The organism is Sphingomonas lenta, assembly GCF_002288825.1.
GTDB classification, from domain to species: domain Bacteria; phylum Pseudomonadota; class Alphaproteobacteria; order Sphingomonadales; family Sphingomonadaceae; genus Sphingomonas; species Sphingomonas lenta.
Map to the genome: position 1 here is coordinate 1 of NZ_NSLI01000005.1, position 109,119 is coordinate 109,119.

117 protein-coding genes and 2 tRNA genes (1 of these 119 only partly in view) are annotated in these 109,119 nt (G+C 71.1%); 64 read left to right on the top strand and 55 right to left on the bottom strand.

What is annotated here, in order from left to right:
• Positions 1 to 720: 720 nt before the first annotated feature.
• Entirely contained in the window at positions 721 to 1,260 is a 540-nt protein-coding gene (locus CKY28_RS15325) for a PilZ domain-containing protein (protein WP_342747178.1), read from the bottom strand.
• A gap of 170 nt (positions 1,261 to 1,430) precedes the next feature.
• Between CKY28_RS15325 and CKY28_RS18815 the strand changes: the two genes are divergently transcribed.
• Positions 1,431 to 1,712, top strand: a complete 282-nt coding sequence (locus CKY28_RS18815; RefSeq protein WP_095999272.1) for a hypothetical protein — start codon at positions 1,431 to 1,433, stop codon at positions 1,710 to 1,712.
• A gap of 180 nt (positions 1,713 to 1,892) precedes the next feature.
• Here the strand turns inward: CKY28_RS18815 and CKY28_RS15335 are convergent, their stop codons facing one another.
• From CKY28_RS15335 to CKY28_RS15350, 4 genes are all read right to left on the bottom strand, one after another.
• Positions 1,893 to 2,327, bottom strand: a complete 435-nt coding sequence (locus CKY28_RS15335) for a very short patch repair endonuclease (RefSeq protein WP_095999273.1) — start codon at positions 2,325 to 2,327, stop codon at positions 1,893 to 1,895.
• Positions 2,311 to 2,997, bottom strand: a complete 687-nt coding sequence (locus CKY28_RS15340) for a GIY-YIG nuclease family protein (protein ID WP_217989598.1) — start codon at positions 2,995 to 2,997, stop codon at positions 2,311 to 2,313. Before CKY28_RS15340 ends, CKY28_RS15335 begins: the two co-directional genes overlap by 17 nt.
• Before the next feature lie 74 nt (positions 2,998 to 3,071).
• Positions 3,072 to 4,226 (bottom strand): DNA cytosine methyltransferase, encoded by a 1,155-nt coding sequence (locus CKY28_RS15345; protein WP_095999275.1) that lies wholly within the window; start codon positions 4,224 to 4,226, stop codon positions 3,072 to 3,074.
• 108 nt (positions 4,227 to 4,334) lie between these two features.
• A complete protein-coding gene (locus CKY28_RS15350) occupies positions 4,335 to 4,574 on the bottom strand; it encodes a hypothetical protein (RefSeq protein ID WP_095999276.1) in 240 nt (79 codons plus the stop codon).
• Positions 4,575 to 5,021: 447 nt separating this feature from the next.
• Here CKY28_RS15350 and CKY28_RS15355 point away from each other — a divergent pair, with 447 nt between their 5' ends.
• A complete protein-coding gene (locus CKY28_RS15355; protein WP_095999277.1) occupies positions 5,022 to 5,639 on the top strand; it encodes a hypothetical protein in 618 nt (205 codons plus the stop codon).
• 133 nt (positions 5,640 to 5,772) lie between these two features.
• The gene (locus tag CKY28_RS15360; protein WP_141243967.1) at positions 5,773 to 7,434 is read left to right on the top strand and encodes a tetratricopeptide repeat protein; all 1,662 of its coding nucleotides are present in this window, start codon (positions 5,773 to 5,775) and stop codon (positions 7,432 to 7,434) included.
• Here CKY28_RS15360 and CKY28_RS15365 read toward each other — a convergent pair.
• The 3 genes from CKY28_RS15365 to CKY28_RS15375 form a co-directional block, all read right to left on the bottom strand.
• The gene (locus CKY28_RS15365; RefSeq protein ID WP_095999279.1) at positions 7,325 to 8,995 is read right to left on the bottom strand and encodes an FAD-binding protein; all 1,671 of its coding nucleotides are present in this window, start codon (positions 8,993 to 8,995) and stop codon (positions 7,325 to 7,327) included. The genes CKY28_RS15360 and CKY28_RS15365 overlap by 110 nt on opposite strands.
• A complete protein-coding gene (locus CKY28_RS15370) occupies positions 8,992 to 9,996 on the bottom strand; it encodes a patatin-like phospholipase family protein (protein WP_095999280.1) in 1,005 nt (334 codons plus the stop codon). Before CKY28_RS15370 ends, CKY28_RS15365 begins: the two co-directional genes overlap by 4 nt.
• 163 nt (positions 9,997 to 10,159) lie before the next feature.
• Positions 10,160 to 10,501: a hypothetical protein gene (locus CKY28_RS15375; RefSeq protein ID WP_176473126.1), complete on the bottom strand. Its 342-nt coding sequence runs from the start codon at positions 10,499 to 10,501 to the stop codon at positions 10,160 to 10,162.
• Positions 10,502 to 10,732: 231 nt separating this feature from the next.
• Here CKY28_RS15375 and CKY28_RS15380 point away from each other — a divergent pair, with 231 nt between their 5' ends.
• Positions 10,733 to 13,621 carry a PAS domain-containing protein gene (locus tag CKY28_RS15380; protein WP_217989600.1) on the top strand — a complete coding sequence of 963 codons (2,889 nt, stop codon included), beginning with the start codon at positions 10,733 to 10,735 and terminating at the stop codon, positions 13,619 to 13,621.
• The gene (locus tag CKY28_RS15385; RefSeq protein WP_095999282.1) at positions 13,618 to 13,986 is read left to right on the top strand and encodes a hypothetical protein; all 369 of its coding nucleotides are present in this window, start codon (positions 13,618 to 13,620) and stop codon (positions 13,984 to 13,986) included. Before CKY28_RS15380 ends, CKY28_RS15385 begins: the two co-directional genes overlap by 4 nt.
• A 34-nt stretch (positions 13,987 to 14,020) precedes the next feature.
• Here CKY28_RS15385 and CKY28_RS15390 read toward each other — a convergent pair whose 3' ends face one another.
• On the bottom strand, positions 14,021 to 14,284 hold the full coding sequence (locus CKY28_RS15390; RefSeq protein ID WP_245841872.1) for a YdeI/OmpD-associated family protein: 264 nt from the start codon (positions 14,282 to 14,284) through the stop codon (positions 14,021 to 14,023).
• Between the two features lie 82 nt (positions 14,285 to 14,366).
• Positions 14,367 to 14,573, bottom strand: coding sequence for a hypothetical protein (locus CKY28_RS15395; protein ID WP_095999284.1), 207 nt, complete (start codon positions 14,571 to 14,573; stop codon positions 14,367 to 14,369).
• A 178-nt stretch (positions 14,574 to 14,751) separates the two neighbouring features.
• Between CKY28_RS15395 and CKY28_RS15400 the strand changes: the two genes are divergently transcribed.
• The 12 genes from CKY28_RS15400 (at position 14,752) to cysN (ending at position 32,548) form a co-directional block, all read left to right on the top strand.
• Positions 14,752 to 16,245, top strand: a complete 1,494-nt coding sequence (locus CKY28_RS15400) for a terminase large subunit domain-containing protein (protein ID WP_095999285.1) — start codon at positions 14,752 to 14,754, stop codon at positions 16,243 to 16,245.
• A gap of 102 nt (positions 16,246 to 16,347) precedes the next feature.
• Positions 16,348 to 16,773, top strand: a complete 426-nt coding sequence (gene rplQ / locus CKY28_RS15405; RefSeq protein WP_095999286.1) for a 50S ribosomal protein L17 — start codon at positions 16,348 to 16,350, stop codon at positions 16,771 to 16,773.
• A gap of 72 nt (positions 16,774 to 16,845) precedes the next feature.
• The gene (locus tag CKY28_RS15410) at positions 16,846 to 17,760 is read left to right on the top strand and encodes an alpha/beta fold hydrolase (protein ID WP_095999287.1); all 915 of its coding nucleotides are present in this window, start codon (positions 16,846 to 16,848) and stop codon (positions 17,758 to 17,760) included.
• A gap of 13 nt (positions 17,761 to 17,773) precedes the next feature.
• Positions 17,774 to 17,986, top strand: coding sequence for a hypothetical protein (locus CKY28_RS15415; protein WP_217989601.1), 213 nt, complete (start codon positions 17,774 to 17,776; stop codon positions 17,984 to 17,986).
• A 97-nt stretch (positions 17,987 to 18,083) separates the two neighbouring features.
• The gene (guaA, locus tag CKY28_RS15420) at positions 18,084 to 19,637 is read left to right on the top strand and encodes a glutamine-hydrolyzing GMP synthase (RefSeq protein WP_095999289.1); all 1,554 of its coding nucleotides are present in this window, start codon (positions 18,084 to 18,086) and stop codon (positions 19,635 to 19,637) included.
• Between the two features lie 92 nt (positions 19,638 to 19,729).
• Positions 19,730 to 21,055, top strand: a complete 1,326-nt coding sequence (locus CKY28_RS15425; RefSeq protein ID WP_095999290.1) for a hypothetical protein — start codon at positions 19,730 to 19,732, stop codon at positions 21,053 to 21,055.
• 25 nt (positions 21,056 to 21,080) lie between these two features.
• On the top strand, positions 21,081 to 21,605 hold the full coding sequence (locus tag CKY28_RS15430; RefSeq protein WP_095999291.1) for a hypothetical protein: 525 nt from the start codon (positions 21,081 to 21,083) through the stop codon (positions 21,603 to 21,605).
• 61 nt (positions 21,606 to 21,666) lie between these two features.
• Positions 21,667 to 22,533, top strand: a complete 867-nt coding sequence (locus CKY28_RS15435) for an EamA family transporter (RefSeq protein WP_217989602.1) — start codon at positions 21,667 to 21,669, stop codon at positions 22,531 to 22,533.
• Between the two features lie 62 nt (positions 22,534 to 22,595).
• Positions 22,596 to 25,511, top strand: coding sequence for a VIT domain-containing protein (locus CKY28_RS15440; RefSeq protein ID WP_176473127.1), 2,916 nt, complete (start codon positions 22,596 to 22,598; stop codon positions 25,509 to 25,511).
• A gap of 56 nt (positions 25,512 to 25,567) precedes the next feature.
• Positions 25,568 to 29,284, top strand: coding sequence for a PAS domain S-box protein (locus tag CKY28_RS15445; RefSeq protein WP_095999293.1), 3,717 nt, complete (start codon positions 25,568 to 25,570; stop codon positions 29,282 to 29,284).
• A gap of 278 nt (positions 29,285 to 29,562) precedes the next feature.
• A complete protein-coding gene (gene cysD, locus CKY28_RS15450; protein ID WP_425442536.1) occupies positions 29,563 to 30,459 on the top strand; it encodes a sulfate adenylyltransferase subunit CysD in 897 nt (298 codons plus the stop codon).
• A 193-nt stretch (positions 30,460 to 30,652) separates the two neighbouring features.
• A complete protein-coding gene (cysN, locus tag CKY28_RS15455) occupies positions 30,653 to 32,548 on the top strand; it encodes a sulfate adenylyltransferase subunit CysN (RefSeq protein ID WP_095999295.1) in 1,896 nt (631 codons plus the stop codon).
• 159 nt (positions 32,549 to 32,707) lie between these two features.
• Here the strand turns inward: cysN and CKY28_RS15460 are convergent, their stop codons facing one another.
• Positions 32,708 to 33,775 (bottom strand): catalase family protein, encoded by a 1,068-nt coding sequence (locus CKY28_RS15460; RefSeq protein WP_095999296.1) that lies wholly within the window; start codon positions 33,773 to 33,775, stop codon positions 32,708 to 32,710.
• 77 nt (positions 33,776 to 33,852) lie between these two features.
• Between CKY28_RS15460 and CKY28_RS15465 the strand changes: the two genes are divergently transcribed.
• The 4 genes from CKY28_RS15465 (at position 33,853) to CKY28_RS15480 (ending at position 39,050) form a co-directional block, all read left to right on the top strand.
• Entirely contained in the window at positions 33,853 to 34,707 is an 855-nt protein-coding gene (locus tag CKY28_RS15465) for a trypsin-like peptidase domain-containing protein (RefSeq protein ID WP_095999297.1), read from the top strand.
• Positions 34,708 to 34,945: 238 nt separating this feature from the next.
• The gene (locus CKY28_RS15470) at positions 34,946 to 36,382 is read left to right on the top strand and encodes a M48 family metalloprotease (RefSeq protein ID WP_176473128.1); all 1,437 of its coding nucleotides are present in this window, start codon (positions 34,946 to 34,948) and stop codon (positions 36,380 to 36,382) included.
• Between the two features lie 61 nt (positions 36,383 to 36,443).
• Positions 36,444 to 37,739, top strand: coding sequence for a L,D-transpeptidase family protein (locus CKY28_RS15475; RefSeq protein ID WP_095999299.1), 1,296 nt, complete (start codon positions 36,444 to 36,446; stop codon positions 37,737 to 37,739).
• Between the two features lie 108 nt (positions 37,740 to 37,847).
• On the top strand, positions 37,848 to 39,050 hold the full coding sequence (locus CKY28_RS15480) for a sensor domain-containing phosphodiesterase (protein WP_176473129.1): 1,203 nt from the start codon (positions 37,848 to 37,850) through the stop codon (positions 39,048 to 39,050).
• 6 nt (positions 39,051 to 39,056) lie between these two features.
• Here the strand turns inward: CKY28_RS15480 and CKY28_RS15485 are convergent.
• Positions 39,057 to 39,133, bottom strand: a tRNA-Arg gene (locus CKY28_RS15485).
• 60 nt (positions 39,134 to 39,193) lie between these two features.
• On the opposite strand from CKY28_RS15485, the gene CKY28_RS15490 reads away from it, so the two are divergent.
• Entirely contained in the window at positions 39,194 to 39,934 is a 741-nt protein-coding gene (locus CKY28_RS15490) for a queuosine precursor transporter (protein ID WP_095999301.1), read from the top strand.
• Here CKY28_RS15490 and CKY28_RS15495 read toward each other — a convergent pair.
• From CKY28_RS15495 to purS, 4 genes are read right to left on the bottom strand one after another with little or no spacing between them, the layout of a single operon-like run.
• A complete protein-coding gene (locus CKY28_RS15495; protein WP_176473130.1) occupies positions 39,931 to 40,374 on the bottom strand; it encodes a PIN domain-containing protein in 444 nt (147 codons plus the stop codon). The two genes, CKY28_RS15490 and CKY28_RS15495, sit on opposite strands and share 4 nt — an antisense overlap.
• A 2-nt stretch (positions 40,375 to 40,376) precedes the next feature.
• Positions 40,377 to 40,613, bottom strand: a complete 237-nt coding sequence (locus CKY28_RS15500; RefSeq protein WP_141243968.1) for a hypothetical protein — start codon at positions 40,611 to 40,613, stop codon at positions 40,377 to 40,379.
• 40 nt (positions 40,614 to 40,653) lie between these two features.
• The gene (gene purQ, locus CKY28_RS15505) at positions 40,654 to 41,319 is read right to left on the bottom strand and encodes a phosphoribosylformylglycinamidine synthase subunit PurQ (RefSeq protein ID WP_095999304.1); all 666 of its coding nucleotides are present in this window, start codon (positions 41,317 to 41,319) and stop codon (positions 40,654 to 40,656) included.
• Entirely contained in the window at positions 41,316 to 41,546 is a 231-nt protein-coding gene (gene purS / locus CKY28_RS15510) for a phosphoribosylformylglycinamidine synthase subunit PurS (protein WP_095999305.1), read from the bottom strand. Before purS ends, purQ begins: the two co-directional genes overlap by 4 nt.
• Positions 41,547 to 41,717: 171 nt before the next feature.
• Between purS and CKY28_RS18820 the strand changes: the two genes are divergently transcribed.
• Positions 41,718 to 41,867, top strand: coding sequence for a hypothetical protein (locus CKY28_RS18820; protein WP_176473131.1), 150 nt, complete (start codon positions 41,718 to 41,720; stop codon positions 41,865 to 41,867).
• Between the two features lie 3 nt (positions 41,868 to 41,870).
• Here CKY28_RS18820 and purC read toward each other — a convergent pair whose 3' ends face one another.
• From purC to CKY28_RS15545, 7 genes are all read right to left on the bottom strand, one after another.
• Complete coding sequence (gene purC / locus CKY28_RS15515) at positions 41,871 to 42,650, bottom strand: phosphoribosylaminoimidazolesuccinocarboxamide synthase (protein ID WP_095999306.1); 780 nt, start codon at positions 42,648 to 42,650, stop codon at positions 41,871 to 41,873.
• 101 nt (positions 42,651 to 42,751) lie between these two features.
• On the bottom strand, positions 42,752 to 43,102 hold the full coding sequence (locus tag CKY28_RS15520) for a type II toxin-antitoxin system RelE/ParE family toxin (RefSeq protein WP_095999307.1): 351 nt from the start codon (positions 43,100 to 43,102) through the stop codon (positions 42,752 to 42,754).
• Positions 43,099 to 43,383 (bottom strand): type II toxin-antitoxin system Phd/YefM family antitoxin, encoded by a 285-nt coding sequence (locus CKY28_RS15525; protein ID WP_095999308.1) that lies wholly within the window; start codon positions 43,381 to 43,383, stop codon positions 43,099 to 43,101. Before CKY28_RS15525 ends, CKY28_RS15520 begins: the two co-directional genes overlap by 4 nt.
• Positions 43,384 to 43,450: 67 nt before the next feature.
• Complete coding sequence (locus CKY28_RS15530; protein ID WP_095999309.1) at positions 43,451 to 44,290, bottom strand: hypothetical protein; 840 nt, start codon at positions 44,288 to 44,290, stop codon at positions 43,451 to 43,453.
• Positions 44,291 to 44,351: 61 nt separating this feature from the next.
• Positions 44,352 to 45,566 (bottom strand): kynureninase, encoded by a 1,215-nt coding sequence (gene kynU, locus CKY28_RS15535; RefSeq protein WP_095999310.1) that lies wholly within the window; start codon positions 45,564 to 45,566, stop codon positions 44,352 to 44,354.
• Between the two features lie 172 nt (positions 45,567 to 45,738).
• Positions 45,739 to 46,575: an alpha/beta hydrolase gene (locus tag CKY28_RS15540; RefSeq protein WP_095999311.1), complete on the bottom strand. Its 837-nt coding sequence runs from the start codon at positions 46,573 to 46,575 to the stop codon at positions 45,739 to 45,741.
• A gap of 300 nt (positions 46,576 to 46,875) precedes the next feature.
• Complete coding sequence (locus CKY28_RS15545) at positions 46,876 to 47,193, bottom strand: UrcA family protein (protein WP_095999312.1); 318 nt, start codon at positions 47,191 to 47,193, stop codon at positions 46,876 to 46,878.
• Positions 47,194 to 47,305: 112 nt separating this feature from the next.
• On the opposite strand from CKY28_RS15545, the gene CKY28_RS15550 reads away from it, so the two are divergent.
• The 3 genes from CKY28_RS15550 (at position 47,306) to CKY28_RS15560 (ending at position 52,275) form a co-directional block, all read left to right on the top strand.
• On the top strand, positions 47,306 to 48,238 hold the full coding sequence (locus CKY28_RS15550; RefSeq protein WP_095999313.1) for a LysR substrate-binding domain-containing protein: 933 nt from the start codon (positions 47,306 to 47,308) through the stop codon (positions 48,236 to 48,238).
• Positions 48,239 to 48,268: 30 nt separating this feature from the next.
• Positions 48,269 to 50,521 (top strand): DNA topoisomerase IV subunit A, encoded by a 2,253-nt coding sequence (gene parC, locus CKY28_RS15555; protein ID WP_095999314.1) that lies wholly within the window; start codon positions 48,269 to 48,271, stop codon positions 50,519 to 50,521.
• Positions 50,522 to 50,610: 89 nt separating this feature from the next.
• Positions 50,611 to 52,275 carry a putative bifunctional diguanylate cyclase/phosphodiesterase gene (locus CKY28_RS15560; RefSeq protein WP_095999315.1) on the top strand — a complete coding sequence of 555 codons (1,665 nt, stop codon included), beginning with the start codon at positions 50,611 to 50,613 and terminating at the stop codon, positions 52,273 to 52,275.
• Here CKY28_RS15560 and CKY28_RS15565 read toward each other — a convergent pair.
• The 4 genes from CKY28_RS15565 to CKY28_RS15580 are packed head-to-tail and all read right to left on the bottom strand — an operon-like array spanning position 52,245 to position 55,099.
• On the bottom strand, positions 52,245 to 53,423 hold the full coding sequence (locus CKY28_RS15565; RefSeq protein WP_095999316.1) for a CCA tRNA nucleotidyltransferase: 1,179 nt from the start codon (positions 53,421 to 53,423) through the stop codon (positions 52,245 to 52,247). The genes CKY28_RS15560 and CKY28_RS15565 overlap by 31 nt on opposite strands.
• Positions 53,414 to 54,010 carry a CoA pyrophosphatase gene (locus tag CKY28_RS15570; RefSeq protein WP_095999317.1) on the bottom strand — a complete coding sequence of 199 codons (597 nt, stop codon included), beginning with the start codon at positions 54,008 to 54,010 and terminating at the stop codon, positions 53,414 to 53,416. Before CKY28_RS15570 ends, CKY28_RS15565 begins: the two co-directional genes overlap by 10 nt.
• Positions 54,007 to 54,570, bottom strand: a complete 564-nt coding sequence (locus tag CKY28_RS19125; RefSeq protein ID WP_095999318.1) for a DUF1285 domain-containing protein — start codon at positions 54,568 to 54,570, stop codon at positions 54,007 to 54,009. Before CKY28_RS19125 ends, CKY28_RS15570 begins: the two co-directional genes overlap by 4 nt.
• 10 nt (positions 54,571 to 54,580) lie before the next feature.
• Positions 54,581 to 55,099: a GNAT family N-acetyltransferase gene (locus CKY28_RS15580; RefSeq protein WP_095999319.1), complete on the bottom strand. Its 519-nt coding sequence runs from the start codon at positions 55,097 to 55,099 to the stop codon at positions 54,581 to 54,583.
• 97 nt (positions 55,100 to 55,196) lie between these two features.
• On the opposite strand from CKY28_RS15580, the gene CKY28_RS15585 reads away from it, so the two are divergent.
• Positions 55,197 to 55,568, top strand: a complete 372-nt coding sequence (locus CKY28_RS15585) for a dihydroneopterin aldolase (RefSeq protein WP_095999320.1) — start codon at positions 55,197 to 55,199, stop codon at positions 55,566 to 55,568.
• Complete coding sequence (locus tag CKY28_RS15590) at positions 55,565 to 55,843, top strand: Rossmann fold domain-containing protein (protein WP_095999321.1); 279 nt, start codon at positions 55,565 to 55,567, stop codon at positions 55,841 to 55,843. Before CKY28_RS15585 ends, CKY28_RS15590 begins: the two co-directional genes overlap by 4 nt.
• A gap of 38 nt (positions 55,844 to 55,881) precedes the next feature.
• Here the strand turns inward: CKY28_RS15590 and CKY28_RS15595 are convergent, their stop codons facing one another.
• The gene (locus CKY28_RS15595) at positions 55,882 to 56,751 is read right to left on the bottom strand and encodes a hypothetical protein (RefSeq protein WP_095999322.1); all 870 of its coding nucleotides are present in this window, start codon (positions 56,749 to 56,751) and stop codon (positions 55,882 to 55,884) included.
• 211 nt (positions 56,752 to 56,962) lie between these two features.
• Between CKY28_RS15595 and CKY28_RS15600 the strand changes: the two genes are divergently transcribed.
• From CKY28_RS15600 to CKY28_RS15615, 4 genes are all read left to right on the top strand, one after another.
• Positions 56,963 to 57,652: an energy transducer TonB gene (locus tag CKY28_RS15600; RefSeq protein ID WP_095999323.1), complete on the top strand. Its 690-nt coding sequence runs from the start codon at positions 56,963 to 56,965 to the stop codon at positions 57,650 to 57,652.
• Positions 57,653 to 57,707: 55 nt separating this feature from the next.
• Positions 57,708 to 58,514 (top strand): MotA/TolQ/ExbB proton channel family protein, encoded by an 807-nt coding sequence (locus tag CKY28_RS15605; RefSeq protein ID WP_095999324.1) that lies wholly within the window; start codon positions 57,708 to 57,710, stop codon positions 58,512 to 58,514.
• A 95-nt stretch (positions 58,515 to 58,609) separates the two neighbouring features.
• Positions 58,610 to 59,092 (top strand): ExbD/TolR family protein, encoded by a 483-nt coding sequence (locus CKY28_RS15610; protein ID WP_095999325.1) that lies wholly within the window; start codon positions 58,610 to 58,612, stop codon positions 59,090 to 59,092.
• Positions 59,093 to 59,117: 25 nt separating this feature from the next.
• Complete coding sequence (locus tag CKY28_RS15615) at positions 59,118 to 59,546, top strand: ExbD/TolR family protein (protein ID WP_095999326.1); 429 nt, start codon at positions 59,118 to 59,120, stop codon at positions 59,544 to 59,546.
• A 63-nt stretch (positions 59,547 to 59,609) separates the two neighbouring features.
• Here the strand turns inward: CKY28_RS15615 and CKY28_RS15620 are convergent, their stop codons facing one another.
• Complete coding sequence (locus tag CKY28_RS15620; protein ID WP_095999327.1) at positions 59,610 to 60,392, bottom strand: helix-turn-helix domain-containing protein; 783 nt, start codon at positions 60,390 to 60,392, stop codon at positions 59,610 to 59,612.
• Between the two features lie 129 nt (positions 60,393 to 60,521).
• On the opposite strand from CKY28_RS15620, the gene CKY28_RS15625 reads away from it, so the two are divergent.
• Complete coding sequence (locus CKY28_RS15625) at positions 60,522 to 60,917, top strand: hypothetical protein (RefSeq protein ID WP_095999328.1); 396 nt, start codon at positions 60,522 to 60,524, stop codon at positions 60,915 to 60,917.
• A gap of 115 nt (positions 60,918 to 61,032) precedes the next feature.
• Entirely contained in the window at positions 61,033 to 61,392 is a 360-nt protein-coding gene (locus CKY28_RS15630) for a tetratricopeptide repeat protein (protein WP_245841873.1), read from the top strand.
• Between the two features lie 48 nt (positions 61,393 to 61,440).
• On the opposite strand, the gene dcd is transcribed toward CKY28_RS15630, so the two are convergent.
• Together dcd and CKY28_RS15640 are read right to left on the bottom strand one after the other, a co-directional pair.
• Positions 61,441 to 61,995 (bottom strand): dCTP deaminase, encoded by a 555-nt coding sequence (gene dcd, locus CKY28_RS15635; protein WP_095999329.1) that lies wholly within the window; start codon positions 61,993 to 61,995, stop codon positions 61,441 to 61,443.
• A gap of 72 nt (positions 61,996 to 62,067) precedes the next feature.
• Positions 62,068 to 62,271, bottom strand: a complete 204-nt coding sequence (locus tag CKY28_RS15640) for a hypothetical protein (RefSeq protein ID WP_095999330.1) — start codon at positions 62,269 to 62,271, stop codon at positions 62,068 to 62,070.
• 104 nt (positions 62,272 to 62,375) lie between these two features.
• Between CKY28_RS15640 and CKY28_RS15645 the strand changes: the two genes are divergently transcribed.
• Positions 62,376 to 62,861: an NUDIX domain-containing protein gene (locus CKY28_RS15645; RefSeq protein WP_245841874.1), complete on the top strand. Its 486-nt coding sequence runs from the start codon at positions 62,376 to 62,378 to the stop codon at positions 62,859 to 62,861.
• Positions 62,862 to 62,922: 61 nt separating this feature from the next.
• Positions 62,923 to 64,431, top strand: coding sequence for a serine hydrolase domain-containing protein (locus CKY28_RS15650; RefSeq protein WP_095999332.1), 1,509 nt, complete (start codon positions 62,923 to 62,925; stop codon positions 64,429 to 64,431).
• 10 nt (positions 64,432 to 64,441) lie between these two features.
• Here the strand turns inward: CKY28_RS15650 and CKY28_RS15655 are convergent, their stop codons facing one another.
• Both CKY28_RS15655 and CKY28_RS15660 read right to left on the bottom strand, forming a co-directional pair.
• Positions 64,442 to 64,906, bottom strand: a complete 465-nt coding sequence (locus tag CKY28_RS15655) for a cytidine deaminase (RefSeq protein WP_095999333.1) — start codon at positions 64,904 to 64,906, stop codon at positions 64,442 to 64,444.
• A 3-nt stretch (positions 64,907 to 64,909) separates the two neighbouring features.
• On the bottom strand, positions 64,910 to 65,392 hold the full coding sequence (locus CKY28_RS15660; protein WP_095999334.1) for a UPF0262 family protein: 483 nt from the start codon (positions 65,390 to 65,392) through the stop codon (positions 64,910 to 64,912).
• Between the two features lie 90 nt (positions 65,393 to 65,482).
• Between CKY28_RS15660 and CKY28_RS15665 the strand changes: the two genes are divergently transcribed.
• The gene (locus tag CKY28_RS15665) at positions 65,483 to 66,979 is read left to right on the top strand and encodes a replicative DNA helicase (RefSeq protein WP_095999335.1); all 1,497 of its coding nucleotides are present in this window, start codon (positions 65,483 to 65,485) and stop codon (positions 66,977 to 66,979) included.
• A 33-nt stretch (positions 66,980 to 67,012) separates the two neighbouring features.
• Here CKY28_RS15665 and CKY28_RS15670 read toward each other — a convergent pair whose 3' ends face one another.
• The 8 genes from CKY28_RS15670 to CKY28_RS15705 all read right to left on the bottom strand — a co-directional run bounded on the left by CKY28_RS15670 (position 67,013) and on the right by CKY28_RS15705 (position 73,530).
• Positions 67,013 to 67,555 (bottom strand): hypothetical protein, encoded by a 543-nt coding sequence (locus CKY28_RS15670; RefSeq protein WP_095999336.1) that lies wholly within the window; start codon positions 67,553 to 67,555, stop codon positions 67,013 to 67,015.
• A gap of 104 nt (positions 67,556 to 67,659) precedes the next feature.
• Positions 67,660 to 68,421 (bottom strand): phosphoadenylyl-sulfate reductase, encoded by a 762-nt coding sequence (locus tag CKY28_RS15675; protein WP_095999337.1) that lies wholly within the window; start codon positions 68,419 to 68,421, stop codon positions 67,660 to 67,662.
• Positions 68,414 to 68,878 carry a DUF934 domain-containing protein gene (locus CKY28_RS15680; protein ID WP_095999338.1) on the bottom strand — a complete coding sequence of 155 codons (465 nt, stop codon included), beginning with the start codon at positions 68,876 to 68,878 and terminating at the stop codon, positions 68,414 to 68,416. Before CKY28_RS15680 ends, CKY28_RS15675 begins: the two co-directional genes overlap by 8 nt.
• On the bottom strand, positions 68,871 to 70,502 hold the full coding sequence (locus CKY28_RS15685; protein ID WP_095999339.1) for a nitrite/sulfite reductase: 1,632 nt from the start codon (positions 70,500 to 70,502) through the stop codon (positions 68,871 to 68,873). The genes CKY28_RS15680 and CKY28_RS15685 overlap by 8 nt, the downstream gene beginning before the upstream one ends.
• Positions 70,502 to 70,798, bottom strand: coding sequence for a DUF2849 domain-containing protein (locus CKY28_RS15690; RefSeq protein ID WP_095999340.1), 297 nt, complete (start codon positions 70,796 to 70,798; stop codon positions 70,502 to 70,504). Before CKY28_RS15690 ends, CKY28_RS15685 begins: the two co-directional genes overlap by 1 nt.
• On the bottom strand, positions 70,795 to 71,595 hold the full coding sequence (gene cobA / locus CKY28_RS15695) for a uroporphyrinogen-III C-methyltransferase (RefSeq protein WP_095999341.1): 801 nt from the start codon (positions 71,593 to 71,595) through the stop codon (positions 70,795 to 70,797). Before cobA ends, CKY28_RS15690 begins: the two co-directional genes overlap by 4 nt.
• Before the next feature lie 75 nt (positions 71,596 to 71,670).
• Complete coding sequence (locus CKY28_RS15700; protein WP_095999342.1) at positions 71,671 to 72,618, bottom strand: DUF808 domain-containing protein; 948 nt, start codon at positions 72,616 to 72,618, stop codon at positions 71,671 to 71,673.
• A gap of 54 nt (positions 72,619 to 72,672) precedes the next feature.
• Positions 72,673 to 73,530, bottom strand: coding sequence for an AraC family transcriptional regulator (locus CKY28_RS15705; RefSeq protein ID WP_095999343.1), 858 nt, complete (start codon positions 73,528 to 73,530; stop codon positions 72,673 to 72,675).
• A gap of 169 nt (positions 73,531 to 73,699) precedes the next feature.
• Between CKY28_RS15705 and CKY28_RS15710 the strand changes: the two genes are divergently transcribed.
• Positions 73,700 to 75,493 carry a DUF885 domain-containing protein gene (locus tag CKY28_RS15710; RefSeq protein ID WP_095999537.1) on the top strand — a complete coding sequence of 598 codons (1,794 nt, stop codon included), beginning with the start codon at positions 73,700 to 73,702 and terminating at the stop codon, positions 75,491 to 75,493.
• Positions 75,494 to 75,505: 12 nt separating this feature from the next.
• Here CKY28_RS15710 and CKY28_RS15715 read toward each other — a convergent pair whose 3' ends face one another.
• From CKY28_RS15715 to CKY28_RS15730, 4 genes are all read right to left on the bottom strand, one after another.
• Entirely contained in the window at positions 75,506 to 75,796 is a 291-nt protein-coding gene (locus CKY28_RS15715; RefSeq protein ID WP_095999344.1) for a type II toxin-antitoxin system RelE/ParE family toxin, read from the bottom strand.
• Positions 75,793 to 76,062, bottom strand: coding sequence for a ribbon-helix-helix domain-containing protein (locus CKY28_RS15720; RefSeq protein ID WP_176473133.1), 270 nt, complete (start codon positions 76,060 to 76,062; stop codon positions 75,793 to 75,795). Before CKY28_RS15720 ends, CKY28_RS15715 begins: the two co-directional genes overlap by 4 nt.
• A gap of 61 nt (positions 76,063 to 76,123) precedes the next feature.
• A complete protein-coding gene (gene astD / locus CKY28_RS15725; protein WP_095999345.1) occupies positions 76,124 to 77,530 on the bottom strand; it encodes a succinylglutamate-semialdehyde dehydrogenase in 1,407 nt (468 codons plus the stop codon).
• A gap of 198 nt (positions 77,531 to 77,728) precedes the next feature.
• Positions 77,729 to 79,090, bottom strand: coding sequence for a protein adenylyltransferase SelO family protein (locus CKY28_RS15730; RefSeq protein WP_095999346.1), 1,362 nt, complete (start codon positions 79,088 to 79,090; stop codon positions 77,729 to 77,731).
• A 37-nt stretch (positions 79,091 to 79,127) separates the two neighbouring features.
• Here CKY28_RS15730 and CKY28_RS15735 point away from each other — a divergent pair, with 37 nt between their 5' ends.
• The 4 genes from CKY28_RS15735 (at position 79,128) to CKY28_RS15750 (ending at position 82,241) form a co-directional block, all read left to right on the top strand.
• On the top strand, positions 79,128 to 80,003 hold the full coding sequence (locus CKY28_RS15735) for an alpha/beta fold hydrolase (protein WP_095999347.1): 876 nt from the start codon (positions 79,128 to 79,130) through the stop codon (positions 80,001 to 80,003).
• Between the two features lie 36 nt (positions 80,004 to 80,039).
• On the top strand, positions 80,040 to 80,804 hold the full coding sequence (locus CKY28_RS15740; RefSeq protein ID WP_095999348.1) for an SDR family oxidoreductase: 765 nt from the start codon (positions 80,040 to 80,042) through the stop codon (positions 80,802 to 80,804).
• Positions 80,805 to 80,934: 130 nt separating this feature from the next.
• Complete coding sequence (locus CKY28_RS15745; RefSeq protein WP_095999349.1) at positions 80,935 to 82,056, top strand: glycoside hydrolase family 130 protein; 1,122 nt, start codon at positions 80,935 to 80,937, stop codon at positions 82,054 to 82,056.
• A complete protein-coding gene (locus tag CKY28_RS15750) occupies positions 82,053 to 82,241 on the top strand; it encodes a ComEA family DNA-binding protein (protein WP_095999350.1) in 189 nt (62 codons plus the stop codon). The genes CKY28_RS15745 and CKY28_RS15750 overlap by 4 nt, the downstream gene beginning before the upstream one ends.
• Here the strand turns inward: CKY28_RS15750 and CKY28_RS15755 are convergent.
• Positions 82,238 to 82,489 (bottom strand): Rmf/CrpP family protein, encoded by a 252-nt coding sequence (locus CKY28_RS15755; RefSeq protein WP_095999351.1) that lies wholly within the window; start codon positions 82,487 to 82,489, stop codon positions 82,238 to 82,240. The genes CKY28_RS15750 and CKY28_RS15755 overlap by 4 nt on opposite strands.
• A 141-nt stretch (positions 82,490 to 82,630) precedes the next feature.
• Between CKY28_RS15755 and CKY28_RS15760 the strand changes: the two genes are divergently transcribed.
• Entirely contained in the window at positions 82,631 to 82,804 is a 174-nt protein-coding gene (locus CKY28_RS15760; protein ID WP_176473134.1) for a hypothetical protein, read from the top strand.
• Between the two features lie 279 nt (positions 82,805 to 83,083).
• Here the strand turns inward: CKY28_RS15760 and rpsI are convergent, their stop codons facing one another.
• The 5 genes from rpsI to CKY28_RS15785 all read right to left on the bottom strand — a co-directional run bounded on the left by rpsI (position 83,084) and on the right by CKY28_RS15785 (position 87,114).
• On the bottom strand, positions 83,084 to 83,623 hold the full coding sequence (gene rpsI / locus CKY28_RS15765; RefSeq protein ID WP_095999352.1) for a 30S ribosomal protein S9: 540 nt from the start codon (positions 83,621 to 83,623) through the stop codon (positions 83,084 to 83,086).
• A complete protein-coding gene (rplM, locus tag CKY28_RS15770) occupies positions 83,623 to 84,102 on the bottom strand; it encodes a 50S ribosomal protein L13 (protein WP_095999353.1) in 480 nt (159 codons plus the stop codon). Before rplM ends, rpsI begins: the two co-directional genes overlap by 1 nt.
• Positions 84,103 to 84,232: 130 nt before the next feature.
• Positions 84,233 to 84,541: a divalent-cation tolerance protein CutA gene (gene cutA, locus CKY28_RS15775; RefSeq protein ID WP_095999354.1), complete on the bottom strand. Its 309-nt coding sequence runs from the start codon at positions 84,539 to 84,541 to the stop codon at positions 84,233 to 84,235.
• Positions 84,538 to 85,593: a COX15/CtaA family protein gene (locus CKY28_RS15780; protein ID WP_176473135.1), complete on the bottom strand. Its 1,056-nt coding sequence runs from the start codon at positions 85,591 to 85,593 to the stop codon at positions 84,538 to 84,540. The genes cutA and CKY28_RS15780 overlap by 4 nt, the downstream gene beginning before the upstream one ends.
• Positions 85,594 to 85,602: 9 nt before the next feature.
• Positions 85,603 to 87,114, bottom strand: coding sequence for a tryptophan halogenase family protein (locus CKY28_RS15785; protein ID WP_095999355.1), 1,512 nt, complete (start codon positions 87,112 to 87,114; stop codon positions 85,603 to 85,605).
• A gap of 91 nt (positions 87,115 to 87,205) precedes the next feature.
• Here CKY28_RS15785 and CKY28_RS15790 point away from each other — a divergent pair, with 91 nt between their 5' ends.
• On the top strand, positions 87,206 to 87,589 hold the full coding sequence (locus CKY28_RS15790; protein WP_095999356.1) for a MerC domain-containing protein: 384 nt from the start codon (positions 87,206 to 87,208) through the stop codon (positions 87,587 to 87,589).
• 40 nt (positions 87,590 to 87,629) lie between these two features.
• Positions 87,630 to 88,088: a Fur family transcriptional regulator gene (locus tag CKY28_RS15795; protein WP_095999357.1), complete on the top strand. Its 459-nt coding sequence runs from the start codon at positions 87,630 to 87,632 to the stop codon at positions 88,086 to 88,088.
• A gap of 46 nt (positions 88,089 to 88,134) precedes the next feature.
• On the opposite strand, the gene CKY28_RS15800 is transcribed toward CKY28_RS15795, so the two are convergent.
• Positions 88,135 to 88,884 (bottom strand): SDR family NAD(P)-dependent oxidoreductase, encoded by a 750-nt coding sequence (locus CKY28_RS15800; RefSeq protein ID WP_095999358.1) that lies wholly within the window; start codon positions 88,882 to 88,884, stop codon positions 88,135 to 88,137.
• 111 nt (positions 88,885 to 88,995) lie between these two features.
• On the opposite strand from CKY28_RS15800, the gene CKY28_RS15805 reads away from it, so the two are divergent.
• From CKY28_RS15805 to CKY28_RS15825, 6 genes are all read left to right on the top strand, one after another.
• Positions 88,996 to 89,316: an ArsR/SmtB family transcription factor gene (locus tag CKY28_RS15805; RefSeq protein ID WP_095999539.1), complete on the top strand. Its 321-nt coding sequence runs from the start codon at positions 88,996 to 88,998 to the stop codon at positions 89,314 to 89,316.
• 65 nt (positions 89,317 to 89,381) lie between these two features.
• Positions 89,382 to 91,304: a 1-deoxy-D-xylulose-5-phosphate synthase gene (dxs, locus tag CKY28_RS15810; protein ID WP_095999359.1), complete on the top strand. Its 1,923-nt coding sequence runs from the start codon at positions 89,382 to 89,384 to the stop codon at positions 91,302 to 91,304.
• Positions 91,301 to 91,792, top strand: a complete 492-nt coding sequence (locus tag CKY28_RS15815; RefSeq protein ID WP_095999360.1) for a hypothetical protein — start codon at positions 91,301 to 91,303, stop codon at positions 91,790 to 91,792. The genes dxs and CKY28_RS15815 overlap by 4 nt, the downstream gene beginning before the upstream one ends.
• 3 nt (positions 91,793 to 91,795) lie before the next feature.
• Positions 91,796 to 91,933, top strand: coding sequence for a hypothetical protein (locus CKY28_RS18825; RefSeq protein ID WP_176473136.1), 138 nt, complete (start codon positions 91,796 to 91,798; stop codon positions 91,931 to 91,933).
• A 111-nt stretch (positions 91,934 to 92,044) separates the two neighbouring features.
• Positions 92,045 to 92,278, top strand: coding sequence for an AbrB/MazE/SpoVT family DNA-binding domain-containing protein (locus CKY28_RS15820; protein ID WP_095999361.1), 234 nt, complete (start codon positions 92,045 to 92,047; stop codon positions 92,276 to 92,278).
• Entirely contained in the window at positions 92,275 to 92,679 is a 405-nt protein-coding gene (locus tag CKY28_RS15825) for a PIN domain-containing protein (protein ID WP_095999362.1), read from the top strand. Before CKY28_RS15820 ends, CKY28_RS15825 begins: the two co-directional genes overlap by 4 nt.
• Here CKY28_RS15825 and CKY28_RS15830 read toward each other — a convergent pair.
• A complete protein-coding gene (locus CKY28_RS15830) occupies positions 92,676 to 93,107 on the bottom strand; it encodes a PaaI family thioesterase (RefSeq protein WP_095999363.1) in 432 nt (143 codons plus the stop codon). The genes CKY28_RS15825 and CKY28_RS15830 overlap by 4 nt on opposite strands.
• Positions 93,108 to 93,180: 73 nt before the next feature.
• Between CKY28_RS15830 and CKY28_RS15835 the strand changes: the two genes are divergently transcribed.
• The 6 genes from CKY28_RS15835 to proC all read left to right on the top strand — a co-directional run bounded on the left by CKY28_RS15835 (position 93,181) and on the right by proC (position 96,578).
• The gene (locus tag CKY28_RS15835) at positions 93,181 to 93,498 is read left to right on the top strand and encodes a winged helix-turn-helix transcriptional regulator (protein ID WP_095999540.1); all 318 of its coding nucleotides are present in this window, start codon (positions 93,181 to 93,183) and stop codon (positions 93,496 to 93,498) included.
• Positions 93,498 to 94,232, top strand: coding sequence for a TlyA family RNA methyltransferase (locus tag CKY28_RS15840; protein WP_095999364.1), 735 nt, complete (start codon positions 93,498 to 93,500; stop codon positions 94,230 to 94,232). The genes CKY28_RS15835 and CKY28_RS15840 overlap by 1 nt, the downstream gene beginning before the upstream one ends.
• Positions 94,233 to 94,352: 120 nt before the next feature.
• The gene (locus CKY28_RS15845) at positions 94,353 to 94,874 is read left to right on the top strand and encodes a TspO/MBR family protein (RefSeq protein WP_095999365.1); all 522 of its coding nucleotides are present in this window, start codon (positions 94,353 to 94,355) and stop codon (positions 94,872 to 94,874) included.
• A gap of 15 nt (positions 94,875 to 94,889) precedes the next feature.
• Positions 94,890 to 95,141: an accessory factor UbiK family protein gene (locus CKY28_RS15850; protein WP_095999366.1), complete on the top strand. Its 252-nt coding sequence runs from the start codon at positions 94,890 to 94,892 to the stop codon at positions 95,139 to 95,141.
• A 103-nt stretch (positions 95,142 to 95,244) separates the two neighbouring features.
• The gene (locus tag CKY28_RS15855; protein ID WP_095999367.1) at positions 95,245 to 95,748 is read left to right on the top strand and encodes a type III secretion system chaperone family protein; all 504 of its coding nucleotides are present in this window, start codon (positions 95,245 to 95,247) and stop codon (positions 95,746 to 95,748) included.
• Between the two features lie 29 nt (positions 95,749 to 95,777).
• Positions 95,778 to 96,578 (top strand): pyrroline-5-carboxylate reductase, encoded by an 801-nt coding sequence (gene proC / locus CKY28_RS15860; RefSeq protein ID WP_281253257.1) that lies wholly within the window; start codon positions 95,778 to 95,780, stop codon positions 96,576 to 96,578.
• Positions 96,579 to 96,602: 24 nt separating this feature from the next.
• Here the strand turns inward: proC and CKY28_RS15865 are convergent, their stop codons facing one another.
• Entirely contained in the window at positions 96,603 to 97,094 is a 492-nt protein-coding gene (locus CKY28_RS15865) for a MarR family transcriptional regulator (RefSeq protein WP_095999541.1), read from the bottom strand.
• A gap of 63 nt (positions 97,095 to 97,157) precedes the next feature.
• Here CKY28_RS15865 and CKY28_RS15870 point away from each other — a divergent pair, with 63 nt between their 5' ends.
• From CKY28_RS15870 to CKY28_RS15880, 3 genes are all read left to right on the top strand, one after another.
• A complete protein-coding gene (locus tag CKY28_RS15870) occupies positions 97,158 to 98,246 on the top strand; it encodes a branched-chain amino acid aminotransferase (protein WP_281253258.1) in 1,089 nt (362 codons plus the stop codon).
• A 45-nt stretch (positions 98,247 to 98,291) separates the two neighbouring features.
• A tRNA-Gln gene (locus CKY28_RS15875) sits at positions 98,292 to 98,366 on the top strand.
• A 79-nt stretch (positions 98,367 to 98,445) separates the two neighbouring features.
• Positions 98,446 to 100,314, top strand: coding sequence for a gamma-glutamyltransferase family protein (locus CKY28_RS15880; RefSeq protein ID WP_095999369.1), 1,869 nt, complete (start codon positions 98,446 to 98,448; stop codon positions 100,312 to 100,314).
• A 26-nt stretch (positions 100,315 to 100,340) separates the two neighbouring features.
• Here the strand turns inward: CKY28_RS15880 and CKY28_RS15885 are convergent, their stop codons facing one another.
• Positions 100,341 to 103,373, bottom strand: a complete 3,033-nt coding sequence (locus CKY28_RS15885) for a TonB-dependent receptor plug domain-containing protein (protein WP_095999370.1) — start codon at positions 103,371 to 103,373, stop codon at positions 100,341 to 100,343.
• Between the two features lie 230 nt (positions 103,374 to 103,603).
• Between CKY28_RS15885 and CKY28_RS15890 the strand changes: the two genes are divergently transcribed.
• From CKY28_RS15890 to dgcA, 4 genes are all read left to right on the top strand, one after another.
• Entirely contained in the window at positions 103,604 to 105,901 is a 2,298-nt protein-coding gene (locus CKY28_RS15890; RefSeq protein WP_095999371.1) for a penicillin acylase family protein, read from the top strand.
• Between the two features lie 2 nt (positions 105,902 to 105,903).
• A complete protein-coding gene (locus CKY28_RS15895; protein WP_095999543.1) occupies positions 105,904 to 107,490 on the top strand; it encodes an N-acyl-D-amino-acid deacylase family protein in 1,587 nt (528 codons plus the stop codon).
• 69 nt (positions 107,491 to 107,559) lie between these two features.
• Positions 107,560 to 108,597, top strand: a complete 1,038-nt coding sequence (gene dgcN, locus CKY28_RS15900) for an N-acetyltransferase DgcN (RefSeq protein ID WP_095999544.1) — start codon at positions 107,560 to 107,562, stop codon at positions 108,595 to 108,597.
• On the top strand, positions 108,555 to 109,119 hold the 5' portion of the coding sequence (gene dgcA, locus CKY28_RS15905) for an N-acetyl-D-Glu racemase DgcA (RefSeq protein WP_095999372.1). 428 nt of this gene lie beyond the right edge of the window; 565 of the gene's 993 nt are visible here — the first part of the coding sequence; the start codon lies at positions 108,555 to 108,557; its stop codon lies off the right edge, out of view. The genes dgcN and dgcA overlap by 43 nt, the downstream gene beginning before the upstream one ends.

Sequence of the window (109,119 nt, forward strand, 5' to 3'; positions counted from 1 at the left end):
AGCGCCTCCGGCGCTGGACCCCGGAGAGGACCTCGCCGCCGTTGTAACGCCTGGTCGTATGCTCAGTCATATGCCTCACTCTTAGCTAAGAGCGAGACCCTGTCAGGTCATTTAGGGGGCCACCTCACTAAGTTCGCTTCGACCCATAGTGGACATCGAAGCGGCAGCACCAGGCGTGAAAGCGAGATGATAGCTAGAAATCGACACCGACGCTGAGGGGTACGCCGCAGCTATCGACCGCTACGACGCTCCAGTGCTCTGTTCGGTGAAGTCCCATGACGATTTCAGCGTCCAGAGTTCTAGGGATCAAGACGTAATGTGCCTTTCCGGACGCAAGGTAGGCTTCCAAACCTATGGGCACAAAGGTCTTACGTCCCTTGCTGACCTCACAGCAGCCGGGTCGGTCGGCTACCGAGTGGCCGTTCTCTACTAACCAGCGTTTCACAACGGCGACCTTCTCCTGTGCGCCGATAATCCTTAACTCGGAAAAACAGATCGAATTGGGTGTGAGTGCGGTCACCGAATACGGCACGGTCAACAGCCCTGCACTGACCAAGATCGCCGCCCACCTCCGCGTGTCCATCCACGTCCCACTCCACAATTTCGTTATCAGTGGCGCGCTTATGTGCAGACGGCGTGCATACAAGGTCCGCCTCCCACCCTTAACGGACGGCCGCGCGAGCGTTCCGCCATCCGGGGCGTCGGCAGGCCTGCCGCCCGCTAACTACCTACATGGCCGTCAAGGGCGGCACTGACGGCCGTAAGTGGCTGGGCGAGCATCAGCCCGACCTCGTCGGCCATGAACATCGCGATCGCGGCGGCCGCCAACACGAGGAAGCCGAACTGCAGCCGCGAGGAGGTCTGCCGGCTATGCTCGACCCGACGTGCGACGCGGCCCTCGGCGGCCAGCCGCGACTGCGTCCGCCTTTCTTCGCTCAAGGGGGATGATGCGGAAGCGCCATGCGGGCCGCGGCGCGGCTCGCTGACCAGTGCTTGGACGCTGAGGCGATCTTGCGTGCGGACACCGAAGAAGCGGCCCTTGCGCCAGACCACCCGACCGATGATCACCAGCGTGCCACGGCGGATGTCGATGTAAGCACCCGTCCCGGGTGCTTCGTCGGCGGCCACCAACAAGCCGCGCGAGGACGCATTATGGACGCAGACGTCCACCCACCTGCCGCTCACGTTCATTCGACAGGGGACCAGCACCTTCACCCGCGGCTCGCGCGGCCGCAGGCCAGCCTGCACTACGTTCAACACGAACCTGCCCCCGAGCCCACGTCCTCAACCCAGGCGACATGTCGCATGCAGGCGCGAACAAATGCTTAGCGCCGAGCTACGAACCGGAGCGCGCGTCCACGGGCGATGAGGTGACACACGTCCGCTTTCGACCCATTGCAGACATTCGCTACAGCGTGTTCAGTAGCGATATGAACGCCTACATCTACTCGGCATGGTTTCTCGACACGGCGGCACACGAGGCCGACCAGGACCGAGAGTGGGTGGCTTGTATAGGCATCGCAGCAAGCTCCCCCGATGAAGCCCAGCGGTGGGGCGACATCCTGGCACAAGAGCGTAGCCATCGTGTTCTCGGCGACCAGTTCATCCGCTCGTCCGTAGAGCTTGAGAGTGATAGCGATGCGAGCGACATTTCGGACCTACCTCGCATAGGCGCCGGCGATAGAGCTTCGGACGCTCTAATCGGCTGGTGAAGAGCAGTCCGCTCTCCACCCATCGCGGACATTCGGACGCGGTCCGCTTCCCGCCCATCGCAGCCATTGCGCGAAGGCGAGCGCCTGCTAGTCCGCGGCACGGCTGAGCCCTTGCCGTGGGGCGGACGGCGTCCGGCCGCGACGGCCACCTCCCCGAGGCGAGCTCGGGGAGGATGCGGATCACCCGCCCCTTTCCACCCTGACCGGCCCCAGGAACGCGCGGAGCCGTCCGGCCAACGCCTCCCGGTCGCGCAGCCCGCACTCCCACACGACCAGCGCGCGCCAGCCGAGCGCGGCCAGCGCGTCGAGCGCCGCCGCGTCGCGGGCGCGGTTGCGGTCGAGCTTGGCGCGCCAGAACTCGGCGTTGGCCTTGGGCGCGCGGGCTCCCCGCGCGCAGTCGTGGCCGTGCCAGAAGCAGCCGTGCACGAAGATCGCGGCGCGCCGCCGGGTGAACGCCACGTCCGGTCGGCCCGGCAGTCCACGCGCCTGCACGCGGTAGCGGTAGCCCATGGCGTGGAGCGTCCGCCGTATGACCATCTCCGGCCCGGTGTCGCGGCCGCGTACGCGGGCCATGATCTCGGGGCGGGTGAGGGGAGGTCTAGACGTCCTCGCCATCCTCGTTTCCGCCCTTGCCGGTCCGGCGTAGAACGGAACCGTCTCCACCCAGATCGCCGTACCGTTTCCGGGCAAGGTTCTCGATCCGAACGGCCTGCGCTAGAAGCGCGCGCCGAAGGCCGCCGCTCTTCAGTTCGCGTTCGGAGATGACCTGGGCGAGACGGGCAAGGGTCGAGGTTCGCCGCGCTAGCCGAGTGTCGGGATGCCCACGCCTGACCAGCAGTTCACCCGTGAACAGATCGCCACGAATCGGCTCGAACCAGTCAGCCGCCCCGCCGACCGGCGGGTCTTTCTCGTTTAGGATGATCTCGTAATCGCTTTGCTCTACCAAACGCTCGAAAACCAAACGCTCTAGCGCGTTTAATCTTGCTTGTGCGGCTGACAGCAGGGATTTGTCGGTCCGGCCATCGCCGGACGCTTTGTACCCCTGGTATTCGCGAAGGGGCCACGCAAGCACCGAGCGGACCTCGAATGGATCAAGGACCGACATGGCGACAGCGTCAGTTCTCTGATTGGTGAGATGGCGTCGTACGCGTGTGCCGATGCTTTCACGTGTTTGCCCTACATAAATCGGCTGATCGTCAAAATCTAAAAAGGCGTAAACACCATATTTGACTGAGCCGACCCTGATCGCCGGCAGATCGTCAGTCGCTGGCAGAGTTCGCTCCAAGAACCTCTTTAGCTCTCTTCGAAGTTCCGCAGTTTCGACTGGTGGGGAACCCTCGCCAGTCACCTTCTTACGTGTCACGCCGCCAGCACTTTCGTCTCACTCCGATCCAACACCGGCTCCAGGACATGCTCGGCGATCCACCGCACCACCGGCACGGCCACGCCGTCGCCGGTGAGATGGTAGGCGTCGTTGTACCGTGCGGGCAGCGGGTACTCCTCCGGCAGCCCCATCAACCGCGCCGTCTCGCGCGCGGAGATGAGGCGCGTGCGGACGCGGCCGTCCTCCACGACCATGATCGTCTGGCGGCTGGAGCCGCCGCCCGGCGTGCGCAGGCAGCCGGCGACGTCGTCGAAGCGGACCTCGGCGCGTTGCGCCTTCACGCCGCCCTCGACGCGGGTGCGCTTATAGACCGTTCCCACCGAGCGGCCCGGCTTGGCGCGGGCGGCGTCGACCTTGGCGCGGTTCACGTCGTTCATGAGGTCCAGCAGCCGCGCGGTCTCCTCGGGCGTATGCCAGCGCACGTCGGCCGGCTCGGCTTCGATCAGGTCGGCCAAAACTTGGTTGCGGCGTGCGGGGGCGGGCGGGTCGAACCAGACCCAATCCGCCCTGCGGCTCGGGTTGAGCGCGGCATACGCCTGGCGGAGCCGCGCCGGGTGCCAGTTCGGGCCGGGGCCGGCCGCGCCCGTCACGGGAATCTTGCGGTCGACGGCGACGACGAAGAGGCGGGGGCGGGACTGGGGCAGGAACTCGGCGGCGTCCATGACGAGCGCGCCGTAGCGGTAGCCGATCTCCGACAGCATGCCGCAAATGTCGGCGAAGTCGCGCCCGCCGTGCGAGGTCAGCAGGCCGCAGACGTTCTCCAGCACGATCGCGCGGGGCGCGCGGCCCTCGCGGCGCAGGTCCATCATCAGGAAGTGGAAGGGTAGGAAGGAGCCCGACCGCTCGCCCGCGAGCCCCGCGCCGGGGCCGGCCAGCGAGAGGTCCTGGCAGGGAAAGGACGCCCAGGCGAGATCGGCCCGCTCGGCCGGCAGATCGGCGAGCTTGAGCAGGCCGACGTCGCCCACCTTCAGCTCGGGCGGGCGCTCGCCGTCCCGGCCCCAAGCCGCGGCGTAGGCGTCCGCCTTGGCCTGGTCGAAATCGTTGGCGAACAGGCAGCGCCATCCGTCGCCCAACCCGGCGCGCGCCATGCCGCCGCCGGCGAAGAACTCCAGGAAGGTGCGTGTCGCCATGGTTCCGCCTCGTCGTGCGCCCGGCCGATCGCGGAGTCGCGGGTGCGGGTCCATCCATGCCGCGTGCGGCGCGGTCCCGCAAGAACGGAGGACGAACGGCGGCCCCGCTCACGCCGCCCTGTGGCGGCCCCCGGGGGCGTCGGCGACCTTGCGCAGGCGCGACAGCGGGACCAGCGCTTCGCCGCGCCAGGTGCGCGGTTCGCGGATCCAGGCGGTGGCGCCGCGGATGGCGGCGATCTCGTAGGTGATGCCGTTATTCGAGCCCAGCTGGACCAGGTCGCCCTCGCGCTTGGGGCGGGTGCAGGCGGTCCGGCTCAGGTCGATGCGGAACGCGTCGGCGTAGCTCAATAATCCCTCCCGTTCGGTTCGGCGGCCCCGCGCGGGGCCGCTCCGTCATATCGGGGGAGATGGGCGGCGCGGGGCGGGAGCGCCAATTCGAAGCCCGGCGGCTCGGCCATAGGACGGGGCTATGCGGGCATGGCTGAACCAGGATGGTTGCTTTTCGCTTGACAGCGCGACGCTGGTTGGGTACATAACGGGAACGCTGGCGAAGTGCGCCGGTGGTTCGACGGAGCAGTGGCGAGTGGGGGGCGACGCGGCGGAGCCGCGTCGTCGGACGGCGCTCGTGCGCCGCCGGCCGTGCTCGCGCGGCTTGCTCTCGCCGACTTCCCAATCGCCGCGCGGTCGGCTCGTCGGCCGGGTTCTGGGGGAGATGATCGGATGGTTCACAGGCAAGCGCGCTCGCGCTGCGCATGGCGCGCGCCCTTTCTCCACGCCCTTTCGCGCGGACTGAGCGTGAAGGCGGCGGCGCGGGAGGCGGGGGTCGGGACGGAGAACGCCTACGCCGCGCGCAGGCGACGCCCGGATTTTGCGGCGGACTGGGCGCGGGCGCGCGCGGAAGGGGCGGCGCGGCTCGAGGCGGGTGAAACGCCCGTGCTGGCGCCGGACCAGGTGGTGCGCGCGTCCCGGCACGGGCGGCCGCGCGTGGAGACGGCGGGGCCGGGGCGCTGGTCGGCCGCCGCGGAGGCGCGCTTCCTGGAGACGCTGGCGGCGACGTGCAACGTGGCGATGGCGACGCGTGCGGCGGGGGTGTCGGCGGCGGCGGTCTATCGGCGGCGGCGCGACTGGCCGGGCTTCGCGGAGCGCTGGCGCGAGGCGCTGGCGCATGGCTGGGCCCGGCTGGAGGCGCTGCTCGTCGAGCGGGCGAGCGCGACCTTGGAAGGACCGCCCGACACGGGCGGCGACGCCGCGCCCGCCATGACGGTCGACCAGGTGATCACCGTCTACAGGATGCACCAGGCGAGCGTGACGGGCGAAGGCAAGCGGCCGCGCCACGACTGGCGGCGGCGCGAGCCCTCGATCGAGCAGGTGCGGGACGAGGTGCTCAAACGCGTGCGGGCGCTGGGCGGGTGAGGGGGCGAGGGGCGGATGGGCGCGCGACCCGCGCGAAACGTAGCGTAAGTTGTTGCACGGGCGCGTTTCCGAGCGCATGGTGCCTCCGACTGCCTAGGGGCGTGTGCGTTTCTCGCGGGATGGGGAAATGCCGATGATCGAGCGGGACGGTTTCGACCTTCATCTTTCGGGCCCTCTGCGCCTGCTCGACGCGCGGGGCCGCCGGGTCGCCATCCCGAGCAAGCGGGCCATGGCGATGCTCGCCATGCTCGCGGCCGGCAGGGGCGAGCGGACGCGCAGCTGGCTCCAGGAGAAGCTGTGGGGCGCGCGCGCCGAGGCGCAGGCGCAGGGCAGCCTCCGGCGCGAGCTGTCCAACCTGAAGGCCGTGCTGGCGCGGGCGGGCGGCGGCTTCGTCCAGTCCGACCACCACCGGGTGTGGCTCGACCGCGAGCGCCTGCGCGTGCACGAGGACGGTGCGGAGGCGGGAGGCGGGGGCGAGTTCCTGGAAGGGTTCGACCTCGGCGGCGAGGAAGGGTTCGAGGACTGGCTCCGCACCGAGCGCGCGGCGCGCGCGGCCAGGCGCGACGCGCCCGCGGCGGCACCCGCGCCTTCGCCTCCACGCGGCGGCGCGTCCCGCGCCCTCCGGCGGCCGTCGCTGGCGGTGGTGCGCTTCACGGGCGGCGCGGACGCGCCGCGGCGCGAGGAGCTGGCCGACGGCGTCGCCGACGAGATCACCGTCGCCCTGTCGCGGTTCGGCACGCTGCGCGTGCTGGCGGCGGCGCCCGGCGACGCGGCGGCCGACTATGTGCTCCACGGCCGCGTGGGCCTGGACGAGGGACGCGTTCGAATTTGGGTCAGGCTGGTCGGGCCGGAGAACAGGGTGGTCTGGACCGAGCGGTTCGACGAAACCGCCGCCGACGCGTTCGCGGTGCAGGACCGGTTGGCGGTGGAGGTCGCGCGGCAGGTCGACTCCGCCATAGAAAAGGAGGAGATGCGCCGCGCCGTCGAACGGCCGGTCGACCCCGACGACGCCTATGCGGCCTATTGGCGCGCGAACGCGCTGTTCCGGCGCTGGACGCGCGCGGCGCTGGAGGAGGCGGTGGCGCTATGCGCGCGCGCGGCGGAGCTCTGCCCCTCGCACCCTTGGCCGCACGCGCTCTCGGGTTTCTGCCGGGGCGTGATGCTGGCGTCCGGCTGGTCGGCCGACCTGTTCGCCGAGCGCGCGCGGGCGCTGGGCGACGCCGACCGGGCGCTGCAGCTGGGATCGGACGATCCGTCGGTCCTGGGCTATGTCGCGGCGACGCTGCTCGTCACGGGCGGCGAGATCGAGCAGGCGCGCCGGGTGATCGAGCGCGCGGCCGCGCTGGGACGGGGTTATCCCTCGCTGCCCTTCTGGCAGGGCTGGATCGAGCTCTGCTCGGGCGATCCCCGGGGCGGGCTGGAGCATCTGACGGCCGCGGCCGCGATCAACCCGCGCTCGGCGGTCAGGCCGTTTCAGCAGACGGGGGTGGGGCTCTGCCTCCTGCTGCTGGGCCGCGCGGGCGAGGCGCTGGCGCCGCTGGAGGACTCGATCCACCGCATGCCCGACCATCCCGTGACGCTGGCCGCGCTCGCCGCCGCGCTCGCGCTGCTCGGCCGCGCGGAGGAGGCGGGGATCGCGTCCGAGCGGTTGCGGCGCGTCGACCCGGCGCTGCTGGCGCCTCTCATCATGCGCGATCCGCCGCTTCGCCAGCGCTGGCGGGACGCGATCGAGCTTGCCCAGTCGGGCGCGCCGCCGCCGTCGCTGCGGCTGGTGTCGGCGCAGGTGGGCATGTGAGGCCCCAGGACTTCAGCGCATCGCCGCCGAAGACGCGGTGGAGGCGAGGGTCGAGCAGCATGGCGCGGGCCGCCTTCCAGCTGGACAGGGGGGAGACGCCGCCGGCTCCCCGTCCGTAATCCCGCCCGATCTTGTCCGCGTCGATGCGGCCGACCTTGCCCCAATGATAGCTGAAGGGGATGCCGGACGCCTCCAGCTCGTCGAACACGCGCGCCGCGGCGATCTTGCTCGCTTCGGTGCGGATGCCGTCCATGTCGATCACGACGTTGTGATCGAAGCGGGTGAAGGCGAGCGTGCCTTCTCCGCCGCGGACGAAGCGCAGCGTGAACACGAGGTCGCCGCCGCCGTGCCGGACGAACGCCTCGTGCATGACGTCCACCGTCCGCATCAGGTTCGAGCGTTCCACGGCGACCGCCGCGGTGAAGAGCTGGCCCATGCGGTCGTGGACGGGCCTGCCCATCAGCTCGTCCCAATGCTTGTAGGCGCGCTGGTCGGGGCGGTCCGGCACCTCCCGGTAGATGGTCTTCATCATGGTCGTGACAGCCCAGCGGCGCAGATGAGGATTAGCGCGCGTGAACTGGCCGACGAGCTCCAGCGGTTCGAGGGAGATCGGCGCTTTCCAGAGCGGCGGCGGGACGAGGCTGAAGTCCTCGAACAAGAGGTCGACCAGGGCGATCTCGCCATACGGATCGAAGGGATTGAGGATGACCTGGACGAAGTCGGGATCGGTCAAGTCCGGCGCCTGCGGCGCGGCCCGCGCCGCGAACTCGAGGAACTTCCCGGCCTGGAGCAACGTCAGCGCGGCCCGGTCCAGCTTCGCCTTGGCCTTGATCACACGGAAGCGCCGGCGGGGCCTGACGCGCAGCAGCACGGCGTTGACGACGCCCAGGCCGCCCAGATGCACCTGCGCCGCCTCGAACGCGCCCGCCGGCGCGGGCTGCGACAGGTCGACGCCCAGCGCGCGCACGGCCTCGTCGGTCAGAAGCGGGCCGCCCGGAACGGCGGACGGGCGCTCCAGCCACCAGGCCCGGTCCGGCCCGCCGATCAGGTGGACGGCCATGACCTGCGCCTGCATGCCGCCCAGCGCCGGCCGGGATCCGTGCGTGCCGGTCGCGATCGCGCCCGCGATCGACTGGCCGTCGCTCGCGCCCGAGTTGACGAGCGACAGTTTCTGCGCGCGCAGCCAGCGGTTGAGCTTTCGGACGGAGACGCCGCCGCCAACCAGCACCAGAGCATCGGCGAGGCTCCCGACCCCGGGCCGGAACCAGGTGGGGCAGGCCCGGAACATGCGGCCGAGCCCGGAGGTCTGCGCCAGCACGCCGTTCGTGGCGAGAATCCCGGTGAACGACCAGCCGCCGCCGAACGGACGCAGGTCCCGGTCCTGCGCCGCCGCGGCGCCTAGCAGCTTGCGCCACTCGTCGCCTGCGGCCCTGCACCAGGCCAGAGCGCCGTTCGGTGCGGCGCGGCCGGCGAACGTCACCTGCTCGGCCGCCCAACCGCACAGGTTCTCCGACCAGTTGGCCCACTCGCCCGGGCCGTGCTTCACCGCCTGCACGCTCATGCGGCCTTCTCCCGCGGGGTCGGCCGATCGACGGTCCGCCCGCACGTCCGAACGAAATCAAGGATCGCCGCCCGCTGCGCGTCCACCGTGCGGCGGCCCGCCTCGATCGCGGCGGCGATGTCGATCGGGTGGTAGTTGTTGGTCGCGGAGTATTCGTGCTCGGGCCTGATCGGAAATACGCGCACCAAGCCGAAATCGTCCGCCAGCCGGTCCAGCTCGCACCGCATCATCTCCGCCACGTCCGGCGGCGCGCCGCAGCTCGCGAGCCCGCTCTCGATCCGTTCCCGCATGGCGTGGAACGCGTTGCCGAGCTCCAGGCCGGCCATGTCGTTCAGCGACACCTCCGATTGCAGCACGTCGATCGCGCGCTTGCCGATGTCCAGGATGGTGCCGAACCGGCGTCCGTCATAGGCCACGGTCGGCGTCGGGTGCGCGCGGATCATGAGCACGCCGCGCGGCTCGAACGCGGCGGCGACGGCGAGCGGCGTCACCGTGCGCGCGCCCCCGTCGACCCACTGCGTGGTGTCGCGCACATACCGTTCCCGTTCGACGGGCGCGTACTCGACCGGCACCATGCAACTGGCGTAAACCCATCGGGCGAGCTGATCGGGCTCCATCCCCAAGCCGTCGATCAGCCGGAATTCGCCGCTCTGGAGGCTGACCACGCCCACGCGGAGCGGCCGCTTCACGGGCCCGTTCGCGTTCGCGAAGCGCCTGATGCGCTCCAGCAGCGCGTCCGAGTTGTATTTGGAGACGATGGGCAGGAGGCGGCGGAAGTGGATGTCGCGGTTGCGTCTGATCGAGCTCCAGTCGGCGACCAGTTGCGGGACCGCCTCCATCGCGCCCGCCATCGCCTGTATCGCGCCGGTGGACACCCCGGCGAAGGCGTCGACCCGGACGCCGATGTCCTCGAGCTCGGCGAGCACGCCTACTTGGAACGCGCCCTTGGACCCGCCGCCGGACAGGGCGGCCGCGATCCCGATGCCGTCACCATGCGCCATGTCACGCCTCCCTGGAGTCGACGCGGCACAGAGGCGGGCCTGGCCGCTCGCACGCGGGCCCGGTCGCCACCTGCCGTCGGGGTACTATGGCGCGGGACGCTCCGCAAGCGCGTCCCGGTCGGCCGGCCCGCCGCGCGAAGCGGCGGACCGGCCGGTCCGGGTTTCACGCGAGGTCGTCCAGCGACAACTGCATCCGGTTGTAGATGTCGCCGAGGTTGCGCACGACGAGCCGATAATTGCCGCAGCTGCCGTCGCGGCGGTAGATCGTCCTGATCATCATGTCGGTGCGGTCGAGGTCCCGGTGGACCAGCTGGCCCGCCGAATTGTACAGCCAGTAGTCGAGGTCGGTGTCGTCGTCCCCGTCTGCGGTCACGGTGACCGCCGGCCCGCACAGCCGCAGGTTGAAGCTCTCGCGGGTGTTCGCGTCGATGTTGTACGCGCGCGTGTTGGCGTAGGCCGCGCCGAGCGGGACGATGAGCGCCGCCGCGGCGACGATGGCTTTCACGTTGAGCATGTCCTTCCCTTTCCCTTGTTCGCGCCGAACCATTTCGGCACGGCCCGTTTGCGCGAAGGGCGTCCTCGCGGCGTCCTCGAGGCGTGAAGCCCGCGGCGCGCGGGCGTGAAAAGAGCGTGAAATCGAAGGGGAGGGCGACGCGACGAAGCCGCGCCGTCGAACGGGCGCCGGCCGGCGGCGCCGCGCGGGATACTGATGGCGGTTAGGGGCGTTGGGGCGCTGATGCAGGATAACGTCTTGATTTCGGACGGGGATGGCCGGAGCGCGTCCCCGGATGCGCCGCCGCGCGCCTTTGACTGGTCGGCGACGCCGCTGGGCTCCGAGGCGGGCTGGCCGCAGCCGGTGCGGACGCTGGTCGAGCTGATGCGCGCGTCCGACCAGCCCATGTTCATCGTCTGGGGGCCGGAACGCACGCTGCTCTACAACCATGCCTATTCGGCGATCCTGGCGGGGAAGCACCCGGACGCGCTGGGGCGCGACTTCCTGGAGGTGTGGTGGGAAATACGCGCCGACTTGGAGCCGATCGTCGAGCAGGCCTATGCGGGCCGGCCGGTGCACATGGACGACATCACGCTCCTGATGCACCGGCGCGGCTATCCGGAGGAGACGCACTTCGCCTTCTCCTACACGCCGGTGCGCGACGAAGGGGGCCGGGTGGGCGGCTTCTTCTGCGCGTGCGTGGAGACGACGGCCAGGGTCGCGGCCGAGCGGAGCCGCGCGGACGAGCTGGCGGCGCGCGGCCGCCTGTTCGAGAACGCGCCGGGCTTCATCGCGGTGCTGTGCGGGTCCGAGCACCGGTTCGAGCTCGCCAACCGCGCGTTCCGGCGGCTGGTGGGCGAGCGCCCCTGCGTCGGGCGCACGGTGCGCGAGGTGTTCCCGGAATTGGCCGACCAGCCGTTCTTCGACCTGCTCGACCAGGTCTATGCGCGGGGCGAGCGGCACGCGGCGACGGACGCGCGGATCCTGCTGGCGCAGGACGGCGGGACGGAGGAGCGGTTCCTCGACTTCGTCTACGAGCCCATCCGCGACGAGGACGGGCGCGTCACCGGCATCTTCGTCGAGGGCCATGACGTGACGGAGGCGCATCGCGGGCGCGAGGCGCTGCGCGAGCGCGAGGAACGGCTGCGGCTCGTGGTCGACGGCGCGCGCGAGTACGCGATCCTGACGATGGATCCCGAGCGGCGCATCACCGGCTGGTCGGCGGGGGCGGAGCGCGCGTTCGGCATGACGGAGGAGGAGGCGATCGGGCGGTCGGCGGACGAGCTGTTCACGGCCGACGACGTCAACGCCGGCGCGCCCCAACGCGAGGCGGAGACGGCGCTGGCGGCGGGCGCCGCGCCCGACCAGCGCTGGCACAAGCGCGCGGACGACACGCTTGTCTATATCAACGGCTCCGTCCACCCGCTGCCGCCCGACGAGCAGGGGCGGCCGCGCGGGTTCCTGAAGATCGGGCGCGACGAGACGGAGCGCAGGAAGCGCGAGGAGGAGCTGGCCGCCACGCGGCGCGACCTGGAGCGGAGCGAGCAGCGCTTCCGCACCGCGCTCGAGATCGAGACGGTGGGGGCGATCTATTTCGACATGGACGGCCGCATCTTCGACGCGAACGACGCCTTTCTGCAGATGGGCGATTACTCGCGCGAGGAGCTGGAGAGCGGCGCGCTCACCTGGCGCGCGCTGACGCCGCCCGAGTTCCTGGGCGTGTCGGAGCGCGCCTTTGCGGAGCTGAAAGCGACGGGACGGACCACGCCTTATGAGAAGCAATATGTCCGCCGCGACGGGTCGCGTTGGTGGGCGCTGTTCGCGGCCAAGCTGTTGCCGGACGGGACGGGGTTCGAGTTCGTGCTCGACATCACCGACCGCAAGGAGGCCGAGGCCCGCTCGCGCGAGCTGAACGAGACGCTGGAGCGGCGCGTGATCGAGGAGGTGGCCGAGCGCGGCCGCGCGGAGGAGGCGCTCCGGCAGAGCCAGAAGCTGGAGGCGATCGGCCAGCTGACGGGGGGCGTGGCGCACGACTTCAACAACCTCCTGACCGTGATCCGCTCGTCGGCGGACCTGCTCCGGCGGCGCGAGCTGACGGAGGAGCGGCGGCGGCGCTACGTCGACGCGATCTCCGACACCGCCGACCGCGCGGCCAAGCTGACGGGGCAGCTGCTCGCCTTTGCGCGCCGGCAGGCGCTCAGGCCGGAGGTGTTCGACGTGGCGGCGCGCGTGGACGGGGTGGCGGACATGCTGCGCACGGTGCTCGGCGCGCGCGTGGAGCTCACGATCGAGGGGCGCTGCCGGCCCTGCCCCGTCGAGGCGGACGCGGCGCAGTTCGAGACGGCGCTGGTCAACATGGCGGTGAACGCGCGCGACGCGATGGACGGCGAGGGCAGGCTGACGATCGGCATCGACGAGGCGCACGCGCTGCCGCCGGTGCGCGGCCATTCGGGCGCGGAGGGCGAGTTCGTGATCGTGTCGGTGGCCGACACGGGGGCGGGCATCCCCGCCGAGGTGATGGAGCGCATCTTCGAGCCCTTCTTCACGACCAAGGAGGTGGGGCGCGGCACGGGGCTGGGGCTCTCCCAGGTGTTCGGCTTCGCCAAGCAGTCGGGCGGCGAGGTGGCGGTGGACAGCGAGCCGGGGCGCGGCACGACGTTCCGCCTGTACCTGCCCAAGATCGACGCGGCGGCGCTCGCCGAGGACCGACGGACGGAGGGCGGCGCGCCGGCCGCGGGCGCGGGGCGCGTGCTGGTGGTGGAGGACAACAGCGCGGTGGGCGAGTTCGCCGCGCAGCTGCTGGAGGACCTGGGCTACGAAACGGTGCTGGCGGGCAATGCGGGCGAGGCGCTGGGGATGCTGGAGGGGGCGGAGGAGCCGTTCGACCTCGTCTTCTCCGACGTGGTGATGCCGGGCATCGACGGCGTGGATTTCGGGCGGCGGGTGCGCGAGCGCTGGCCGGGGCTGCCCGTGGTGCTGACGAGCGGGTACAGCCATGTGCTGGCGCAGGACGCGCGCCACGGCTTTCCCGTGCTGCACAAGCCCTATTCGGTCGAGGAGCTGTCGCGCGTGCTGCGCGAGGCGAGCTGGGGTCGGCCCCGTCCTGGATCACGCGCGCGCGGGGCGGCGTGAGGGAGGCGGCGCAGGTCGAACTGTCGGTCGAGGAGGACGGCGCGGCGGTGTGGCTGCGCGTGCTGGGCGGCGAGGGCGAGCTGTTCGGCGCGCGGCTGGAGGGGCCGGAGCTGGACGACCTGATCCGCGCGCTGGCGGACGGGCGCGCCCGGCTGGCGGACGCGGTCGCGCCCGAGCTGGACGAGGGCGCCCGGATCACGGACGTGACGGTCGACCCGGCGTACCTGGTGGGGAAGAACTCGGACAAGGGGCAGGCGCTGGTCGCGTTCCGGCACCCGGGGCTGGGCTGGCTGGGGTTCCAGCTGCGGCGCGACGTGGTGGCGGCGATGGTGGACCGGCTGGGGAGTTGGTTGGGGGAGGATTAGAGGCGTCCCCAGATTGCGCGGCGGGCGTCCGGCCTCAGCGCGTGCCCCGGTGCGGGCAGCCGGGCCAGCAGCAGGGGCGGCGCTTGCCGTCCCGCAGGCTGGAGCGGCCCCAGTCGATCCGCTTGCGCCGGGTTTCCGGCTTCTTGGCGGACTCAATCCAGCAGATCCACTCGTTGCGGGCGAGCGGCGTGATGGCCCGCCAGGTCGCCGACGCGGCCGGATCGAGCGCCAGCGCGTCCCGGAGGTCGCCGGGGAGCGCATGGGCGACGCCGCCTTCCATGTCTGCCTCGGGCGTCACGCTTCCTGCTCCTGGCGAACAGATGCTCGCAGGATAACGCAGGGGCGACCCGCGGGCCAGGGGCGCCGGTGACGCCGCGAGGTTAGGCGCGGTGTTCCGCGGCCCAGCGTTCGGCTGGGTGGTCGGTGCCGTGGTGGGTCGGCCTGCCGCTCGGGGCGTCCGAGCCGAACAGGAACAGGTGGACCCGGCGTCTGCAGGGCGGCGAGGCCCAGCAGGTGAGGCCGACGAGACCGACGAGCAGCCATGGCCCGAGGAAGGTGATCATCGCGACGAGGGCGATGGTGGACATGGGACACCCATTCGAAAAGCGACACGCGCCACCGGGCGGCTCCCCGTCCCTGGGTGGCGGCCTCTGAATGTGTCGGGCGCGGGGTTGTTCCGGCGGTGGGTGACGGAAAATCGGATCGACTCGGATTGGAACGGTTCCGGGGCGGGGCGGTCGGGGATGGGCGAAGGGGGGAAGATTGATGCTGGAATATCTGAGCCGGCTCGCGGCGATGCCGCCGGAGAAGCAGGCGATCGCGCTGGGCTCGCTGCCGGAGCCGATGCTGCACTCGTGGCGGCGGCACTTTCCCGACTGGGCGCATGAAGGGCAGCGGCCGCTGCACGACGACTGGCGCACCTGGGTGATCATGGGCGGACGCGGGTTCGGCAAGACGCGGGCGGGGGCGGAATGGGTGCTGGAGCAGGTGCGCGCCTCCACCCGGCCGGCATCGGCAGCGCCGATGTTCGACGGCGCGGGCGTAGGCCGGGCGGCGTCGGCGGAGTGGACGATCGACGGGGAGGGGCGGGCCCGACGCGGGAGCAAGTCCCGCGTCGTCGGACGGGGCTGCGGCCCCGCCGGCCGGGTCGCGCCCACGGGCTCGACGCTGCGCGTCGCGCTCGTGGGCGCGACCGTGGACGACGCCAAGGCGGTGATGGTGGAGGGGCCGAGCGGGCTCCTGTCGCTGGCCGGGGCGGGCGAGATCGAGCGGTGGCTGCCGGCGGAGCGGCGGCTAGTCTTCGCGAACGGGGCGGAGGCCGCGCTCTTCTCCGGCCGCAGCCCGCAGGGGCTCCGCGGGCCGGAGCACGACTTGGCGTGGTGCGACGAGCTGGGCAAGTGGCGGCACGCGCAGGCGACCTGGGACATGCTGCAGCTGGGGCTCCGGCGCGGGGACAGGCCGCGCGCGGTGGTCACGACCACGCCGTCGGCCGAGCCTGCGCTTCGGCGCGTGATGGAGGCGGCGGGGACGCACGTGACGGGCGGGGCGACGGGGGCGAACCGGCACCTGGCCCCGGGTTTCGTGGAGGCGGTGGAGCGGGCGTACGGGGGCACGCGGCTGGGGGTGCAGGAGATCGAGGGGCGGCTGGTCGCGGACCGGGAGGGGAGCTTGTGGCCGTTCGACCTGATCGAAGCGTGTCGTCGCTCCGGCCCCTCCACCGCCTTCGGCGGTCCCCCTCCCCGAGACAAGCTCGGGGAGGATTTCAGCCGGGTGGTCGTCGGCGTCGACCCGCCGGCGAGCGCGGCGGGGACGTGCGGGATCGTGGCGGCGGGGCTGGACCGCGACGGGCGGGCGCTGGTGCTCGCCGACCTGTCGGTCGCGGGGCGCTCGCCGGAAGGGTGGGCGCGCGCCGTGGCGGACGCGGCCGCCGCCTGGGGCGCGGACCGCGTCGTGGTGGAGGCGAACCAGGGCGGCGAGATGGTGCGCACCGTGCTGCGCGCCGCGAGCCTCAACCTGCCGCTCGAGCTGGTGCACGCCAGCCGCGGCAAGGCGGCGCGCGCGGAGCCGGTGGCGGCGCTGTTCGAGAGCGGGCGTGCGGGGCTGGCGGGGCGTTTCCCCGAGCTGGAGGCGCAGCTGGGGCAGTTCACCGCGGGCGGGTACGAGGGCGAGGGCTCGCCCGACCGCGCGGACGCGATGGTGTGGGCGCTGTGGGCGCTCATGCTGAAGCGGAGGGTGGAGCCGGGGGTCAGGAAGATTTGACTTTTCGGGCGGTTCGTGGTCAGGGGCGCGGCTTCCGGGCGGCTCCTCCGCCTGGCCGGCGTTACCTCGTACGGGCGCCGGACGAACCGAAGGGAATAAACCATGCGTCACCGCGTCGGCGGGCGTAAGCTCCAGCGCACCTCCGCCCACCGCCAGGCCCTGTTCCGCAACATGGCCGCGGCGCTCATCAAGCACGAGCAGATCACCACCACCGTCGCCAAGGCGAAGGAGCTGCGCCCGTACGTCGAGAAGCTGGTCACGCTGGCGAAGCGCGGCGGGCTGTCGAACCGTCGCCTGGCGCACGCGCGGCTGCTGGACGACGCGCAGCTTCAGAAGCTGTTCGACGTGCTGGCGGCGCGTTATGCTTCGCGTAACGGCGGTTACACCCGCATCATCAAGGCCGGCATCCGCGCGTCGGACGCGTCGCCGATGGCGATCATCGAGTTCGTCGACCGCGACGTGAGCGCGAAGGGGCAGGACAGCGGCCCCGTGCTGAACGACGACGAGGATTTCGGCCAGGCGGCGTAAGCTCCCCGGCTTCGGCTTGAAACGGAGGGCCGCGCCAGCGATGGTGCGGCCCTTCTTCGTTGGGGAAACGCCGTGACGCCCAAGTTCCTGTTGCCGCTGGCGCTGCTCGCCGCGCCGCTCACGCCGGGCGAGCACCGGTTCCAGTCGGCGGGCGTGACGCTCTGGTACAAGGTGGCGGGCGCCGAGCGAGGCGTCCCTGTCGTGTTCCTGCACGGCGGGCCGGGGCAGGGTAGCATGAGCTTCCAGCGCTACGCCGGGCCGGCGCTCGAGCGGCGGTTGCGCATGGTCTATCTCGACCAGCGGGGGAGCGGGCGGTCGGAGCGGCCGAAGGACCAGGCCGCCTATTCGATGGCGATCCTGGTCGAGGACGTGGAGCGGCTGCGGCGCGAGCTGGGGGCGGAGCGGATCGCGCTGGTCGGGCATAGCTTCGGCACGGCGATCGGGATGGAGTACGCCGCGAAATACCCCGACAGGGTCACGCGGCTGGTGCTGGCGGCGGGGATCCCGGACATCCCGGCGATGATCGACGCGCAGTGCGAGCGGCTCGGGCGGACGGACGCGGAAGCCTATGCGCGGGCGAGCGCGGGCGTGGCGGCGGGGGCGCGGCCGCGCTGCGACCCGTTCCGCGCCTATCCGGGCAAGAACCAGGAATATGTGAACCGCAACATGTTCCCCGACCTCAAGACCGCGGCGATGGTGGACGAAGCCGACGAGGCGGACGGCCTGAAGAACTCGGGCGAGCTGTCCCGCGCGATGTTCGACCAGGGGCTGCTCCAGTACCGCTTCGCGCGGCCGGAGGCGCTGACCATGCCCGTGCTGGTGCTGGCGGGCGCGCAAGACCACCAGGCGGTCGCGGGGCCGCAGCGCGCGTTCGCGGCCAAGCTGCCGCGCGGGCGTTACGTCGAGTATGCGGGGCGCGGGCACTTCATGTGGGTGGAGGACCCGGAGCGCTTCGCGCGCGACGTGGCGGCGTTCGTCGGCGGTTGAGGAGCGAACGGGCGTGTCGGGGGTTGCGGTTTCCATGTTCGTGAGCCACGACGATTGGCCTCCGCCGCCGCGCTGGGAGCCGCCGCGGCCGCCTCCGCGCAAGCGGATGAGCGCGGCGGGCGAGAAGTTCCTGCTGTGGGTGGTCGGGGTGAACCTGCTCCTGCTGTTCGTCGCGCCGATTGCGGGGGCGAGCATGGTGCAGTTGCTGTGGATGCTGATGGAGTGAGGGCCCGACGCGGGAACAAGTCCCGCGTCGTCGGACGGGGCTGTGGCCCCGCCGGCTGGGCTTGGCCCTAGCCTGCTCGGCGGCTAGGGCCTGCGCCATGGAGCACCCCGACAGCATCCTCATCGTCGACTTCGGCAGCCAGGTCACCCAGCTCATCGCCCGGCGCGTGCGCGAGGCGGGGGTCTATTCCGAAATCGCGCCGTTCCAGTCGGCCGCCGACGCTTACGAGCGGATGCGGCCCGCGGGCGTGATCCTGTCGGGCGGGCCGGCGTCGGTGGTGGACGAGGGCAGCCCCCGCATCCCCGACGCGATCCTGGAGTCGGGCAAGCCGATCATGGGCATCTGCTACGGGCAGCAGGCGCTCACCCAGCAGCTCGGTGGTGCGGTCGAGCGCGGCATGTCGGGCGAGTTCGGGTCGGCGTTCGTGGACGTCGCCGATGGCTGCCAGCTGTTCGACGGCGTGTGGGGCGAGGGCGAGCGGCACCGGGTGTGGATGAGCCACGGCGACCATGTGGCGGCGCTGGCGCCCGGTTTCCGGTCGGTCGCGGCGAGCGCGGGCGCTCCTTACGCGGTCATCGCCGACGATGAGCGGCGGATGTACGCGATGCAATTCCACCCGGAGGTGGTGCACACGCCCGACGGCGCCAAGCTGATCGCCAACTTCGCGCGGCACGTGTGCGGGCTGACGGGCGACTGGACGATGGCGGAGTTCCGCGCCGCCAAGATCCAGGAAATCAGGGAGCAGGTGGGCTCGGGCCGCGTGATCTGCGGCTTGTCGGGCGGCGTCGACTCGGCGGTCGCGGCGGTGCTGATCCACGAGGCGATCGGCGAGCAGCTGACCTGCGTATTCGTCGACCACGGGCTGATGCGGGCGGGGGAGGCGGAGCAGGTCGTGTCGCTGTTCCGCAACCACTACAACATCCCGCTGGTGCATGTGGACGCGGAAACGCTGTTCCTGTCCGGCCTGGCGGGCGTCAGCGACCCCGAGCTCAAGCGCAAGTTCATCGGCAAGACGTTCATCGACGTGTTCGAGGCGGAGGCCAGGAAGATCGGCGGGGCGGAGTTCCTGGCGCAGGGCACGCTCTATCCGGACGTGATCGAGAGCGTGAGCTTCACCGGCGGGCCATCGGTGACGATCAAGAGCCACCACAATGTCGGCGGCCTGCCCGAGCGCATGGACATGAAGCTCGTCGAGCCTCTGCGCGAGCTGTTCAAGGACGAGGTGCGGGTGCTGGGGCGCGAGCTGGGGCTGCCGCAGGCGTTCGTGGGGCGGCACCCGTTCCCCGGCCCCGGCCTCGCGATCCGCATCCCCGGCGAGGTGACCAAGGAGCGCTGCGACATCCTGCGCCGCGCGGACGCGATCTACCTGGAGGAGATTCGGCTGGCTGGGCTGTACGACGCGATCTGGCAGGCGTTCGCGGTGCTGCTGCCCGTCCGCACGGTCGGCGTAATGGGAGACGCCCGGACGTACGACCACGTGCTGGCCCTGCGCGCGGTCACGTCGACGGACGGCATGACGGCGGAGGCGTTCGACTTCCCCGGCGACTTCCTGCCGCGCGTGTCGACGCGGATCGTCAACGAGGTCAGGGGCGTGAACCGGGTGGTGTACGACTATACGTCGAAGCCGCCGGGGACGATCGAGTGGGAGTGAGCGGGGCGCGGCGGCCGAGCACACGGGCCTAATCGGTTCGATTATGGAGCCGCCCTCCGCGCGGGCCTAGATAGGCCGTCCAGGAGGCTCTCATGACGGCGACTCTCGGCGGCTTGGCACCGCGGTTCGACATCCGCCCGCTCGATCCGACGTCCGTCGGGTCATCGGCGACGGCCGGGAGGCCGTTCGACGCCGGCCGGGTCCGGGACGACGCGGCCGAGTGGGCGCTGGACGACTTCGCGGCGCGCGCGGGCGCGGTGGCGCGCGACGACCCGGCGGCGTTCTCGGCGATCCTGCGCGACGCGTTCGCCGGCAAGCTTTCGCCGGGCGAGGCGGACGCGCTGGCGGCGCGGATCGCGGGCGGCGGTCTGGACCGGCCGGCGGTCGCCTTCGTGGACGGGGCGACGCTGGGCGGAGCGCTCGGCGCTTACGCCGCGGCGGACGGCGGCACGATCTACCTGAACGAGGCGCTGCTCTCCGACCCCGCGACGCTGCGGCAGGTGGTCGCGCAGGAGATGGGGCATTACCTCGACGCGGTGCTCGGCGGCCCGGACGCGGCGGGCGACGAGGGGCGCGCCTTCGCCATGGCGCTCGACAAGGGCGCGCCGCTGTCGGCGGAGGAGCGGGCGCTCGCCGCCGCCGTGCCGGACCACGGCGTGATCGAGGTGGGCGGCCGCGCGGTGGCCGTCGAGTTCGCGCTGCCCGCGATCGCGATCTGGCTGGGGCAGGGCGCGCTGCAGACCGCGCCCGACGTGCTGATCGGCACGATCACCCAGCAGCTGACCGGCGTGCCGTACACCTGGGTCGACCGGCTGGTCGACTTCGGCTTGAACCTCGTGCCCGGCGCGGGCCAGCTCGACACCGCCAAGAAGCTCGCCAAGCTGGGCGAGGCGGTGGACACGATCGTGGACGCGACGCGGCTGGCGTCCAAGCTGCCCACGGGCATCGCCAATAAGGCGGACGCGGCGGCGCGCACGATCGCGCGCGAGTGGGAGACGTTCCAGGGGCACGTCGCGTCCGGCAATTTCGAGCGGGCGGGGCAGAGCTGGGGATCGCTGATCGGGCGCATCCGGGAGATGCAGGTCGCGTCGCGCCTGGCCGATGACGGCAACACGCTGGTCGACTTCGGCGCGTCGTTCCGCCGGGGCAACCGCCCGATCGAGATCGACGTGGTGTTTCGCACGCCGGCGGGCCAGGCGATCGCGGGCGAGGTCAAGACGGGCGCCGACGTGATGGTCAGGCGCGGCAGCGACAACTTCCAGCGCAACCTCGACAAGTTCATCGACAAGCGCGACTTCGTGCGCGAGCGCTACGGCGCGGAGTTCCGCGTGTACGTCGACGACGTCTCGCCCGACATGGAGCGGGCGTTGCGCGACGCGGGCATCGGGGTGGTGCGCAACGGGGACCTGTTGCGCTGACGCGGGCGGCGGGTAGAAGCGGGCCGTGGCGTCCTTCATCCCCGTCCATGCCTATTGGCGCGGCGACGCGCCGGACGACGCGGCGCTGAAGGCTGCGCTGTCGGCGCGGGTGCGGGCGCTGGGGTTGTCGGTCGCGGACGGGCCTGGGTTGCTGGTCGAGCTGGCCGCGGGGGTGTCGCTGTTTCTGGACCGGCGCGTCGGGCGGCGTGCGGAGTTCGCGCTGAGCGGGCCCGACCTCTCGCTCGCGTTCGGCGCGGCGGAGGAGGCGCGGGTGGTGGAGGCGGTGCCGGCGCTGGCGGAGGCGCTGGTGCGCGACGCGGGCGCGGCCGTGTGCTTCGCGGGCGGCGTGCGGCGCGAGTTCATGGAGGAGAGGGTGGCGGCGTTTGACGCGGCGATGGACCGTTGGGACGGGCGCGCGCCCTTGCCGCTCCGAGTGCTGGGCGAGGGCGCGTGGCTGGTGCGCTGGGCGGCGTCGCTCCCCGCCGATGTGGAGCCCGCGCGCACGGCGGACGGCGTCGCCGGCCGCGACTGGCCGCCGCCCTCGTTCTGACGGCGCGGCTTACGCGTCCTCGATCCAAGTCTGAAACCCGCATGGGAACGGGAGCGGCGACTTGACCGACGCCGCGCTGGGCGCCGCGCTCGGGTTGTTCTCCGCCCTCACGCTCGCGGCGGCCAACCTGTCCGTGAAGATGGGGGTGGACGTGCTCGTCGGGCGCGCCGTGTTGTCGGCGAGCGCGGCGGTGCTCGTGTCGCCGGCCTTGTTGTTCGCGGCGCCGCCGGACGCTGCGACCTGGGGGGCGCTGGCGGTCGCGATGCCGGCGCATTTCGCGTACCAGCTGTGCCTCGTCCGGGCGATGGGGCGCGGCGAGCTGTCGCTGGTGTTCCCGGTGATGCGGGGCGCGGCGCCGTTGCTGACCGCGGTCGCGGCGGCGGCGCTGCTGGGGGAGGGGCTGCACCCGCTGGGCTGGGCGGGGCTGGTCGCGGCGACGGGGGCGCTGCTCGTCTTCGCCTGGCCGCCGGAGGCCACGGGGTTGCGGGCGCATCCCGACCGCGCGGGGCTGGGATGGGCGCTGGCGACGGCCGTGGGCGTGGCGCTGTACAACACGGCGGACGCGCGCGGGGTCAGGGTCGCGCCGGAGCCGCTCACCTATATCGTCTGGCTGTTCCTGCTCGACGCGGTGCCGATCACGGTGCTGGCGGTGGCGACGCGGCGGCGGGCGCTCCGGGCGGCGCTGGAGGCGCGGTGGCGCTACGGCGTCGCGGCGGGCGGGCTGTCGGTGCTGTCGTTCGGGTCGGCGCTGTACGCGTTCAGCCTGCTCGCCGTCGCCAAGGTGTCGGCGCTGCGCGAGACGTCGGTGGTGTGGGCGGCGCTGTTGGGCGGGCGCGTGCTGGGCGAGGCGATGGGACGGCGGCGCGTCGCCGCGGCGGCGCTGCTGGCGGGCGGGTTGGTGCTGATGCAGTTCGCGCCGGCGTCGTGATCGGCCGCATGGACGTCGCTGCGTTTGTGTTATAACCTCTCATGAAACGGGGGAGGGTCGGCATGCGCCTGCGCGGGTGGTTGGTCTTGAGTCTGTGGCTCGCGGGCGGGGCGGGCGCGGCGTCGTCGCAGCGGGAGCCGGCGGAAGCGGCGGTGGCGCACGGCAATCCGAGCCTCACCGCGCTGGTGGCGGGCGTGCGCAGCGAGGCGGCGCGGCGCCAGCTCCCGCCCAAGCGGTTCGACCTCACGCTCGACGCGCGGGGCGCGGTCGCGCGGGGTGAGGTGACGGTGAGCTTCGCCTATCCGGGGCCGGAGACGGTGGAGGGCGACTTCCGACTGGCGCTGCCGGCGGACGCGGTGGTGACGGGCTATGCGCTCGACATTGGCGGACGGTTGGTGGACGGGGTGCTCGTCGACCGGCCGCAGGCCAAGGCGGTGTACGAGGCGCGGGTGCGTCAGCGGATCGACCCCGGCCTGGCGGAGGTGACGCCCGAGGGGACGTTCCGGACGCGCGTGTTCCCCATCGGGCCGGGCGGGCGGACGATCCGCGTGCGCTTCGCGGCGCCGGTCGGGCCGGAGGGGCTGCGGATGCCGATCCAGCTGGCGCGGCCGACCGAGGGCTGGTCGATCGCGGTGCGGAGCGAGGGGGCGGAGGCCGCGCCGACCCTGGTGCTGCCGGGCCGCGGCGTCGCGCGGATGCGCGCGGCGGACGGCGGGTTCGAGGCGCGGGCGCAGGGCGGGGCGGAGCCGCTGGACGGCGACCTGGTGCTGGGGCCGCCCGCGCTGCCGGACGCGTTGGCGAGCCGGCATCCCACGGGCGAACGCTACCTGCAGCTGTCGGGCGCGCTGCCGACGGGGCGGGCGGCGCGGCCGGAGCGGGTGCGGATCTACTGGGACCGGTCGCGCTCGCGGATCGGCGACCGGCTGGAGGCGGAGCTGGGCGTGGTGGCCCGGGTGCTCGAGCGCTGGCGGCCGGGCGCGGTTGAGATCGTGGCGTTCAACTCGAGCGCGCCCGTGCGCTTCACGGCGGCGACGCCGGCGGCCGCGGTCGAGCGGCTGCGCGGGCTGCGGTATCGGGGCGGGACGAGCTTCGAGGGATTGGGCGGAGAGGGGCCGGCGGACCGGTGCCTCCTGTTCTCGGACGGGGCGGCGACGATCGACCGCGCCGCGCGGTTCCAGCCCGCCTGCCCGCTGGACGCGGTGACGTCGAGCGCGGCGGCGGACCTGGGAATGCTGCGCCACATGGCGCAGGCGGGCGGCGGGCGGCTGCACAGCCTGGTCGGGCGCGACGGGAACGAGGTCGCGGACGCGGTGGTGGCGATGCGGCCGGCGGTGACGGGGGTGGCGGACGGCGCCGGCCGCGCGCTGCCGTTCGTGGCGCTGCCCGCGGAGGCCGGGCGCTGGACGGTGCTGGCGCGCGCGCCGGACGCGGGCGGGGTGAGCGTGTCGACCACGGGCGGCGGGCGGATCGCGCGCGCGGTCCCGGCCGACGCACCGGCGTTCGACGGCGAGGGGGCGCTGCTGGCGCGCGACCGGCTGGCGACGCTGGGGGCGACGGAACGGCGTTCCGATTACGTGGCGCTCAGCCGCCGCTACTCGATCGCGTCGCCGAGCCTGTCGTTCCTGGTGCTGGAGACGCCGGCCGATTACGTTCAGGCGGACATCGCGCCGCCGGCGAACTTCCCCGACGAGATGCGCGCCGATTACCTCCAACTGCTCAAAGCCGCGGAGACTAGGCGCGGGGAGGAGCGCGAAGGGCGGCTGGCGCTGGTGGTGAAGCAGTGGGGCGAGCAGGTCGCGTGGTGGGAGCGGCGCTTCGATCCGCCCGCGCCGGGATCGGTGAAGACGGCCGAGGGCGGGGGCGAGAGCATCGTCGTGACCGGATCGCGCGTGCGGCCGCAGCGGGGGGACGCGGGTGCACCGCCGCCTCCACCGCCGCCCCCTCCACCGCCGCCCGTGATGGCGCCCGCGCCGGCCGCACCCGAGGCGGTGCAGGACATGGTGGTGGCGGGGCAGCGGCGGACGGCCGCGGCGCCCGACGCGCGCCCGGCGGTGCAGATCGACGCGTGGCAGCCGGACCGGCCGTACCTGAAGGCGCTGGACGCCGCGCCCGAGCGGTTCGACGCGGTGTTCGATGAGCAGGAGCGGCTGCACGGGTCGCTTCCCGCCTTCTACCTGGACGTGGCGGAGTGGCTGCGGCGGCGCGGGCGGACGGCGGAGGCGGTGGAGACGGTGCTCGCCGCCTTGGAGACGCCCAGCGCCAATGAGGTGACGCTGGGGATCGTCGCGGCGCGGCTGGAGCGGTACGGTTCGATCGACCGGGCGGTGGAGCTGCGCGAGCGACATGCGGCGCTCGACCCGTCGCGGCCGCAGCCCAGGCGGCTGCTGGCGTTGGCGCTGGCCAAGCGGGCGGCGGCCGGGGCGGCGGGCGCGCGCGCGGACCTGGAGCGCGCGGTGGCGTTGCTGGGGGCGGTGGCGACCGAGCCGCTGGACGCGCGCTGGGCGGGGATCGACATGATCTCGCTGATGGAGGCGAATGCGCTGATCCCGCGGTTGCGGCGGCTGGGCGGCCGCGCCGAGCTCGACCCGAGGCTGGTCAAGCCGCTCGACGCGGACGTCCGGGTGGTGGTCGACTGGACCACGGACGCGACCGACCTGGACCTGTGGGTGGACGAGCCGAGCGGCGAGCGCGCCATCTACAGCCACCCGCGCAGCCGGTCGGGCGGGCACCTGTCGGACGACATGACGCAGGGGTATGGGCCGGAGGAGTATTGGATCCGTCGCGCGCCGTCGGGCGCGTTCCAGGTCAGCGCCAACGTGTTCGCGGCCGACCGGCTGGACCCGAACGGCGCGTCGCTGATCGCCGCGCGCATCATCCGCGACTGGGGCCGGCCGACCGAGCGCGAGGAGGCGGTCGACATCGAGCTGACGGGCAGCGACCGCGGGCAGCGGCGGATCGGGCGGGTGGTGGTGCGCTGACCTAGAGGCCCCAAGACCGCTGGCGGAACCGCGGGCGGACGGTTAACGGTCGGGCGATGGCTGATCCAGGTGAAACGCCGGCCCGCGACGCGTTCGATCGAGGCCGCCGGGCCGACCCGCCCGCGATGGGCGACGAGCTGCTGCGCCGGATGCTGGAGAGCTCGGCCGACTGCATCAAGCTGCTCGATCTCGGCGGGCGGCTGGAGTTCATGTCGGAGAACGGCATGTGCGCCATGGAGATCGACAATTTCGGCGCGGTCGCGGGCGGGTGCTGGTCCGATTTCTGGGAGGGCGAGGAGCGGGCCAAGGTCTTGGCCGCGATGGACGAGGCGCGCGCGGGGCGCTTCGGGCGGTTCCAGGGCCATGCGCGCACCTTCAAGGGCGCGTCCCGCTGGTGGGACGTGACGGTGACGCCCATCGACGACGCGGACGGGCGGCCGGAGAAGCTGCTGGCCGTCTCGCGCGACGTCACGGCCGAGCACGAGCACGCGGCGGCGTTGCGCGACAGCGCGGCGCGGCTCGCGCTGCTCGACGAGCTCGGTAGCGCGACCGCGGGGCTGGCGGACGCGGATGCGGTGCTGGCGGCCACCACGCGGGTCGTCGGCGAGCGCATGGGCGTGTCGATCTGCGCGTACGCCGACATGGATCCGGACGAGGACGGGTTCACGATCCGCGGCGACTGGGCCGCGCCGGGGTCGCGGTCGATCGTGGGGCGGTATCGGCTGGCGGACTTCGGCAAGCTGGCGGTCCAGGAGCTGGGGGCCGGGCGGCCGCTGGTCATCAACGACAATTCCCGGGAGATCGCGCCGGAGGAGGCCGCGACGTTCCAGGCGATCGGCATCGCGGCGACGATCTGCATGCCGCTGGTCAAGGACGGCCGGCTCACCGCGCTGATGGCGGTCCACCACGTCCGGCCGCATCGCTGGACGGAAGCGGAACTCCTGACGATCCGCGAGGTGACGGAGCGGAGCTGGGCGCACGTCCAGCGCGTCGGCATCGCGGCGTCGCTCGCGGAGAGCGAGGCGCTGCTGAACGCGGTGATCGACGCCATGCCGGTAGGCGTGATCGTGGCGGACGCGGCCGGCCGCATCCTGCGCGACAACGCGGCCAATCGCGAGCTGTGGGGCGTGCCGCCGGACACGGCGGGTTGGGAGGGCTATGGCGAATGGGAGGGCTACTGGCCCGAGACCGGCGAGCGCATTCAGGCGCATGAATGGGGAATGGCGCGCGCGCTGCTGACCGGCGAGAGGGTGCGCGACGAGTTGGTGGAGAGCGTGCGCTTCGACACCGGGGAGCGGCGCTTCTTCCTCAACTCCGCCTCGCCCGTGCGCGACGTGGAGGGCCGGATCGTGGCCGGCGTGGTCGGGGCCGTCGACGTGACCGAACGTCGAGCCGTGGAGCAGCGGCTACGCGAAGCCGAGGAGCGGTTCCGCAACATGGCGGACCACGCGCCCGTGATGGTGTGGACCACCGATCCGAGCGGCTACTGCACCTATCTCAACCGCGCCTGGTACCAATTCACGGGGCAGAGCGAAGCCGAAGCCGAAGGCTTCGGCTGGCTGGAGGCGACGCATCCCGACGATGCGGCGGAGGCGGAGCGCGTCTTCCTGGAGGCGAACGCGGCGCGCACGCCGTTCCGTCTCGAGTACCGGCTGCGCCACAAGGACGGCGGCCATCGCTGGGCGATCGACGCGGCGTCGCCGCGGTTCGGGTCGGGCGGCGAGTTCCTCGGCTATGTCGGCTCCGTCCTCGACATCCACGACCGGCGCGAGGCGGAAGGTGCCTTGCGCGAAAGCGAGGCGCGCTACCGCGCCCTGTTCGAGAACATCGACGCTGGGTTCTGCATCGTCGAGATGAGGTTCGAGGGCGAGCGCGCGGTCGATTACCGGATGACGGAGGTGAACCCGGCGTTCGCGCGGCAGACGGGCGCGGGCGACGTGGCGGGCAAGTGGGTGAGCGAGTTCGCCCCCGACCTGGAACGCCACTGGTTCGACACCTATGGACGCGTGGCGCTGACGGGCGAACCTGCGCGGTTCGAGAACGAGGCGGCGCCGTTCGGCCGTTGGTACGACGTGCACGCGTTTCGCACCGGCCGGCCGGAGGAGCGGCGCGTCGCGATCCTATTCAACGACATCAGCGCCCGGCGGCGCGCGGAGCAGGAGCTGCGCGAGCTCAACCGGACGCTGGAGCGCCGCGTCCAAGAGGAGGTGGAGGAGCGCACGCGCGCCGAGGAGGCGCTGCGCCAGGCGCAGAAGCTGGAGGCGGTCGGCCAGCTGACGGGCGGGATCGCGCACGATTTCAACAACCTGCTGACGGTGGTGGTCGGCAACATCGACATGGGGCTGCGCGCGCTGGAGCAGGCGGGCGGCGAGCCGCGCGTGCGCCGCGCGCTCGACCAGGCGCAGAAGGGTGCGGAGCGGGCGGCGTCGCTGACGCAACGGCTGCTGGCGTTCAGCCGCCGCCAGCCGCTGGCGCCCAAGCCGGTCGACGTGGACAAGCTGGTGCCGGGCATGAGCGACCTGCTCAACCGCTCGCTGGGCGAGACGGTGAAGCTGGAGATCGTGACCTCGCCCGGCTTATGGCGCGTCGAGGCGGACCCGAACCAGCTGGAGAGCGCGATCCTGAACCTGGCGATCAACGCGCGCGACGCGATGCCGCAGGGAGGGTCGCTGACGATCGACACCGCCAATGCGCGGCTCGACGAGGCGTACAGCGCGACCCACGCCGAGGTCGCGCCGGGCCAGTACGTCGTCGTCACCGTGACCGACACGGGCGAGGGCATGCCGCGCGAGCTGCTGGACAAGGTGTTTGAGCCCTTCTTCACCACCAAGGAGGTGGGCAAGGGCACGGGGCTGGGGCTGTCGATGGTGTACGGCTTCGTCAAGCAGTCGGGCGGCCATGTGAAGATCTACTCGGAGGAGGGGCGCGGCACGTCGGTCAAGCTGTACCTGCCCAGGCTGCTGAGCGGGGCCGAGGAGGCCAAGGAGGCGGTGCTGACGCCGGGGCTGGAGGTGAGCCGGCGCGCCGAGGTGGTGCTGGTGACGGAGGACGACGACGACGTCCGCGCCTATACCGTCGAGTGCCTGCGCGAGCTGGGGTACAGGGTGCTGGAGGCGCATGACGGCCCGTCGGCGCTCCGGTTGCTCGACCGCCAGGGGCAGGAGGTGGACCTCTTGTTCACCGACGTGGTGATGCCGGGCATGTCGGGGCGCGAGCTGGTGGACGTCGCGCGCGAGCGGCGGCCGGGGCTGAAGGTGCTCTACACGAGCGGCTATACGCGCGACGCGATCATGCATGGCGGGCGGCTGGAGCCCGGCGTGGAGATGATCGCCAAGCCGTTCACCTTTCAAGCGCTGGCGCAGAAGGTGCGCGACGTGCTGGAGGCGGGGACCACCAAGCGCGTGCTGATCGCGCAGGGCGACGCCACGGTGCGCGCGCTGGCGGCCGAGGCGCTGGGCGGGGTGGGCTACTCGGTCGACGAGGCGGCGACGGCGGCGGAGGTGCTGGGGCGCGTTCGCGCGGCGCAGGGCCGGTACGACGCGGTAGTGCTGGACGCCGGCTTGCCCGACAAGGCGGGCGACGCGGTGCTCGCCGAATTGCGCGCGCTGCACGCGGACATGCCGATTCTGTTGGCGGTGGCGGCGGGAGAGGAGGCCGGCCTGCGCGAGCGGCTGGCGGGGGACCGCTGCGCGGGCGTGATCGCCAGGCCGTTCACGGGCGGGCGGTTGGCGGAGGCGCTCAGGGAACTGGGCGTGCGGTGCGCGCGGCGGTAGGGATGGGGCTCTCTCCAACCTTCCGTTCGCCCTGAGCTTGTCGAAGGGCTGTTCTTCTTACGGCAGCGAAGAAGGACGGTACTTCGACAAGCTCAGCACGAACGGAAAGGGAATGATATCCGTATCGATCTCACGCCCCCGGCGCGACCACCAGGCATAGGTCGCCATCGACCGTGATCGTCGCGCCGGGCGCGCGGGCCCGAGCGCGAAGCTTCGCTTGGGACGGGCGCAGCGGAAATCCGGCTGATCCGGCGGCCGCGCGCGTCTAGATGACGGGCATGCCGATGACCCATCTCGACCGGCTGGAGGCCGAGGCGATCCACGTGATGCGCGAGGTCGCGGCCGAGGCGGAGCGGCCGGTGATGCTGTATTCGGTGGGGAAGGACTCCGCCGTGATGCTGCACCTGGCGCGCAAGGCGTTCTTTCCGGGCGTGCCGCCTTTTCCGCTGCTGCATGTGGATACGACGTGGAAGTTCCGGGCGATGTACGCGTTGCGCGACAGGGCGGCGGCCGCGGCGGGGATGGAGCTGATCGTCCACCGCAACCCGGACGCGGAGGCGCGCGGGATCAATCCGTTCGACCACGGGTCGCTGCACACCGATCTGTGGAAGACGCAAGGGCTGCGGCAGGCGCTGGACCAGCACGGGTTCGACGCTGCGTTCGGGGGCGCCAGGCGCGACGAGGAGGCGAGCCGCGCCAAGGAGCGGGTATTCTCGTTCCGGTCGGCGGGGCACGGGTGGGACCCGAAGAACCAGCGGCCGGAGCTCTGGCGGCTGTGCAACGCGAAGAAGCGGCGGGGCGAGTCGATCCGGGTGTTCCCCTTGTCGAATTGGACCGAGCTCGACGTGTGGCAATATATACGGCGCGAAGGGATCGAGATCGTGCCACTCTACTTCGCGGCGGCGAGGCCCACCGTCGAGCGCGACGGGCTGATCCTGATGGTGGACGACGAGCGGTTCCGGCTGGCTCCGGGCGAGACGCCCGTGGAGCGGTCGGTGCGGTTTCGGACGCTGGGGTGCTATCCGCTGACGGGGGCGGTCGAGAGCGGGGCGACGACGCTGGACGCGGTGATCCAGGAGATGCTGCTGACGACGACGTCCGAGCGGCAGGGCCGGGCGATCGACCGCGACCAGGCGGCGAGCATGGAGAAGAAGAAGCGGGAGGGGTATTTCTGATGGGGGGCTACACTGTCTCCCTCTCCCCTCTGGGGCGCATTGGGTCGGCCATGCCCCCGGCATGGCCTAAACAGCCCGGGGGGCTGTTTACCCGATGCGGGCAGGGGAGAGGGGCAGCGTCGAGGTGGTGGCGCACTGCCCCTCTCCCGACCTCGCTGCGCTCGGCCACCCTCTCCCCGGAGGGGAGAGGGAGATGAGCTACCGACCACCCGCCCAGGTCGCATCCGACATCGACGGCTATCTCCGCGCGCGTGAGGGGAAGGACCTGCTGCGCTTCATCACATGCGGGAGCGTGGACGACGGGAAGTCGACGCTGATCGGGCGGCTGCTGTACGACTCCCGCCAGATCTTCGTGGACCAACTCGAGCGGTTGGAGGCGGACTCTAGGCGGGTGGGGACGCAAGGAAGCGAGATCGACTTCGCGCTGCTCGTCGACGGGCTCGCCGCCGAGCGCGAGCAGGGGATCACGATCGACGTCGCCTACCGCTTCTTCGCGACGGAGGGCCGCAAGTTCATCGTCGCCGACACGCCGGGGCACGAGCAGTACACGCGCAACATGGTGACGGGCGCGTCGACCGCGGACCTCGCCGTCATCCTGGTGGACGCGCGCAAGGGCGTGCTGACGCAGACGCGGCGGCACGCGTACCTCACGCACCTGCTAGGCGTGCGGCGGATGGTGCTGGCGGTGAACAAGATGGACCTGGTGGGCTACGACCAGGGCGTGTTCGACGCGATCGTGGGCGAGTTCGCCGCCTTCGCCGAGCGGATCGGGGCGGGGGAGACGGTCGCGATCCCGATCTCCGGCTTCCGGGGGGACAATGTCGCGGCGCGGTCGGAGGCGATGGCGTGGTATGCGGGGCCGACGCTGATCGAGCATCTGGAGACCGTGCCCGTCGACGCGGATGCAGCGGCGGGGCGGCCGTTCCGGATGCCGGTGCAGTGGGTCAACCGGCCCGACCAGTCGTTCCGCGGCTTTTCGGGGCTGGTAACCGACGGGACGGTCCGGCCCGGCGACGCGGTGCGCGTGCTGCCGTCGGGGCGGACGAGCAGCGTCCAGCGGATCGTGACGTTCGATGGCGACTTGCCCCAGGCGGAGGCGGGGCGGTCGGTGACGCTGACGCTCAAGGACGAGGTCGACTGCTCGCGCGGCGACGTGATCGCGGCCGCCGCAGCGCCGCCGGAGGTCGCGGACCAGTTCGAGGCGACGATCGTGTGGATGGCGGACGAGCCGCTGCTGCCGGGCCGCGGCTACTGGCTGAAGCTGGGAACGCAGACGGTCACCGCGCAGGTGCAGGCGCCGAAATACCGCGTCGACGTCGACACGTTGGAGCATCTGGCGGCCAAGACGCTGGAGCTGAACGGCATCGGCGTCGCGAACGTCGCGACCGACCGCCCGATCGTCTTCGAGCCGTACGCCGACAGCCGCGATCTCGGCGGGTTCGTGCTGATCGACAAGGAGACGAACGCGACCGTGGGCGCGGGGCTGCTGCACTTCGCGCTCCGGCGGGCGAAGAACGTGCACGCCTACACGCTCGACGTGACGCGCGAGAGCCGGGCCGAGCTCAAGAACCAGCGGCCGCTGGTCCTGTGGTTCACCGGCCTGAGCGGCGCGGGCAAGTCGACGATCGCCAACCTCGTCGAGAAGAAGCTCCGGCGCATGAACCGGCACACCTTCCTGCTCGACGGCGACAATGTCCGCCACGGGCTGTGCCGCGATCTGGGGTTCACCGACGCCGACCGGGTGGAGAACATCCGGCGCGTGGGCGAGGTGGCGCGGCTCATGACGGACGCGGGGCTGATCGTGATCACCGCCTTCATCTCGCCGTTCCGCGCCGAGCGCGAGATGGTGCGCGCGCTGATGGCGCCCGGCGAGTTCGTGGAGGTGTTCGTAGACACGCCGCTCGCCGAGGCGGAACGGCGGGACGTGAAAGGGCTGTACCGGAAAGCGCGGTCGGGGGAGCTCCGAAACTTCACCGGGATCGACAGTCCGTACGAGCCGCCGGTCGAGCCGGAGCTGCGCATCGACACGACGCGGGTGACGCCGGACGAGGCGGCGGAGATGGTGGTGCGGTTGGTGGTGGGGGAGTGATCTAAGCTCCTCCCCCGCAACGTAGTTGCGGGGGAGGGGAACGCGCCCGCAGGGCGTGGTGGTGGGGGTACAGGGCGATGCCGCATCCCGTAGCTCCCCCTCCACCAGCCTGCGGCTGGTCCCCCTCCCCCGCTGTGAGCGGGGGAGGAATAGGAGAAATCAGTCCGCGATCACGTCGGGGCTGGCTGGCTCGGTCGTGGGGAGGCCGGCTTGGCGGCGGCGTTCGCAGCCCAGTTGCGTGTAGAGCGCGAGCCTCGCGCGCATGATGCCGCCCAAGGGACGGTGCGCTTCAAGGGAGTGGGCGGGGGAGAAGCTCAGGGCTTCGACGTCGCGGACGCGGGAGGGGGCGAGGGCGTTCTGGGGTGGGAAGCGGAGCGTGGCGACGGGGCGGTAGGAGCTGAGCTCCTCGGGCCAGAGCGTCCGCGCGTTCTCGATCGGCATGGCGTCCGCGTCGGTGCGGAGCTGGGCGGCGAGGGTCCATTCGGCGCCGTGGCGCGCGATGCGGTCGGACGCGGCGTGGGCGAGCGCGTCGGGCTCGTCGGCGCGGAAGCGGAGGTCGGACTGCGCGGGCGCCGGGAATGCGCCGAGCTTGGCGACGTAATCGCCCCAGCGCATCGGGGCCTGGCTGTAGTAGCTTTCCGACAAGGGGTGGATGGCGGGATGGCCGATCACGTCGAGGTTGGCCGATGGCGCGCCCACCGTCTCCAGTACGCGGTTGGCGGCGCGGGCGGCGGCGGAGACGCCGTGCTTGACGAACTGCGGGAAGGGCGCGCTCGCCTCCACGGTCGAGATGGCGGCGAGGAAGGTTCGAGGACAGCGTGCGTTGAAGACGGGGGCGGTCTCCAGCACGAAATCTTGGGTGCCGCCCTGGTGGTCGGCGAGGGGCCGGCCGTCGACGCCGAACAGCTTGATCGACAGGCCGCGGGGGCTGGAGACGCCGCGGTTGTCCAGGTCCTCGCCGGGCAAGTGCGAGAGGCGGGCGACGACCGGGTAAGTGCGTGGGCGGGCGAACGCGCCTTGGGCGAGCTCGGGCGGAAGATCGTGGACGACGAGTTCGCCCTTAAACGCCGCGAGCGTCTGGACGTGGCTCAGGCGGCCGCCCGGCCCTTCGCCGTCGCGGGCGAGCTCGCCGCCGGCGCGCATGACGGCGGCGATCCGCTCGAACAGCTCGGGCTCGTTCGGGTCGGGTCGCTCCAGGTCCGGGGAGTAGGGGAGGGGGCGGGACATTCGGTGAACATGGGAACCGCCGAAGCGCGGGCCAAGTTCCGGCGGCACCTCCGGGCGCTTTCGCCGTTGTGCGCCGCATGGAAGCGCGACCCGTACGCCCGAGCGTCCCCGTCACCCGGAGGGCGCGTGTCCCCTGGGCGGCGATCCTGCTCCTGGGGCTGCTGGCCGGGTTCCTGGGCGCGGGGGCGTTCCAGTGGCTGGTCGCGAGCCGGTCGCCCGCCGCGCTGGCGCCGCCCGTGCCCGCGGCGGCGGTGGGCGACGCGAACCGGCTGACCTTGTCGCCGCTCGTCGCGCGGACCGCGCCGGCGGTGGTCAACATCGCGGTGCTGCAGGCCTCGCCGCAGAACGAGAACCCGCTGCTGCGCGATCCGTTCTGGCGGCGCTATTTCGGTGTTCCTGAGGACGCGCCCCGGTTGGCGGCGGGGTCGGGCGTGATCGTCGACGCCGAGCGGGGCTTGGTGTTGACCAACGTCCACGTCGTGCAGAACGCGCGGGCGATCCAGGTGACGCTCAACGACCGGCGGCAGGTCGAGGCGGAGCTGCTGGGCGGCGACCCGCGCGTGGATATCGCCGTGCTGCGGATACCGGCGCGGAACCTCACCCAGCTGCCGCTGGGCGACTCGGAGCGGCTGGCGGTGGGCGATTACGTCGTCGCGATCGGCGACCCGTTTCAGGTTGGGCAGACGGTCACGGCGGGCATCGTCAGCGCGCTGGGCCGCGGCCCGCGCGGGCGGGGCACGAGCTACGTCCAGACGGACGCACCCATCAACCCGGGTAATTCGGGCGGCCCGCTGATCGACATGCGCGGCCAGGTGATCGGGATCAACACGGCGATCGTCGGGCCGGCCGGCGGCAATGTCGGGATCGGCTTCGCGGTGCCGTCGAACACGGCGCGGCGCGTGATGGAACAGGTGGTGGGGAGGGGCGGCTGATGTTCTTCTTTTTGTCGCGGAAGCTCGGGTGCGTCGGCTCCGTGGTCGTGTCGCTGGGGCTGACGTTGCTGCTCCTGTTCGTGCTGGGGTTCATTTGAGCTGGTTCCCCTTTCTTCGTCATGCCGGACTTGTTCCGGCATCCACGCGCGTCCCTCTGTCGGCGAGCGCCTTCGCGAACGGGGCGTACGCGCATGGACCCCGGGTCAAGCCCGGGGTGACGGGAAAGGCGGGAGGAAAGGTGCTCGCGGCGGCGACCGCCCTGCTGCTCGCGAGCTGTGGCGGGCCCGCGCCGGAGGCGGGACCGGTCACCGTGTCCGACGAGGATCGGGCGGCGGGAGCCGAGCAGCACCCGCGGCTGCTGGCCGAGTTCGGCGGGGCTTATGCGGGGCCGGAGGCGGCGTATGTGGCGCAAGTGGGCGGGCGCGTGGCGGCGGCGGCGGGGCTGGAGGGAAGCTGCACCTTCACGCTGGTCAACTCGGACGTGGTCAACGCCTTCGCGGTGCCGGGCTGCTACATCTACGTGACGCGCGGGCTGTTCGCGATCGTGGGGAGCGAGGCGGAGCTGGCGTCCGTGTTGGGCCACGAGGTCGGGCATATCGTCGGGCGGCACTCGCAGCGGCAGGGCAGGCGGTCGGTGTGGCGGCAGCTGGGCGTGCTGGCGGTGAGCCTGACGGGGTCGGAGCGGCTGACCAGGCTGGCGGGACAGGCGGCGCAATATTTCGGGCTGCGCTACTCGCGTCGCCAGGAGTACGAGTCCGACGACCTGGGCCTGCGCTACCTGCGCGAGGCGGGGTACGACCCGTACGCGGCGGCGGACATGCTCGCCTCGCTCCAACGCAACGAGCAGTTCATGAACGCGACCGGCGGGCGCGACGAGGCGAAGTCGATCCCCGAATGGGCGCTGAGCCACCCGCTGACGGGCAACCGCGTGGCGCGGGCGCGGGAGGCGGCTGAGGCGACGGGGCTCCAGGACGACCAGCTGCCGGAGCGGGAGGAGGCGTATCTCGGCCAGGTGGACGGGCTGCTCTACGGCGACGATCCGGAACAGGGCTTCGTGCTCGGCCGCCGCTTCGCGCACCCGGAGATGCGGATCGCGTTCGAGGCACCGCAGGGCTTTACGCTGACCAACAGCCCCCGCGCGATCTACCTGTCGGGGCCGGGCGGCGTGCGCGGCGAGTTCGGGGGCGGAGCGATGCCGGAAGGCGGACTCGACGCCTACGCCCAGTCGCTCGCGGCGCATATCGCGGGCAACGCGCAAGGTGAGGTGGCCGGCGCGCGGCGGACGGTCGTGAACGGCGTGCCGGCGGTGCTGCTCGACCTGCGGGTGCAGGGGCGGAGCGGCGTCGTGCCGATCCGGATCGCGGCCTATGAGGGCGGGGGCGGACAGGCCTACCACTTCCTGACCTTGTCGCCGCCGGACGCCGACGCGGGCACCGCGATCGAGGCGCTGTTCGGGTCGTTCCGGCTGCTGTCGGCGGCGGAGGCGGCGTCCCTGCGGCCGCGCGTGATCCGCACGGTGGCGGCCCCGGCGGGCGCGACGCTCGATACGCTGGCGGCGCGCATGGCGGGCGGGGACGGGCGGGCGCTGTTCCTGCTGCTGAACGGGCGGAGCGCGGACCAGCCGATCCGGCCGGGCGAGCGGGTGAAGGTCGTGGCGTACGCGGACGCGCGATGAAGCGCGTGCGGTTGGCCGACGGTTCGGGTAGAGTTCACGTCGAAATGTCAAAGAGTTCGCGATGATCCGCCGTCTCCTCCTGCTCGCCCTGGCCGCCTCGGTCGCCTGCCCCGCGCAGGCGCAGTGGCGGCGCGACGACAAGCCGATCGAGCCCGTCGACATCCCGCCCTCCATCCAACAGGGCGTGGACATGATCTATGTCGACCCGGAGATCGCGCCCCGCGTGCGCGAGCGCGCCGGGCTGATGGGCGAGCTGGGCATCAAGTACGAGCCGGGTGCGCCGATCGACCTGTTCCAGCCGGTCAGCCTCTTCTACACGTCCTTACGGCGCGGGCTGCAGCGCTACCGGTCGGAATGGGGTGGCCTGCCGCAGGTCGAGGTCGAGGCGGGGCCGGTGCTCAAGCCCGGCGCGGCCGGCGGGCGCGTAGCCGCGCTGCGCGAGCGGCTGGGGCTGGCGCCCGGCGACAAGTATGACGCGGCGCTAGCCCGGGCGGTGAAGCGCTACCAGCAGGTGCACGGCATCAAGGCGGACGGCGTCGCGGGCGCGGCCACCGTCGAGTCGCTCAACCGGGGCGCCGCGCATTACGAGCGCGTGCTGATGGTGAACCTGGACCGCGCGCGCACGCTGCCGGGGTCGGACGAGAAGGGGCGATACGTGCTCGTCGACGCGGGCGCGGCACGCATCTTCCTCGTCGAGGACGGCAAGGTCACCGACAGCATGAAGGCGATCGTCGGCAAGGCCGCGTCGCCCACGCCGGTGATGGCTGCGGTAATGCGCTACGCCAGCGTGAACCCGTACTGGAACGTGCCCGTCGACCTGGCGAAGACGCTGGTCGCGCCCAAGGTGCTGTCCGAGGGGCTCGGGCATATCGCGTCCGAGCGCTACCAGCTGCTGTCCGACTGGACGGCGGACGCGGAGGAGGTGGATCCCGCGAGCGTCGACTGGCGGGCGGTCGCGGACGGGAGCGTCGAGTTGCGCGTGCGACAGCTGCCGGGCGCGAACAATTCGATGGGCCGCATCAAGTTCATGATGCCCAACGACTACGGCATCTATCTCCACGACACGAACGACAAGTCGCTGTTCGGCCGCGCGGAGCGGTGGATCAGCAACGGCTGCGTGCGGGTCGAGGATGCGGGGCGGCTGGCGACGTGGCTGTTCGGCGAGATGCCGGCGGGCAAGGACCCGAAGGTCGAGGAGGACGTACCGCTGCCCGAGCCCGTCCCCGTCTACATCACCTATCTGACCGCGGAGGGGACGGCGGACGGCGTGCTGTTCCGGGGCGACCCGTACGATCGCGACGGCGCGCTGGTCGGACGCTACGTCGCCGCGGACGACGCGGAGGCCGCGGGCGGCTAAGTCGCGGGAGTTCCGTCCGTAACGGATCGTTCGGGCGGCGCCGGTTACCTTTCGTCAAGAACCGCGTCGCTAGCTATGGGCGTTCGCAACCGATCGCGCGGCCCGCCCATGCTGATGTCCAAGATCACGCCCGCCGTCCCGCCCGCGATCCCGATGCCGGTCGTCGCGACGATCGAGCAGATCCTGCGCGCGGTACGCGAGCATCTGCGGATGAAGGTCGCCTTCGTCTCCGAGTTCCTGCACGGCCGCCGCCATTTCCGCCATGTGGACGCGGACGAGGGCACGCGGTGCATCGAGGTGGGCGGGTCCGACCCGCTGGAGGAGAGCTACTGCCACTGGGTCGCGGAGGGAGCGCTGCCCGGCCTGATCCGCGATCCCGCCGAGCACCCGTTCACGGCGGGGCTGCCGGCCACCGCGGCGCTGCCCGTCGGCGCGCATCTGAGCGTGCCGATACGCCTGCGCGACGGGCGCGTGTACGGCACCTTCTGCTGCTTCGCGTTCCAGCCCGACCAGGCGCTCACCGATCGCGACCTGGCGACGATGGAGGCGTTCGCCCAGCTCGCCGCCGAACGGATCCAGCAGGACGTCGATGCCGACGAGCGTCGCGAGGCGAAGCGCGCGCTGGTGGGCGCGGTGTTGCGCGACCGGGCGATCAGGATGACGTTCCAGCCCGCCTTTCGGCTCGACGGGAGCGGCGTGGCGTTCGCGGAGGCGCTGGCGCGGTTTCGGGCGCGGCTGTACCGCACGCCCGACCAGTGGTTCGCGACCGCCGCCGAGGTGGGGCTGGGCCGCGAGCTGGAGATGCTGGCGGTGCGCACCGCGCTGGACGGGTGCGGGGTGCTGCCGCCGGAGATCCCCGTCAGCATCAACGCCTCGCCTGACACGATCGTGCACCGGGAGTTCGCGGACGCGCTGGGCGGCTCCGCCCTCGACCGGCTGATCGTGGAGATCACCGAGCACGAGGCGGTGCGGCGCTACGCCGAGCTGAACGAGGCGCTGGCGCCACTCCGCGCCCGCGGGCTGCGCGTAGCGGTGGACGACATGGGCGCGGGGCACTCGAACTTCCGGCACGTCCTGCAGATCCGGCCCGAGATCGTGAAGCTCGACATCGGCCTGGTGCGCGACGTCGATGCCGACGCGGCTAAGCGCGCGCTCCTGTCGGCGCTGACGGGCTTCGCGCGAGGGATCGACGCGGAGCTGGTGGCGGAGGGCGTAGAGACGGAGGGCGAGCTCCGCGCGCTGAAAGCGCTGGGGATCGGGACGGCGCAGGGCTTCCTGTTCGGACCGCCCGTCGATCCCTGGGAAGCGTGAGAGGGCTGGCGCGCCCGGCAGGGTTCGAACCTGCGACCCCAAGCTTAGAAGGCTCGTGCTCTATCCAGCTGAGCTACGGGCGCGCGCCGGAGCCCAAGTAGCGCGGATTGCCCGGCGACGGAACCGCCCGCATAATCGCGGCCATGGACAAGGGGGCTGAGCCGGCGGTCGCCGCGCGGGAGCTGGAGGCGGGGCGCTTCCGCTATTTCGATTTCGTCATGAGCGCGTTCGTGGCGGTGTTGCTGCTGTCCAACGTGCTCGGCGCGGGCAAGGTGGCCGAAGTCGTGCTGCCGGGCGTGGGGCCGTGGCCGTTCGGGGCGGGCATCCTGTTCTTTCCGTTGAGCTACATCATCGGCGACGTGCTGACCGAGGTGTACGGCTATGCGCGCGCCCGGCGGGTGATCTGGGCGGGGTTCGCGGCGACCGCCTTCATGGCGTTCATGGCGTGGGTCGTGGTCGCGCTGCCGCCCGCGCCGGCATGGACCAATCAGGCGGCGTACGAGACGGTGTTCGGGCAGGTGCCGCGCATCGTGTTCGCGAGCATGGCGGCCTTCTGGGCGGGCGAGTTCGTCAACGCGTACGTGCTGGCGCGCATGAAGGTCTGGACGGGCGGGCGGCACCTCTGGGCGCGCACCATCGGGTCGACGGTGGTGGGGCAGGGGGTGGACAGCCTACTCTTCTACCCGCTCGCCTTCTGGGGCGCGGAGGGGTGGACGCCGAGGCTCGTCGTCACCGTGCTGTTCACGCAATGGGCGCTGAAGGTGGGCTGGGAGGTGCTGCTGACGCCGGTCACCTACGCGGTGGTGGGCTCCCTCAAGCGCGCGGAGGGGGTGGACGTGTTCGACCGGGGCACGGACTTCACGCCGTTCCGGGTTCGGGCTTAGGCAGGCAGGAGGGCGTCGAGGCGGGCACGGTTGGCGGGGTTGAACGGGTCGAGGATCAGGACGCCGTCGATGGTCGCGCCATCCTGCATGTCTTCGGTGAGCAGCGTGGCAACCCCGTTCGCGCGGGCGACCGTCAGGATCAGCGCGTCCCAGTACTGGAGCTTGTGACGTCGGGACAGGTCGAACGCTTCGGGCAGCAGGTCGAGCGGGGTAGGCAGGATCGGGAAGGTGGAGATGAGTTCGACGGCGATTGTGCGGATGACGTCCTCATCAAGATGCGAGGACCGCCTTGCGACGTTCAGGAACTCGCCGACGACCTGTTGCGACAACACGCCTTGGGCAGAGGCGAACCGTCGCATGAGCCCGACGGCCGACGCATGTCGCTCCCCTGCATCCGCGTCAACATAGTAGACCAAGATGTTGGTATCGAGCGTTACCACGGTCAGGTGGTGCGCTCCTCGTAGCTGAACTTTTTGCCGAATGCGGTGCCAGGCCCGATCAGGGCCTCAATCCGATCGAGCGCCGCGAGGCGACGTTCAACGTCCGACACCGAGCATGTGGGCCTGAGTTCGACGATCGCTTGGCCGTCGCGGACAACTTCCACCGTCACGCCCGCCTCCGCCATAGCGATGGCCCGCGCGGGGTCCGCCTCGAATTCTCCAACGGTCATCTTGGTCATGAAGCGTCCTCCGACCGCGACGCTAGGCGGGGGCCGTCGCTCAGGCAACCGCCTCCAGCAGGCCCTCGAACAGGCGGCGGCCGTGGTCGCGGCCGTGGGCGGGTTCGACGGCGCGTTCGGGGTGGGGCATGAGGCCCAATATGTTGCCGCGCTCGTTGAGGATGCCGGCGATGTGGCGGGCGGAGCCGTTGACGGGGGCGACGTAGCGGAAGGCGACGCGGCCCTCGCCCTCCAGGCGGTCGAGCGTGTCGTCGTCGGCGTAGTAGTTGCCGTCGTGATGGGCGACGGGGAACACGACGCGCTCGCCGGCTTGGTAGCGGCTGGTGAAGAGCGTGTCCGCGTTCGCGACCTCGAGCTCGACGTCGCGGCAGACGAAGTTGAGCTCGGCGTTGCGCATCAGCGCGCCGGGCAGCAGGCCGGCTTCGGTCAGGACCTGAAAGCCGTTGCAGACGCCGAGCACGGGCGTGCCCTTGTCCGCGGCGTCGGCGACGGCGCGCATCACGGGCGAGCGCGCGGCGACCGCGCCCGAGCGGAGATAGTCGCCGTAGGAGAAGCCGCCCGGCACCGCGACCGCGCCGACCCCTTGGGGCAGCTCGGTCTCGGTGTGCCAGACCATCGCCGGACGGCGTCCCGTCGCCTGCTCCAGCGCGACGGCGATGTCCCGGTCGCAGTTGGAGCCGGGAAAGACGATGACCGCGGTGTTCACGCGCGTTCCACCCGGTAATTCTCGATCACGGTGTTGGCGAGGAGTTGACGGCACATCCGGTCTACGGCGGCGTCGTCCGTCCCGTCGGCCACGTCCATCTCGATGAGCTTGCCCGCACGGACGTCGTTCACGCCGTCGAAGCCGAGCGAGCCCAGCGCGTGCTGGATCGCGCGCCCCTGGGGGTCGAGCACGCCGGGCTTGAGCGTCACGAAGATGCGGAGTTTCATGGGAGCTCGGTTCCTCTGCGGTCGCTGCGGCCTATGCCGCCCGCCCGCCGGTGTCGCAAGCGTCAACCCTTTCCGGCGACGGACCGGCAAGAGGTTAAGCCGCATCCACTATGCTCCCGAGGCGCGCGAACACACGCTCGCCCTGGTCCACGACGATCAAGGGGGTGGAACATGGTCTGGCTCGCCATCGCGATGTTCATCGCGCTGTTCGCGTTCGGAGGTCGCTATTTCGGCTGGGACGACCCGCAGGGGAATATCCAGCTCGCAATCTTCAGCGCCTTCGTGTTCGGCACCATCAGCGGCTACAAGGCGCGGACCTGACTCCTATTTGCCGCGCCGCTTGCGGTGGCTGTCGAAGTCGAGGACGGGGTTGTCCCCGCCTTCGGGCAGGAGCCCTAAGCGCCGCGCCACCTCCTGATACGCCTCCACCTCGCCGCCGAGGTCGCGGCGGAAGCGGTCCTTGTCGAGCTTCTCGCCCGATTCCATGTCCCACAGGCGGCAGCCGTCCGGGCTGATCTCGTCGGCCAGGATGATGCGCGAATAGTCGTTGTCCCAGATGCGGCCGAACTCGAGCTTGAAGTCGACGAGCCGTATGCCGATGCCGGCGAACAGGCCCGACAGGAAGTCGTTAACGCGGATCGCCAGGTCGGCGATGTCGTGCATCTCCTCCTGGCTCGCCCAGCCGAACGCCGCGATATGCTCGTCGGTGATCATGGGATCGCCGAGCGCGTCGTCCTTGAGGTAATATTCGATGATGGTGCGGGGGAGCTTCACGCCCTCCTCTAGCCCCAAGCGCTTGGACAGCGAGCCGGCGGCGACGTTGCGCACCACCACCTCGATCGGCACGATCTCGACCTGGCGGATCAGCTGCTCGCGCATGTTGAGGCGGCGGATGAAGTGGGTGGGCACGCCGATATTGTCGAGCAGCGTGAAGACGTGCTCGGAGATGCGGTTGTTGAGCACGCCCTTGCCGTTGATCGTGCCCTTCTTCTGGGCGTTGAAGGCGGTGGCGTCGTCCTTGAAATACTGGATCAGCGTCCCGGGCTCCGGACCCTCGTAGAGGATCTTGGCCTTGCCTTCGTAGATCTGGCGGCGGCGAGCCATGGTCGGCGGTTCCCCTGGAAAGAACGGCCCCGGCGGCGCGGGCGGCGTGCCGGGGCGTCAAGTCAGCGGGCGCGTATAGGGGAAGGGGGAGGGGGGTGCAATCAGGCGGGCGGGTCGGGCGCGAGGAGGCGGGAGGCGAGCAGCCGTCCCATATCGCGACGGCCGTCGGCGATCAGCACCACGACGACGCGCTCCCCTATGATCCGGTAGAAGATGCGGTATCGGCCGAGCAGAACCTGTAGATAGCCCTTCCGGTTGATGCCTTCGAGCTCTTTCGGGGCAGACCCCCGGCCCGGGAACCGCTCCAGCACCGAGATGCGATCGAACACGGCGTCCACGAACTCAGCCGCGGCGTCCTCATGATAGACCTCGGCCAAATACGCGGCGGTCGATCGGAGGTCGTCCTCCGCACCAGCGTCGAGGACGACTTCGTACCGATCCGTACGGCTCACGCGGCCGGACGCCGGGCGTACTTGGCGCGAAGCTCCTCAAGCACCTCGCGTGCGGGCCGGGTCCTGCCCTGCTCGATGTTGCGTTCGGCGAGCGCCAGGATTTGCAGCAACGCCAGCGTCTCCTTGGTCCGCTCATACTCGTGAACGCTCATCATCACGGCTTTAGCCTCGCCGTTCTGCGTCACGACCACCGGCTCGCCGCCGTCGGCCAATTCGTCGATGATCTGGGCGGCGTTGGCCTTCACGTAACTGATCGGCTTGACTTGCGTGGACAGGCGCATGGGGCAGCTCCGGACTGATTGCCGACCGAATATAGTCAGGGCGGCGACGTAAGCAATCTCGCCAATGTCAGGCCGCCGCCGCAGCGACAGGGTGCCAGCGCCGGCCGACGCGGCGCCACAACATCCATGCCAGGCCGAACGCGAGGGCGGGCGGGCCGAACAGGGCGAGGCCGCCGAGGAGCACGGCGAGCGTGACCTGGGCGGAGCCGAGCGCGGTGTCGAGCGCGCTGGCAAGCGGGGCGCTGGCGTCGAAGCCGCGCACGGCGGGGCCGGAGCCGTACTCGAAAACGAGCGGCGTCGTCGCCAGGCTCTTACGCTCGTCGACCGCGCCGTCCGTGGCCGCGTTCAGCTGTTCGCGGAGTTCGGCGCGGCGGTTCTGGAGCGCGACGCGCTCCGCCGAAGTGAGGCCGGGGCGCGCGAGGTCGGCCTCGACCTGGCGGAGTTCGTCGGCCAGCTGGGCGCGCCGGACGGCGAGGCGGTCGAGATTGGCCCCGGCGTCGACGCCGCTGATCCGCGCATCGACGAGCATGCCTTTGGCGGCCGTGACCGCGTCGATGGCGTTCTTGCCGAAGGTGCGGGCGAGCGTCGGGTCGAGCCGAAAGGCGAGCATCGCCTCGATCTTGTTCTCGCCGAGCAGCTGGTAACGCATGCCGGTGACACGGCAACGGGCGACCCCCAGCTTCTCGCAGGCTTGGGCGTGCGCCTCCTGCGTCCCCGCGATCGCGCTGGGCGGCAGGCGAAAGGCGTAGCGGTAATCGAACGCGACGCCCGGCGCGGCGGTGACGGAGACGCCGGGCCCGGCGCTCTCGGCGGCCAGGTCGGCGCTGCTCTCGGCGGCGTCGGACGCGGCCTCCTGGTTGGCGCTGCAGGCGGCGAGGACGGGCAGGATGATCGTGGCGCGGCGCATCGGTGACCTCCCTTGATGGTCCGCCACATTTCCGCCGTAATTCAGATCAGGTCAATAGGGGTTACGTCACTGCTAGGCGTCGCTGGTGGCGCGCCTCTTGCCATTCTTTTGCCTCAATCGCGCCACGAAGATGCTCGCCCGCCCGCCAGACGTCCTCGTGGCTCAAGTAGAGCGGCGTCAGCCCGAGCCGCAGGATGTCGGGGTCGCGGAAGTCGCCGATGACGCCGCGGGCGATGAGCGCCTGGGCGAGCGCGTAGGCGTGGGGGTGGCGGAAGCTGATGTGGCTGCCGCGGAGCGTCGGGTCGCGGGGGGTGACGCAGTCTAGGCCGAGCGCGTCGCCCGCGGCCGCCAGGATATCGAACAGCTGGGCGCTCTTGGTGGCGAGCGTGGCCATCTCGACCTCGGCCCAGAGGTCGAGCGCGGCTTCGAGCGAGGCCATGGCCAGCATGGGCGGGGTGCCGACGAGCCATCGCTTCATGCCGGGGCCGGGCTGGTAGCGGTCGGTGAAGCTGAAGGGTTCGGCGTGGCCCATCCAGCCGGAGAGCGGGCTTTCCAGCCGCTCCTGCCAGCGTTCGGCGACGTAGAGGAAGGCGGGGGCACCGGGACCGCCGTTCAAGTATTTGTAGGTGCAGCCGACGGCGAGGTCGGCGTTCGCGCCGTCGAGGTCGAGCGGGACCGCGCCGACGCTGTGGCTGAGGTCCCAGACGGCGAGCGCGCCGGCGTCGTGGGCGGCGCGCGTCCAGGCGGCCATGTCGAAGCGCTCGGCGGTCTTGTAATGGACGTGGGTCAGGAGCAGCACGGCGGTGTCGGGGCCGAGCGCGTCCGCGAGCTGGGCGCGGGGGACGGCGCGGAGCTCCGCGCCGGGGACGCAGGCGACCGCGCCCTCGGCGATGTGGAGGTCGGTGGGGAAGTTGCCGAGCTCGCTCACGATCACGCGGCGCTTCGGGTCGATGCGGAGCGCGGCGACCAGGGCCTTGAAGAGGTTGGCGCTGGTGGTGTCGCCGGCGATCACCTCGTGGGGATGCGCGCCGAGCAGGGGGGCGAGCTTGGCGCCGATGCGCTGGGGGGCGTCGATCCAGCCCTCGTTCCAGCTGCGGATGAGGCGGTCGCCCCATTGGCGCGTCGTGCAGTCGGCGACCGCGGCGCGGGAGGCGTGAGTGAGGGGGCCGAGCGAGTTGCCGTCGAGGTAGATGACGCCGTCCGGGAGCGCGAAGCGGTCGCGGAAGCGGGCGAGCGGGTCGGTGCGGTCCAGGGCGCGGGCTTCGTCGAGGGTCATACCCTTCAACCCTCCGTCATGCCGGACATGGGACCCCAGCAAAGTAGTACTTTGCTGGGAGCCCCGTTCCGGCGTCCATCGTCGTGCGAGCGATCCGGCCGGAGTGCGCGGACCACGATGGACGCCGGAACAAGTCCGGGGTGACGGTTGGGGGTGGGGTGAGGGCGGTACGTCACTTGTCGAGCGCCTCCAGGATCAGCGACTTGGCCTTCGCCCAGGCCGGGGTCTCCGGGGCGACGAGTTCGACGTGGCCGGTGCGCGGGACGGTGTGGAGTTGGACGCGGTCGCCGGCTTTGGTTGACGCCTGCACGTATTCCGTCGCGAAACGGTAGGGGATGATGCGGTCCTCGCGGCCGTTGACGAGATCCTGCGGAAGCCCGAGCGGGAGCAGGCGAGGGACGGAGGTGTCGCGGTACGGGTCGGGGCGCCCGCCGACCAGCTTGCCGACCACTTCAATGCCGCAGCCGTTGTCGGGGCTGGCCGCGGTCGCCTCCAGGTCGGGCAGGCCGCCCAGGCTGACGACGTGCGCGATGGGGAGCGGCGCGCCGGGCGTGCGGAGCGGGCTGTCGGCGGGGAGCCTGGGCCGGGCGGCGAGCCACAGCGCGAGATGGCCGCCCGCCGAGTGGCCGACGGCGACGACCTTGGACGTGTCGAGCTTAAACCGCGCGGCGTGGGTGCGGAGCGCGTCGGTCGCGGCGGCGGCGTCGAGGAAGGTGCCGGGATAGCCGCCGCCCGCGCGGTCGACGCCGCGATAGTCGATGTTCCACACCGCCACGCCGCTCGCCCTCAGGTCGGCGGCGAGCCAGTTCATCAGCTTGCGGTCGGCGATCGAGGTCTGCCAGCAGCCGCCGTGCACCATCAGCACGGTCGGATGCGGGCCGGACCCGGCGGGGAGCCAGACGTCGACCTTGTGCATGCCGTCGGGGCCGTAATCGACGGTGGCGTCGGGTTCGGGACGCGGACGCTTGGTCAGGTCGGGCCAGGTGAGGAGCGGCGGATCGGCGGCCATGGCCAGGGTAACGAACGCGAAGGCGGCGAGGGCCAGAAACGCGGCGCGAAGTTCACGACTTTGACGAGTGTTACGCGAAATGCGTCCCGATGCGGACCTTTTCGCGACGCGGAACAGGGGGCGGGCGAGGATAGCGGTAAGCGGCATGCCGCGGTGCTGGCACAATCGCGGCGTGTAGGACAGCGCCGAAGATCAACCGCCGGACGGTCGCGGGCCGATCATCAGCACGGCTTATCGATCTATAAGCAGAGCGCGTGAATGGGTGGGCGGCATCGAAGCCGCCCGCCCATTCGGAGATCGTCAGCGCGCGACCGCGCCGAGCCGGACCGGAGCGGCAATGCTCGCGAGGATGCGCTCCCGCTGCTCGGCGATCGAACGCCTCGCGGCCTGGACGCACATGCGATGCCGTTTCCGCTGTTGCAGGTCGGGCACGTAGCCGTCGGGGCAAACGGCGTTCACCGCGCTCCGCAGCCGGCGGTCGAACGTGCGGACGCCGTCGGCGGTGGTCAGGTCGAGGTCGCTTACGGCCACGCGGGCGGTGGGCGGGGTCGTGTGCTGCTGCGCGAGGGCGGGCGTCGGCGCGAGCGCCAGCGCCACCAGGACGATGGTCTTGATCATGGTCTTTCTCCTGTTGCGCGCCGGCCGGCGATGTTGGTCATGTGCGCCCGACGGCCTGCCCACGCCAACAAAAGCTTGGACGTGATCTGCAAGCCAGGCTTATAGTAAGCTCATGCGCAGCATTCCCCCGCTCGCCGCCGTGCGCGTCTTCGAGGCGGCGGCGCGTCACGGCAACTTCACGCGCGCGGCCGAGGAGCTGGGCATGACGCAGGCGGCGGTGAGCTATCAGATCAAGCTGCTGGAGGAGCGGCTGGGCGCGCCCGTGTTCGCGCGGAGCGGCCGCGGGATCGCACTGACGGACATGGGCCGGCGGATCGCGCCCAAGGTGACGGGCGCGTTCGACGCGCTAGACGAGGCGTTCGCGTCCGTCAGGACCGAGACCGAGTCGGTGCTGACGATCAGCGCGCCGACGAGCTTCGCCGCGAACTGGCTGGCGGGGCGGCTCGGCGGGTTCCAGCTGACACGGCCGGGGCTCGCCGTGCGGCTGCTCGTCGAGGACGCGCTGATCGACTTCTCCAGGGGGGACGCCGACGTCGCCATACGTGGCGGGGTGTATCCGCCCTGGCCCGGACTGGCGCAGCACTTCGTCATGCGTATGCCGATCGCGCCCTATGCCAGCCCCGGCCTGATCGCGGCGCACCCGCCGGTCCGAGCCGCCGCCGACCTGCTGGCGATGCCGCGGCTCGCCGACGATCATTGGTGGCCGCTCTGGTTCCGGGCGGCGGGCGTGGACGCGCCGGAGGAGCTGGGCGGCGGCGTCCGGTTCGACTCGCAGGTGCTGATGGGCAACGCGGCGGTGAACGGGCACGGCGTCGCGCTACTGACGCCGATGATGTGGGAGCCGCAGGTGGCGAGCGGGCAGCTGGTGCGGCTATGGTCCGTGGCGGCCTATTGGCGCGCGGGCTTCTGGCTCGTCTATCCGGAGAACAAGCGCAACCAGCCCAAGGTGCGCGCCTTTCGCGACTGGCTGCTCGAGGAGGTGCGCCGCGCGGCGGGAGAGGACCCGGACGGCGTGCTGACGCCGCCCGAACTTGACGTGGCGTAACGCGGCGCGTTCTATTATATGCGGAACATTATGGGAACGGTTTTGCAGGACACTCCAGACGCGATCATCGACGCGCCTTTCGACAGCGCCTTGTCCGAGCGCTACCTCGTATATGCGCTGAGTACGATCACCGCGCGGTCGCTGCCCGACGTGCGCGATGGCCTCAAGCCCGTGCACCGGCGGCTGCTCTGGGCGATGCGGCTTCTGCGGCTCGACCCGGCGGCGGGGTACAAGAAGTGCGCGCGCGTCGTCGGCGACGTGATCGGCAAGTACCATCCGCACGGCGACCAGTCGGTGTACGACGCGATGGTCCGGCTCGCGCAGGATTTCGCGCTCCGCTACCCGCTCGTCGACGGGCAGGGCAATTTCGGCAACATCGACGGCGATAACCCCGCCGCCTACCGCTACACCGAAGCCCGGCTGACGCAGGTCGCGATCGACCTGATGGACGGGCTGGACGAGGACGCGGTCGCGTACCGGCCGACGTACAACGGCGAGGAGCAGGAGCCCGAGCTGTTCCCCGGCATGTTCCCCAACTTGCTGGCGAACGGCGCGGCGGGGATCGCGGTGGGCATGGCGACGTCGATCCCGCCGCACAACGCAGCCGAGCTGCTCGACGCGGCGATCATGCTGGTGGACAGCCCAGACGCGGACGACGCGGCGGTGCTGGAGCATGTGCGCGGCCCCGACTTCCCGACGGGCGGGCTGTGCGTCGACGCGCCGGCGATCATCGCGGAGGCGTACCGTACCGGCCGCGGCGCGTTCCGGGTGCGCGCGCGCTGGGAGATCGAGCGCGAGAAGGGCGGGGGCTGGCAGATCGTCGTCTCCGAGATCCCGTACGGCGTGCAGAAGGGCAAGCTGATCGAGCAGGTCGCCGCACTCGTGAACGAGCGCAAGCTGCCGATCCTGGCCGACGTGCGCGACGAGTCGGCGGAGGACGTGCGCGTCGTCATCGAACCGCGCAGCCGCACGGTCGATCCGCAGGTGCTGATGGACGGGCTGTTCCGCCTGACGGACCTGGAAGTCCGCGTGCCGCTCAACCTCAACGTGCTCGACAAGGACCGCACGCCGCGCGTCATGTCGCTGCGCGGCGCGCTCGTCGCCTGGGTCGAGCACCAGTTCGTGGTGCTCAGGCGGCGGAGCGAGCACCGGCTGGCGAAGATCGCCGACCGGATCGAGCTGCTCGACGGCTACCTCGTCGCCTACCTCAACCTCGACCGCGTGATCGAGATCATCCGGACGGAGGACGAGCCCAAGGCGGTGATGATGGCCGAGTTCGGCCTGACCGACCGACAGGCGGAGGCGATCCTCAACATGCGCCTGCGCAGCTTGCGGCGGCTGGAAGAGTTCGAGATCCGCTCCGAGCGCGACAAGCTCGACAAGGAGCAGGCGGGGCTGCAGGCGCTGCTCGCGTCGCCGGCCAAGATGCGCAACCGGCTGAAGCGTGACCTGGGCAAGGTGCGCGACCGCTACGGGCCGGAGACGAAGCTGGGCGCGCGGCGGACGACGGTCGAGGAGGCCGCGCCCACGCGCGACATCCCGCTGGAGGCAATGATCGAGCGCGAGCCGATCACCGTGATCCTGTCGCAGCGCGGCTGGGTGCGCGCGATGCGGGGCCATGCCGACCTGTCCTCGCCGGAGACGATGAAGTTCAAGGAAGGCGACGGGCCCGCCTTTGCGTTCCACGCGCAGACGACGGACAAGCTGCTGCTGGCGGCCGAGAACGGGCGCTTCTTCACGCTGGCGGCCGACAAGCTGCCCGGCGGGCGCGGGTTCGGCGAGCCGGTGCGCGCGAACATCGATCTCGACGGGAGCGTAGGCGTGGTCGGCTTCCTGCCGGCGCGAGGGCCCGACAAGCTGCTCGTCGCGGCGTCGGACGGGCGCGGCTTCGTGACGCCCGTCGCGGAGGTGATCGCCGAGACGCGCAAGGGCAAGCAGGTGATCACGCCCAGGCCCGGCGCGAAGCTGCGCGTCGTGCGGCCGGTGGCGACGGGCGCCGACTACGTCGCGGCGATCGGCGACAACCGGCGCATGCTGGTGTTCCCGCTCTCCGAGCTGCCGGAGCTGGCGCGCGGGACGGGCGTGCAGCTGCAGCGCTACAATGACGGCGGGCTGTCGGACGCGACGACCTTCGCGTTCGCGGAAGGGCTGTCCTGGCCGATGGGCGGCGAGGGGAGGCGGACGCGGACGGAGGCGGACCTCAACCCGTGGCGCACGGCGCGGGGCGCGGCGGGGCGGATGCCGCCCAACGGCTTCCCGCGCGATAACAAGTTCGCGGGTTGATTTTACAACTTTGGTCGGAGACTGCGGCCAAGTTACTTCGCGGCCTGAACTTTACACGGGTTTAACCCAGGTCGGTCTAGGCCCGGCGCATGGCGCTCCTGCCCGACAACCTGCTCGCAGCGATCCCGCCCGGCCTGATGGAGCGCGCGATGGAGCTGGTCTCCATCCCCGCAGCGCATCTGCTGCGCGGGCCGGACGGGTTCCGCGTGGTGGCGTGCAACATGACGTTCCGTGAGGCGGGGTTCGCCTGCGCCGACGGCGTATCGCCGCCGCCGCCCTCGCTGGCCGCGCACGTCGCGCTGTTCATGGCGTCGCGCGAGCTCCGTCAGGAGTTCGACTGGGCGAGCGGGGACACGGTGCACGCGCGCTTCTACCGCGTGACGGCGGCGCGCACGGGCGCGGACGTGGCCGACCGCTGCACGCTGAGCCTGGTCGACTACACCGCGCAGGAGCGGACCGAGCGATCGCTCCGCCGCGAGATGACCACCGACAGTCTGACCGGCCTGCCCAACCGCGAAGGGTTCGGCGACCTGGTCGACGCGGTGGACGACCGGCGCGACCGGCACGCCGTGCTGGTGGTCGACCTCGCCAGGTTCGGGCGGATCAACGCGTGCTTGGGGTCGCTGGCGGGCGACGAGCTGCTGATCAGCGTCGCGCGCCGGATCAAGGGGGCGCTGCGCGCGCGCGACACGCTGGCGCGGATCGGCGGCGACGAGTTCGGCATTCTCATGGAGATCGACGAGGACCGCGTCGAGGCGGAGCACGTGGCGCGCCGCATCGAGCGCGCGCTCCTGACGCCGTTCCGCTTGTCCGACTATCAGATCCGCGTCGACTGCTCGGTGGGCGTGGCGTTCGGCGGGGACCAGGTCGATGACGGCGAGGAGCTGATCCGCCACGCGCAGTTCGCGGTGAAGCGCGCCAAGGAGACGGGCCGGACCGAGGTCTATCAAGCCAAGGCGTTCACCGTCGCGCGCCAGGAGTTCGCGATGGAGACGCGGCTCCGCCGCGCGGTCGAGAACGGGCAGCTGCGCCACGAATACCAGCCGATCTGCGACCTCGGGACGGGGCGCGTCGTCGCGTTCGAGGCGCTGGCGCGCTGGCGCGACGAGGACGGGCGCGACGTGCCGCCGAGCGAGTTTATCCCCGTCGCCGAGGAGTCGGGGCTGATCGTGCCGCTCGGCCGCTGGGCGATCGAGGAGGCGACGAGGACGCTGGCGGAGTGGGACCGCGACGCCAACGGCGATTGCGGCGTGCAGGTGGCGGTGAACCTGTCGCCCATCCAGCTCGCGCGCGACCATGTCGTCGGCGTCGTGGAGCGCGCGCTGGAGGCGTCGTGCCTGCCGGGGCGCAGGCTGAAGCTGGAGCTGACGGAGAGCGCGCTGGTCGCCGATCCGGACCGGACGGCGGGAACGATGCGCGCCTTGAAGGATCTGGGCGCGACGATCGCGATGGACGATTTCGGCACCGGCTACTCAAATCTCGCCTATCTCCAGCGCCTGCCGATCGACATCCTCAAAATTGACCGGAGCTTCGTGACGGGCATGCTGGCGGACCGCGACAAGGTCGCGATCGTGCGTGCGGTGCTCGGTTTGGCGCAGGCGCTGGGCATGCGCACGGTGGCCGAGGGCGTGGAGACGCCGGAGCTGGCGCAGACGCTCGCCGCGCTGGGATGCGCGATGGGGCAGGGCTTCCTCTACTCGCGGCCGGTGCCGGCCGAGATGGCCTACCGGCTGATCGCCTCGCCGACGGCCTGATCAATCCACTCTTCGGGCACCGCGGGCGGGAAGCCCGCGGCGATCCAGCGGGTTTCCAGCTTCTTCAACGTGCGTGCGACGTCGGGTCCCTTGGCGAGCCCGCGCTGCACGAGCGCACCGCCGGTGAGCGGCATGGCCGGTGGAGTCCAGTCGCCCAGGGCGTCCAAGGGTTCGCCGGCGAGGAGCAGGCGGTCGAGCGCGCTCGGCGCACCAACGCGGTAGGCGAGGCCGCGCGGGCCTTCGTCGCCGGGGCCTGCGGTCGCGCCTTCGAGGCGTTTGCGGTCGGCGTTGGAGAGCTTGAGGCGCGCGCCGACGCCCTCGGCCGTCTCGGCGGGGACGAGCGCGGCGAGGCGGCGGATCGCGTCGGGGGCGACGCCGGCCGCCGTTTCGCGTTCAACGAGCGTGCGGAGGCGTGCCGCGCCGTCGGCGGTGATCTCCGGCAGGACGGCGCGGAAGATGCCGTGTTCGACCATAAGGTCGATGACGGGCACGGCGCTGCGGGCGACGAGCAGCTTCAAGAGCTCGGATGCGATGCGCTCGCGCGACAGGGCCATGAGGTCGTTGGCGCGCCGGGCGCAGGCGGCGAGTCCCTCGGCGTCGACCGCGTCCCCGAAGCGGGCGTGGAAGCGGAAGAAGCGCAGGATGCGCAGGTGGTCCTCGGCGATGCGCTGGAGCGGGTCGCCGATGAAGCGGACGCGGTTGGCGGCGAGGTCGGCCAGGCCGCCGTGATAGTCGTGGAGCGCGCCGTCTAGCGGGTCGGCGTAGAGCGCGTTCATGGTGAAGTCGCGCCGCGCGGCGTCCTCCTCCCATTCGGTGCTGAACGCGACGGTGGCGTGGCGGCCGAACGTCTCCACGTCGCGGCGCAAGGTGGTGACCTCGACGGGGCCGGAGGGGAGCACGGCGGTGACGGTGCCGTGCGCGAGGCCGGTCGGGACCGCGCGGATGCCGGCGGCCTTGAGGCGGTCGAGGACCTCGGGCGGGGTGAGCTTGGTGGCGATGTCGACGTCCGACACGTCGAGGCCGAGCAGCGTATCGCGCACCGCGCCGCCGACGTAACGCGACAGGCCCTGCTCCGCGCCGAGGGCGGCGGCGAGCTCGGCCAGGCCCTCGCGGTCGCGCCAGTGGGCGCGGGGCAGCCTCATGTCCATCGAAGCCGCCTCGACAGGTTGACGATCATCGCCGCGGTCGCGCCCCAGATGCGGCGGCCGTTCCACTCGATCTCCCAATAGCTTCGCCGGCGTCCTTTCCATTCCATCTCGGCCCGGCGGTGGTTGGCGCTGTCGAGCAGGAAGGCGAGCGGGACCTCGAAGACGCTCGCCACCTCATATTCCGCGGGGATGAGGGGGAGGTCGGGCGGGACGACGCCGACCACTGGCGTGACCTCGTAGCCGGTGACGGTGCGGTAGCGGTCCGCGGTGCCGACGACCTCCACCGCGCGCGTCGGAAGGCCGATCTCCTCCTCCGCCTCGCGCAACGCGGCGGCGACGGCGTCGGCGTCCTCCGGGTCGATCCGGCCGCCGGGAAAGGCGATCTGGCCGGCGTGGCGGCGCAGATGCGCGGTGCGCTCGGTCAGGATCACGCCGGGCTCGGGCCGGTCGGTGACGGGGACGAGCACGGCGGCGGGGGTGAGTTCGTCCGCGCGTCGCTCCGCGAGCTCGCGATGATCGCCCGACAGGAAGGCGACGCCGTCGGCCTCGCGGACGAGCGCGGCGCGCAAGCGATCGGCCAAATTCACGATTGGGCGGGCAGCGTGAAGAAGTGGCCGTCGCTCCAGACGCCGGGCTCGCCGTCCGCCTCCAGCGCGAGTTCGGCCAGCTCGTAATAGACCGAGCGGGCGACGAGCGCCTCCAGGCCGGCGCGGACGTGGAGATAGGGGCGGAGCGCGTCGCCGTCGGGTTCGAAGCGCAAGCCGTGCTCCGGACCGGCGACGACCAGGTCGCCGGTGTTGAGGCGGAACGCCAGCTTGGCGTCGCATCCTTCGCCTTCGCGCCGCATCTCGACCGCGACGAAGGGCGCGTCCTCCACCTCGATGTCGAGCTTCTCGACGGGGGTGACGAGGACGTAGCCCCCGTCCGGCTCGCGGCGGAGGATGGTGGAGAAGAGCCGGACCATCGCCTCGCGGCCGATCGGCGAGCCCCCGTGGAACCAGGTGCCGTCGCGGGCGATGCGCATGTCGGAATGGCCGCAATGGGTCGGGTTCCACTTGTCGACGGGCGGCAGCTTGGCCTCGGCGGCGAGCTTCGCGATCTCCGCGAGCGAGAGCGAGTGAAGGTCGGGCTGCTCCGGCATCGGCATGGCCGGGCAGTTAGGCGGCGTGGGCGGTCACGTCCAGTACGGGGCCGAGATCGCCGGCGACGTCGGGCACGTCGGGGCCGCGGGCGAGGAGGCGGCGGCGCTCGACGGGGCCGGGGAGGCGCCAGCGTGCGGTACGCTCGGCGCTGAAGCCGAAGAAGCGTTCGTAATATTCGGGGTCGCCGATCAGCATCAGCGCGCGGTCGAGCCCGTGCGCCGCGGCGGCGTCGAGCGCGCGGGTCATGAGCCGGCGGCCGACGCCGCCCTGCTGGCGTTCCGGGTCGACGGCGACGGGACCGACCATGACGAGCGGGTGCGCGGAGCCGTCGTCGGCGCGGAGCAGGACGGGCCAGCATTGGACGCTGCCGACCAGCTCGCCGCCGTCCACGCTTGCCAGGCTGAGCGCCGGGATCGCCTGGGCGGGGCCGCGCACCTTGTACGCGGTGCGCGCGTGCCGATCGGGCCCGAACGCGCGGTCGAGCAGGCGCTCGACGGCGTGCGGGTCGATCTGAGCGAGGGGCAAGAAGTCCAAGCGGCGGTCCTCGGGCGAAAGCGGCGCGCCTTAGCGGCGGCGGGGCGGCGGCGGCAAGGGGTCGCGCCCGTTCGTCCGTCTGCTAAGGGCGCCACGCATGAACGACAGCTTGGAATTGGAAGTCCACGACCTCGAGGTGCAGGTGCTGACCGGCATCTACTCGGAGGAGACGCACCTGCCGCAGCCGCTCCGGATCTCGTTGACGGTGGAGATTGAGGCACCCGAGCGGTTCGCGCCGGACACGCCCTTGTCGGCGTCGAAGAGCTATATGGACCTGAAGCACGCCGCGACCGCCGCGCTGCCGCCGGGGGTGCATTTCACGCTGATCGAGGGCGTGGCGGACCACATCGCCGAAACGCTGTTCTTGCAGGACCGACGCGTCAGGCGGGTGAAGGTGAAAATCGTGAAGCTCGCGATCAGCGAGGGCGGGGAGCGGATCGGCGTGACGCTGGTGCGGAACCGGCCGTGACGCGGGTGCGGGTCGGGCCGGGGGACGACGTCGCGGCGCTGGTGCGCGGGGCGGAGGGGGAGTCCGTGTTGGTGCTGCTCGACGCGTCGCTGGACGCGCTCTTGGTGATTCAGGCGCGGGCGGCGATCGGGCCGCTGGCGGTGGAGCGCGCGCCGGATACGCGGGTCAACGCGATCGTCGCGGGCGAGGGGGCGGACGCGGACAACGTGGAGGCGGCCGCTCGCTTCCTGGAAGGCGCGCGGTCGACGACTGGGCAAGTGTTGGAGGTTACGTAACCCAATGCCGTCTCCCGCTTTCGCGGGAGAAGGCCGGGCTACGAATTCGTACGCTGGCGTACGCAGGGGCCGAGCCGCTGAAGCACGAACTGATAGTCCTCCCGCGCGCGCGCGGCGTCCTCAGGGCTCAGCTGGTCGGTGGCGGCGGGCGGGAGCGCGCGGGGCATGCCGCAAGCGAGGCGATACCAGAGGAGCGTGTCGCGCTGGGGCGGGCCGGCGGCGTCGTCGACGATTTCCGACAGGGCGACCGCCCAGCGCTTCTCCTCGCCGGGGCGGCGGAGCACGGAGAGGGAGACGGGGCGGCGGTCGGCGGTCTGAAGGAAGACCTGCGTCTCGCCCTCGCCGGGCAGCGCGCCCGGCACGTGAAAGGCGTTGCCGACGCCCGTGATCGCGGGCGGCGCGCCGGCCCCGGCCTCCTGCGCGATGCGGCGGACGACGGCGTCCGTGCCGGGCGTCCAGGGGAGCTGCGCGTCGGGGGCGACGAGCTGCACCTGGTCGGCCGCGCCCGCGACGGGGCGGGCGAAGAGGAGGACGCGGTTCTTCTTGAGCCGGGGCGCGCGGCCGCGCGCGTCCACGGCCACGTCGAGGAGATAGCCGACGCGCTGCGGCAGCCCGCCCGGCGCGCGCACCAGCGCGGCCACATCCGCTTCGACGTAGTGGCGCTGCCGGCCGGGCGCGACGCCGGCGGCCTCCGCGCCCTTGATGCGCGTGGCGGAGCGGATCGTCGCGTCGGCGATCACGGGGCTGGCGAGCACCAGGTCGGCCAAGTCGGCGTAAGGGGGCGTCCCGATCTCGGACGCGGCGGGCGTGGTCGGGGCGGGGGTTTGCGCCGACAGGGGCGCGGCGGCGAGCAGGGCGGCGGCGAAACGCGAAACCGCTGAAAAGTTACGGAATGATGTCGCTAGCATGGCCTGCCGCTACGTCATTTCGCGTGAATGTTACAGAAACAAAACGTCGCGCCGGCGATTGTACGTTTGTTGCGCCCGACAAAGCGTTTGCACGGTCGTTAGGCTCCCGTTAGGAATCAGCCCGACCGCGCCCGGCTTTCCATCCGGTGCAGCGGCATCCGGCGCGCTTCCCAGCGGCGCGAACCGGGTCTTGAAGGAGTGTCGTTGCCGAATGGCTTATGCTGACCAGAAAATGTCCGGAGGGAAGATCACGGCGCTCGTGATCGTGGCGCTGCTCCACGCCCTCCTGGGCTACGCCCTCGTCACGGGTCTGGCGCTGTCCGTCGTGAAGAAGGCCACCGAGAAACTGAACACGTTCGACGTCGAGGAACCGCCGCCTCCGCCCCCGCCGGAGGAGCCGCCGCCCCCGCCGCCGGACGTTCCGCAGCTGCAGCCGCCGCCCGTGGTGACGCCGCCGCCGATCGTTCGCAATCCCAACCCGCCGCCCGTGGTGGTCCAGAGCGTGCCCACGCCGCCGCCGGTCTTCGTGCCGACGCCGATCGCGGCGCCGCCCGCGCCGCCCGCGCCCGTGGCCGCGCCGCCGGCCCCGCCGCCGCCGCGCGTGTCCAAGGCCGCCGGCCTGCGCGGCAACCCGGGCCAGTTCTTCGGGGCCGACAACTATCCGCCCGCCGCGATCCGCGCCGGTGCGGAGGGCCGCGTGGTGGCCCGCCTGTCCGTCGGGGCCGACGGTCGCGTGAGCGACTGCACGGTGACCACGTCGAGCGGCAACAGCGACCTGGACAACACCACCTGCCGCATCGCGCGCAGCCGCGTCCGGTTCACCCCGGCGCAGGACCAGGAAGGCAATCCCATCGCATCCACCTATACGTTGCCGGTGCGCTGGGAGCTTCCCGAAGACTGACGTGCCCCGTTTCGGCCCCAACCCCATATGATTTCGCGAAAAGGATAACTCATCGATGCTCACCACCATCCTCGCCGCCGGAGGCGCGGCAGCCGGCGAAAACCCGTACGGCCTTCAAGCGGCGCTGCGCGAAGGCGGCCTGATCGCCCAGGGCACCTTCGCGATCCTGGTGCTCATGTCGGTGGTCTCGTTCTACATCCTCTTCTCCAAGCTCTTCGAGCAGCAGAAGATCATCAACCAGGGCAAGCGCCTGCGTCAGACCTTTTGGCAGTCGAGCAACCTGCGCGAGGGCGCGGCCAAGCTCGACAAGAACTCGGCCTGGCGGCAGATCGTCGACGACGGCCTGCAGGCGCAGGACCAGCACACCAAGCTGACCGACCCGGTCGAGGCGCATGACTGGCTGCACGGCTCGCTCGCCCGCTCGGAGGCGTCCATCAACTCCAAGCTGAACAACGGCCTGGCGTTCCTGGCGACCGTGGGCGCGACCGCGCCGTTCATCGGCCTGTTCGGCACCGTGGTCGGCATCTACCGCGCGCTTGTGAAGATCGGCGCGTCGGGCCAGGCGTCGATCGACGCGGTCGCCGGTCCGGTGGGCGAGGCGCTCATCATGACCGCGCTCGGCCTCGTCGTGGCGGTGCCGGCGGTGCTCGCCTACAACTGGCTCCAGCGCCGCAACAAGGCGATCTCGGAGGACCTGTCGGCCTTCTCGAACGACGTGCTGGGCTTTCTGGCCTCGAACGGCGCCGTGAAGCCGACCCCGGCGACCGCGGCGGCCGGCGCGGCCAAGGCGGCGGGCACGGCTCCCCGCACCACCGGCACGACCACGGCCGGCCAGACCGGCGGCGTCCAGACGCGCGCCTGATATAAGAAAAGGGGCGGGGCGGTCGCGGTGACCGCCCCGCGAACCCGGGCCGGCGGATCAGGGCGCCGGCCGAGACTAGGTAGGATCATTCGCACATGGCGATGAGCGTTGGTGGGGACTCCACCGAAAAACCGATGTCGGACATCAACACCACGCCGCTCGTCGACGTGATGCTGGTGCTCCTCATCATCTTCCTGATCGCGGTTCCGGTCGTGCTGCAGACGATCGATCTGAAGCTGCCCAACGTCCGCTACGAGCCGACCCAGACCAAGCCGGAGAACGTCAACCTGGCGATCCGCGCCGAGGCGGACGGCCGGTGCGGCGTGTACTGGAACACGACGCGCATGGGCCACCAGGAGCTGGAGGACGCGGCCGTCAAGAAGCTGAAGCTCGAGATCGAGCGGCAGGGCGGCGCCGGCAACCCCGAGCTGGAGCTGCCCGAGGCGCACATCCGCGGCGACGTGAACGTGCCCTGGCAGTGCGTCGGCGGCGCGATCTACACCATGCAGCGTGCGGGCTTCGCCAAGGTCGGCTTCATCTCCGAGCCGCCTCCCGGCCAAGGCATCACGCGTCTGTAAGGCTTAAAAGGAAGGCACCCGGACAATGGCTATCAGTGGCGGCCGCGACGACGGCGAGCCGATGATGGAGATGAACACGACGCCGTTGATCGACGTCATGCTCGTGCTCCTCATCATGTTCATCATCACTATCCCCATCCAGACGCACGCGGTGAAGGTCGACCTGCCGGTCAACGACCCGAACGCGGTCGATCCGCCGGTGGACCCGATCAAGAACAAGATCACGATCGACCCCGCGGGCACCATCGCCTGGAACGGGACGCCCGTGAACGAGGCGACGCTCGCCCAGTATCTGGAGACGTCGATCACGCTGGACCCGGAGCCGGAGCTGCAGTTCCAGCCCGATCCTAAGGCGCGGTACGAGGTGGTCGACCAGACGCTGGCGCTGATCAAGCGCGCCAACGTGACCAAGCTCGGCTTCGTCGGCAACGAGCAGTATTACCGCGACTTCTGATCCCCAACGGATCGGTTCGCGAGAGGGGGCGGTCCTTCGGGGCCGCCCTTTTCTTTTGAGCCGTCAGCCCGCGCGGGCGCGGAGCGCGGCGGCGGTGGCCTCGTCGGCCGGGAGGAACGTCTCCAGCGCGATCTCCGACAGCGTGACGTCGAGCGGCGTGCCGAACACGGTCGTGGTGGTGATAAAGGACAGCGCGCCCGCCGAACTGGCGAGGCGGAGCGGTAGCACGACGGCGGGGCCGTGCCGGTCGTCCGACGCTCGCTCCTCGACGCCCGCGCCGACCTCCTGGACGAGCCGGGCCAGCACCGGGTCGCCGGTCGCGTCGCGCTGGTGGCGCAGGCGATGCAGGACGTGCGCGCGCCATTCCTCGAAATTCAGGATCCGCGGCGCCAGCCCCTGCGGGTGCAGCGCCAGCCGGATGACGTTGGCCGGCGGCGCGAGCAGGTCGGGGTCGACGTCCTCGAGCAATAGGGCGACGGCGGGGTTGGCGGCGATCATGGTCCAGTGGCGGTCGACGGCGAGCGCGGGAAAGGGCCGGTGCGCGTCGAGCAGCGCGTCGATCGCGCGGCGCGCGGCGACGAGCGCGGGGTCGTCGAGCGGTCGGTCCGGGTAAGCGGGCGCGAAACCGCCCGCCAGGAGCAGCAGGTTGCGCTCGCGCAAGGGCATGTCGAGCCGCTCGGCCAGCCGGAGGAGCATGGACCGGCTAGGGCGGGCGCGGCCCGTCTCGACGAAGCTCAGGTGCCGCGCGGAGATCTCCGCGTCGAGCGCGAGGTCGAGTTGGCTCAGGCGACGGCGGAGCCGCCAGTCGCGCAGGTGCTCGCCCACGGGTCGGACGCTCGTCGCCATGGGCACGACGCTAACCCGCGTCCCGACCGCGCGCCATTACCTCCGGCGTAATCGACGCGCTTCCCCGTGTCCGTCAGTCAGGCGGGGCCGGTCGCGACGGTCGCGGCCGGGACGGATGGGAGATGCGCGATGTTCGAAGATGGTGGTCTGCTGCGCCGCGTGCTGGCGTTCGACGCCGCGACCTGCGCCGCGATGGGCGCGGGGCTGGTCGCGGGTGCGGAGCCGGTCGCGGCCGTGACCGGCCTGCCCGCGGCGGCGTTGCCGGGCGTGGGCGCGGCGCTGGTCGGGTTCGCCGGCGTGTTGGGCTGGCTCGCGACGCGGGCGACGGTGCCCGAGGGGCCGGTGCGGGCGGTCGTGGCGGGCAACCTCGCCTGGTCGGTCGCGAGCGTCGCCCTGGTCGCGAGCGGGGCGGTCGCGCTGACCGGCCTGGGACAGGCGGCGGTGCTGGCGCAGGCGGCCGCGGTGGTGGTCATCGCCGAGCTGGAGGTGCTCGGCCTCCGCCGCGAGCGCGTCGCCGCGACTTGACAGAAAATTTTCCGATCAGAGGCATATACGTCGTTTTCATGATCCATGCTGCTTGTGCAGCCGTCACAAACCTGTCATCCTGGTGTAACAACACTGTCATGAAAGGAGACGGAGAATGCGCAAGCACCTTGTTGCGGCGGCGGCGGCGATGGCGGTTCTGGCCAGCGCCGCGCCGGTCCACGCGAACGATCGCACCATGTACCAACTGATCGCGCTCGGCGACTACGCCCGGGCCGAGCGCATGCTGCTCGCGGAGCAGAAGCGCACCCCCGAACGGCCCGAGCTGCTGCTGAACCTAGCCGCCGTCTACGCCAAGACGAACCGCGTCGCCGAGGCGCGCGCGCTCTACGCCGAGGTGCTCGACCGCCCGGCGGTCGCGCTCGACATGCTGTCCGGCCGCACGGTGTCGTCGCACGACGTGGCGCTCACGGCGATGACGGCCCTGCCGCCCCGAAACGCCATCGCGGCGCGCTGAGAGCGGGGCCGGCGTCCGCCGCCGGCCCGTTCCGTCACCGGATACTCCTTATAGCCGCGGCAGCGTGACGCCGCGCTGGCCCTGGTATTTGCCGGCGCGGTCGGCGTAGCTCACCTCGCAGGGCTCGTTGCCCTGGACAAAGAGGAACTGGCACGCGCCCTCGTTGGCGTAGATCTTCGCAGGCAGCGGCGTCGTGTTGGAGAACTCCAGCGTGACATGGCCCTCCCAGCCGGGCTCCAAGGGCGTCACGTTCACGATGATGCCGCAGCGCGCATAGGTCGACTTGCCCAGGCAGATCACGAGCACGTCGCGGGGGATGCGGAAATATTCGACCGTGCGCGCCAGTGCGAAGCTGTTGGGCGGGATGATGCACACGTCCGTCTTGCGGTCGACGAAGCTGTTGGCGGCGAAGTCCTTGGGGTCGACCACCGCCGAGTCGACGTTGGTGAAGATCTTGAACTCGTCGGCCACGCGCGCGTCGTAACCGTAGGACGACAGGCCGTAGCTGATGCAGCCGTCGCGGCGCTGCGCCTCGACGAACGGCTCGATCATGCGGTCGGCGAGCGCGTGCTCGCGGATCCAGCGGTCGGACAGGATGGACATCGGTGCGCTCCCCTCCTGCGCCTCTTCGCGTAAGGGCGGCGGCGGAGCAAGGGGCGCGGGGGCGGGACTGGGCTAGCCGCCCGTTCCGCCGCGATCCCTCAGCGCCTCGTCCATCTCCTCGTCGGTCATGCCGTCGTCGTCCAGCTCCTCCAGGCCGTCGGTCGCGTCGCGGCCGTCGTCCAGGCTCGACGGGCCGGCGCCGCCCATGTCGCCGCCCGCGTCGGAGCCGCTCATCGGATCGGCCATGTCGTGCATCGCGCCGCGGTCGTCGCCCATCGTCCGCTTTCCTCCGTGACGCCCTGCGTTTCAGGGCGCGGGGTCAACGCTCGGGAAAGCGGTTCGAGCCGCCGTTGCGCTCGGCCGCGGGGTGGGGCACGTCGATGAGGATGGGCGTGCTCGGACGGGTGAAATGGCGGCTGATGAACGCCGGCTACGCGATCCGCCGGTGCGTGCTGGCCAAGCTGCGGCTCGCCACACGGGGGTGCAAGATGATGGCGTTCGATCCGGCGGGCCGGCTGCTGCTCGTGCGGCACGGCTATGGCCGGTCGGACTTGTGGATGTTGCCCGGCGGCGGCGTGGGGCGGCGCGAGTCGCCCGGGGACGCCGCGCGCCGCGAGCTGGAGGAGGAGGCGGGCTGCCGGGCCGAACGCGTGGAGCTGGTCGGCGTCTACCGATCGGCGGCGGAGGGCAAGCGCGACACGATCCACCTGTTCCGTGGCGAAACGGCGGACGAGCCGCGCCCCGACGGGCTGGAGGTGATCGAGGCGCGCTTCTTCGCGCTCGACGCGTTGCCGCCGACGACCTCGCCCGCGACGCTGCGGCGCGTTCGCGACCTGCGGGAGGGGACGGCGGGCGGACGGTGGTGAGGGGCTGGAGCCCGTACGTTTGCGGGTGCAGGATGCCCCACGACCATCGAGGGAGCCGCCGATGCGAAGCCTAGCGATCGTTCTTGCGCTGACCGGGCTCGCCGTCCCCGTGGTGCCCGCCGCCGCGCAGGAGCAGGCGCCGAAAGACGCCGGCTACGCGCAACTCGACCCGATCTTCGCCGAGTTCCAGCGGGAGAACCACATACCGGGCCTGGTGTACGGCGTCGTGGCGGACGGTCGGCTCGCGCACGTACGCGCGTTCGGCGTGCAGGACCTGAAGGCGCGGCGGCCCGTCACGCCCGACAGCCTGTTCCGCATCGCGTCCATGACTAAGGCGTTCACGGCGCTGGCCGTGCTGTCGCTGCGCGACCGGGGGCGGCTCTCGCTCGACGCGCCCATCGAGACCTACGTTCCCGAGCTCAGGGGCTGGCGCTACCCGACCGCCGACTCGCCGCGCATCCGCGTGCGCGACCTGCTCCACCACACGGCCGGCTTCGTCACCGACGACCCCTGGGGCGACCGGCAGACGCCGATGCCGGAGGGCGAGTTCACGCGGATGCTGAAGGTCGGCGTGCCGTTCACGCGGCCGCCGGGGCTGCGGATGGAGTATAGCAATTTCGGCTACGCGCTGCTCGGCCGCGTCGTCGCCAACGCGTCGGGCGTGCCCTACCGGACCTATGTCGAGCGCACGCTGCTCGCGCCGCTCGGCATGCGGTCGAGCGGGTTCGAGGTGACGGAACAGCCGCCTGAGCGCCGCGCGATTGGTTATCGCTGGGAGAACGGCGCCTGGGCGGAGGAGCCGACGATGCGCCACGGCGCGTTCGGCGCGATGGGCGGGCTTCAAACGAGCGCGAACGATTACGCCCGCTACGTCGCCTGGCTGCTCGCCGCTTGGCCGGCGCGCGACGGGGCGGACGCTGGTCCCGTGAAGCGGGCGACCATACGAGAGCTGATGCAGGGCTCGAACTTCGCCGAGCAGCGCGAGCGCACGCTCGACGAGCGGCCGTGCCCGCAGAGCGTGGCGTACGGCATGGGCATGCGCGTCTTCACCGACTGCGAGCTCGGGACGGCGCTCAACCACGGCGGCGGCTATCCTGGCTATGGCTCGGGCGTGCTGTTGCTGCCCGAACACGGCGTCGGCTTGTTCGTGTTCAGCAACCGCACCTATGCCGGCGGCAGCGAGGCGCTGTGGCGCGCGGCGTCGATGCTGATGAAGGCGGGGCTGCTGCGCGACCGGCCGCAGCCGATGAGCCCGGCGCTCGCCGACGCCTACGCCGCCGCGCGAACCATGTACGCGCGCGGCGACGTCCTCGCGGCGCGCGGCAAGCTGGCCGACAATTTCCTGCTGGACCGATCGGCCGAGAACTGGCGGCGCGAGATCGCGTCGATCAAGGCGCAGGTGGGCGCGTGCGCGGGCGAGATGCCGCCGTTCCCGCGCAGCGCGCTGTCGGCGAACTTCCGCTGGGTGTGCGAGCGCGGCACGGTGGACGGTTTCCTGCTGCTCGCGCCCACCGACCCGCCCACGATCCAGCATCTGCGCCTATCGCCAACGCCCCCGCCGCCCGACTGAGCCAGGGTCCTCAGTCCTGCAGACGGGGCGGCGCGTGGCCCAGGTCGGCGGGGCCGAAGGCGTCGGGCAACAGGTCGGTCAGGCGATATTCTTCCACGCGATCACCCTGCGCGCCGCCGCAGTAGATGGGGAGGTCGCGGCCACCCATCTGCGCGGCTTCGTTGAGGACCTGGCGACAGCGGCCGCAGGGGCGGACGGGGGCGTCGCCCGTGGCGCGGCCGGTCTCGTCCATCATGCCGCCGATCACGCCGACCGCGACCACGTCGCCCAAGCGCCCTTGCGCGTTGGCGGTGGCGATGGCGACCGTCTCGGCGCAGAGCGACAGGCCGTAGCTGGCGTTCTCGAAGTTGCAGCCGGTCACGATCGTGCCGTCGGTGAGCAGCACCGCCGCGCCGACGGCGAAGCGGGAATAGGGGGCGTGGGCGTGGGCGGCCGCTTCGCGGGCGGCCGCGAGCAGGCGGGCGGCTTCGGTCATTACTCAACCTCGGATGTGGAGCACGCAGATCAGGGTGAAGAGGCGGCGCGCGGTGTCGAAATCGACCTCGATCTTGCCGGCGAGCCGTTCGCGGAGGAGCTCGGCCGCCTCGTTGTGGATGGCGCGCCTCGCCATGTCCACCGTCTCGATCTGCTGCGGCGTGGAATGGCGGATCGCCTGGTAGTAGCTGTCGCAGATCGCGAAATAGTCGCGGATGGGGCGGCGGAAGCGGCCGAGCGCCAGGACTAGCGTCTCGAGATGGCTGTCGTCGGCGCGGTGGATATGGATGGCGAGCCGGCCTTCCTCGACCGACAGCTTGATCTTGTAAGGGCCGGCGTAACCGTCGGCGTGGGCGCGTTGCGGGGCGAAGTGGTTGCCCTCGATCAGGTCGAAGATGGCGATGCGGCGTTCCTGCTCGATGTCGGCGGAGCGCCACAGGATCGTGCGCTCGTCGAGTTCGACGTCGATGATACGCGGATCGGCCATTTCGTTGCCTTAAGAGCACGCCGCGATCTTATCCACGCTTTACCGATCGTGTAGCTTGAGCGGAGCGGCGCGCGGATGCACAGGAGCGCCATGGCCACGATCGCATTTCCCGCCCCGGCGCAGCCCGCGCCGGAGCCCCAGCAGCTGCCCCGCAACGTCGAAGCGGAAGCGGCGATGCTGGGCGCGATGATGATCGACAACCGGCTGGCCGACGACCTGATCGACCGGCTGGAGCCCGCGCATTTCTACGAGCCGGTGCACGGGCGTATCTTCGCGGCGATCAAGACGCTCAGGTCGAACGACATGCTGGCGACGCCCGTGACGCTCAGGCCGATGTTCGACGCCGACGAGGGCATGAAGGAGCTCGGCGGGCCGGCCTATCTCGCGCAGCTGACGGGGTCGGGCGCGGGGCTGATCGGCGCGCGGCAGTTCGCGCAGCAGATCTACGATCTCGCGCAGCTCCGGGCGCTGATCACCGTCGGGCGGCAGCTCGTCGAGGGCGCGATGGACACGTCCGAAGAGGTGAACCCGCGCGCGCAGATCGAGGCGGCGGAGGAGGCGCTATATAAAGTCGCGGCCGACGGGGGTGCTGAGAGCTCGATCAAGACGTTCGCGCAGGCGACCACCGTCGCGGTCAAGATGGCCGAGCGCGCGCTCAACTCGGGCGGTCATGTGTCGGGCATCACGACAGGCTTCGACACGGTGAACGCCAAGATCGGCGGCATGCATCATTCGGACCTGATGATCCTGGCCGGCCGTCCGGGCATGGGCAAGACGTCGCTCGCGACCAACATCGCGTTCAACGCCGCCAGGCGCTGGATGCAGGACATGCGCGACGGCATCCCGCCCGCCGAGAGCGTGGGGGCGAAGGTCGCGTTCTTCTCGCTCGAGATGAGCGCCGACCAGCTGGCGACGCGTATCCTGGCCGAGCAGTCGCGGATCAGCTCCGAGGCGCTGCGCATGGGCAAGATCTCGAAGGCGGAGTTCGCGCAGCTGGCGGCCGCGGCGGCGGAGCTCGAGAACCTGCCGCTGTTCATCGACGACACGGGCGGCCTGTCGATCTCGTCGCTGCACACGCGCGTGCGGCGGCTCCAGCGGCGGCACAACAACGAGATCGGGCTGGTGGTCGTCGACTATCTTCAGCTGCTGACGGGCGGCGGCAAGTCGTCGAACGAGAACCGCGTGCAGGAGATTTCGGAGATCAGCCGCGGCCTGAAGACGCTCGCCAAGGACATGAACGTACCGGTGCTGGCGCTGTCCCAGCTCAGCCGCGCCGTCGAGCAGCGCGAGGACAAACGCCCCCAGCTGTCCGACCTGCGCGAGTCTGGCTCGATCGAGCAGGACGCGGACATGGTCTGGTTCGTGTTCCGCGAGGACTATTACGTCGCCGCCAAGGAGCCCAAGCGCCCGGTCGAGGGCGACGCAGCCTCGGTGTTTGACGACCATGCGCGCTGGGCGTCCGACATGGAGCGCGTATTCGGCCTGGCCGAGCTGATCATCGCCAAGCAGCGCCATGGCGCCACCGGCAAGGTAGTGATGAAGTTCGACCCGTCGGTGACGCGGTTCAGCGACTACGCGGGATACTGATCCTCCCCGCTCTGCGGGGAGGATCAGAGGAGGTCAGTAGGTCGACGCGGTGGTCGCCGTGCCCATGCGGGCGCGGCCGGCGTTGTGGCCGCCGTTGCGGTAGAGGATGTCCTCGACCATCGCCGGGCTGACCGTGCCGTCGTTGGTGTTAACGGAGACGAAGGTCGCGCCGCCGCGGACGCGCTCGTCATAGTAGCGCGCCTCTTCCTCGGTTGCGCCGTGCTTGGTGAAGACCTCGTTCAACGCGCCGGCCGTAGCGCCCAGCGCGCCGCCGATCGCCATGGCTTCGGGAACGGCACCCGCGGCGATCGCGCCGATGGCCGCGAGCGGGCCGACGCCGGGGATGGCGAGCGCCGCGACGCCGAGGCCCGCGCCGAGCGCGCCGCCGCCGAGCAGGCCGCGCAGGATGCTGCCGCCATGGGTGTGCGTCTCGCCTGTGCCGCTCGTCTCGGTGGTCTTACCGTCGTGGCGCGCGATGATGGAGAGCGCGCGATCGGGAACGCCCGCGGCGCGCAGGTCGGCGAGCGCGCGATCGGCTTCGGCTTCGGTGTCGAAGACGGCTGAGATGTGGGTCATGACTCGGTACTCCGTTGGCGGACCTGGCGTGGGTCCGGGCGCAGAACCCGGCGCGACGGCCGGGTGTTCCGAGTGACGTGTGTTAATTCGCCAAAGCGGCGCGATCAGAAGATGGGGTCTTCTCCGGGCTCGTTCGCGACGTGGATGCCGCATTCCACCTTGTCCCAGCCGCGCCAGCGACCGGCGCGCGGGTCCTCGCCGGGCTGGACCTTGGAGGTGCAGGGCGCGCAGCCGATCGACGGGTAGCCTTGCGCCTCGAGCGGGTGGCGGGGGAGCTCGTGCTCGGCGAAATAGGCGTCGAGCGCGGCGCGGTCCCAGTCGGCGAGCGGGTTGATCTTGAGGCGGCCCTCGTCGGACTCGAAGCGGGGTAGCGCGGCGCGGGTCCTCGCCTGGTTGCGCTTGCGACCGGAGATCCAGGCGTCGAAGGGCTCCAACGCGCGGGCGAGGGGTTCGACCTTGCGCAGCTCGCAGCAGCCGTCGGGATCGTAGCTCCAGCGTAAGCCCGTCGCGTCCTTCGCCGCCAGGAGGCGCGGGTCGGGGCGGTAGACGCGCAGGTCGGTCAGCCCCAGCCGCTCGAAGAGCTCGTCGCGATAGGCCAGCGTCTCGCCAAACATCTTTTGCGTGTTGGTGAAGATGACGGGCGTGTCGGGGTCGGCCCGCGCCACCATGTGCAGCAGCACCGCCGACTCCGCGCCGAACGAGGACACGGCGGCGACGCGGCCCGCGAGCTCGCCGGTGAGGAGCTCGCGCAGCAGGTCGGGGGCGGGGACGCCTGCGAACCGCGCCTCGTACGCGGCCGCGTCCTCAGCCGTGTAGACGCGGCCGGTGTCGATCTGGTCGACGACGCGCGCTGCGGCGCTAGCCATGCCGCAGCTTCCAGACGGGGACGGCCGGGTCGGCGGCGGGTTGGTAGTGGTGCTCGTAGCGGTCGAGCGCGCGGCGGAGTGCGGCGGCGTCGATCTCCGCTTCGGGGGCGAAACTGTCGAAGCCGCAGCGGCGCATAAAGGGAATCTGGTCGACGAGCACGTCGCCCGCGGCGCGGAGCTCGCCCTTGTAGCCCGCCTCGCGCAGGATGCGCGCGGCGGAGTAGCCGCGTCCGTCGCGGAAGGTAGGGAAGCCGACCTCGACGAGCGCGATGTGGTCGAGATGCGGCAGGAGCGCGCGCGCGTCGTCGCCGGCCTCCAGGCGGACGGCGTTCGAGTTGGTCTGCCCGCCCGCCGCGACGAAGCTGTCCAGCGTGACTGCGGGCTCCTCGACGGGCGTGTCGTCGCGGAAACGGAGCTGCGGCTCGCCGCCGATGGAGGTCTGGTCAGGATCAGCCATAGATCGCCTCCTTGAACGGCTGGAAGCCGACACGGCGATAGGTGTCGAGGAAGCGTTCGCCGGGCTCGCGGGTCTGGAGATACTTGTCGGTCACGCGCTCGATCGCGTCGACAACGCCGTCCTCGTCGAAGCCGGGGCCGGTGATCTTGCCGAGCGACACGTCCTCCGCGCCCGAGCCGCCGAGGAGGAGCTGGTAGTTCTCCGTCCCTTTCTTATCGACGCCGAGGATGCCGATATGGCCCGCGTGATGGTGACCGCAGGCGTTGATGCAGCCGCTGATCTTGAGCTTCAGCTCGCCCAACTCGCGCTGGCGGCCGCGGTCGGCGAAGCGGGTGGCGATCTTCTGCGCGATCGGAATCGAGCGGGCGTTCGCCAGCGAGCAATAGTCGAGGCCGGGGCAGGCGATGATGTCGGTGATAAGATCGAGATTGGGCTCGGCCAGCCCCGCGTCGGCGAGCGCCTGGTACACGGTGTAGAGGTCGGCTTCGCGGACGTGCGGCAGGACGATGTTCTGCGCGTGGGTGACGCGGAGCTCGTCGTGGCTGTACCGCTCCGCCAGGTCGGCCATGAGGTCGATCTGATCGGCGGTCGCATCGCCGGGGATGCCGCCGATCGGCTTCAGGCTGATGTTGACGATCGCGTGGCCGGCTTGCTGGTGCGGCTTTACGTTCTGGTCGAGCCAGACGGCGAAGTCGGGGTCGCTCCGGTCCACGCCCTCCGGCGCGTCGGCCGCATAGGGCGGGGGTGCGAAGAAGGCGGTGATGCGCTCGAGCTCGGCCAGCGGCGGGTCGATGCCGAGGCTCTTCACATGCGCGAACTCGTCGGCGACTTGACGGCGATACTCGTCGGCGCCGAGCTCGTGGACGAGGATCTTGATGCGGGCCTTGTAGATGTTGTCGCGGCGGCCGTAGCGGTTGTAGACCCGGAGGCACGCTTCCAGATAGCTCATCAGGTCGTCGGCGGGGACGAAGGCGCCGATCTCCGGTGCGATCATGGGCGTGCGGCCCATGCCGCCGCCGACGAAGACCTTGGCGCCGAGTTGGCCATCCTGACGCACGAGTTGAATGCCGATGTCGTGCAGCCGCATCGCCGCGCGGTCCTCGTCGGACGCGATCACGGCGATCTTGAACTTGCGGGGCAGGTAGCTGAATTCGGGGTGGAAGGTCGACCACTGACGGATCAGCTCCGCCCAGGGGCGGGGATCGGCGACCTCGTCGGCGGCTGCGCCGGCATATTGGTCGGAGCTGATGTTGCGGATGCAGTTGCCGCTCGTCTGGATGGCGTGCATCTCGACGGTGGCGAGCTCGGCGAGGATATCGGGCGCGTCCTCCAGCTTGATCCAGTTGTACTGGATGTTCTGGCGCGTGGTGAAATGGCCGTAGCCGCGGTCGTAGCGGCGCGCGATGTGGCCGAGCATGCGCATCTGACGCGAGGACAGTGTGCCATAGGGGATGGCGACGCGCAGCATATAGGCGTGGAGCTGGAGGTAGAGGCCGTTCATCAGCCGGAGCGGCTTGAACTGGTCCTCCGTCATCTGGCCGGCGAGGCGGCGTTGAACTTGGTCGCGGAACTCGTCGACGCGGGCGTCGACGATCGACTGGTCGTGTTGGTCGTACTGGTACATCAGATCACCCAGGAGCCGGCGTTCGGATCGGCGGGTTTGAGGGTCAGGTCGGGGCGCACAGTGGGGCCGAGCGCGCGGATGCGGTCCTTGATGTGGGCGGGGCGGGGGCCTTCCGCGGTCATCGTCGCGTCGATCACGTAGGGCGTGTTGACGCGGCGCGCGCCTTCCTCGGCATGGGCGATCGCCTCGCCCCCATCGCCCACGTCGACCGCGTCCTCGACGTGGCGGGACCAGCCCTGGCCGGTCCACCAGACCACGTCGCCGGTAGGAAGGTCGTTGCCGGTCAGCAGCTTCACGCCTCCAGCTCCCGCAGCGCTTCTGCCTGGGCCGCGAAGCGGGCCAGCTTGTTCTCGGCGTCGGAGAGGGTGACGACCTCGCCCACGACGATGATCGCGGGGCTCTTCACCTCCTCGCGCGCGACCATCGGGCCGAGATCGGCGAGCAGCGTGCGCATTGCGCGGGCGCCCTGGCAGGTGCCGCGCTCCAGCACGGCGACGGGCATGTCGGGTGCGACGCCGTCGGCCATCAGCTTGTCGGCGATATCGGCGGCGGTGGCGACGCCCATGTAGATGACGAGCGTCCGGCCCTGGCCGGCGAGGCCCGACCAGTCCTGTTCGGACAGGCCTTTGCACTGGCCGGCGACGAAGGACACTGCGGAGCTGTGGTCGCGATGAGTGAGCGGCAGCATCGCCTCCGCCGCGCAGCCGAGCGCCGCGGACACGCCCGGCACGACCTCGACCGGAAGTCCGGCGGCGCGCACCGCCTCGACCTCCTCGCCGCCGCGGCCGAAGATGAACGGGTCGCCGCCCTTGAGGCGCACCACGATCGCGCCCGTCTTCACATGCGCGACGATGAGCGCATTGATCGCCTCCTGCGGCAGCGTGTGGCGGGCGCGCTGCTTGGCGACCGAGATGCGCTGCGCGGTCTCGGGCGCGATCTCCAGGACGCGGGAGTCGATCAGGCCGTCATGGACGACGACGTCGGCCGATCGCAGCGCCTCCACCGCCTTGACGGTGAGGAGGCCGGGATCGCCGGGGCCGGCGCCGACGAGGATCACGCGTCCGCGCTGCGTAGGGTCGAGAAGAGTCGCCATGGTTTCGCCAGATGGGCGGCGCGGGCGCGCTCGGCAAAGCAGCGATGCTTTGCGCGAGGCTAGGCGAGCTATTTCCTAGTGCCCCGCTGTCTTATGAGCGTGGGGGCGGACCTTGTGGAGCGTCCAAGCGATGATCCCACCGACGATCAGGCCCAGCACGAGGTCGGCCAGCGTTTTGGTCAGCCAGCCGAAGAGGCCGGGTGCGAACGGCGCGGCTTCGCGCGCGACCTCCGCCCAGTGGTCGATGACGTGCTCCGGCCCGGCGAAGCCCAGCCCCGCCATCCCGTGCACCAGGATCTGCCCACCGACCCAGATCATCGCGGCGGTGCCGATGACGGACAGCGCGGCCATGAGCTTCGGCACACCATGGACGAGCCCGCGGCCGAAGGCGCGCGTCGCGCCCGGCCCGCGCTGCGACAGGTGGACGCCGATGTCGTCCAGCTTCACGATCAGCCCGACGACGCCGTACACGCCGACCGTGATGCCGAGCGCGACGAGGATGAGCGACGCGGCTTGGCTGACGAGCGACTGGTCTGCGACCTCCGCGAGCGCGATGGCCATGATCTCGGCCGACAGGATGAAGTCGGTGCGGACCGCGCCCTTGACCTTGACGTCCTCCAGCTGCTTCGAATCGAGCGCCAGGTCCTCCGTCTCGTCGTGGTGCGCGCCCGAGAGCTTCTCGATCACCTTCTCCGCGCCCTCGAAGCAGAGGAACGCGCCGCCGATCATGAGCAAGGGCGTGATCGCCCAACGCGCGAACGCGGAGAGCAACAGCGCCGCAGGGAGCAGGATCACGAGCTTGTTGAACAGCGAGCCCTTGGCGATGCGCCAGATGATCGGCAGCTCGCGGTCGGGGTGGAGGCCGACCACGTAGCGCGGCGTGACCGCTGTGTCGTCAACGACCACGCCGGCCGCCTTGACGCCCGCCCGGGTCGCGGCCGCGCCGACGTCGTCGATGGAGGCGGCGGCGAGCTTGGTGAGGCCGGCGACGTCGTCGAGCAGGGCGACCAGTCCGGAGGGCATGCGGGTCCTTTCGCGTGGGTGCGGGGAGGGCCTAGCCGGTATTCGCCGCCGGGCTCAAGGGACGCGGTGCAGGACCTGCGTCGGCGCGCCCACTACCCGGTCGCGCTCGGCCATGGCACGGCGGAGGACCTCGCGCGGGCTGTTGAAGTAGGCGCGCGGGCTCATGCCCATGTACGACTGGAAATCGTGGTTGAAGTGCGCCTGGTCGTAATAATGCGCATCGATGATCTCCTGGATCGGTCGGTCGAGCCGGTCGCGCACCGCGGCCAGCGTGCGCAGGAAGCGCTGGCGGCGGATCAGGCGCTTGGGCGTGAAGCCGAACGCGCGGCGGCAGGCGAGCGCGAGGCGGCGCTGATCCACGCCGGCGAGTTCGGCGAGTTCGGGCACCTCGCGGACGGGGTGGTTGGCGAGCGCCTCCGTGATCCGCACGGTCAGCGGGTCGCGTCCGCCCCGGCGCGCGGCGCGGTCGAGGAGCAACGTGTCCAGGATCACGGTGCGGCCCCGATCATCGGCGGCCGCACGCAGGCGCGCCACGATCTCGGCAGCGGACGCGCCCAGCCGGTCGCCCAGCTCGAACACGCGGTTCGCGGCCGCGCCGGCGTCCGTCCCGATCAGCGTCTCCCATCCGAGCGGCGTCAGGCCGACGCCGACGAAGAGTCCGGGCTCGTCGCACCAAAAGCGGCGGCTGCGATCGGTGGGACCGAACAGCGCGGCGTCGCGCGGGGTCGGCGCGGGGCGGGTGAAGAACTCCTCCACCATCCAGCGGCCGCGGATCGTGAAGCGGACATTGCCCCATTCGGGATGCACCCAGTCGCTGATCGGCCCCGGCGATTCGATGTGGTAGTAGGACGTGACGAGATCGCGCAGCGGCTCGGCGGGAAGTAGGAAGCGGACGGACGGGATCACCAGCACCGGCGCGGCCTCCGCGCGTGATCCCCGCGTTCCATGGTGCGACCCCCATTGTTCCGGCGAAGACGATGCGGCCGGCGCTCGGGCGCGTCAAGCGGCGGAAAAGCGCGCTTTTCCCGGCGCGGAACGCGGCCTATGGGAGGCGCTTCCTCCGTCACCGAAAGTGTTCGACTTGCGCCTCATCGCCGCCCTGCTGCTCGCCGCCGCCAGTCCCGTCATCGCCACCGCCGAGACCGCGCCCGCCGCCGAGGTGGAGAGCGAGGGCGTGAAGTTGCGGCGGCTGTTCGCGGCGAGCGACGAGGGAAACCTCAAGCGCAATCCGCTCCAGGCGCTGTTCCGGGGCGACCTGCGCTTCGCCGACCGCTTGGGCGAGTACCTGACCGAGGCGCACACGCTGGCCGAGCAGCGCGCGGCCGAGCGGAACCTGGCGGGGCTGAAGGCGATCGACCGCGCCAAGCTGTCGGCGGTGGACCGCATCGCATACGACGTGTTCCGGACGGACAACGAGATCGAGCTGCGCGGCTACCAGCCCGCGGTGCGCCGGATCACCGACGTGCTGCCGGTCAATCATTTCAGCGGCTTCCAGACCTTCTACCCGGAGGTCGCGTCGGGCGAGGGCGGGGCGCCGTTCAAGACGGTCGCCGACTACGAGAACAACCTGAAGCGCAACGCGCAGTACGCTCAGGTGGTCGACCGCATGATCGCGCGGGCGCGGACCGGCATGGCGCGCGGGATCACGCCGCCCAAGCTGGTGGTGCGCAACGTCATCGGCCAGGTCGACAACCTGTTGGCAGGCGGCGTCGAGAAGTCGCTCTTCTACGCGCCGGTGACCAAGTTCCCCGACACCGTCGGCCCGGGCGAGCGCGCGCGGCTGACCAAGCTCTACGCGGCGCAGGTCCGCGACGTGCTCAACCCGGCGCACCAGCGGCTCCGAGCCTTCCTGCAGAACGAGTATCTGCCGCGCGCCCGCGACACGGTGGGACTGTCGGCGGTGCCGGGCGGGGCGGGGCTGTACGAGTATCTGATCGAGAGCAACACGACGCTGCCGCTCAAGGCCGAGGAGGTGCACCGGCTCGGGCTGTCGGAGGTCGCGCGCATCCTCCGCGAGATGGAGGCGCAGAAGGCGAAAGTCGGTTTCAACGGCACGCTGCCCCAGTTCTTCACGCACCTGCGCACCGACAAGCGCTTCCAGCCCAAGACCGCGGACGAGCTGCGCCTCGCCTATGAAGCGGCGGGGCGGAAGGTGGACGCGCGGGTGCGGGAGCAGTTCTCGCTCATCCCCAAGACGCCGCTGGAGATCCGGCCGGTGCCGGCGTTCCGCGAGAAGACGGCGGCCGCGGGTTCCTACCAGCGCGGCACGCCCGACGGGTCGCGGCCGGGCGTGTTCTTCTACAACAGCTACGACCTGCCGAACCGGTATCTGTGGGGCGTGGAGACCTTGTACCTGCACGAGGCGGTGCCGGGTCACCATTTCCAGGTCAGCCTGGCGCAGGAGAACGAGGCGCTGCCCGCGTTCATGCGCTTCGGCGGCAACACGGCGTTCGTGGAGGGCTGGGCACTCTATGTGGAGACGCTCTATCCGGAGCTGGGGGTCGAGACCGACCCGTATCAGCGTATGGGCGGCCTGAACGACGAGATGCTGCGCGCGATGCGGCTGGTGGTCGACACGGGACTCCACGCCAAGGGCTGGAGCCGCGAACAGGCGATCAAGTACATGCTCGACAACTCGCCCATGCCGGAGACGGACGCGGTGGCGGAAGTGGAGCGCTACATCGCGATCCCCGGCCAGGCGCTGGCGTACAAGGTGGGGCAGCTCACCATCCTGCGCCTGAAGGCGGAGGCGAAGGCGGCGCTGGGTCCCCGCTTCGACGCGCGCCAGTTCCACGCGCAAGTGCTGGATACGGGCGCGCTGCCCATGCCGGTGCTTGAGGCGAAGCTGCGGGGGTGGATGGCGTCGAGGCGGTAAGGTGTCCGGCCGTCAAGCGAGCAACCGGTAATAATCGCGTGCGCCGTGCACGATGTCGATGATCTCTACGCGACCGCGGCCGATGCGGTATAGGATTAGGTATTTGCCGTGCGTACGCTTGCGGATACCTTGCCGGCGAAAACGTTCCACAATCGGGAAGGCTTCCGGATAGTCCGCAAGCGCTTTGGCCACGTCGCGCAACTCGGTGATGAAGCCGACAGCCCGAATCGGGCTATCGACGGCGATCCAGTCGCCGATCTCCTCCAAGCTGCGCTCGGCTTGCGCCGTGAAGACGACGTTCAATGCCGCTCGCCGGCCTCGTTCATCGTCCGATACTTGCGTTCTAGCCGGTCGAACACGGCTTCGGCCGGTGCGACGCGACCCGTCTCCGCATCGGCGAGCCCTTGCTCGAGGCCCGCGATCAAACGGCTCTCGCTGCCCGACCGTCTCTGGTCTTGCCGGATCAGGTCGCGGACATAATCGCTCTCGTCGAGGTAGGACCCGTCTTCCACGCGGGCGAGCACCCAGCGCTGCATCGACTCGGGCAGTGAGATGCTTACGTTCGCCATCGAGTCCCTCTTGAGCTTTGAAGGATCTAGATCGACGCTGGTCGTCCGGAGCGCAAGCCCGTCATGCATCCGCCAGCCCGATGCCGATGCTGGCGCGCGCCGATTCCGCCTCGTTGCTGACGACCGGGTAGGCGCAATAGTCCGCGGCGTAATAGGCGCTGGGGCGGTGGTTGCCGGACCAGCCGACACCGCCGAAGGGCGCGTTCGACGACGCGCCGTTGGTGGGGCGGTTCCAGTTGACGATGCCTGCGCGGACGTTGGACCAGAAGCGGTCGTAGAGCTGCGGCGTTTGGCTGATCAGGCTGGCGCTCAGGCCGTAGCGCGTGTTGTTCGCCTCCGCGATCGCGGCGTCGAAATCGTCGGCGCGGATCACCTGGAGGATCGGGCCGAAGAGTTCGACGTCCGGCCGCTCCGCGACGTTGGTGACGTCGATCATCGCGGGCTTGAGGAACGGGCGGTCGGGATCGGTCCGCTCCAGGTGGCGGATCGCGCGGCCGCCCTTCATCAGCAGCGCGAGGAAGCTCTCCGTCAGGCCGTCGGCGGCCTGGTTGTCGATGACCGGGCCCATGAAGGGCTGGGGCTGGGCGTGCGGCGGGCCCACGATCAGGCGGCCGACGAGGGTGTTCAGCGTCTCGAGGAGGCCGTCATAGAGCCGGTCTTCGACGATCAGCCGGCGCGCGGCGGTGCAGCGCTGGCCGGCGGAGGTGAAGGCGGACTGGACCACCAGCGTCGCGGCCGAGTGGAGGTCGGGCGTGTCCCAGACGACGATGGGGTTGTTGCCGCCCATCTCCAGCGCCAGGATTCGCTCCGGATGCTCGGCGAACTGGCGGTTGAGCGCGAGGCCGGTACGCGCCGATCCGGTGAAGAGCAGGCCGTCGATGTGCGCGTGCGCGGATAGGGCTTTGCCCTCGGCGGGCCCGCCGATCAGCAGGCGCACGCACTCGGGCGGCACGCCCGCCGCATGGAAGCATTCGACCAGGTACGCGCCCACCGCAGGCGTCTTTTCGGACGGCTTGAACACCACGGCGTTGCCCGCGAGGAGTGCTGGCACGATGTGACCGTTGGGCAGGTGCGCGGGGAAGTTGTAGGGGCCGAGCACCGCCAGCACGCCGTGCGGCTTGTGGCGGAGCGCCATGCGGCTGCCCATGGGGCTGTCGAGCCGGCGCTGCGGCGTGCGCTCGGCGTACGCATTGATCGAGATGTCGACCTTGGCGACGACGCTCTCGACCTCGGTGCGCGCCTCCCAGAGCGGCTTGCCCGTCTCGCGCGCGATCAGGTCGGCGAAGGGCTCCATCCGCTGACGCACGACGTTGGCGAAGCGGCGCAGCAACTCCGCCCGGACGGTGAACGGCCGCGCGGCCCAGGCGGCCCAGCCCGAGCGGGCGGCGGCGACCTCCGCGTGCGTGTCGCCGTGCGCGCCCGTCCAGAGATGCGCGCCTGTGGCGGGTTCGTGGGAGTGGAGTTCCATGCGGGTGGAGGTGGTGGAGGAGGGGAGAGGCGGGGTCAAGTTGTCGGCCCCTTCCTCCCCCGCAACATAGTTGCGGGGGAGGGGAACCGCGCCCGCAGGGCGTGGTGGTGGGGGTACAGGGCGATGCCGTATCCCGTAGCTCCCCCTCCACCATTCGCAAGCGAATGGTCCCCCTCCCCCGCTGAAGCGGGGAGGAGCTTAGCGCAGCGCTTCCCCCATCGCGCGTACCTGCTCGACCTTGGCGTGGAGGCGTGACCAATCGTCGGTTTCGGCGATGGGCGCCCAGATCGCCTCCACCTCGTCGATGAGCATGCCGCAGGGCTCGCCGTCGAAGAACGCGCCGCGCCGCTTGCGGGACTCGTAGGCGGCGGCCAGCGTGCGGAACTCGGACCAGTCCTCGCCGTAGCGCTCCGGGAGCGGCCGCGCGAAGGCGTCGTGGAAGAAGCGGTGCAGCTCGACTCCGCTGTCGCGGAGCGCGCGTTCGAGGCTCTGGACGAGCGCGCGGTCCTCGGCCTCGCCGCGAGGCTTCAGACCCAGGCGCCAGAGCAGCGCTTCGGCGACGTACCCCTGGAAGCGCGGGCCGAACTGCTCGAGCAGGGCGATCAGCGGGTCGCTCTCGGTCAGCAGTCGTAAGCTGCCTGCGAGCTGGAACAGGTCCCAGTGGATCGCCTCGGGCTGGCGACCGAAGGCGTAGAGGCCCGCATGGTCAAAATAGGCGGCGGTGAACTGGACGTCCCAGCTGGGCGCGAACCGCCACGGGCCGTAGTCGAAGCTCTCGCCGATGACGTTGATGTTGTCCGAGTTGAGCACGCCGTGCACGAACCCCGCCGCCATATAGCGCGCCGCGAGCCGGGCGGTGCGGTCGATGACGAAGTCGAGCAGGCGCAGGGCAGGCTCTTCGCCGGGCTCCTCGCGGTAGAGCTCGCGGAGGACATAGTCGACGAGGCGGCGCATATTGGCCTCGTCCTGGTAGTAGGCGAGGCGCTGGAAGGTGCCGATGCGGATATGACCGTGGCTCAGCCGCACCATGACCGCCGAGCGGGTCGGGCTGGGCTCGTCGCCGCGCTCCAGCGCCTCGCCCGTCTCGATCAGGGACAGCGTTCGCGACGTCGGCACGTTCAGCGCCTCCAGCATCTCGGTCGCCAGGATCTCGCGCACGCCGCCCTTGAGCGTCAGCCGCCCGTCGCCGAAGCGGCTGTACGGCGTCTGGCCCGAGCCCTTGGTGCCGAGGTCCATCAGGCGTTCGGACGCATCGTGCATCTGCGCGAAGGTGAAGCCGCGGCCGTCGCCGATGTCGGGGTTGTACACGCGGAACTGGTGGCCGTGGTAGCGCAGCGCCAGCGGCTCGGGCAGCGTGCCGGGCAATGGCTCGAAGCGGCCGAAATGGCGCAGCCACTCGTCGTCAGTGAGATCGCTGAGCCCGACCTCGGCGGCGGCGCGGTCATTGCGGTAGCGCAGCACCGTTTGCGGGAAGTCGGCCGCCCTCACCGGGTCCCAGAGATCGGGGCCGAGGTCGAGCAGCTTGGCGGCCGGGCGGTACGCTTGCGGGGAGACGGGCATCCCGCGATATGGGGAACCCGAAAGGCGGGAAGCAAGCATGGCCCGATACGAGAACCGCTACTGGTGGTCGCATGACGGGCTCCGGCTGCACGCGCGCGATTATGCGGGCGGCGAGGACGGACGGCCGCCGATCCTGTGCCTGCCCGGGCTGACGCGCAACGCGCGCGATTTCGAGGGACTGGCGGAGCGGCTGAGCCCCGAATGGCGGGTGCTGGCGCTGTCCTTACGGGGGCGCGGCGAGAGCGGTTACGCCAAGGACCCGATGACATACGTGCCGCTGACCTATGTGCAGGACGTGGACGCGCTGCTGCGCGAGCTGGGCGTCACCTGCTTCGTCGCGGTGGGGACGTCCTTGGGCGGGATCGTCACCATGCTGCTGTCCGGCACCGAGCGCGGGCGGATCGCGGGCGCGTTGCTGAACGACGTGGGGCCGGAGATCATGCCGGCAGGTCTTCAGCGCATCCGCGGCTATGTGGGCCGCGGGTCGAGCTGGCCCACCTGGATGCACGCGGCGCGCGGGCTGTCGGAGGCGAACGCGGACGTGTACCCGCGCTTCGGCATCGAGGACTGGCTGCGCATGGCCAAGCGGCTCTACCGGCTGAACTCGGCGGGGCGGATCGTGCTCGACTACGACCTCAAGATCGCCGAACCGTTCCGCGTGCCGGGGAACGAAGCGGGGCCGGACATGTGGCGAGCGCTCGACGGCCTACGCGACACGCCCACGCTGATCGTGCGGGGCGCGCGGTCGGACGTGCTCGCGGCGGACACGGCGGCGCGCATGGTCGAGCGGCTGCGCGACGCGGAGCTGGTGACGGTGCCCGACGTGGGCCACACGCCGCTGCTGACCGAGCCGGAGCTCGACGCTCCGCTCGCGCGCTGGCTCGACCGGGTGAAGGAACCCGCCACCGCCTGAACGCGTCTCCCGGCCGGTAACGGATCAGGAGAACTCATGGCCGACATCGTCACGCGCGCGCATACGCCCGTCACGCCGCTGAAGGGCAGACGGGCGGTGATCACCGGCGGCACCACGGGCATCGGCCGCGCGATCGCGGTGTTGCTGGCGTCGGAGGGCGCGCGCGTGTTCGTGTGCGGCCGCGACCCGCAGCATCTGCAGGATGCGCTCGCCGCGATCGGCGAGGCCGGCCGCGACGGCGGCGGGGGCGAGGGGATCAGCATCGACCTCGCCGAGCCGGGCGCGACCAAACAGGTGTTCGATGAGGCGGAGCGCCGCATGGGCGGCGTCGATATCGCCGTGCTCAACGCCGCGGTCGCGGTCGAGGGGCTGACCGACGTGTCGGAGGACGAGCTGCGCTACGCAATCGCGGCCGACTTCACCGCGTATATGCTGGGCGCGTTCGAGGCGTCGCGGCGCATCCGGGACGGCGACATCGTGCTGACCGGGTCGATGAGCGCACACATCCTGGGGCCGAGCTCGACCGTGTACGCCGGCATCAAGGCGGGCGTGGCGGGTTTCGCGGAGGCGCTGCGAAAGGAGCTGGGCGACAAGGGCATCCGCGTCGCGCTCGTCGAGCCGGGCAAGACCAAGGCCGACTTCGGCGACGCGTCCGACGAGGAGCAAAAGGAGAAGGTGGCGCGCGCGGAGACGATCCGCGCGGAGGACATCGCGGTGGGCGTCCACTACATGTTGACGCAACCGCGCAGGACGGTGGTGCAGCAGCTGGTGATCGTGCCGCGGGCGTTGGGGGAGGAGTGAGGCGAGCTCACCCTCTCCCGTCATGCCGGACTTGTTCCGGCATCCATCGTTGTGCGCACGAGCCCGCCGGAGTGCGCGGACGACGATGGACCCCGGAACGAGTCCGGGGTGACGATAGGGAGGCGGGTAGGTGACCAGCTACCCCCACGACGCGCTGATCTTCCGCCCGGACGACGTCGACCTCTCGCGCTCGCCGCTCGCGGGGAAGGTCGACGCCGAAACCTACGTGCTCGGCGCGTTCAACCCGGGGATGACGCGGCTCGCCAACGGCAACCTTCTGCTCATGGTCCGCGTCGCCGAGGCGTTGCTCCACCCCAAGCACGAGGGCCATGTCCGCGCGATCCGGTGGAAGGACGGCGCGTATAAGCTCGACGCTTGGCCCGTTACTGCGGTCGACACGTCCGACCCGCGCAAGTTCACGGTGCCGGGCGGATCGTGGCGCGTGATGGCGCTGACCTCGCTCTCCTGGCTGCTTCCCGTCGAGCTCGACCCCGAGGGGAAGCGCGTCGAGGCCGTGCACTATGACCGCGCCATCGCCCCGACCGCGAGCTACCAATGCTACGGCGTCGAGGACGCGCGGATCAGCCGCGTAGGCGACCGCTACCTCATGACGACCTGCTCGGTCAGCCCGGAGCGGCACTGCACGACGCTCTACACCAGCGCGGACGCGCTCGACTGGCGGCTGGAGGGGATCGTCCTCGATCACCAGAACAAGGACATGCTGATCTTCGAAGGGCTGATCGGCGGCGAATATTGGGCGCAGACGCGGCCGCTGGGCGATCTCTATTTCGCCTACCCGCCCGACAGCGAGTGGCGTGCCGGGCCGTCGATCAACCTGGCGCGCTCGCCCGACGCGCTGCACTGGCGGCCGCACGACCGGCCCGGCATCCGCCCGCACGCCGCGACCGACCACACCGCGCGCATGGGCGGCGGCACGCCGCCCGTGCTGACCGACGAGGGCTGGCTCTCGCTATGGCACGGCGTCGAGCCGTCGGGCGTGGTCGGCATCTACCGCACTTACCTGTCCGTGCTCGACCGCGACGACCCGTCGGTGACGGTCCGGACGGTGCACCAGCCGGTGCTCGAGCCCAGCCCGGCGCTGACCGAGCCGCTCAAGCATCAGATGTATCTGGACGGCGTGGTATTCACGACGGGCATCGCCGACGCGGGCGACCGCTGGATCGTCGCGAGCGGCGAGGCGGACCTGGCGTGCCGGATCACGCATATCCCCAAGAAGGCGCTACGCTCGTGACCGACTTGAATACCGCCACCGCCGAGGAACTGGACGCCGTCCCCGGCCTGGAGGGGCACGGCCCCGAGATCGTGCGCTATCGCGAGGAGCGGGGCCGGTTCACCGACCTGCGCCAGCTCGACGAGGTGCCGGGGCTGGCGGGCAAGGCGGATGCCGCCAAGCCGCACCTGACCGTCGGGGGCTAGCTGTTGATGTAGACGGGCAGGTCCGGGTCGATCTGCGCCTTGGGCTCGAGCGGGTGGTAGTCGCGCGCCTCCTCCGCAGAACCCGCTTGCCCGCGCGTCGAGGCGAAGCCGGCGAGCCAGTCCTGGCGGCGCTGCAGCTCGCCCGTCTCCGGGTCGTGGTCGTAGGGGCAGTCACCCGCCTGGTGGTCGATGTCGCGTCCGGCCTCCGCGCCTTCCTGAAACGCTGGGGATTGCTGCTGCTCGGCCATGGGTGGTCTCCTTGGACAAGTATAACGGGCCGTGCGGGCGTAAGGTCCGGTCGTGGCACCGATCGGCGGTTGAGCCGTTGTCACCTATGTGTCCGGTGCGTCGCGCCGGGCTCTCCAACCACTCGTATCGGAGAAGAGCGTATGGCTACGACGACCGCCAATCAGACCAACCAGTCGCGCACCGCGGGCGCGAAGGACGCGATCAATCAGAACCTGGGCAAGGCCAAGGCGTTCGCCAAGCAGCGCCCGGCCGCGACCGCGGCGCTCGCGGGCGTGCTGGGGCTGGCGCTGCTGAACACGCTGCGCGGGCGCTGAGCGGGCGAGTAGCGGGCGGCCTCGGATTGCGCGAGCAATCCGAGGACTCGCCACGTCGGGCAGCGGGAGCGGCATAGTCGCTCACGTCTGACGACGTGGCGTCCTCTCAGCCGAAAAGAGAAAGGGCGGTCCGGAGGTCCGGGCCGCCCTTTTGTAGTTACCGTATACTGAGGCCGCGCCGTCACGGAGCAAGTCCGTGACGTCGAACGGAGCGGTGAGCCGCTCCGCCGGCCGTCGCGACGAGTCCTTGGATTGCGTTGCAATCCAAGGCCGTCCGCATCAGCGCTTCGAGAACTGGAAGCTGCGACGCGCCTTTGCACGCCCGTACTTCTTGCGCTCCACGGTGCGGCTGTCGCGGGTGAGGAAGCCGGCCGCCTTGACGGGCGAGCGCAGCGTCGGCTCGTAGCGGGTCAGCGCCTGGGCGATGCCGTGCTTGACCGCGCCGGCCTGGCCCGAGAGGCCGCCGCCCTTCACGGTGCAGATCACGTCATACTGGCCGTCGCGCTCGGCGACGCCGAAGGGCTGGTTGATGACGAGGCGCAGCGAGGGACGCGCGAAATACACTTCCTGGTCGCGGCCGTTGATCGTGATCTTGCCGGAGCCGGGCTTGAGCCACACGCGGGCGACGGCGTCCTTGCGGCGGCCGGTCGCGTAGGCGCGGCCGAGCTTGTCGATCTCCTGCTCGCGCAGCGGGGCGGCGGGCTGGAGGTTGATCGGCGCCGACGCGTTCGCGTCGTCGCCCACGGCCGGGGCGGCCGTGGCGGCCGCGCGCTGCGTGAGATCGCCGAGATCGGCGAGGGACTGGCGGTTGTCGGACATTACTGGCCCACCTTGTTCTTGCGGTTCATGCCCGCGATGTCGAGCGGCTCGGGGTTCTGCGCGGCGTGCGGGTGCTCGGCGCCGGCGAAGATGCGCAAGGAGCGCATCTGCTCGCGACCCAGCGGGCCGCGCGGGATCATGCGCTCCACGGCCTTCTCGAGCACGCGCTCGGGGAAGCGGCCCTCCAGCACCTTGGCGGCGGTGATCGACTTGATGCCGCCCGCATAGCCCGTGTGCTTGTAATAGACCTTCTTCTGCGCCTTGTTGGACGTGAAGCGGATCTTGTCGGCGTTGATGACGATGACGTTGTCGCCGCAATCGACGTGCGGGGTGAAGCTCGTCTTGTGCTTGCCGCGCAGCACGTTGGCGATCACCACCGCCGCCCGGCCGACGACCAGGTCGGTGGCGTCGACGATGTGCCACTTCTTCTCCACCTCGTGCGGCTTGGCCGACTTGGTGGTCTTCATGAGCGCCTTCATGGGCGAGACCTCTTTGGTTCAGAACGACGAGCGCCGCCCACGAAGGAGCGGCGCGATGGCGGTGCAGATACAGTTCGGGGCCGGAAAGTCAACGAAATCGCGCCATTCACGACGGGTAAAATAGTACCGGTCAGCTCGTCTCCAGCGCGACCCACTCCTCGACGGCGGGCGCCGCAGCCGCTTCCCAGGTCTCGATCGCCGGCAGCTCGTACGGGTGGAGCGCGGTCAGGTGCTCGACGAGGCGGCGGGCACGGATGGACGACGTCTTGAACTGGGCGACGACCTCGTCCGCCGTTTCGACCTCGTTCCGCCAGCGATAGATCGAGCGGCACTGGCCCAAGAGGTTGCAGCAGGCGGCGAGCCGCGCCTCCACCGCCGCGCGCCCGATCCGCTCGGCGGTCTCCCGGTCGGGAAAGGTGACCTGGACGAGCGCGATCACCGCGGGCGCAGCACGGCGGCGCGCTCGCCCACGATGTGCGCGGCCCAAACGGCGGCGATCAGCAGCAGCGCGGCGTTCGCCTGGTGTGCCACCGCTACGGGCAACGCCACGCCCGTCGTCAGCGTGGCGACGCCGAGCGAGATCTGAAGGCCGGTGAGCAGGATCACGGCGACGCCGGCGCGGGGGTGGCCGCTCTTGACCGCGCGCGCGGCTAGCCAGACGAGCGCGGCGGCGGCGACGAAGGCGAACCAGCGGTGGATGAATTGGACGACGATCGGGTTGTCGACCGCGTCCGCCACCGGGGAGCCCAGCATCGGCGTCGCGCGCGGGAACCACTCGTCGCCCATGAGCGGCCAGGTGCTGAACGCGTAACCGGCGTTGAGTCCCGCGGTGAACGCGCCCCAGACGATCTGCACGCCCAAGGCCGCGAGCGCGACGATCGCCACCGGCTTGAGCTTCGCGGCGACGCTGAGCGGGTTGCGCGCGAGCTGCAGCAAGTCGAGCGCGGTCCAGACCAGCCCGGCCAGGATGAGGAGCGCGACCGAGAGGTGCACTGCGAGCCGGACATGGCTGACGTCTGTGCGCTCGACGAGGCCGGACGCGACCATCCACCAGCCAATCGCGCCTTGTAGCCCGCCGAGCAACAGCAGCGCCACGAGGCGGCGGCCATAGCCTTTCGGGATCCATCGCTTGGCTGCGAAAAAGGCGAGCGGGAGCGCAAAGGCGAGCCCGATCACGCGGCCGAGCAGGCGGTGGACATATTCCCAGAAGAAGATCGTCTTGAAGCCCGCGAGCGTCATGCCGCGGTTGATCTCCTGATATTCCGGGATCTGCTTGTACGCCTCGAACTCCGCTTGCCACTGCGCGTCGGTGAGCGGCGGCAGCGTGCCGCTGATCGGCTTCCACGACGTGATCGATAGGCCCGACTCGGTCAGGCGCGTGATGCCACCCACCACCACCATGAGGACGATCAGCACGGCGACCCCCAGCAGCCACTTGGCCACGAGTCGCGGCCGGGCGCGGGACATGAACGCGGCGCTGGGCTGGAGCATGGTCGCCATTTAGGCACTGGCCCGAAGCGAGCCAAGCGCTTGGGCGTGGCTCCGAAAATTTAGGAGGCAGCCGTCGAGCAGCCGGTCGAGCGAGGCCAAGTCGGCGGGCGGCGGGGCGGGGCGGAGCTTCTCGTCGGCGGGGAAGGTGCCGTAGCCCGCGAGCAGGCATCCCCAAGACATTGGCGCATAGTAGCGCGCGATATCCAGTCGGTGCACCTCGGCCGGAAGGTCGCCGCCGGTGAACCAGCAGGTCATCACCGCCTTTAGATCATCCGACAAGTCGGCGAGCGTGGCGGCGTCCCGCCAATACTGCGTGTCGGTGCGGCGGTTCAGGCGGTAGTGGCAGACGATGTAGTCGCGGATGCCTTCGTAGCGCCGCGCGATCGTGCGGTTGAACACGTCGCGATGCTGCGGCGTGAAGCCGCCGTCGGCGTATGCCTGGATGAAGCCTTCCACGGTTGCCTGGACGATGTGGAGCGCGGTGGCCTCCAGCGGCTCGATGAAGCCTTGCGCCAGGCCGATGGCGAGGCAGTTGCCCGTCCAGCTCCGCTCGACGCGGCCGACCTTCATCTCCAGGTGGCGCGCTGGCGTGGGGTCGTCGAGCGTGCCGAGGTGCCGCCGCAGCTCGGTCTCGGCGTGGTCGGGATCGATGTAGCGGCTGGAATAAACATAGCCGTTGCCCGCACGGCTGGTGAGCGGGATGTGCCAGACCCAGCCGGCCGACAGCGCGGTCGCGGTCGTATACGGGTTGAGCTCGTCCCCGTTCGGCGTTGGCATCACCACGGCGCGGTCGTTGAACAGGTTGCTCGCGAAGGGAAGGAACTTCCCGCCCAGCGCCGCTTGCGCGATCACCGAGCGAAAGCCGCTGGCGTCGACGAACAGGTCGCCCGCGATTGCCTCGCCCCCGTCGGTAAGCAGGTGGCTGACCTGTCCATCTTCGCCGACCGCAACCTCGACGACGCGGTCCTGCCGGTGCTCGACGCCGAGCTCGGCCGCGCGCCTTGCCAGCACCTGACCGACGAGGTGCGCGTCGAAATGGTAGCCGTAGCCGACCTCGAACGGGAAGTTATCGGGCGCGAGGGGCACGAAACCCCGCTCGGCGAGGCGGCTGTTGAGGAAGAAGCGGTCGGGATGCGCGGGCACGTCGCGCCCCGTCCGCCTGGCGCGGGCGGACGCGTGGAACTGCGGCTCGGTATGGAGGTCGACCGCGCTCGCGAAGGGGTGGAAGTAACGGCCATAGCCCGGCCGCTCCGACCAGCCGGTGAACGCGATGCCGACCTTGTACGTCGCGTTCGCGGCCGGCATCCAGTCCGCCTCCGCGATGCCGAGCTTCGCGAACAGCGCGCGGAGCTGCGGCGTGGAGCCCTCGCCGACGCCGATGATGCCGATGTCGGGCGACTCGATCACCGTGACGCGGGCCTGCGGCCACTCATGCGCGAACAGGCACGCCGCCATCCACCCCGCCGTGCCGCCGCCGAGCACGACGATGCGGATGGGCGGGGAGGGGGAGCGGTCGGTCATGGCCCGCATCGGCTAGCAAATCGGGACCGGAACCGCGAGCCGGAGCAAATGTTATGTTGTAACCCGAACAGAATGAGATTACGTATCCTGCATGGCGGTTTCGCTCACCCGTCTTTCCTGGCTCGCCTTGCTTGATCGTGTCGCGATCGGGGTGTCGGGGCTGTGCGTGGTTCACTGCCTCGCCACTTCCGTGCTGCTCGCGCTGGCGTCGACGGCGGGGGGCATGCTGCTCCACCCGCTGTTCCATGAGGTCGGGCTGGTCGGCGCGATCGGGCTCGGCGCGGTAGCGCTAGGGCAGGGTGCGCTGCGGCACGAGATGCTGATGCCCGCCGCGATGGGTTCGCTGGGGCTGGGCGTCATGGCGGGCGCGCTCACGCTGCACGACGCGGGCGGCCACGCCGAGGCGCTGTGGACGATCGTCGGCGTTTCGTTGTTGGCGTTCGGGCACCGGCTGAACCGGCTCGCGCTCGACTGATCCGCTTGCCCCGCGCGGGCGGGCGTCTTACCTTCGTTTCATGGCCGCGCACCATCACCACGACTCCCACGGGCCCGAGCTGGCCCAGGCCGCCCAGGCGACGCTGGAGGGCGCGGGCGAGCAGTGGACCGCGATGCGCGCCAGCGTGTTCGACGCGCTCGCGCAGTTCGACAAGCCGGCCTCCGCCTACGACATCGCGGAGGCGGTCTCGAAGGCCGAAGGGCGGCGCGTCGCCGCCAACAGCGTGTACCGCATCCTCGACCTGTTCGTCGGCGCCAACCTGGCGCGGCGCGTCGAGAGCAGGAACGCCTATATCGCCAACAGCCACCCCGGCTGCCTGCACGACTGCATCTTCTTGGTGTGCGACAAGTGCGGCGACACCACGCACCTCGACGACGACAAGCTCGCCCGCGCGATCCGTGGCGCGGCGTCGGAGACCGGCTTCACGCCCGAGCGCCCGGTAATCGAGGTGCGCGGCAAGTGCGCGGCCTGCGACTGAGCTAAGTTTTCACCCTCTCCCGCTTTCGCGGAAGAGGGGTTGAGGGTCAGAGCTTCGTGCCGCCCGATACGTCCACGATGTCGCCCGTGACCCAGCCCGCATCGGGGCCGGCGAGGAACGCGATCACGCTCGCGACGTCGTCCGCCTGACCTACGCGCTGCAACGCCTGGACGCCGTGCGCGGTCGCCACGCCCTCGTCGCTGCGCAGCCAGGCGCTCATGTCCGTGTCGATGGCGCCCGGTGCGACGCCCGTCACTCGGATGCCGCGCGGACCTAGCTCCGCCGCCAAGTGGAGGATCAGAACGTCGACCGCCCCCTTGGTGATCGCGTAGGCGGTGATGCCGGGGAAGTGGACGCGCGTGACCGCCGTGGTCAGGAAGATCACGCGCCCGCCGTCAGGCACATGCTTCGCCAGCGCGGCGGTGAGCAGGAACGGTGCGCGGACGTTCACCGCGTACTGCCGGTCGATCACCTCGGCGGTGGTCTCCTCGAAACCGACGAACTCCGCCACACCGGCGTTGTTGACGAGGATGTCGAGCGGCCGCCCGTCCAAGGTCCGCTCCGTTTCGGCGACGAGCCGCTCGACGCCGTCCACCGTCTCCAGGTCCGCGCCGACCGCGACCGCTTCGCCGCCCGCCGCCGCGATCTCCGCGACCAGCGCGTCGGCCGCTTGCGCGTTACGGCCGTAATGCGCGATCACGAACGCGCCATCGGCCGCCAGCCGCTTGGCCGCCGCCCGGCCGATACCGCGCGACGCGCCCGTCACCAGCGCTATTTTGCCCTGTAGCTTCGTCATGGTCCGTTCCTCCTTCTGAACGGACCGCGAGATGGCCGGCCGACGTTCATAGTTCAATATATCCGAACTAACAGATTTGCTTGGGGACGGCACAGTCCGCATATGCACCGCATGGCAAGCTTCGTGCATCCCGACCTGGAGGACGTGCCGCTCGGGGCCGTGCTGTCCGCATTGGCCGACCCGGCGCGCCGCGCGATCGTACGGCGGCTGGCCTGCGACGCCGAGCAGGAGGGCGGAGGGCTGGCGTGCAGCGTCGCCGCACCGCCCGACCTGCCCAGGGCGACCATGTCGAACCACTATACGGTGCTTCGCGCCGCCGGGCTGGTGCGCGCGCGAAAGGTCGGCGTGTCGGTGCTGCACACGCTTCGCCGCGATGAGGTCGAGCGGCGGTTCCCCGGCGTACTCGAAGCGGTGCTCGCCGTGCAGGAGTAGAGGAGTTCCCGAGGACGCCGGCGGATAGGTTCGACACGGGCTTAGCCTGTCGCTACATGACGGGCATGGCCGATCTCCCCGCAACACCGCTGCTCGACGCCGTTCGTACGCCCGACGACCTCCGCAAGCTGAAACCCGAACAGCTGCGCCAACTGGCCGACGAGCTGCGTGCGGAGGTGATCTCGGCGGTGGGCGTGACGGGCGGCCATCTCGGCTCGGGGCTCGGCGTGGTCGAGCTGACCACGGCGATTCATTACGTGTTTGATACGCCGACCGACCGGCTGGTCTGGGACGTCGGCCACCAATGCTACCCGCATAAGATCCTGACCGGGCGGCGCGACCGCATCCGCACGCTGCGCCAGGGCGGCGGCCTGTCCGGCTTCACCAAGCGCTCGGAGAGCGAGTACGACCCGTTCGGCGCGGCGCACTCGTCCACGTCCATCTCGGCGGCGCTCGGCTTCGCGATCGCGAACAAGCTCGCGGGGAAGCCCGGCAAGGCGATCGCGGTGATCGGCGACGGCGCCATGTCGGCGGGCATGGCGTACGAGGCGATGAACAACGCCGAGGCGGCAGGCAACCGGCTGGTCGTCATCCTCAACGACAACGACATGTCGATCGCGCCGCCGGTAGGCGGGCTGTCGGCCTACCTTTCGCGCATCGTGTCGAGCCGCGAGTTTCTGGGATTGCGCGAGATCCTCAAGAAGATCGCGCGCAAGCTGCCCCGGCCGTTCCACGAGGCGGCGCGCAAGACGGACGAGTATGCCCGCGGCATGACGATGGGCGGCACGCTCTTCGAGGAGCTGGGCTTCTACTATGTCGGCCCGATCGACGGGCACAATCTCGACCACCTCATCCCCGTGCTCGAGAATGTGCGCGACGCGGAGGAGGGGCCGATCCTGATCCACGTCGTGACCAAGAAGGGCAAGGGCTACGCTCCCGCCGAGGCGTCGGCCGACAAGTATCATGGCGTGCAGAAGTTCGACGTGATCACCGGCGCGCAGTCCAAGTCGCCGCCGGGGCCGCCGCAGTACCAGAATGTATTCGGCGAGGCGCTCGCGCGCGAGGCCGCGACCGACCCGCGCATCTGCGCGATCACCGCGGCGATGCCGTCGGGCACGGGGCTCGACAAGTTCGCCGCTGCGCACCCCGACCGCTTCTTCGACGTCGGCATCGCCGAGCAGCACGCGGTGACGTTCGCTGCCGGGCTCGCGGCGCAGGGTATGCGGCCTTTCTGCGCCATCTACTCGACCTTTCTCCAGCGCGCCTATGACCAGGTCGTCCACGACGTCGCGATCCAGAACCTGCCCGTGCGCTTCGCGATTGACCGCGCGGGGCTGGTCGGCGCGGACGGCGCGACGCACGCGGGCTCGTTCGACGTGACGTACCTGGCGACGCTCCCCAACATGGTCGTCATGGCGGCCGCCGACGAGGCGGAGCTGGTGCACATGGTGCATACCTGCGTGCTGCACGACTCCGGCCCGATCGCGGTCCGCTACCCGCGCGGCAACGGCGTGGGCGTGGAGCTGCCCGCCGTCCCCGAGCGTCTGGAGATCGGCAAGGGCCGCATGGTCCGCGAGGGCAAGACGGTGGCGATCCTGTCGCTCGGCACACGTCTCGCCGAGGCGCTGCGCGCCGCCGACCAGCTCGAAGCCAAGGGACTGTCCACCTCCGTCGCCGACCTCCGCTTCGCCAAGCCGCTGGACGAGGCGCTGATCCGCCGCCTGCTCACCACGCATGAGGTCGCGGTCACGATCGAGGAGGGCGCGATCGGCGGCCTCGGCGCGCATGTGCTCACTATGGCGAGCGACGAGGGCCTGATCGACGCCGGCCTCAAGCTGCGCACCATGCGCCTGCCCGACCTGTTCCAGGACCAAGATAAGCCGGAGCTCCAGTACAAGGAAGCGGGCCTCGACGCCGACGCGATCGTGGAGGCGGTGCTGAAGGCGCTGCGCCACAACTCCGCCGCGGTCGCAGGGGCGCGCGCTTGATCTCCGCCGCCGCGCTGCTGCTGATGGCGGTCGGCGAGCCCGTCACCGCCGAAGCGGCGTTGCGCGGCCTGGAGCGTCGCGAGTGGACCGCCTTTTACGAGCGCGCGGCGGAACGTGTGCGGCAGGATCGGCTGGAGGAGGCGGCGCTCGCCTTTTACGTGGGACAGCTGCGCGGGCGCACGGCCGTCGCGTGCCGCCGGCCGCCGGAGGACGAGGCCCCCGCGCTGCTCGCTTCGTTCAACAGCGTGCTGGGCGAGCCGATCAACCGTTGGGTCGGCGGCAGCGTCAAGCGCTGGCTGCGCGTGATCGACGGGGCGATCGCCTGGGAGCAGGCGCATCCCGACCCGGCCACCGCCGGCCCGGATTGCGCGGCGGCGCGCGAGCAGGTCGGGGCCGGCCTCAAGAGCATGCGCGCGGAGATCGCCGCGACCGCCGACCAGATCCGCCGGGAGCGCGCGGCGAACGGGCTGCCGAACGAGGCGGAATAGGCGGTGACCGGGCCGCAAAAGGCCGCGCTGATCATCGCGCTGGCGGTGGTCGCGCTCGTCGCGTTCAACGTGGCGCTGTGGCGGCGGATGAAGGCGATAACCCGCGAGGCGAGGGAGCGGGCGGAGCGCGGCGGAGAATAGGCGCGACGCGGCGAAGCAGTGGCCAGGTCTGCGTGTGGGGCGACCTCGGCTCCCGCTTGTTCGAATGCTTTGCTGGATATACAGTGCTGTCGCTGTCTATCCGGAGGTTCCATGCAGGTCGCGAAATGGGGCAACAGCCTCGCTGTCCGTATCCCCGCCGACGTGGCGCGCGCGCTCGGGTTGAAGGAGGGCGACGACGTCGAGCTTTGCGCTCTGGACTCGGGCGAGGTGGCCGTGATCACGGAAAAGCAGCGACGGGCGGCGGTGATCGAGCGTATCCGCAAGCTCGCGGTGCCTGCGCCGCCCGGCTTCAAGTTCGATCGTGAGGAAGCCAACGCGCGATGACGCGCGCGTTCTTCGACAGCAATATCCTCGTTTACGCTTTCACCAACGACGACGCGCGGCAGGAACGTGCGCTCGAGCTGCTCGCGATCGGCGGCACCATCAGCGTGCAGTGCCTGAACGAGTTTGCATCAGTTACGCGCCGAAAACTTGGTATGGATTGGAAGCGCATCCACACGGCGCTCGAAGAGATCCGGGACCTGTGTCGGACGATCATGCCGCTTGATCTCGACACCCACATCCGTGGGATTGAACTCGTCCAGCATTACAAACTTTCAGTCTACGACGGCATGATCGTTGCCGCCGCCCTCGCGGCGGATTGCGACACGCTCTACTCCGAGGACATGCACGCCGGCTTGGTCGTCAACGGCCGGCTCACCGTCGTGAACCCGTTCGCACCCTAACCGACCGGCACCACCGTCGCCTGCGCCACCGCCGCGAGCACGGGGTCGGCGCCGTCCGTCTCCGCCCAGACGTCCGCGCGGACCACGACCTGGCGGCGGCCGGGCTTCACGACCACGCCCTTGGCGCGCAGCCGCTCGCCGCGGGCGGGGCTGAGGAAGTTGATCGAGTAGCTGCCGGTGACCACGTCGCCCGCGACCGAGGCGGCGGCCCAGGCGCAGGCGTTGTCTGCCATCAGCCCGACAATCGCGCCGTGCGCGAACCCGTGATGCTGCGTCAGCTCGTCGCGCATCGCGAGCGTCAGCTCCGACTCGCCGCGCCACACGCGCACGGGTTCCACGCCCAGGAAGCGGGAAAAACCGGAGCGCGCGACGGCGACCTCCCTCATGTACGCCACCGCGTCCTCGTTGCTCGCGAACCGTTCGGCCATGTCGTCCTCCCAAGTCTATGATGCAGACTTGAGCAACTTTCGCCGGCTCGGGCAAGCGCCTATGGAACGGGACGTGAAATACGTGCCGTCCCGCTCTCCGTGCCCGATCGGCCGCGCGTCCCGCGTGCTCGGCGATCGCTGGGTGCTGTTGATCCTGCGCGAGGCGTTCCTGGGCGTGGACCGGTTCGACGGCTTCCTCGGCCGGCTCGACATCAGCCGCGCGACGTTGACGGCGCGGCTCGGTTCCATGGTGGAGGCGGGGGTGCTGGAACGCGTGCCTCCGCGAGCCAAATATGCGCGCTACCGCCTGACCGACGCCGGCCGCGCGCTCCAGCCGGTCGTCGAGGCGATGCGCGACTGGGGCGACGCCTGGCTGCCCCGGCCCGCCTGATGGCGAAGCGCCGCGCCGACCAGATGCTCGTCGACCGCGGACTGGCGGAGAGCCGCACGCGCGCGCAGGCGCTGATCATGGCGGGGCTGGTGTTCGCGGGCGACCGCAAGGTGGACAAGCCCGGCCAGGCGCTGGGCGACGACGCGGCGCTGACGGTGAAGGGGCGCGACCATCCCTATGTGTCGCGCGGCGGCATCAAGCTCGCACACGGGCTGGATCATTTCGGCTGGGAGGTGGGCCACGCGGTCGCGATCGACGTGGGCTCGTCCACGGGCGGCTTCACCGACGTGCTGCTCCAGCGCGGCGCGTCGCGGGTGTACGCGGTCGACAGCGGCACCAACCAGCTCGCTTGGAGCCTGCGGCAGGACTTGCGCGTGGTCGTGCACGAGCGGACCAGCGCGCGGCTGCTGACCGCGGAGCACGTGCCCGAGCCGGTCGACCTGATCGTCTGTGACGCGAGCTTCATCTCGTTGCCCAAGGTGCTGGAGCGGCCGCTCTCGTTCGCGGGGCCGGGCGCGCGGCTCCTGGCGCTGATCAAGCCGCAGTTCGAGGCCGGGCGCGAGGAGGTGGGGAAGGGCGGCGTCGTGCGCGACCCTGCCGTGCACGAGCGCGTGTGCCGCGAGGTGGCGGACTGGGTCGAGACCCGAGGCTGGGAGGTCGCCGGCGTCACGCCGAGCCCGATCACCGGGCCGGAGGGCAATGTCGAGTTCCTGCTCGCCGCCGTTCGAAAATGAGCCACCGATCACGGACTTGACCGGCCGCACTATGGACGGGGGCGTCGGGCTCCGGCAATGGGGCCGAAATGGCACGGAGTGGATGGCTTGGGCGGCATCGCGTCTAGGGAACAGTTGCGCATGTCGTTCCTGCGCTGGGCGGTGGTGACGGTGCCGCTGGTGCTGCTGCTCGGCTTCGGCTCGGGTTCGCTGGCGCCGTCGGGCGACGAGAACGCCTGGTACCGGGCGCTGGTCAAGCCCGCGGCGACGCCGCCTAACTGGGCGTTCCCGGTCGCCTGGACGACGCTCTACGTGCTCATGGGGCTGGCGCTGGCGATGGTGCTGCACGCCAAGGGCGCGCGCGGGCGGGGCAAGGCGCTGGCGCTGTTCGTGATCGCCTTCGCGCTCAACCTTGTCTGGACGCCGCTCTTCTTTGGGGCGCATCAGGTGAGGGAGGCGTGGATGCTGATCGCCTTCATGCTGCTGAGCGGGATCGCGGCGACGGTGGCGTTCGCGCGCGTGCGACGGCTCGCGGCGTGGCTGCTCGTGCCGTACCTCGTGTGGATCGGCTATGCCGGCGTGCTCAACTTCCGCATCGACCAGCTCAACCCCTATGCGGAAGCGCTTGCGCCGGGCGCCCGCACGACCCAAATCATCGGCTGACGACAAGGATAAGACATGCAGTCCGAGAACCGGATCTTCGACGATTTCGTGCGGCTGGTGAACGGCGCCGCGGGCACGCTGGCGGGCGTGGGCCGCGAGGCGCAGGGATCGGCGCGCGAGCGGGCGCGCGAATGGATCGGCGGTCTCGACTTCGTCAGCCGCGACGAGTTCGAGGCGGTCAAGGCGATGGCCGCGGCCGCGCGCGACGAGGCGGATGCGCTACGCGCGCGGCTCGAAGCGCTGGAGGCGCGGCTCGGCGCGAGCTAGCCACAGCTTTTCCACAGGATTATCTACAAGGGCGGACGCTGTGCTTGCGCGCGCGTCCGCTGCGATGCACCATCCTTCCAAGGGGCATGGTGCGGGAGGTCGGATGCTGGACAGCCAAGATTTCGAGGCGGACGACGCCGCCCCCATCGATATGCTGGAGGCGTACTACGCCGCGCATGGCTGGAGCTTCGAGCGGCACGACGACGAGATCGTGGCGACCGTCAAGGGCAGCTGGACCGAGTATGAGCTGCGCGCGCTATGGCGCGAGGACGACCAAGTCCTGCAGTTCCTGGCATTCCCCGACATCAAGGTCACCGACGACCGCCGCGCTTCGATCTACGAGACGATAGGGCTGGTCAACGAGCAGCTCTGGATCGGCCATTTCGAGCTGTGGTCGTCATCGGGCGTGCTGCTCTACCGCCACGCGGCGATGATCGACGGGGCGGAGGAAGGGACCATGTCCTTGGCCGCCGCCGAGCTGCTGGTGGAGAGCGCGATCGACGAGTGCGAGCGCTTCTACCCCGTGTTCCAGTTCGTTCTCTGGGGCGGCAAGAGCCCCAAGGACGCGCTCGCCGCCGCGCTGATCGAGACGCAGGGAGAGGCATGACGCTGCGGGGACCCCAGCAAACTACTGTTTTGCTGGGAACCCTCACCGGAGCCGTCTGGCTCCTGGGCTGCGGCAACATGGGCGGCGCGATGCTGCGCCGTTGGCTCGCGGCGGGGCTGCGGCCGGATCAGGTCACTGTCATCACGCGCACAGAGCGCGCGCTGCCGGACGGGGTGCGCTGGTCGCCCGAGCTGCCGCGCGATGCCGCGCCCGACGTGCTGCTCCTCGCCGTCAAGCCGCAGCAGCTCGACGCGGTGACGCCCGCCGTCCAGGCCGTCCGGCCCAAGCTGCTCCTATCGATCTTGGCGGGCGTGGAGGAGGCGGCGCTGCGTCGGCGGTTCCATGCGGACGCGATCATACGCGCCATGCCCAACCTGCCCGTCGCGATCGGCAAGGGCGTGACGGCGCTGTTCGGCTCCGACGTCGACGGGGAGGCGCGGCGCACGGCGGAGGCGCTGTGTGCGCCGCTCGGCCACCACGAATGGATCGCGGACGAAGCGCTGTTCGACGCGGTGACGGCGCTCGCTGGATCGGGGCCGGGCTTCCTGTTCCGCTTCATCGACGCGCTGGGCGCGGCCGGCGCGGCGCTGGGACTGCCGGAGGACCAGGCGCGCCGCCTCGCGCTCGCGACGGTGGAGGGCTCGGCGATCATGGCCGCGAGCTCGGACGACAGCCCGGCCGCGCTCGCCGACAAGGTCGCGAGCCCCGGCGGCTCGACGCGCGAGGGTCTGAACGTGCTCGATCGGGACGGGGTGTTGGTGCGGCTGCTGACCGAGACGCTGCGCGCGTCCGAGCGCCGCAACCGCGAAATGGCGGCCGCGGCGCGCTAAGCTCCGCACGCGCGGCGCGCTAGCCTAGTCCCGCGCGCGCAGGCCCTCGACGCGGTAGCGCTCGTCCTCGGGGATCAGCCCTTCAAGCACCGCCCAGAAGCCGCCCACCGCGTGCTGGCCCGCGCGAACATACGCCGCCGAAAGCTTCTCGCGCAGCGCGTCGAACAGCTGCCCTTCCAGCTCGCTGCCCGCCGCGGTCAGGCGCAGGAGGCGCTGACGGCGGTCGCGCTCGCCCGGACGAGCCTCGACCAAACCGCGGTCGCTGAGCTCGTTCAGCACGCGGCCCAGCGACTGCTTGGTGATCGCGAGCAGGCTCAGCAGCTCGGAAACCGTCATGTCGGGCTTGCGCGCGATGAAGTAGAGCGCGCGGTGGTGCGCGCGGCCCAGGCCCTGCTTGGCGAGGCCGCGGTCGATCGCGCGGGTGATGTGGCTCTGGCCGAAGTACAGCAGTTCGAGACCACGGCGGAGTTCCGGTTCACGGAGGAACAGGGGGGAAGCGGACGGGGCGGAAGCCATGTTGACCCGATTAGACGGGCAACTTACGCGCCCGCAAGCCTCACTTTTCACTGGACATCGCACTTGGCCACGCGCTTCCGCTTCGATCCGAACCCCGAGAGCCTGCCCGCCGACGAGCGCGCGGCGCGGATGGCCGATCCCGGCTTCGGGCAGCTGTTCACCGACCACATGGCGGTGATCCGCTGGTCGGAGGCGGACGGGTGGCACGACGCCGCCGTCACCGCGCGCAAGCCGCTGGTGATGGATCCGGCCTCGTCCGTGTTCCACTACGCGCAGGAGATCTTCGAGGGACTGAAGGCGTACCGTCTCGACGACGGGAACACGGCGCTGTTCCGCCCGGAGGCGAACGCGCGCCGGTTCCGCGACTCCGCGCGGCGCATGGCGATGCCCGAGCTGCCGGAGGAGCTGTTCGTCGAGTCGATTGAGCGGCTGGTGGACGCCGACCGCGACTGGGTGCCCGACGGTTCCGGGGGCGGGTCGCTCTACCTCCGTCCATTCCAGATCGCGACCAGCGTGTTCCTGGGCGTGCGGCCGTCGAGCGAATACCTCTACATGGTGATCGCCTCGACGGTGGGCGCCTATTGGAAGGGCGGGCCCAAGTCGATCCGCATCTGGGTCAGCCAGGATTATACCCGCGCGGCCCCAGGCGGCACAGGCGCGGCGAAATGCGGCGGCAACTACGCGGCCAGCCTGCTCGCGCAGAAGGAGGCGATCGCGCGGGGCTGTGACCAGGTCGTGTTCCTCGACGCGGCGGAGCGCCGCTGGGTCGAGGAGCTGGGCGGCATGAACGTCTTCTTCGTGTTCGAGGACGGCAGCATCCAGACGCCGCCGCTGACCGGCACCATCCTGCCCGGCATCACGCGCGACTCGATCCTGACGCTCGCGCGCGACCGGGGCATGACCGTGCGCGAGGAGCCCTATGCGCTCGACCGGTGGCGCGCCGACGCGGAGTCGGGACGGCTGACCGAGTCCTTCGCCTGCGGCACGGCGGCGGTGGTGACGCCGATCGCCGAGGTGGCGGACCCGGACGGGACGTTCCGCATCGGCGCGGGCGGGCCGGGGCAGGTGACGACCGCGCTGTCCGACGCGCTCCAGGCCATCCAGCGTGGCCGCGCGCCCGACCCGCACGGCTGGCTCCACCGGCTTAGCTGAGGGCTTGGAAAGCGTGGGCGAGCGGCTATAAGCGCCGCCCGGCATTGGGGCGTCGCCAAGCGGTAAGGCAACGGTTTTTGGTACCGTCATGCGGAGGTTCGAATCCTCCCGCCCCAGCCACTCCGCACGAAAGCTGAACCGCGGGATTGCGTTCGGTCCGCTAGCGGGACACTGGCTCGAGCTCCGAAGGAGTTCACCCATGGATCGCCGCACCTTCCTCGCCTCCGCATCGGCCGTGGCCGCAGCGCCCCTGTCGGCGCAGCAGGGCCGGCCCAGCCCGCAACCGGCGGTGCCCGCGCCCGGCCAGGGCGGCGCGCCGACCCGCACGGGCGGACCGCTCCCCGGCCGCTGGGTCGAGGGCGAGGCGCGGTTCGTGCGGCCGGACGTCGGTCCCGGTGACCGGCCGGTAGGCGCGAGCTTCGCGTCGCGTACCGCCGTTTACGGCGTGTCGGGCGCGGCGGGCACCGCGCATCCGCTCGCGACGCAGGCGGCGATCGACATCTTGCGCCGCGGCGGGTCGGCGGTGGACGCGGCGATCGCGATCAACGCGTGCTTGGGCTTCCTGGAGCCCACCGCCTGCGGGATCGGCGGCGACTGCTACGCCATGCTCTGGGACCCGCGTACGCGCCAGGTGGTCGGCATCGCCGGATCGGGCGCGTCCCCGCGCGGCCTGTCGCTCGAGACGGTGCGCGCCCGCGCCAGAAGCGGCGTGCTGCCGCCGCTCGGCGCGGTGACCGTGTCGGTGCCGGGCACGGTGGATTGCTGGTGGGAGCTCCACCGCCGCTACGGCAAGCTGCCCTGGGCCGCGTTGTTCGAGCCCGCCATCGCCTATGCCGAGGGTGGCGCGCCGGTTCCGGACATCGTCAGCTACTATACGCGACGCAGCATCGCCGCGTTCCGCCGACCGGGCACGGGCATCGAGGAGGTCGCCAATGCGCTCCGTACCTACGCGCCGGGCGGCGAGGGCCCGAGCGTCGGCCAGGTGTTCCGCAACCCTGACCTCGCGCAGACCTATCGCCTGATCGCGCGGGGCGGGCGCGACGCCTTCTACCGAGGCGAGATCGCCGAGCGCATCGACCGCTACTTCCGTCGGATCGGCGGATGGCTGCGCGCCGACGACTTGGCGCGCCACCGGTCGGAATGGGTCAAGCCCTACGCCGCCGACTATCGCGGGGTCACCGTGCACGCGCTAGGCGCGAACACGCAGGGGTTGGCGACCTTGCAGATGCTCAACATGCTGGAGCGGTTCGACCTCCGCGCCGAGGGCTTCCAGTCGCCGCGCTCGATCCACCTCCAGGCGGAGGCGAAGCGGCTCGCCTACGAGGACCGCGCCCGCTACTATGCCGACCCGAACTTCGCGCGCGTGCCGGCCGACTGGCTCGTGTCGAAGGACTATGCCGCCGAGCGCGCCAAGCTGATCCGGCCCGACCGCATCAACCCCGCCGTGCGGCCCGGCCGCGCGCCGTCGAACGGCGACACCACCTACTTCACCTGCGCCGACCGCGACGGGATGATGGTCTCCATGATCCAGTCCAATTTCCGCGGCATGGGTTCGGGGCTGGTCGCGGACGGGCTGGGCTTCATGTTCCAGGACCGGGGCCAGCTGTTCAGCCTGGAGGACGGCCACCCCAACATCTACGCGCCCGGCAAGCGGCCCTTCCAGACGATCATCCCCGGCTTCGCGACGCGCGGCGGCGAGCCGTGGATGAGCTTCGGCGTGATGGGCGGCGACATGCAGCCGCAAGGGCAGACGCAGATCATCGTCAGCCGCGTCGACTACGGCCTCGACGTGCAGTCGGCGGGCGACAGCCCCCGCTGGCACCATGAGGGCTCGTCGCAGAGCATGGGCGAGGACGGGCCCGGCCTGCCCGCGACCGGCCTGTTGCGGCTGGAGACGGGCGTGCCGGACGCGACGCGCGCGGCGCTGGCGGGCATGGGCTGGGCGATCGGCGAGCCGGACGGCGGTTTCGGCCGATATCAGGCGGTCGAGCGCCGCCTGGACGGCGCGACGCGGGTTTGGGCGGCCGCGAGCGAGATGCGCGCGGACGGCTGCGCCCTGGCCTATTAGCCCGCCCGGGCGGGCGCCGCGCCGCCTCAGCGCGTCTGCATGCGGATGCCGACCCGGAACTGCCGCCCGAGCAGGTCCGAATAGGTGCTGTTCGCGGCCAGTCCGGTCTCGGGCAACAGGATCGGCCAGCGGTCGAACAGGTTGGTGATGTTGAGGAACAGCTCCGCCTCCGCGCCGCCCATGTCGATGCGCCCGGTAAGGTTCAGGTCGGCGTAGAACACGCCGGGTATCCGGTTCTCGTCATAGGTCGGGAACTGCGTCGTCGAGGGCGGGCAGCCGCCGGCCTGGCACTCGATGCCGTTGGCGACGTACTTGCCGCCGCTGACGCCGCGGCCCACGCCGGTGATCGAGAAGCTGGGCGTGTCGTAGGTCGCGCTGAAGCGGTAGATCCACTTGGGCGTGACCGATTGCGCCGTCAGCCCCGTGCCGCCGCCGAGCGAGCCGACGGAGTCGATCGGCACCGCCCCCGGCACGCCGCTGTTGAACAAGTTCTCGATATAGCGGGTCGCGATGCCGCGCAGCGTCACGTCGCCCGGCGCGTCGGCGAACATCGCGTCCAGCCGCGTGCGGTAGGACGCCTCGATGTCGATGCCGCGAACCAGCTGGCTGGCGGCGTTGAACGGCTGCGTGCGGAACAGCAGGTAAGGCTGGTTCGGCGCCGAGCGGATCGGGTCCACGCTGTAAGCGGCGCAGAACTCCTGCTGCCCCTGGAAGCACAGGTCGATGATGTTCTGCGCGGTGAAGGTGCTGATCGCATCCTTCAGGTCGATGCGGAAGTAATCGACCGACAGGTTGAAGCCCGGCAGGAAGCGCGGCGAGAAGACCCCGCCGATGTTCCACGAATCCGCCTTTTCGGGGCTGAGGTTCAGGTTGCCCGTCGCGATGCCCGAATAGCCGAAATTGGCCGGGCCGTTCCGGCCGTCCGTCGTGAAGAACGGGTTGCGCACCGCGTCGCTGTTCGCGGAACCCGCCTGATAAAGCTCGTTCAGGTTGGGTGCGCGGATGTCGCGCGACCGCGTGACGCGGAAGCGGATGTCCTCGATCGGCTGCCAGGTCGCGCCCGCCTTCCACGTCGTGACGTAACCCGCGGTGGAGTACTCGGTCGCGCGCACCGCGCCGTTAAATTCCAGGCCGAAGCCGAGCGGCACCACCGTCTCGATATAGGCCTCCTTGACGTCGTACTCGCCGTTGGTGGGCAGGTAGTTGCCCACCGACCAGCGGTTGGTCGTCGTCGGCCGTCCGGCCGCGTCCGTCGTGGCGAGCGGCTGGAACTCGGCGGGCACGAAGCCCTTGATCTTCTCCTCGCGATACTCGGCGCCGAGCGCGAGGCTGACGTCGCCCGCCCAGGTCGCGAACGGCGTGAAGGAGGTGTTGAAGCCGCCGACATACTGCTCGACGACCTCGTCGCGGTACGGGTCGCCGAGCACGTAGGGAATGGCGGCCGGATTGGCGACGCCGACGCCCAGACGGTTCAACGGCACGCAGCCGGGATCGTTGTTGTTCGGGTTGGCGTCGACGTTGATGCGGCAGACGATCGTGCCCGGCGCGACGCCGGCGGGGTTGCCCGCCTGCGCGAACACCGCGTCGGTTGCGGCGTTGATGCGGGTGAGGTTCTGGATATTACGGAGCTGCTCGCGCAGGTCGGCGCGGCCGTACTGCGCGTAGGCGTTCCACGTCGCCCGACGGCCGAGCAGCTCCGTCGAGCCTTCCGCGCCGACGGCGTAGCGCTGGACCTCGCGCCGGTTGTCGACGGCGCGAAAGGGCAGGTCGGCGGACGTCGTGCCGATCGTCACCGTGTTGATGCCGGCGAGCCGGCTCGCGCCCAGCGTGTTAATGAGGAACGCATTGTCCCGCTGGAGCGTGATCCCCGTCTGGAGGTTGGGGCCGGCGTTGAAGAACACGCGCTGGCGGTTGTACGCGCCCTCGGCGAACAGCTCGACGCCCTCCGCGATCTCGTAGCTCAGCCGGCCGAAGACGCCGTGGCGGTCGTCTTCCGGGTCGAGGCCGATGCGCCGTCCGGAGTCGTTGACCCGCCAGTCGCCGCCCTGCGTCAGCGTCGGCGGCGCCGTGCCGGTCGGGGAGGGGAAGGTGAGCGCGCCGAACTGGAACCGCTGCACCGCGCCGCCAGGGCCGAAGTAGAGGCCGCGCAGCGAGTTGGCCGCCACGCCGCTGTTCGCGAGCGCGGCGCTGGCGGTGACGATGCCGCCGGGCGTCGAGTTGACCGCGCCTACTTGGCGGCGGATCAGGAACTGCGGCGAGGTGCTGTTCGCGGTCCAGCTCGGGTCCTGGATGCGCACATAGCCCGTCGCGTTCCACTCGCGGTCGACCTGGAAGATGCCGTCGCGGTGCGCGACCTCGGCGCTCAGCAGGATGTGGCCGCGGTCGTCGCCGCCGAACGCCAGGCCGCCGGCGACGCCGAGCGAGTAGTTGTGGCCGTCGCCCTCCTCGGTGATGCCGCTGTCGATCGCGACCTTCAGCCCCTTGTATTTCTTGTCGAGGACGAAGTTGACGACGCCCGCGACCGCATCCGATCCGTACGCGGCGGACGCGCCGCCGGTGACGACCTCGACGCTGCGGATCAGCAACTGCGGGATGGTGTTGACGTCGACCAGGCCGGTCACGGTGGACGCGACCGAGCGCCGTCCGTCGAGCAGCACCAGCGTGCGGACCTCGCCCAGGTTGCGCAGGTTAAGCGCGTTGATGCCCGCCTGTCCGCTCGACAGGTTGAGGCGCGAGTTGGACGGCCGCGTCGAACCGGCGAGCGAGGGCAGCTGGTTGACGAAGTCGGCGACGTTGTTCGACGGCGAGCTGTTCTGGATCTCCTCCGCCGTCAGCACGGTGAGCGGGGTGGGCGCCTGGAATCCGTCGCGGACGATGCGCGTGCCGGTGACGACCACGTCCTCAGCTGCGGCAGGATTGGTCTCGGTCGGCTGCACGGTGGCCGCGCTCGACAGGCCGGTGCCCTCCTGGGGCGGGGGCGCGTCCTGCGCGGGCGGCGCGATCGGCGTCTGGGCGGCGGCGGGCGCGGCGAGCGAGGCGGCGACCGCCAGCGCGCTCATGCCCGTCAGCGTGCAAAGGCGCAGCCGACCCCGATTACCGCATCTACCCATCAATCATGTCCCCCGAACCATGTGCGACGCCGTACGGCGCCGTATCCCGATCCTTGAAGCTGCCGGGCCGGGCCGAGCAGCGTCAAGGCCCCGCTGATTTCTATCGCTTTATCGGTCCATAACCGGACGGCATAACAAGGCTAGCTTTCCGCGCGCTTCGGACGGCATGAAGGCCGCGCATGCTCTCCCGCCGTTCCTTCCTGCTAGGCTCCGCCGCGACGCTGGCCGCAGGCGGGGTCGTCGCGCGGCAGCGGCTGCGCAGGCCCGGCCTGTCCGCGCCGATCGAGATCGTCGACGACGTGTACGGCGTGCCGCACGTCCGCGCGCGCTCGAAGCCGGACGCGTTCTTCGGCCAGGGCTACGTCGTCGCGCGCGACCGGCTGTTCCAGATCGACCTGGCGCACCGGCGCGAACTGGGGCGGTTGGCCGAGGCGTTCGGGCCCAGCTTCGCGGAGCATGACGCCGCCGCGCGCCTGTTCCTCTATCGCGGCGACCTCGACCGGGAGCTCGCCCGCGTGCCGCGCGAGGTGCTGGCCTGCGCGCGCGCCTATGTCGCGGGCGTCAACGCGCGTATCGCGGAGGTGGAGCGCGACCCCGCGCTGCTGCCGCTCGAGTACGGCATCCTGGGCGTCATGCCGCTGCGCTGGGACCTGCGCGACCTGGTGCTCACGCGCGGCGTCCAGATCGGCAACATCGACGACGAGGTCCGCCGCGCCCAGCTCGCCGCGCTCGGCCTGCTGGAGCTGGACGCGCTGGTGGCGCCGCTGCGCCCGGCCTGGACGCTCAGCGTACCCGAAGGGCTGGACGCGGCCGCCGTGTCGGAGGCCGATATGGGGAGCCTGCTGACGGGCGGCCTGCCGTTCGGCCCCGACACGCCGGTGGCGGCGCCCGACCCGGTCGAGCGCGCCAACGCCGGATCGAACGCCTGGACGGTGGCGGGCAGCCGCACCGCGACCGGCCGGCCGATCCTGGCGAACGACCCGCATCTCGGGATCGGCGGCTTCGGCCCGCGCCATGTGGCGCACCTCTCCGCGCCGGGCCTCGACGTGATCGGCGGCGGCGCGCCCGGATTGCCGGGCGTCATGCAGGGCCATACCGACCGCTTCGCGTTCGGCCGCACTAACTTCCACATCGACCAGTCCGACCTGTTCGTGCTCGAGCTCGATCCCGCCGACCCCGAGCGGTATCGCCACGAGGGCGGGTGGCGGCGCTTCGAGCGCGTCGCGGCCGAGATCGCGGTCAAGGGCGAGGCGCCGCGCACCGTCACGCTGCGCTACGCCGCGCAGGGGCCCGTCGTGTCGCACGATCCCGCCCGCCGCCGCGCCACCGCGGTCGCGTCCATCGCGATGCAGCCCGGCGGCAGCGGCGCGTTCGCGATGATCGCGATCAACCTCGCGCGCGACTGGCGATCGCTCCGGCGCGCGTTCAAGCTGCACCCGTCGCCGACCAACTTCCACTATGCCGACGTGGACGGCAATCACGGCTGGCAGGTGATCGGCTTCGCGCCCGTGCGCAAGCGCGGCGACGGCCTACTGCCCGTGCCGGGCGACGGGCGCTACGACTGGACGGGCATGCGCGACTTCGAGTCGCTGCCGAGCGAGTACAACCCGGCCAAAGGCTGGTTCGCGTCCGCCAACCAGAACAACCTGCCGCCGGACTATCCGAGGGACCGCATCCCCGCCTTCTCGTTCCGCGACCCGTACCGCTACGAGCGCGTCGCCGAGGTGTTGGCAGCCCAGTCCAAGCACAGCCTCGCCGACAGCGTCCGGCTCCAGCACGACACGCTGTCCGAACCCGCGCGGCGGCTCGTGGCGCTGCTCCCGCGCGCACCCTCGCAAGCCGCGCGGCCGGCGGCGGCGATGCTCGCTGGCTGGGACGCGCGGCTCGACGCCGACAGCGCGCCCGCCGCGCTGTTCCAGATTCTGTGGCGCGAGCTGGGCGACCGCGTGCTCGCGGCGGTGGTGCCGGAGCAAGCGAGGCACCTCGTCACCGACATCGCCGCGGGCGAGCTGCTGCGGCTATTGCCGGGCCGGGACGCGCTGATCGACGGGGCGCTCGCCGCGGCCTGGAGCCAAGCGCAGGCGCAGCTCGGCCCCGACCCGTCGCGGTGGCGCTGGGGAACGCTCCATCAGGTGCGGATCGCGCATCCCTTGTCGCGCATCCCGGCGATCGCCGCGGCGTTCCCGCCGATCGAGGGCAGGGGCTCGGGCGGCGACGGCTACACCGTCATGGCGCGCTGGACGCCGGGCGGAGGCGGCTGGCGCACCACGGGCGGGGCGAGCTACCTCCAGGTGATCGACGTCGGCGCGTGGGACGATTCGGTGATGATCAACCTGCCCGGCCAGTCGAACGACCCGCGCTCGCCGCACTACCGCGACCACTACGGCCCCTGGATCAGGGGCGACATGCTGCCCATGCCGTTCAGCCGCGCGGCGGTGGACGCCGCGGCGGAGCGGCGCACGGTGCTGACGCCGTGAGCCTGCGCCGCCTGATCCTCTGCTGCGCCGCGCTGCTGGCCGGGCCGGCGGCGACCAGGCCGTCGGTCGACGTCGTGATCCGCGGCGGCACGATCTACACGGGCGCGGAAGCGCCGCCGTTCGTCGGCGACGTCGAGGTCGCGGGCGACCGCATCGTCTATGCCGGTCCCGGCCGGAACACCACCGCGAAGCGGGTGATCGACGCGCGCAGCAAGATCGTAGCGCCCGGCTTCATCGACCCGCACACGCATCCCGACACCTATATCCGCTCGGCCGATCCCAAGCAGCGGCTCAACCTCCCCTGGCTCGCGCAGGGCGTCACCACGATCGTGGTGGGCGGCGACGGCCGCGGTTCGCCCGACGTCGCGGCCGACTTGGGGCGGCTGGAGCGCAGCGGGATCGGCACCAACGTCGCCGCCATGGTCGGCTTCGGCGAGATCCGCACGCGCGTGCTGGGCCGCGTCGACCGCGCGCCCACGCCCGCCGAGCTCGCCCGCGAACGCGCGCTCGCGGCCAAGGCGATGTGCGAGGGCGCGCTGGGGCTGTCGACCGGCCTGTTCTACGCGCCGCAGAGCTACGCCAGGACCGACGAGGTGGTCGCGGTCGCCGCCGAGGTCGGCAAACGCGGCGGGCTGTACGATACGCATCAGCGCGACGAATCCAACTACACGATCGGCCTCCTGGCCTCGACGCGCGAGGCCCTCGCGATCGGCCGCGCGGCGGGAACGCCCGTCCACTTCTCGCACCTGAAGGCATTGGGCGTCGACCTGCACGGCCAGGCGCCCGCGCTCATTGCCGCGATCGAGCAGGCGCGGGCGGCGGGCCTGCGCGTCACCGCCGACCAGTATCCGTGGCTCGCGTCGGGCTCCAGCCTGGACGCCGCGCTGGTGCCGAACTGGGCGGTGGACGGCGGCTACAAGGCGCTGCTCGCGCGGCTCGACGACGTAGGCCTGCTCGCGCGGATCAGGACGGAGATGCGCGAGAACCTGCGTCGGCGCGGCGGCCCGGAGTCGATCCTGCTGACCAGCGCGGGCCGGCCCTGGACGGGCAAGACGCTCGGGCAGGCGGCGGCCGGGTGGAGGGTGGAGCCGATCGACGCCGCGATCCGCATCTTGCGCGTCCCCAACGCCGCGGGCGACAACCCGGCCGGGGCAGGCGTGGCGAGCTTCAACATGGCCGACCGCGACGTCGATCTGATCATGCGCCAGTCCTGGGTGGTGACCGCGTCCGACGGGTCGGACGGCCACCCGCGCCAGTTCGCCAGCTTTCCGCGCAAGTACCGGGTGTATGTCCGCGAGCGGAAGGTGATCGGGCTCGCCGACTTCATCCGCCGATCGACGGGGCTGACCGCCGACATCTACGGCATCGCGCGGCGCGGCTACCTGCGGCCCGGCTACCACGCCGACGTCGTGGTGTTCGATCCCGAGCGCTACGCGCCGCGCGCCGATTATGTCCGGCCCACGCAGCCCAGCGTGGGCGTGGACGCGCTGCTGGTGAACGGCCGTCTCGCGCTTGAGCGTGGCGCGCCTACCGGCATCGCCGCCGGCCGCGCGCTCAGGCGGCCGCGCCCGGCCGGCTGCCCCGCATAGCCCGACGTTATGGATCGCCCCACCTCCGCCACTGGCGACGCCGCGCTCCCCGGCGCTACGCTGGCCGCCATGATCCCGGCACCGTATCTCCTTTACTTAGGTCGCTCCGACGACGAAGTCGGCCTCAAGACCTCGCGCGGACTGGCGGTGTTCCGCCGCGACGATTGCGTGGGCGAGTTCCGGCACGACGAGTGCCGCTTCACGCTGGGCCTGCCGCGCTTGGGGCTAGCGGAGGCGCGTGGGGCCGGAGCGCGGACGCTCGTGCTGGGGATCGCCAATCCGGGCGGGCGGCTCGCGCCCTCGCTCGTCGAGGAAGCGCTGGAGGCGATCGCGGCGGGCATGAACGTCGCGTCCGGGCTCCACCAGCGCCTGCGCGACGAGCCGCGGCTGGTGCAGGCCGCGGAGGAGGCCGGCGTTACCCTCTTCGACGTGCGCGACCCGCCGGCGGACCTGCCCGTCGGCAACGGCCTGCCCCGCGCGGGCAAGCGGCTGCTGACCGTCGGCACCGACTGCTCGGTCGGCAAGATGTACACGACGCTCGTCCTGCGGGATGCATTTCGCGCGCGGGGCGTGGCGGCCGACTTCCGCGCGACCGGGCAGACGGGCATCCTGATCGCAGGCGAGGGCGTGCCGCTCGACGCGGTCGTCGCCGACTTCATCTCGGGCGCGATCGAGGCGCTCAGCCCCGCCCGCGACGACGACGGCTGGGACCTGATCGAGGGGCAGGGCTCGTTGTTCCACCCCTCCTTCGCGGGCGTGTCGACAGGCCTGCTGCACGGTGCTCAGCCCGCGGCGATCGTCATGTGCCACGACCCGTCGCGCCCGCGCATGCGCGGGCTGCCGCACTACCCGCTACCCGACCTGGCCGAGTGCCTGGCGATGAACCTCCAGGTCGCGCGCCTGACCAGCCCGGACGTCCGCGCGGTCGGCGTCGCGCTCAACACGTCCAAGATGGACGAGGTCGCGGCGCGACGGCTGTGCGACGAGACCGCCGACCGGCTCGCGCTGCCCTGCACCGATCCCTTCCGCTTCGGCGCCGACCCGATCGCCGACTGGACCCTCCGATGCTTCGCACCCTCCAGCCCCAAGCCGACGGTTTCGGCCTGAGCCGCCCGTTCCGCATCTCGCGCGGCGTCAAGACCGTCGCCGAGGTGGTGACGGTCACGATCGGCCAAGGCGACGCGGTCGGCCGCGGCGAGGGCGTGCCCTATCCGCGCTACAGCGAGACGGTCGACGGCGCGCTCGCGGCGGTCGAGGCGGTGCGCCCGCTGATCGAAGCGGGCGCGGGGCGGGAGGAGCTGGCGCGCGCCATGCCGGCCGGCGCGGCCCGCAACGCCGTCGACTGCGCGCTGTGGGACCTGGAGGCGCGGCTCGGGGGCACGAGCGTCGCCGCGCTCGCCGGCCGGCCCGCGCCCGCGCCGATCGCGTCCGCGATCACGATCGGCATCGACGCGCCAGCGGCGATGGCCGACGCCGCGCGCCGGGCCGCGCGCGCGCCGCTCCTCAAGGTCAAGGTCGACGCCGAGCACGCCGCCGAGCGCATCCGCGCCGTCCGCGCCGCCGCGCCCGACCCCCGGCTGATCGTCGACCCGAACGAGAGCTGGAGCGTGGGCGATCTCGAGCGGCTGG

What these genes read in the sequence shown, in the direction of transcription:
- CKY28_RS18815 (WP_095999272.1), top strand. Translation starts at nt 1,431, where the DNA reads ATGAACGCCTACATCTACTCGGCATGGTTTCTCGACACGGCGGCACAC.
- CKY28_RS15335 (WP_095999273.1), bottom strand. Translation starts at nt 2,327, where the DNA reads ATGGCGAGGACGTCTAGACCTCCCCTCACCCGCCCCGAGATCATGGCC.
- CKY28_RS15345 (WP_095999275.1), bottom strand. Translation starts at nt 4,226, where the DNA reads ATGGCGACACGCACCTTCCTGGAGTTCTTCGCCGGCGGCGGCATGGCG.
- CKY28_RS15360 (WP_141243967.1), top strand. Translation starts at nt 5,773, where the DNA reads ATGATCGAGCGGGACGGTTTCGACCTTCATCTTTCGGGCCCTCTGCGC.
- CKY28_RS15365 (WP_095999279.1), bottom strand. Translation starts at nt 8,995, where the DNA reads ATGAGCGTGCAGGCGGTGAAGCACGGCCCGGGCGAGTGGGCCAACTGG.
- CKY28_RS15370 (WP_095999280.1), bottom strand. Translation starts at nt 9,996, where the DNA reads ATGGCGCATGGTGACGGCATCGGGATCGCGGCCGCCCTGTCCGGCGGC.
- CKY28_RS15380 (WP_217989600.1), top strand. Translation starts at nt 10,733, where the DNA reads ATGCAGGATAACGTCTTGATTTCGGACGGGGATGGCCGGAGCGCGTCC.
- CKY28_RS15395 (WP_095999284.1), bottom strand. Translation starts at nt 14,573, where the DNA reads ATGTCCACCATCGCCCTCGTCGCGATGATCACCTTCCTCGGGCCATGG.
- CKY28_RS15400 (WP_095999285.1), top strand. Translation starts at nt 14,752, where the DNA reads ATGCTGGAATATCTGAGCCGGCTCGCGGCGATGCCGCCGGAGAAGCAG.
- rplQ (WP_095999286.1), top strand. Translation starts at nt 16,348, where the DNA reads ATGCGTCACCGCGTCGGCGGGCGTAAGCTCCAGCGCACCTCCGCCCAC.
- guaA (WP_095999289.1), top strand. Translation starts at nt 18,084, where the DNA reads ATGGAGCACCCCGACAGCATCCTCATCGTCGACTTCGGCAGCCAGGTC.
- CKY28_RS15425 (WP_095999290.1), top strand. Translation starts at nt 19,730, where the DNA reads ATGACGGCGACTCTCGGCGGCTTGGCACCGCGGTTCGACATCCGCCCG.
- CKY28_RS15440 (WP_176473127.1), top strand. Translation starts at nt 22,596, where the DNA reads ATGCGCCTGCGCGGGTGGTTGGTCTTGAGTCTGTGGCTCGCGGGCGGG.
- CKY28_RS15445 (WP_095999293.1), top strand. Translation starts at nt 25,568, where the DNA reads ATGGCTGATCCAGGTGAAACGCCGGCCCGCGACGCGTTCGATCGAGGC.
- cysD (WP_425442536.1), top strand. Translation starts at nt 29,563, where the DNA reads ATGCCGATGACCCATCTCGACCGGCTGGAGGCCGAGGCGATCCACGTG.
- cysN (WP_095999295.1), top strand. Translation starts at nt 30,653, where the DNA reads ATGAGCTACCGACCACCCGCCCAGGTCGCATCCGACATCGACGGCTAT.
- CKY28_RS15460 (WP_095999296.1), bottom strand. Translation starts at nt 33,775, where the DNA reads ATGTCCCGCCCCCTCCCCTACTCCCCGGACCTGGAGCGACCCGACCCG.
- CKY28_RS15465 (WP_095999297.1), top strand. Translation starts at nt 33,853, where the DNA reads ATGGAAGCGCGACCCGTACGCCCGAGCGTCCCCGTCACCCGGAGGGCG.
- CKY28_RS15475 (WP_095999299.1), top strand. Translation starts at nt 36,444, where the DNA reads ATGATCCGCCGTCTCCTCCTGCTCGCCCTGGCCGCCTCGGTCGCCTGC.
- CKY28_RS15480 (WP_176473129.1), top strand. Translation starts at nt 37,848, where the DNA reads ATGCTGATGTCCAAGATCACGCCCGCCGTCCCGCCCGCGATCCCGATG.
- CKY28_RS15490 (WP_095999301.1), top strand. Translation starts at nt 39,194, where the DNA reads ATGGACAAGGGGGCTGAGCCGGCGGTCGCCGCGCGGGAGCTGGAGGCG.
- CKY28_RS15500 (WP_141243968.1), bottom strand. Translation starts at nt 40,613, where the DNA reads ATGACCAAGATGACCGTTGGAGAATTCGAGGCGGACCCCGCGCGGGCC.
- purS (WP_095999305.1), bottom strand. Translation starts at nt 41,546, where the DNA reads ATGAAACTCCGCATCTTCGTGACGCTCAAGCCCGGCGTGCTCGACCCC.
- CKY28_RS18820 (WP_176473131.1), top strand. Translation starts at nt 41,718, where the DNA reads ATGGTCTGGCTCGCCATCGCGATGTTCATCGCGCTGTTCGCGTTCGGA.
- purC (WP_095999306.1), bottom strand. Translation starts at nt 42,650, where the DNA reads ATGGCTCGCCGCCGCCAGATCTACGAAGGCAAGGCCAAGATCCTCTAC.
- CKY28_RS15525 (WP_095999308.1), bottom strand. Translation starts at nt 43,383, where the DNA reads ATGCGCCTGTCCACGCAAGTCAAGCCGATCAGTTACGTGAAGGCCAAC.
- CKY28_RS15530 (WP_095999309.1), bottom strand. Translation starts at nt 44,290, where the DNA reads ATGCGCCGCGCCACGATCATCCTGCCCGTCCTCGCCGCCTGCAGCGCC.
- kynU (WP_095999310.1), bottom strand. Translation starts at nt 45,566, where the DNA reads ATGACCCTCGACGAAGCCCGCGCCCTGGACCGCACCGACCCGCTCGCC.
- CKY28_RS15540 (WP_095999311.1), bottom strand. Translation starts at nt 46,575, where the DNA reads ATGGCCGCCGATCCGCCGCTCCTCACCTGGCCCGACCTGACCAAGCGT.
- CKY28_RS15545 (WP_095999312.1), bottom strand. Translation starts at nt 47,193, where the DNA reads ATGATCAAGACCATCGTCCTGGTGGCGCTGGCGCTCGCGCCGACGCCC.
- CKY28_RS15550 (WP_095999313.1), top strand. Translation starts at nt 47,306, where the DNA reads ATGCGCAGCATTCCCCCGCTCGCCGCCGTGCGCGTCTTCGAGGCGGCG.
- parC (WP_095999314.1), top strand. Translation starts at nt 48,269, where the DNA reads ATGGGAACGGTTTTGCAGGACACTCCAGACGCGATCATCGACGCGCCT.
- CKY28_RS15560 (WP_095999315.1), top strand. Translation starts at nt 50,611, where the DNA reads ATGGCGCTCCTGCCCGACAACCTGCTCGCAGCGATCCCGCCCGGCCTG.
- CKY28_RS15565 (WP_095999316.1), bottom strand. Translation starts at nt 53,423, where the DNA reads ATGGACATGAGGCTGCCCCGCGCCCACTGGCGCGACCGCGAGGGCCTG.
- CKY28_RS19125 (WP_095999318.1), bottom strand. Translation starts at nt 54,570, where the DNA reads ATGCCGATGCCGGAGCAGCCCGACCTTCACTCGCTCTCGCTCGCGGAG.
- CKY28_RS15585 (WP_095999320.1), top strand. Translation starts at nt 55,197, where the DNA reads ATGAACGACAGCTTGGAATTGGAAGTCCACGACCTCGAGGTGCAGGTG.
- CKY28_RS15595 (WP_095999322.1), bottom strand. Translation starts at nt 56,751, where the DNA reads ATGCTAGCGACATCATTCCGTAACTTTTCAGCGGTTTCGCGTTTCGCC.
- CKY28_RS15600 (WP_095999323.1), top strand. Translation starts at nt 56,963, where the DNA reads ATGGCTTATGCTGACCAGAAAATGTCCGGAGGGAAGATCACGGCGCTC.
- CKY28_RS15605 (WP_095999324.1), top strand. Translation starts at nt 57,708, where the DNA reads ATGCTCACCACCATCCTCGCCGCCGGAGGCGCGGCAGCCGGCGAAAAC.
- CKY28_RS15610 (WP_095999325.1), top strand. Translation starts at nt 58,610, where the DNA reads ATGGCGATGAGCGTTGGTGGGGACTCCACCGAAAAACCGATGTCGGAC.
- CKY28_RS15615 (WP_095999326.1), top strand. Translation starts at nt 59,118, where the DNA reads ATGGCTATCAGTGGCGGCCGCGACGACGGCGAGCCGATGATGGAGATG.
- CKY28_RS15620 (WP_095999327.1), bottom strand. Translation starts at nt 60,392, where the DNA reads ATGGCGACGAGCGTCCGACCCGTGGGCGAGCACCTGCGCGACTGGCGG.
- CKY28_RS15625 (WP_095999328.1), top strand. Translation starts at nt 60,522, where the DNA reads ATGTTCGAAGATGGTGGTCTGCTGCGCCGCGTGCTGGCGTTCGACGCC.
- CKY28_RS15630 (WP_245841873.1), top strand. Translation starts at nt 61,033, where the DNA reads ATGCGCAAGCACCTTGTTGCGGCGGCGGCGGCGATGGCGGTTCTGGCC.
- dcd (WP_095999329.1), bottom strand. Translation starts at nt 61,995, where the DNA reads ATGTCCATCCTGTCCGACCGCTGGATCCGCGAGCACGCGCTCGCCGAC.
- CKY28_RS15640 (WP_095999330.1), bottom strand. Translation starts at nt 62,271, where the DNA reads ATGGGCGACGACCGCGGCGCGATGCACGACATGGCCGATCCGATGAGC.
- CKY28_RS15645 (WP_245841874.1), top strand. Translation starts at nt 62,376, where the DNA reads ATGAGGATGGGCGTGCTCGGACGGGTGAAATGGCGGCTGATGAACGCC.
- CKY28_RS15650 (WP_095999332.1), top strand. Translation starts at nt 62,923, where the DNA reads ATGCGAAGCCTAGCGATCGTTCTTGCGCTGACCGGGCTCGCCGTCCCC.
- CKY28_RS15655 (WP_095999333.1), bottom strand. Translation starts at nt 64,906, where the DNA reads ATGACCGAAGCCGCCCGCCTGCTCGCGGCCGCCCGCGAAGCGGCCGCC.
- CKY28_RS15660 (WP_095999334.1), bottom strand. Translation starts at nt 65,392, where the DNA reads ATGGCCGATCCGCGTATCATCGACGTCGAACTCGACGAGCGCACGATC.
- CKY28_RS15665 (WP_095999335.1), top strand. Translation starts at nt 65,483, where the DNA reads ATGGCCACGATCGCATTTCCCGCCCCGGCGCAGCCCGCGCCGGAGCCC.
- CKY28_RS15670 (WP_095999336.1), bottom strand. Translation starts at nt 67,555, where the DNA reads ATGACCCACATCTCAGCCGTCTTCGACACCGAAGCCGAAGCCGATCGC.
- CKY28_RS15675 (WP_095999337.1), bottom strand. Translation starts at nt 68,421, where the DNA reads ATGGCTAGCGCCGCAGCGCGCGTCGTCGACCAGATCGACACCGGCCGC.
- CKY28_RS15680 (WP_095999338.1), bottom strand. Translation starts at nt 68,878, where the DNA reads ATGGCTGATCCTGACCAGACCTCCATCGGCGGCGAGCCGCAGCTCCGT.
- CKY28_RS15685 (WP_095999339.1), bottom strand. Translation starts at nt 70,502, where the DNA reads ATGTACCAGTACGACCAACACGACCAGTCGATCGTCGACGCCCGCGTC.
- cobA (WP_095999341.1), bottom strand. Translation starts at nt 71,595, where the DNA reads ATGGCGACTCTTCTCGACCCTACGCAGCGCGGACGCGTGATCCTCGTC.
- CKY28_RS15700 (WP_095999342.1), bottom strand. Translation starts at nt 72,618, where the DNA reads ATGCCCTCCGGACTGGTCGCCCTGCTCGACGACGTCGCCGGCCTCACC.
- CKY28_RS15720 (WP_176473133.1), bottom strand. Translation starts at nt 76,062, where the DNA reads ATGGCGAACGTAAGCATCTCACTGCCCGAGTCGATGCAGCGCTGGGTG.
- astD (WP_095999345.1), bottom strand. Translation starts at nt 77,530, where the DNA reads ATGGAACTCCACTCCCACGAACCCGCCACAGGCGCGCATCTCTGGACG.
- CKY28_RS15730 (WP_095999346.1), bottom strand. Translation starts at nt 79,090, where the DNA reads ATGCCCGTCTCCCCGCAAGCGTACCGCCCGGCCGCCAAGCTGCTCGAC.
- CKY28_RS15735 (WP_095999347.1), top strand. Translation starts at nt 79,128, where the DNA reads ATGGCCCGATACGAGAACCGCTACTGGTGGTCGCATGACGGGCTCCGG.
- CKY28_RS15740 (WP_095999348.1), top strand. Translation starts at nt 80,040, where the DNA reads ATGGCCGACATCGTCACGCGCGCGCATACGCCCGTCACGCCGCTGAAG.
- CKY28_RS15755 (WP_095999351.1), bottom strand. Translation starts at nt 82,489, where the DNA reads ATGGCCGAGCAGCAGCAATCCCCAGCGTTTCAGGAAGGCGCGGAGGCC.
- CKY28_RS15760 (WP_176473134.1), top strand. Translation starts at nt 82,631, where the DNA reads ATGGCTACGACGACCGCCAATCAGACCAACCAGTCGCGCACCGCGGGC.
- rpsI (WP_095999352.1), bottom strand. Translation starts at nt 83,623, where the DNA reads ATGTCCGACAACCGCCAGTCCCTCGCCGATCTCGGCGATCTCACGCAG.
- rplM (WP_095999353.1), bottom strand. Translation starts at nt 84,102, where the DNA reads ATGAAGGCGCTCATGAAGACCACCAAGTCGGCCAAGCCGCACGAGGTG.
- CKY28_RS15780 (WP_176473135.1), bottom strand. Translation starts at nt 85,593, where the DNA reads ATGCTCCAGCCCAGCGCCGCGTTCATGTCCCGCGCCCGGCCGCGACTC.
- CKY28_RS15785 (WP_095999355.1), bottom strand. Translation starts at nt 87,114, where the DNA reads ATGACCGACCGCTCCCCCTCCCCGCCCATCCGCATCGTCGTGCTCGGC.
- CKY28_RS15790 (WP_095999356.1), top strand. Translation starts at nt 87,206, where the DNA reads ATGGCGGTTTCGCTCACCCGTCTTTCCTGGCTCGCCTTGCTTGATCGT.
- CKY28_RS15795 (WP_095999357.1), top strand. Translation starts at nt 87,630, where the DNA reads ATGGCCGCGCACCATCACCACGACTCCCACGGGCCCGAGCTGGCCCAG.
- CKY28_RS15800 (WP_095999358.1), bottom strand. Translation starts at nt 88,884, where the DNA reads ATGACGAAGCTACAGGGCAAAATAGCGCTGGTGACGGGCGCGTCGCGC.
- CKY28_RS15805 (WP_095999539.1), top strand. Translation starts at nt 88,996, where the DNA reads ATGGCAAGCTTCGTGCATCCCGACCTGGAGGACGTGCCGCTCGGGGCC.
- dxs (WP_095999359.1), top strand. Translation starts at nt 89,382, where the DNA reads ATGGCCGATCTCCCCGCAACACCGCTGCTCGACGCCGTTCGTACGCCC.
- CKY28_RS15820 (WP_095999361.1), top strand. Translation starts at nt 92,045, where the DNA reads ATGCAGGTCGCGAAATGGGGCAACAGCCTCGCTGTCCGTATCCCCGCC.
- CKY28_RS15825 (WP_095999362.1), top strand. Translation starts at nt 92,275, where the DNA reads ATGACGCGCGCGTTCTTCGACAGCAATATCCTCGTTTACGCTTTCACC.
- CKY28_RS15830 (WP_095999363.1), bottom strand. Translation starts at nt 93,107, where the DNA reads ATGGCCGAACGGTTCGCGAGCAACGAGGACGCGGTGGCGTACATGAGG.
- CKY28_RS15840 (WP_095999364.1), top strand. Translation starts at nt 93,498, where the DNA reads ATGGCGAAGCGCCGCGCCGACCAGATGCTCGTCGACCGCGGACTGGCG.
- CKY28_RS15845 (WP_095999365.1), top strand. Translation starts at nt 94,353, where the DNA reads ATGTCGTTCCTGCGCTGGGCGGTGGTGACGGTGCCGCTGGTGCTGCTG.
- CKY28_RS15850 (WP_095999366.1), top strand. Translation starts at nt 94,890, where the DNA reads ATGCAGTCCGAGAACCGGATCTTCGACGATTTCGTGCGGCTGGTGAAC.
- CKY28_RS15855 (WP_095999367.1), top strand. Translation starts at nt 95,245, where the DNA reads ATGCTGGACAGCCAAGATTTCGAGGCGGACGACGCCGCCCCCATCGAT.
- CKY28_RS15865 (WP_095999541.1), bottom strand. Translation starts at nt 97,094, where the DNA reads ATGGCTTCCGCCCCGTCCGCTTCCCCCCTGTTCCTCCGTGAACCGGAA.
- CKY28_RS15880 (WP_095999369.1), top strand. Translation starts at nt 98,446, where the DNA reads ATGGATCGCCGCACCTTCCTCGCCTCCGCATCGGCCGTGGCCGCAGCG.
- CKY28_RS15885 (WP_095999370.1), bottom strand. Translation starts at nt 103,373, where the DNA reads ATGAGCGCGCTGGCGGTCGCCGCCTCGCTCGCCGCGCCCGCCGCCGCC.
- CKY28_RS15890 (WP_095999371.1), top strand. Translation starts at nt 103,604, where the DNA reads ATGCTCTCCCGCCGTTCCTTCCTGCTAGGCTCCGCCGCGACGCTGGCC.
- dgcN (WP_095999544.1), top strand. Translation starts at nt 107,560, where the DNA reads ATGATCCCGGCACCGTATCTCCTTTACTTAGGTCGCTCCGACGACGAA.